General features: G+C 72.1%; 99 protein-coding genes and 1 riboswitch (1 of these 100 only partly in view). Of the genes, 32 read left to right on the top strand and 67 right to left on the bottom strand.

The annotated features are described in order from the left end of the window. Positions 1 to 951 carry the 3' portion of a LacI family DNA-binding transcriptional regulator gene (locus tag ACH4UK_RS15740; RefSeq protein ID WP_398356992.1) on the top strand. The gene continues 72 nt to the left of window position 1, outside the view, so only the last 951 of its 1,023 coding nucleotides appear in the window; its start codon lies beyond the left edge, outside the window; it ends in the stop codon at positions 949 to 951. A 27-nt stretch (positions 952 to 978) separates the two neighbouring features. Here the strand turns inward: ACH4UK_RS15740 and ACH4UK_RS15735 are convergent, their stop codons facing one another. Genes ACH4UK_RS15735 through ACH4UK_RS15715 form a run of 5 tightly spaced genes read right to left on the bottom strand, consistent with a single transcriptional unit; the run spans position 979 to position 4,987 of the window. Beyond that, on the bottom strand, positions 979 to 1,563 hold the full coding sequence (locus ACH4UK_RS15735) for a GAF domain-containing protein (protein WP_398356611.1): 585 nt from the start codon (positions 1,561 to 1,563) through the stop codon (positions 979 to 981). Then, a complete protein-coding gene (locus ACH4UK_RS15730) occupies positions 1,560 to 2,183 on the bottom strand; it encodes a GTP-binding protein (RefSeq protein ID WP_398356610.1) in 624 nt (207 codons plus the stop codon). The genes ACH4UK_RS15735 and ACH4UK_RS15730 overlap by 4 nt, the downstream gene beginning before the upstream one ends. Beyond that, complete coding sequence (locus ACH4UK_RS15725) at positions 2,161 to 2,532, bottom strand: DUF742 domain-containing protein (RefSeq protein WP_018955444.1); 372 nt, start codon at positions 2,530 to 2,532, stop codon at positions 2,161 to 2,163. Before ACH4UK_RS15725 ends, ACH4UK_RS15730 begins: the two co-directional genes overlap by 23 nt. A gap of 2 nt (positions 2,533 to 2,534) precedes the next feature. After that, positions 2,535 to 2,969 (bottom strand): roadblock/LC7 domain-containing protein, encoded by a 435-nt coding sequence (locus ACH4UK_RS15720; protein WP_398356609.1) that lies wholly within the window; start codon positions 2,967 to 2,969, stop codon positions 2,535 to 2,537. Positions 2,970 to 2,974: 5 nt separating this feature from the next. Further along, positions 2,975 to 4,987 carry an ATP-binding protein gene (locus ACH4UK_RS15715; protein ID WP_398356608.1) on the bottom strand — a complete coding sequence of 671 codons (2,013 nt, stop codon included), beginning with the start codon at positions 4,985 to 4,987 and terminating at the stop codon, positions 2,975 to 2,977. Between the two features lie 422 nt (positions 4,988 to 5,409). Between ACH4UK_RS15715 and ACH4UK_RS15710 the strand changes: the two genes are divergently transcribed. Beyond that, positions 5,410 to 6,855: a glyceraldehyde-3-phosphate dehydrogenase gene (locus ACH4UK_RS15710; RefSeq protein WP_398356607.1), complete on the top strand. Its 1,446-nt coding sequence runs from the start codon at positions 5,410 to 5,412 to the stop codon at positions 6,853 to 6,855. A gap of 75 nt (positions 6,856 to 6,930) precedes the next feature. On the opposite strand, the gene ACH4UK_RS15705 is transcribed toward ACH4UK_RS15710, so the two are convergent. The 4 genes from ACH4UK_RS15705 to ACH4UK_RS15690 form a co-directional block, all read right to left on the bottom strand. Then, entirely contained in the window at positions 6,931 to 7,413 is a 483-nt protein-coding gene (locus ACH4UK_RS15705) for a nuclear transport factor 2 family protein (RefSeq protein WP_398356606.1), read from the bottom strand. Between the two features lie 65 nt (positions 7,414 to 7,478). Then, entirely contained in the window at positions 7,479 to 8,408 is a 930-nt protein-coding gene (locus tag ACH4UK_RS15700; RefSeq protein ID WP_398356605.1) for an oxidoreductase, read from the bottom strand. A 99-nt stretch (positions 8,409 to 8,507) separates the two neighbouring features. Further along, positions 8,508 to 8,936: a pyridoxamine 5'-phosphate oxidase family protein gene (locus ACH4UK_RS15695; RefSeq protein WP_398356604.1), complete on the bottom strand. Its 429-nt coding sequence runs from the start codon at positions 8,934 to 8,936 to the stop codon at positions 8,508 to 8,510. 184 nt (positions 8,937 to 9,120) lie between these two features. Next, on the bottom strand, positions 9,121 to 9,588 hold the full coding sequence (locus tag ACH4UK_RS15690; RefSeq protein ID WP_398356603.1) for a hypothetical protein: 468 nt from the start codon (positions 9,586 to 9,588) through the stop codon (positions 9,121 to 9,123). A 107-nt stretch (positions 9,589 to 9,695) separates the two neighbouring features. On the opposite strand from ACH4UK_RS15690, the gene ACH4UK_RS15685 reads away from it, so the two are divergent. Beyond that, a complete protein-coding gene (locus tag ACH4UK_RS15685; RefSeq protein WP_398356602.1) occupies positions 9,696 to 10,193 on the top strand; it encodes a hypothetical protein in 498 nt (165 codons plus the stop codon). 136 nt (positions 10,194 to 10,329) lie between these two features. On the opposite strand, the gene ACH4UK_RS15680 is transcribed toward ACH4UK_RS15685, so the two are convergent. After that, positions 10,330 to 11,541: an MBL fold metallo-hydrolase gene (locus tag ACH4UK_RS15680; protein WP_398356601.1), complete on the bottom strand. Its 1,212-nt coding sequence runs from the start codon at positions 11,539 to 11,541 to the stop codon at positions 10,330 to 10,332. 102 nt (positions 11,542 to 11,643) lie between these two features. Further along, positions 11,644 to 12,084: a PPOX class F420-dependent oxidoreductase gene (locus tag ACH4UK_RS15675; protein ID WP_398356600.1), complete on the bottom strand. Its 441-nt coding sequence runs from the start codon at positions 12,082 to 12,084 to the stop codon at positions 11,644 to 11,646. Positions 12,085 to 12,195: 111 nt separating this feature from the next. On the opposite strand from ACH4UK_RS15675, the gene ACH4UK_RS15670 reads away from it, so the two are divergent. After that, positions 12,196 to 12,822 (top strand): TetR/AcrR family transcriptional regulator, encoded by a 627-nt coding sequence (locus tag ACH4UK_RS15670; protein ID WP_398356599.1) that lies wholly within the window; start codon positions 12,196 to 12,198, stop codon positions 12,820 to 12,822. Between the two features lie 26 nt (positions 12,823 to 12,848). Here ACH4UK_RS15670 and ACH4UK_RS15665 read toward each other — a convergent pair whose 3' ends face one another. Further along, the gene (locus ACH4UK_RS15665; protein ID WP_398356598.1) at positions 12,849 to 13,850 is read right to left on the bottom strand and encodes a DUF6745 domain-containing protein; all 1,002 of its coding nucleotides are present in this window, start codon (positions 13,848 to 13,850) and stop codon (positions 12,849 to 12,851) included. Between the two features lie 78 nt (positions 13,851 to 13,928). Beyond that, positions 13,929 to 14,255, bottom strand: coding sequence for a hypothetical protein (locus ACH4UK_RS15660; RefSeq protein WP_371627120.1), 327 nt, complete (start codon positions 14,253 to 14,255; stop codon positions 13,929 to 13,931). 175 nt (positions 14,256 to 14,430) lie between these two features. Here ACH4UK_RS15660 and ACH4UK_RS15655 point away from each other — a divergent pair, with 175 nt between their 5' ends. From ACH4UK_RS15655 to ACH4UK_RS15630, 6 genes are read left to right on the top strand one after another with little or no spacing between them, the layout of a single operon-like run. Further along, on the top strand, positions 14,431 to 15,393 hold the full coding sequence (locus ACH4UK_RS15655) for an STM4015 family protein (protein ID WP_398356597.1): 963 nt from the start codon (positions 14,431 to 14,433) through the stop codon (positions 15,391 to 15,393). 6 nt (positions 15,394 to 15,399) lie between these two features. Further along, complete coding sequence (locus tag ACH4UK_RS15650) at positions 15,400 to 16,350, top strand: STM4015 family protein (protein ID WP_398356596.1); 951 nt, start codon at positions 15,400 to 15,402, stop codon at positions 16,348 to 16,350. Next, positions 16,331 to 17,488, top strand: a complete 1,158-nt coding sequence (locus tag ACH4UK_RS15645; RefSeq protein WP_398356595.1) for an STM4014 family protein — start codon at positions 16,331 to 16,333, stop codon at positions 17,486 to 17,488. Before ACH4UK_RS15650 ends, ACH4UK_RS15645 begins: the two co-directional genes overlap by 20 nt. A gap of 43 nt (positions 17,489 to 17,531) precedes the next feature. After that, complete coding sequence (locus ACH4UK_RS15640; protein ID WP_398356594.1) at positions 17,532 to 18,353, top strand: STM4013/SEN3800 family hydrolase; 822 nt, start codon at positions 17,532 to 17,534, stop codon at positions 18,351 to 18,353. Beyond that, the gene (locus tag ACH4UK_RS15635; RefSeq protein ID WP_398356593.1) at positions 18,350 to 19,732 is read left to right on the top strand and encodes an STM4012 family radical SAM protein; all 1,383 of its coding nucleotides are present in this window, start codon (positions 18,350 to 18,352) and stop codon (positions 19,730 to 19,732) included. Before ACH4UK_RS15640 ends, ACH4UK_RS15635 begins: the two co-directional genes overlap by 4 nt. A gap of 7 nt (positions 19,733 to 19,739) precedes the next feature. Then, positions 19,740 to 20,657, top strand: a complete 918-nt coding sequence (locus ACH4UK_RS15630; RefSeq protein ID WP_398356592.1) for an STM4011 family radical SAM protein — start codon at positions 19,740 to 19,742, stop codon at positions 20,655 to 20,657. 12 nt (positions 20,658 to 20,669) lie between these two features. Here ACH4UK_RS15630 and ACH4UK_RS15625 read toward each other — a convergent pair whose 3' ends face one another. Together ACH4UK_RS15625 and ACH4UK_RS15620 are read right to left on the bottom strand one after the other, a co-directional pair. Beyond that, a complete protein-coding gene (locus ACH4UK_RS15625) occupies positions 20,670 to 21,497 on the bottom strand; it encodes an SGNH/GDSL hydrolase family protein (protein WP_398356591.1) in 828 nt (275 codons plus the stop codon). A gap of 162 nt (positions 21,498 to 21,659) precedes the next feature. After that, complete coding sequence (locus ACH4UK_RS15620) at positions 21,660 to 22,613, bottom strand: peptidoglycan DD-metalloendopeptidase family protein (RefSeq protein WP_398356590.1); 954 nt, start codon at positions 22,611 to 22,613, stop codon at positions 21,660 to 21,662. Between the two features lie 3 nt (positions 22,614 to 22,616). Continuing rightward, positions 22,617 to 22,778, bottom strand: a riboswitch (cyclic di-AMP (ydaO/yuaA leader). Between the two features lie 444 nt (positions 22,779 to 23,222). Here ACH4UK_RS15620 and ACH4UK_RS15615 point away from each other — a divergent pair. Then, the gene (locus tag ACH4UK_RS15615; protein ID WP_398356589.1) at positions 23,223 to 24,035 is read left to right on the top strand and encodes a tyrosine-protein phosphatase; all 813 of its coding nucleotides are present in this window, start codon (positions 23,223 to 23,225) and stop codon (positions 24,033 to 24,035) included. Between the two features lie 34 nt (positions 24,036 to 24,069). Here ACH4UK_RS15615 and ACH4UK_RS15610 read toward each other — a convergent pair whose 3' ends face one another. The 17 genes from ACH4UK_RS15610 to ACH4UK_RS15530 all read right to left on the bottom strand — a co-directional run bounded on the left by ACH4UK_RS15610 (position 24,070) and on the right by ACH4UK_RS15530 (position 42,093). After that, a complete protein-coding gene (locus tag ACH4UK_RS15610; RefSeq protein ID WP_398356588.1) occupies positions 24,070 to 24,243 on the bottom strand; it encodes a DUF6126 family protein in 174 nt (57 codons plus the stop codon). 30 nt (positions 24,244 to 24,273) lie between these two features. Continuing rightward, positions 24,274 to 24,882, bottom strand: coding sequence for a helix-turn-helix domain-containing protein (locus ACH4UK_RS15605; RefSeq protein WP_398356587.1), 609 nt, complete (start codon positions 24,880 to 24,882; stop codon positions 24,274 to 24,276). A 73-nt stretch (positions 24,883 to 24,955) separates the two neighbouring features. After that, a complete protein-coding gene (locus ACH4UK_RS15600) occupies positions 24,956 to 26,353 on the bottom strand; it encodes an aspartate aminotransferase family protein (RefSeq protein WP_398356586.1) in 1,398 nt (465 codons plus the stop codon). Positions 26,354 to 26,444: 91 nt separating this feature from the next. Further along, positions 26,445 to 27,464, bottom strand: coding sequence for an adenosyl-hopene transferase HpnH (hpnH, locus tag ACH4UK_RS15595; RefSeq protein ID WP_097871128.1), 1,020 nt, complete (start codon positions 27,462 to 27,464; stop codon positions 26,445 to 26,447). A 5-nt stretch (positions 27,465 to 27,469) separates the two neighbouring features. Beyond that, positions 27,470 to 28,117, bottom strand: coding sequence for a 1-hydroxy-2-methyl-2-butenyl 4-diphosphate reductase (locus ACH4UK_RS15590; RefSeq protein ID WP_398356585.1), 648 nt, complete (start codon positions 28,115 to 28,117; stop codon positions 27,470 to 27,472). Continuing rightward, positions 28,117 to 30,117, bottom strand: a complete 2,001-nt coding sequence (shc, locus tag ACH4UK_RS15585) for a squalene--hopene cyclase (protein ID WP_398356584.1) — start codon at positions 30,115 to 30,117, stop codon at positions 28,117 to 28,119. The genes ACH4UK_RS15590 and shc overlap by 1 nt, the downstream gene beginning before the upstream one ends. Positions 30,118 to 30,224: 107 nt before the next feature. Further along, complete coding sequence (locus ACH4UK_RS15580) at positions 30,225 to 31,328, bottom strand: polyprenyl synthetase family protein (protein ID WP_398356583.1); 1,104 nt, start codon at positions 31,326 to 31,328, stop codon at positions 30,225 to 30,227. Next, the gene (hpnE, locus tag ACH4UK_RS15575; RefSeq protein WP_398356582.1) at positions 31,325 to 32,710 is read right to left on the bottom strand and encodes a hydroxysqualene dehydroxylase HpnE; all 1,386 of its coding nucleotides are present in this window, start codon (positions 32,708 to 32,710) and stop codon (positions 31,325 to 31,327) included. Before hpnE ends, ACH4UK_RS15580 begins: the two co-directional genes overlap by 4 nt. A gap of 118 nt (positions 32,711 to 32,828) precedes the next feature. Continuing rightward, a complete protein-coding gene (hpnD, locus tag ACH4UK_RS15570; protein WP_398356581.1) occupies positions 32,829 to 33,770 on the bottom strand; it encodes a presqualene diphosphate synthase HpnD in 942 nt (313 codons plus the stop codon). Positions 33,771 to 33,778: 8 nt separating this feature from the next. Next, positions 33,779 to 34,690: a squalene synthase HpnC gene (hpnC, locus tag ACH4UK_RS15565; protein WP_398356580.1), complete on the bottom strand. Its 912-nt coding sequence runs from the start codon at positions 34,688 to 34,690 to the stop codon at positions 33,779 to 33,781. 418 nt (positions 34,691 to 35,108) lie between these two features. Next, positions 35,109 to 35,894: an ABC transporter ATP-binding protein gene (locus tag ACH4UK_RS15560; protein WP_398356579.1), complete on the bottom strand. Its 786-nt coding sequence runs from the start codon at positions 35,892 to 35,894 to the stop codon at positions 35,109 to 35,111. Then, positions 35,887 to 36,816, bottom strand: coding sequence for an ABC transporter permease (locus tag ACH4UK_RS15555; RefSeq protein ID WP_398356578.1), 930 nt, complete (start codon positions 36,814 to 36,816; stop codon positions 35,887 to 35,889). The genes ACH4UK_RS15560 and ACH4UK_RS15555 overlap by 8 nt, the downstream gene beginning before the upstream one ends. Before the next feature lie 101 nt (positions 36,817 to 36,917). After that, positions 36,918 to 37,790, bottom strand: a complete 873-nt coding sequence (locus ACH4UK_RS15550; RefSeq protein WP_398356990.1) for a glycosyltransferase family 2 protein — start codon at positions 37,788 to 37,790, stop codon at positions 36,918 to 36,920. A gap of 8 nt (positions 37,791 to 37,798) precedes the next feature. Further along, positions 37,799 to 38,578 carry a CDP-alcohol phosphatidyltransferase family protein gene (locus ACH4UK_RS15545; RefSeq protein ID WP_398356577.1) on the bottom strand — a complete coding sequence of 260 codons (780 nt, stop codon included), beginning with the start codon at positions 38,576 to 38,578 and terminating at the stop codon, positions 37,799 to 37,801. Next, positions 38,556 to 39,617, bottom strand: a complete 1,062-nt coding sequence (locus ACH4UK_RS15540) for an iron-containing alcohol dehydrogenase family protein (protein ID WP_398356576.1) — start codon at positions 39,615 to 39,617, stop codon at positions 38,556 to 38,558. The genes ACH4UK_RS15545 and ACH4UK_RS15540 overlap by 23 nt, the downstream gene beginning before the upstream one ends. After that, complete coding sequence (locus ACH4UK_RS15535) at positions 39,605 to 40,342, bottom strand: sugar phosphate nucleotidyltransferase (protein ID WP_398356575.1); 738 nt, start codon at positions 40,340 to 40,342, stop codon at positions 39,605 to 39,607. Before ACH4UK_RS15535 ends, ACH4UK_RS15540 begins: the two co-directional genes overlap by 13 nt. Then, complete coding sequence (locus ACH4UK_RS15530; RefSeq protein ID WP_398356574.1) at positions 40,339 to 42,093, bottom strand: DUF5941 domain-containing protein; 1,755 nt, start codon at positions 42,091 to 42,093, stop codon at positions 40,339 to 40,341. The genes ACH4UK_RS15535 and ACH4UK_RS15530 overlap by 4 nt, the downstream gene beginning before the upstream one ends. A gap of 318 nt (positions 42,094 to 42,411) precedes the next feature. Here ACH4UK_RS15530 and galE point away from each other — a divergent pair, with 318 nt between their 5' ends. From galE to idi, 4 genes are all read left to right on the top strand, one after another. Beyond that, positions 42,412 to 43,398 carry a UDP-glucose 4-epimerase GalE gene (gene galE / locus ACH4UK_RS15525; protein ID WP_398356573.1) on the top strand — a complete coding sequence of 329 codons (987 nt, stop codon included), beginning with the start codon at positions 42,412 to 42,414 and terminating at the stop codon, positions 43,396 to 43,398. Positions 43,399 to 43,601: 203 nt separating this feature from the next. Continuing rightward, complete coding sequence (locus ACH4UK_RS15520) at positions 43,602 to 44,543, top strand: cation diffusion facilitator family transporter (protein WP_398356572.1); 942 nt, start codon at positions 43,602 to 43,604, stop codon at positions 44,541 to 44,543. A gap of 220 nt (positions 44,544 to 44,763) precedes the next feature. Further along, positions 44,764 to 46,029 (top strand): GNAT family N-acetyltransferase, encoded by a 1,266-nt coding sequence (locus ACH4UK_RS15515; protein WP_398356571.1) that lies wholly within the window; start codon positions 44,764 to 44,766, stop codon positions 46,027 to 46,029. Between the two features lie 147 nt (positions 46,030 to 46,176). After that, the gene (gene idi, locus ACH4UK_RS15510; RefSeq protein ID WP_398356570.1) at positions 46,177 to 46,770 is read left to right on the top strand and encodes an isopentenyl-diphosphate Delta-isomerase; all 594 of its coding nucleotides are present in this window, start codon (positions 46,177 to 46,179) and stop codon (positions 46,768 to 46,770) included. A 27-nt stretch (positions 46,771 to 46,797) separates the two neighbouring features. Here idi and ACH4UK_RS15505 read toward each other — a convergent pair whose 3' ends face one another. Beyond that, positions 46,798 to 47,253 (bottom strand): ATP-binding protein, encoded by a 456-nt coding sequence (locus ACH4UK_RS15505; protein WP_398356569.1) that lies wholly within the window; start codon positions 47,251 to 47,253, stop codon positions 46,798 to 46,800. Positions 47,254 to 47,399: 146 nt separating this feature from the next. Beyond that, positions 47,400 to 48,023 carry an HdeD family acid-resistance protein gene (locus ACH4UK_RS15500; protein ID WP_398356568.1) on the bottom strand — a complete coding sequence of 208 codons (624 nt, stop codon included), beginning with the start codon at positions 48,021 to 48,023 and terminating at the stop codon, positions 47,400 to 47,402. Positions 48,024 to 48,103: 80 nt separating this feature from the next. Here ACH4UK_RS15500 and ACH4UK_RS15495 point away from each other — a divergent pair, with 80 nt between their 5' ends. Beyond that, the gene (locus tag ACH4UK_RS15495; protein WP_398356567.1) at positions 48,104 to 48,874 is read left to right on the top strand and encodes an enoyl-CoA hydratase/isomerase family protein; all 771 of its coding nucleotides are present in this window, start codon (positions 48,104 to 48,106) and stop codon (positions 48,872 to 48,874) included. Here ACH4UK_RS15495 and ACH4UK_RS15490 read toward each other — a convergent pair. Continuing rightward, positions 48,859 to 49,494, bottom strand: a complete 636-nt coding sequence (locus ACH4UK_RS15490; RefSeq protein WP_398356566.1) for a DJ-1/PfpI family protein — start codon at positions 49,492 to 49,494, stop codon at positions 48,859 to 48,861. The two genes, ACH4UK_RS15495 and ACH4UK_RS15490, sit on opposite strands and share 16 nt — an antisense overlap. 43 nt (positions 49,495 to 49,537) lie before the next feature. Then, positions 49,538 to 50,509 (bottom strand): GlxA family transcriptional regulator, encoded by a 972-nt coding sequence (locus ACH4UK_RS15485; RefSeq protein WP_398356565.1) that lies wholly within the window; start codon positions 50,507 to 50,509, stop codon positions 49,538 to 49,540. A 126-nt stretch (positions 50,510 to 50,635) separates the two neighbouring features. Here ACH4UK_RS15485 and ACH4UK_RS15480 point away from each other — a divergent pair, with 126 nt between their 5' ends. Then, complete coding sequence (locus ACH4UK_RS15480; RefSeq protein WP_398356564.1) at positions 50,636 to 51,505, top strand: hypothetical protein; 870 nt, start codon at positions 50,636 to 50,638, stop codon at positions 51,503 to 51,505. 190 nt (positions 51,506 to 51,695) lie between these two features. Next, positions 51,696 to 54,146 carry a Tex family protein gene (locus ACH4UK_RS15475; protein ID WP_398356563.1) on the top strand — a complete coding sequence of 817 codons (2,451 nt, stop codon included), beginning with the start codon at positions 51,696 to 51,698 and terminating at the stop codon, positions 54,144 to 54,146. A 58-nt stretch (positions 54,147 to 54,204) separates the two neighbouring features. Here ACH4UK_RS15475 and ACH4UK_RS15470 read toward each other — a convergent pair whose 3' ends face one another. Continuing rightward, complete coding sequence (locus ACH4UK_RS15470) at positions 54,205 to 55,842, bottom strand: ABC-F family ATP-binding cassette domain-containing protein (protein WP_398356562.1); 1,638 nt, start codon at positions 55,840 to 55,842, stop codon at positions 54,205 to 54,207. Between the two features lie 132 nt (positions 55,843 to 55,974). On the opposite strand from ACH4UK_RS15470, the gene ACH4UK_RS15465 reads away from it, so the two are divergent. Beyond that, entirely contained in the window at positions 55,975 to 56,907 is a 933-nt protein-coding gene (locus tag ACH4UK_RS15465) for an FAD-dependent oxidoreductase (protein WP_398356561.1), read from the top strand. Between the two features lie 119 nt (positions 56,908 to 57,026). On the opposite strand, the gene ACH4UK_RS15460 is transcribed toward ACH4UK_RS15465, so the two are convergent. Both ACH4UK_RS15460 and ACH4UK_RS15455 read right to left on the bottom strand, forming a co-directional pair. Then, a complete protein-coding gene (locus ACH4UK_RS15460) occupies positions 57,027 to 58,793 on the bottom strand; it encodes a BCCT family transporter (RefSeq protein ID WP_398356560.1) in 1,767 nt (588 codons plus the stop codon). Between the two features lie 73 nt (positions 58,794 to 58,866). Next, the gene (locus tag ACH4UK_RS15455) at positions 58,867 to 60,252 is read right to left on the bottom strand and encodes a M14 family metallocarboxypeptidase (RefSeq protein WP_398356559.1); all 1,386 of its coding nucleotides are present in this window, start codon (positions 60,250 to 60,252) and stop codon (positions 58,867 to 58,869) included. A 250-nt stretch (positions 60,253 to 60,502) separates the two neighbouring features. Between ACH4UK_RS15455 and ACH4UK_RS15450 the strand changes: the two genes are divergently transcribed. Beyond that, on the top strand, positions 60,503 to 62,074 hold the full coding sequence (locus ACH4UK_RS15450; RefSeq protein ID WP_398356558.1) for a M1 family metallopeptidase: 1,572 nt from the start codon (positions 60,503 to 60,505) through the stop codon (positions 62,072 to 62,074). A gap of 105 nt (positions 62,075 to 62,179) precedes the next feature. Here the strand turns inward: ACH4UK_RS15450 and ACH4UK_RS15445 are convergent, their stop codons facing one another. Both ACH4UK_RS15445 and ACH4UK_RS15440 read right to left on the bottom strand, forming a co-directional pair. Continuing rightward, the gene (locus tag ACH4UK_RS15445) at positions 62,180 to 63,052 is read right to left on the bottom strand and encodes an oxygenase MpaB family protein (protein WP_398356557.1); all 873 of its coding nucleotides are present in this window, start codon (positions 63,050 to 63,052) and stop codon (positions 62,180 to 62,182) included. Positions 63,053 to 63,168: 116 nt separating this feature from the next. Beyond that, a complete protein-coding gene (locus tag ACH4UK_RS15440) occupies positions 63,169 to 63,645 on the bottom strand; it encodes a macro domain-containing protein (protein ID WP_398356556.1) in 477 nt (158 codons plus the stop codon). A gap of 130 nt (positions 63,646 to 63,775) precedes the next feature. Here ACH4UK_RS15440 and ACH4UK_RS15435 point away from each other — a divergent pair, with 130 nt between their 5' ends. Further along, positions 63,776 to 64,507 carry a MerR family transcriptional regulator gene (locus ACH4UK_RS15435; RefSeq protein WP_398356555.1) on the top strand — a complete coding sequence of 244 codons (732 nt, stop codon included), beginning with the start codon at positions 63,776 to 63,778 and terminating at the stop codon, positions 64,505 to 64,507. A 36-nt stretch (positions 64,508 to 64,543) separates the two neighbouring features. On the opposite strand, the gene ACH4UK_RS15430 is transcribed toward ACH4UK_RS15435, so the two are convergent. The 4 genes from ACH4UK_RS15430 to ACH4UK_RS15415 are packed head-to-tail and all read right to left on the bottom strand — an operon-like array spanning position 64,544 to position 70,304. After that, positions 64,544 to 66,715 (bottom strand): 3-hydroxyacyl-CoA dehydrogenase NAD-binding domain-containing protein, encoded by a 2,172-nt coding sequence (locus ACH4UK_RS15430; protein WP_398356554.1) that lies wholly within the window; start codon positions 66,713 to 66,715, stop codon positions 64,544 to 64,546. A 40-nt stretch (positions 66,716 to 66,755) separates the two neighbouring features. Continuing rightward, positions 66,756 to 67,970 (bottom strand): acetyl-CoA C-acetyltransferase, encoded by a 1,215-nt coding sequence (locus tag ACH4UK_RS15425; RefSeq protein WP_398356553.1) that lies wholly within the window; start codon positions 67,968 to 67,970, stop codon positions 66,756 to 66,758. Between the two features lie 43 nt (positions 67,971 to 68,013). After that, positions 68,014 to 69,156: an acyl-CoA dehydrogenase family protein gene (locus ACH4UK_RS15420; protein ID WP_398356552.1), complete on the bottom strand. Its 1,143-nt coding sequence runs from the start codon at positions 69,154 to 69,156 to the stop codon at positions 68,014 to 68,016. 8 nt (positions 69,157 to 69,164) lie between these two features. After that, positions 69,165 to 70,304, bottom strand: a complete 1,140-nt coding sequence (locus tag ACH4UK_RS15415; protein WP_398356551.1) for a CaiB/BaiF CoA transferase family protein — start codon at positions 70,302 to 70,304, stop codon at positions 69,165 to 69,167. Positions 70,305 to 70,512: 208 nt separating this feature from the next. Here ACH4UK_RS15415 and ACH4UK_RS15410 point away from each other — a divergent pair, with 208 nt between their 5' ends. Next, positions 70,513 to 71,703 carry a saccharopine dehydrogenase family protein gene (locus ACH4UK_RS15410; RefSeq protein WP_398356550.1) on the top strand — a complete coding sequence of 397 codons (1,191 nt, stop codon included), beginning with the start codon at positions 70,513 to 70,515 and terminating at the stop codon, positions 71,701 to 71,703. A gap of 20 nt (positions 71,704 to 71,723) precedes the next feature. On the opposite strand, the gene mmpA is transcribed toward ACH4UK_RS15410, so the two are convergent. Both mmpA and ACH4UK_RS15400 read right to left on the bottom strand, forming a co-directional pair. Then, on the bottom strand, positions 71,724 to 71,867 hold the full coding sequence (gene mmpA, locus ACH4UK_RS15405) for a morphogenic membrane protein MmpA (protein WP_398356549.1): 144 nt from the start codon (positions 71,865 to 71,867) through the stop codon (positions 71,724 to 71,726). Between the two features lie 205 nt (positions 71,868 to 72,072). After that, the gene (locus tag ACH4UK_RS15400; protein ID WP_398356548.1) at positions 72,073 to 72,765 is read right to left on the bottom strand and encodes an endonuclease V; all 693 of its coding nucleotides are present in this window, start codon (positions 72,763 to 72,765) and stop codon (positions 72,073 to 72,075) included. 154 nt (positions 72,766 to 72,919) lie between these two features. Here ACH4UK_RS15400 and ACH4UK_RS15395 point away from each other — a divergent pair, with 154 nt between their 5' ends. The 6 genes from ACH4UK_RS15395 to ACH4UK_RS15370 all read left to right on the top strand — a co-directional run bounded on the left by ACH4UK_RS15395 (position 72,920) and on the right by ACH4UK_RS15370 (position 82,852). Beyond that, positions 72,920 to 73,219 carry a YciI family protein gene (locus ACH4UK_RS15395; RefSeq protein WP_398356547.1) on the top strand — a complete coding sequence of 100 codons (300 nt, stop codon included), beginning with the start codon at positions 72,920 to 72,922 and terminating at the stop codon, positions 73,217 to 73,219. A 300-nt stretch (positions 73,220 to 73,519) separates the two neighbouring features. After that, on the top strand, positions 73,520 to 76,834 hold the full coding sequence (locus ACH4UK_RS15390; RefSeq protein WP_398356546.1) for a S8 family peptidase: 3,315 nt from the start codon (positions 73,520 to 73,522) through the stop codon (positions 76,832 to 76,834). Positions 76,835 to 76,991: 157 nt separating this feature from the next. Next, on the top strand, positions 76,992 to 77,408 hold the full coding sequence (locus ACH4UK_RS15385) for an SsgA family sporulation/cell division regulator (protein ID WP_398356545.1): 417 nt from the start codon (positions 76,992 to 76,994) through the stop codon (positions 77,406 to 77,408). 241 nt (positions 77,409 to 77,649) lie between these two features. Then, positions 77,650 to 79,281 carry an ABC-F family ATP-binding cassette domain-containing protein gene (locus ACH4UK_RS15380; RefSeq protein ID WP_398356544.1) on the top strand — a complete coding sequence of 544 codons (1,632 nt, stop codon included), beginning with the start codon at positions 77,650 to 77,652 and terminating at the stop codon, positions 79,279 to 79,281. A 67-nt stretch (positions 79,282 to 79,348) separates the two neighbouring features. Continuing rightward, on the top strand, positions 79,349 to 81,676 hold the full coding sequence (locus tag ACH4UK_RS15375) for an ATP-binding cassette domain-containing protein (protein WP_398356543.1): 2,328 nt from the start codon (positions 79,349 to 79,351) through the stop codon (positions 81,674 to 81,676). A gap of 201 nt (positions 81,677 to 81,877) precedes the next feature. Next, complete coding sequence (locus ACH4UK_RS15370; protein WP_398356542.1) at positions 81,878 to 82,852, top strand: acyl-ACP desaturase; 975 nt, start codon at positions 81,878 to 81,880, stop codon at positions 82,850 to 82,852. Between the two features lie 27 nt (positions 82,853 to 82,879). Here the strand turns inward: ACH4UK_RS15370 and ACH4UK_RS15365 are convergent, their stop codons facing one another. From ACH4UK_RS15365 to ACH4UK_RS15355, 3 genes are all read right to left on the bottom strand, one after another. Next, positions 82,880 to 86,263, bottom strand: a complete 3,384-nt coding sequence (locus ACH4UK_RS15365) for a hypothetical protein (protein ID WP_398356541.1) — start codon at positions 86,261 to 86,263, stop codon at positions 82,880 to 82,882. A 94-nt stretch (positions 86,264 to 86,357) separates the two neighbouring features. Next, a complete protein-coding gene (locus tag ACH4UK_RS15360; RefSeq protein ID WP_392254423.1) occupies positions 86,358 to 86,612 on the bottom strand; it encodes a WhiB family transcriptional regulator in 255 nt (84 codons plus the stop codon). 107 nt (positions 86,613 to 86,719) lie between these two features. Then, entirely contained in the window at positions 86,720 to 87,514 is a 795-nt protein-coding gene (locus ACH4UK_RS15355; RefSeq protein WP_398356540.1) for a VOC family protein, read from the bottom strand. A 423-nt stretch (positions 87,515 to 87,937) separates the two neighbouring features. Here ACH4UK_RS15355 and ACH4UK_RS15350 point away from each other — a divergent pair, with 423 nt between their 5' ends. Further along, positions 87,938 to 90,157 carry a DEAD/DEAH box helicase gene (locus ACH4UK_RS15350; RefSeq protein ID WP_398356539.1) on the top strand — a complete coding sequence of 740 codons (2,220 nt, stop codon included), beginning with the start codon at positions 87,938 to 87,940 and terminating at the stop codon, positions 90,155 to 90,157. Between the two features lie 39 nt (positions 90,158 to 90,196). Here ACH4UK_RS15350 and ACH4UK_RS15345 read toward each other — a convergent pair whose 3' ends face one another. After that, the gene (locus tag ACH4UK_RS15345; protein ID WP_398356538.1) at positions 90,197 to 91,237 is read right to left on the bottom strand and encodes a multicopper oxidase domain-containing protein; all 1,041 of its coding nucleotides are present in this window, start codon (positions 91,235 to 91,237) and stop codon (positions 90,197 to 90,199) included. Positions 91,238 to 91,538: 301 nt separating this feature from the next. Between ACH4UK_RS15345 and ACH4UK_RS15340 the strand changes: the two genes are divergently transcribed. Both ACH4UK_RS15340 and ACH4UK_RS15335 read left to right on the top strand, forming a co-directional pair. After that, positions 91,539 to 94,043, top strand: a complete 2,505-nt coding sequence (locus ACH4UK_RS15340; protein WP_398356537.1) for a ThuA domain-containing protein — start codon at positions 91,539 to 91,541, stop codon at positions 94,041 to 94,043. Continuing rightward, a complete protein-coding gene (locus tag ACH4UK_RS15335; RefSeq protein WP_398356536.1) occupies positions 94,040 to 96,280 on the top strand; it encodes an OmpL47-type beta-barrel domain-containing protein in 2,241 nt (746 codons plus the stop codon). The genes ACH4UK_RS15340 and ACH4UK_RS15335 overlap by 4 nt, the downstream gene beginning before the upstream one ends. Before the next feature lie 18 nt (positions 96,281 to 96,298). Here ACH4UK_RS15335 and ACH4UK_RS15330 read toward each other — a convergent pair whose 3' ends face one another. Continuing rightward, a complete protein-coding gene (locus ACH4UK_RS15330) occupies positions 96,299 to 97,366 on the bottom strand; it encodes an ABC transporter permease (protein ID WP_398356535.1) in 1,068 nt (355 codons plus the stop codon). Beyond that, complete coding sequence (gene ligD, locus ACH4UK_RS15325) at positions 97,363 to 98,388, bottom strand: non-homologous end-joining DNA ligase (RefSeq protein ID WP_398356534.1); 1,026 nt, start codon at positions 98,386 to 98,388, stop codon at positions 97,363 to 97,365. The genes ACH4UK_RS15330 and ligD overlap by 4 nt, the downstream gene beginning before the upstream one ends. A gap of 76 nt (positions 98,389 to 98,464) precedes the next feature. Here ligD and ACH4UK_RS15320 point away from each other — a divergent pair, with 76 nt between their 5' ends. Then, the gene (locus ACH4UK_RS15320; protein ID WP_398356533.1) at positions 98,465 to 99,526 is read left to right on the top strand and encodes an ATP-dependent DNA ligase; all 1,062 of its coding nucleotides are present in this window, start codon (positions 98,465 to 98,467) and stop codon (positions 99,524 to 99,526) included. Here the strand turns inward: ACH4UK_RS15320 and ACH4UK_RS15315 are convergent. The 14 genes from ACH4UK_RS15315 to ACH4UK_RS15250 form a co-directional block, all read right to left on the bottom strand. Continuing rightward, positions 99,515 to 100,753, bottom strand: coding sequence for a lytic transglycosylase domain-containing protein (locus ACH4UK_RS15315; RefSeq protein ID WP_398356532.1), 1,239 nt, complete (start codon positions 100,751 to 100,753; stop codon positions 99,515 to 99,517). The genes ACH4UK_RS15320 and ACH4UK_RS15315 overlap by 12 nt on opposite strands. 66 nt (positions 100,754 to 100,819) lie before the next feature. Beyond that, positions 100,820 to 101,599, bottom strand: a complete 780-nt coding sequence (locus ACH4UK_RS15310) for a hypothetical protein (protein ID WP_398356531.1) — start codon at positions 101,597 to 101,599, stop codon at positions 100,820 to 100,822. Between the two features lie 53 nt (positions 101,600 to 101,652). Further along, positions 101,653 to 102,150, bottom strand: coding sequence for a nuclear transport factor 2 family protein (locus ACH4UK_RS15305; protein ID WP_398356530.1), 498 nt, complete (start codon positions 102,148 to 102,150; stop codon positions 101,653 to 101,655). 146 nt (positions 102,151 to 102,296) lie between these two features. Next, positions 102,297 to 102,908 (bottom strand): hypothetical protein, encoded by a 612-nt coding sequence (locus ACH4UK_RS15300; RefSeq protein ID WP_398356988.1) that lies wholly within the window; start codon positions 102,906 to 102,908, stop codon positions 102,297 to 102,299. Between the two features lie 47 nt (positions 102,909 to 102,955). Next, positions 102,956 to 103,477, bottom strand: a complete 522-nt coding sequence (locus tag ACH4UK_RS15295) for a hypothetical protein (protein WP_398356529.1) — start codon at positions 103,475 to 103,477, stop codon at positions 102,956 to 102,958. Next, positions 103,474 to 104,709, bottom strand: a complete 1,236-nt coding sequence (locus ACH4UK_RS15290; protein WP_398356528.1) for an MlaD family protein — start codon at positions 104,707 to 104,709, stop codon at positions 103,474 to 103,476. Before ACH4UK_RS15290 ends, ACH4UK_RS15295 begins: the two co-directional genes overlap by 4 nt. Next, positions 104,706 to 105,923, bottom strand: coding sequence for an MCE family protein (locus ACH4UK_RS15285; RefSeq protein ID WP_398356527.1), 1,218 nt, complete (start codon positions 105,921 to 105,923; stop codon positions 104,706 to 104,708). The genes ACH4UK_RS15290 and ACH4UK_RS15285 overlap by 4 nt, the downstream gene beginning before the upstream one ends. After that, positions 105,920 to 107,050, bottom strand: coding sequence for an MCE family protein (locus ACH4UK_RS15280; protein WP_398356526.1), 1,131 nt, complete (start codon positions 107,048 to 107,050; stop codon positions 105,920 to 105,922). Before ACH4UK_RS15280 ends, ACH4UK_RS15285 begins: the two co-directional genes overlap by 4 nt. Before the next feature lies 1 nt (position 107,051). After that, on the bottom strand, positions 107,052 to 108,071 hold the full coding sequence (locus ACH4UK_RS15275) for an MCE family protein (RefSeq protein ID WP_398356525.1): 1,020 nt from the start codon (positions 108,069 to 108,071) through the stop codon (positions 107,052 to 107,054). After that, positions 108,068 to 109,099 carry an MCE family protein gene (locus ACH4UK_RS15270; RefSeq protein WP_398356524.1) on the bottom strand — a complete coding sequence of 344 codons (1,032 nt, stop codon included), beginning with the start codon at positions 109,097 to 109,099 and terminating at the stop codon, positions 108,068 to 108,070. The genes ACH4UK_RS15275 and ACH4UK_RS15270 overlap by 4 nt, the downstream gene beginning before the upstream one ends. Further along, a complete protein-coding gene (locus ACH4UK_RS15265; protein WP_398356523.1) occupies positions 109,096 to 110,391 on the bottom strand; it encodes an MCE family protein in 1,296 nt (431 codons plus the stop codon). Before ACH4UK_RS15265 ends, ACH4UK_RS15270 begins: the two co-directional genes overlap by 4 nt. Further along, entirely contained in the window at positions 110,391 to 111,194 is an 804-nt protein-coding gene (locus ACH4UK_RS15260; RefSeq protein WP_398356522.1) for an MlaE family ABC transporter permease, read from the bottom strand. Before ACH4UK_RS15260 ends, ACH4UK_RS15265 begins: the two co-directional genes overlap by 1 nt. 3 nt (positions 111,195 to 111,197) lie before the next feature. Next, positions 111,198 to 112,064: an MlaE family ABC transporter permease gene (locus ACH4UK_RS15255; protein WP_398356521.1), complete on the bottom strand. Its 867-nt coding sequence runs from the start codon at positions 112,062 to 112,064 to the stop codon at positions 111,198 to 111,200. Next, entirely contained in the window at positions 112,061 to 113,047 is a 987-nt protein-coding gene (locus ACH4UK_RS15250; protein WP_398356520.1) for an ABC transporter ATP-binding protein, read from the bottom strand. Before ACH4UK_RS15250 ends, ACH4UK_RS15255 begins: the two co-directional genes overlap by 4 nt. Positions 113,048 to 113,300: the final 253 nt, after the last annotated feature.

The raw sequence follows: 113,300 nt of genomic DNA, 5'->3' as shown, positions 1-113,300 counted from the left end.
ACCCGGGTCCGCGACGATCTGCGCGGCCGGGTCCGCGCGGCCGCCGACCTCCTCGGCTACATCCCCAACGCCCACGCCCAGGCCCTCGCGAGCCCCGAGGGCAACCGTACGGTGGGTCTGATCTGCCACGACGTCGGCGACCCCTATTTCGCGGGCATCGCCGGCGGGGTGATGCGCGCGGCCGCCGAGCAGGACCTGCTGGTGATGCTCGCCTCCACCTTCCGCGAACCGGCCCGGGAGATCGCGTACGTCTCGATGCTGCGGGCCCAGCGGGCGCGGGCGATCCTGCTGATCGGCTCCGGCTTCCAGGACCGGGCCTGGGAGCGGGCGATGGACGCGGAGCTGGATCCGTACGTCCGGGCGGGCGGGCGGGTCGCGGTGGTCAGCCGGCACCGGAGCATGCGGGTGGACACCGTGCAGCCGGAGAACCGGGCCGGGGCGGCGGCGCTCGCGGCCTCGCTGGTGGCGCTGGGGCACCGGGACTTCGCGGTGCTCAGCGGGCCCCCCGAACTGACCACGGTGGCCGACCGGTTGGCGGGGTTCCGCGAGGGGCTCGCCGGGGCGGGGATCACCCTGGAGCGGGTGGTGCGGGGCGCGTTCACCCGCGAGGGCGGGCACGCGGCGACACGGCAGCTGCTGGCCGCCGGGGGGCCACGGCCGACCTGTCTGTTCGCGGTGACCGATGTGATGGCCGTCGGCGCGCTCGCCGCGCTGCGGGAGGCCGGCGTTCGCGTCCCCGAGGACATGTCGCTGGCGGGGTTCGACGACATCCCCGTCGTACGGGAGGTGTCACCGCCGCTGACCACGGTGGCGCTGCCGCTCACGGAGATGGGCGAGCAGGTGATCGCCCTCGCCCTGCGGACACCGTCGGGGGCGGGGCGCTCCCGGGTGCTGCGGATCGAGGGGAATGTGGTCCTGCGGGGCAGCACCGGCGCCCCGCCCGGGAGTTGAGAAACGCACCGCCGGCGCAGGGGCGCGTCAGAGGGGGTGGGGGTCCTCCCGGTGGTCGATCTGGCGGACGAGTTCATGGGCGAGCGACTTGATGGTGTCGAGCCCGGCCCGCCCCCAGGGGCGCGGCACGGTGTCGACGGCGCAGACGGTGCCCAGCGCGACGCCGGTGCGGTCGATCAGCGGCGCCCCGAGGTAGGAGCGGATGCCTATGTCGTCCACCACCGGATTGCCCGCGAAGCGCGGGTAGTCGCACACGTCGTCCAGGACGAGGGCCTTGCGCCGTACGAGGACGTGCGGGCAGTAGCCGTGGTCGCGGGCCATGTACCGGCTGCTGCGATGGCTGCCCGCCGCGGCCGAACCGAGGTCCTGGCCACCGCGGTTGCCCGTCGGAGTGTGCAGCCCCGCGAAGAACTGCCGGTTCTCGTCGATGAAGTTGACCATCGAGAAGGGGGTGGCGGTGACTTCGGCCACCTTGTCGGCGAAGGCGTCGAAGTCGTCGAAGGAGGCGTCGGGGCGTTCGCCGAGATCCAGCTTGCGCAGCCGCTGTGCGCGGGCCGGGCCGTGCCGGTCGGTGGGCGTCAGGAGCATCCGGCCGGTGGCGAAGGATGTCACGGGTGGGCTCCGAAGGTCTGCAGTGGGGCGGGCGCCGTGGTGGCGTTGATGAGGTGTTGTACGAGCGTGACGAGGGCGCCGGTGCCGGAGCTGGCGATCCGGGCGTCGCACAGGACGACGGGCACCTCGGGTCCGAGGTCGAGCGCGGCGCGGACCTCGTCCGGCTCGTAGCGGTAGGCGCCGTCGAACTCGTTGACGGCGACGATGAATCCGATGCCGCGGCGTTCGAAGAAGTCGACCGCGCCGAAGCACTCGGCGAGGCGGCGGGTGTCGGCCAGCACGACGGCTCCGAGCGCGCCCTGGGAGAGCTCGTCCCACATGAACCAGAAGCGCTCCTGGCCCGGCGTGCCGAACAGATAGAGCACGTGCTGCTCGGAGAGGGTGATGCGGCCGAAGTCCATGGCGACCGTGGTGGCCGTCTTGGACTCGACGCCCTCCAGGTTGTCCGTCCCCACACTGACCTGGGTGAGCAGTTCCTCCGTGCTCAGCGGGGCGATCTCGCTGACGGCGCCCACGAACGTCGTCTTGCCGACGCCGAATCCGCCGGCGACCAGGACCTTGAGGGCGACGGGAAAGAACTCGGAGGTTCCGGTGCGGTCAGAGCTGTCGTCGTAAACCATCGAGCACTGCCTCCAGCAGGGATCGGTCGGTGGGCATGTCTTGGAAGGCGGGAGCGTGCGCGGTGACCGCGCCGCAGGCGACCAGGTCGGAGAGGATGACCTTGGCGACGACCGCGGGCAGCCGGAGGTGTGCGGCGATCTCGGCGACGGACATCGGCCCTTCGCACATTCCGAGGGCCACGGTGTGTTCCGGACCGAGCGGGATGTCCGGCTCGATGCCCGTGGCCATGATCAGGGAGAGCAGGTCGAACGCGGTGGACGGCCGGGTGCGGCCGTTGCTGATCGTGTACGGGCGGATCAGCCGGCCGGCCGCGTCGTCGAGCAGGGGCCCGTCCTGCGGGGCCGGCATGCTCAGAGCCCCGGAGTGAACGGCGCCCCGGCCGGCTGCCGCAGCGGGGTCGTCAGATAGGGGCGGACGCTCTTGACCAGCATCGCCATCTCGTAGCCGAGCACCGCGGCGTCCGCCTCGCGCCCGGAGAGGACGGCGAGACAGGTGCCGGATCCGGCGGTGGAGACGAACAGGAGCGTGGAGTCCAGTTCGACGACCACCTGCCGGACGTCCCCGTTGTCCCCGAAGCGGGCCCCGGCGCTGCGGCCCAGCGAGTACAGGCCGGCGGCCAGGGCGGCCATGTGGTCGGCGCTGTCGGGATCCATGCCGTGCACGGATTTCACCAGCCCGTCGGCGGAGAGCAGGACCGCGCTGCGCGTGTACGGCACGCGTTGGACCAGTCCGCTCAGCAGCCAGTCCAGGTCCGAGACCTGACCGGACGGCATGTCGCTCGTCATGGTGTCTACTCCTTGAAGGTGGTGTCTTTTCGGGGTTCCGGGACGGCCTGACCCGGCAGGAAGAGATCGGGCGGATACGCGTCGGGCGGGTAGCTGTCCGGTACGGGCAGGCCGCCCGCGGGCAGGGCGTGGTCCGGCCGCGGCTCCCGGGCCGGGGCGGGACGGTCGGGCGGGGCGGTGGCTCCTCCGCGTACCGGAAGGGGCGAGAGGGACTCCAGGGGGGCGTCCAGCGCGGTCTGCCCGCCGGGGACCGGGCCACCGGGGACCGCGTATCCGCCGTCGGGGCCCTCCTCCTGGGCGGTCCGGGCCTCGGCGAGGTCGACGCCGCGCCGGAAGGCCGCCATGAGACCCGGGTCGTGCAGGGCGTGCTCGTCCTCGACGCGCGGGACGGGTGCTTCCCGCAGCTGCGGTACGAGGTGCTCCTGGTTCGTCCGCTTGGGCAGGACGGGACGGGAGGGGGGCGGGGCCGGGCTCTCCTCGCGCTCGCGGGCGGCCGGTGCGGGCAGGTCGACGCGCTCGGGAGAGGAGGCGGGCGGTGTGGGGCGGTCGATGCGCTCGGCGCGCAGCGGAAGGGGCGGGGCCCCGTCCGCCGGCGGCTGCGGGCGGCCGTTCCGCGGGTGGCCGGGCATCGGGTGCGCGCCGCCCGTGGACGCCTGGGCCTGAACCGCCGGCCCGGTCGTTCCGCTCTGCTGCGCGGGGGCGGGGGTCCCGGCCTCGACGGGGGGCCGGTGCACGGCGCCGGGGGGCGGCACGGGCACGGCGTCGGACGACGGCGGGGCGTCGGGGTCGGTGCCGAGCAGCGACTGCGGGAGGACCAGCACCGCCTGCGTACCGCCGTAGATGTTGCTCTGGAGGCGGACGGCGATGCCGTGGCGGCGGGCCAGGGCCGAGACGACGAACAGGCCGATCCGGCCGTCCTGGAGCAGGTGGGCGACGTTGACCTGGTCGGGGTCGGAGAGCAGGGCGTTCATCCGCTTCTGCTCGTGGTCGGGCATCCCCAGGCCGCGGTCCTCGACCTCCAGGGCGAGCCCGGCGGTGACGTGCTGGACGCGCAGCAGCACCTGGGTGTGCGGGGCGGAGAACACCGTGGCGTTCTCGACCAGCTCGGCCAGCAGGTGGATCACGTCGGCGACGGCGTGGCCGCGCAGGGTGCCGTCCATCGGCGGGACCAGCTTGACCCGGGGGTACTGCTCGACCTCGGCGATGGCCGAGCGGAGCACCTCGGTCATGGTGACCGGGTTGCTCCACTGCCGCCTGGACACGGCCCCGCCGAGGACGGCGAGGTTCTCCGCGTGGCGGCGGATCCGGGTGGCGAGGTGGTCGACGTGGAAGAGGCCCTTGAGGAGGTCGGGGTCCTCGACCTCGTGCTCCAGCTCGTCGAGGATCTGGATCTCGCGGTGGACGAGGGATTGCAGCCGTCGCGCGAGGTTGACGAAGACCTCGACCTTCTGTTCGTTGCCGGTGCTGCTGAAGAGCTGGGACGCCTGGACGACGGCGGCGACGGCGGCTTCCTGGGCCCGCGCCATCTCCTGCCCGAGCAGGTCGAAGGCGTCGGCCCCGGGCGGGGGTGGCTGCGCGGGCCGCCGCTCGGCGACGGCTTCCCCGCCGCGGAGCTGTTCCACCACCCGTTGCAGTTCGGCCTGGCCCTGGGCGCTGGCGCGGCGGAGCGCGAGGGCCCGGTCGAGCACCTGGCCGGCGACGCGGTTGGCGCCGAGGTAGGCGGCGGCGACGGCGGCGACGGCCAGGGCGCCGGATCCACCGAGCGCGGCCCAGAGGCTGGGCGAGGAGCCGACGGCTCCGGCGCGGACGGTGAAGATGACGGCCGCGGCGCCGCTGAGCACAGCGGCGACGGCCGGGAGCAGCGCGGTCCGCAGCAGCTGGGGGCGGATGCGGGCGTCGAGGGAAGGCTGTGCGGCGCGCGGCCTGCTCGTGGCCGAGTGGGCGCGCGTGCCGGGGCGGCCGTGCCGCCCGCCCTCACGGCGGTCCGGTCGCGCGTCGGGTGCGCGAAGTTGAGACATCAGCGTCCTCGGTACAGGGGGCACCGGGGATCGGCGGTCGTGCCGGCGTCCATGAGGTGGCCCCTACGGTGGTCGGTCAGGCTCGGGTCATCGGTCGGGCAGGCCCGAAAGTTATGAGCCCACCGTTGATCACCGGGCACACACGGTAGTCGTCAATGACGTATGCGCGACGGGCAGTTGTCGAACTTGCCCGCCATCCGTCCCACTCTGGTATGACCTCTCGCACGCGCGCCCGATTACACCGCCTTGACCCCGAATCGTTCCCCGCCATCGGCGGCTGCCCGCATGCTGGACACTTCGCGCGCGCCGGGCCCGCCCAACCGGTGTCGAATCCGGGTTTACCCGCAGGTAGGGCACCGCCCGAAGGGGCACGAAGGCGGCCGGTTACCATATGAGCGCCGCCTAGCTCGAAAGATAAACTTGTGACTGTCAATGACGACTCGTTCACCAACTGGATGCACCGCGAGGAGATCGCGGAGTCGATGATCCCGATCATCGGGAAGCTGCACCGCGAGCAGGACGTCAACGTCCTGCTGCACAGCCGCTCCCTGGTGAACAAGTCGGTGGTCAGCATCCTCAAGACCCACCGCTTCGCCCGGCAGATCGCCGGTGAGGAACTCTCGGTCACCGAGACGATGCCGTTCCTGCGGGCCCTGACGACGCTCGACCTCGGCCCCTCCCAGATCGACATAGGCATGCTGGCCGCGACGTACCGGGCCGGCGGGCACGGACTCTCGGTCGAGGAGTTCACCGCCGAGGCCGTCGCCGGGGCGACGGGCGCCAACAAGATCGAGCGCCGCGAATCGCGTGACGTCGTGCTGTACGGCTTCGGCCGCATCGGCCGGCTCCTGGCCCGGCTGCTCATCGAGAAGGCCGGCTCGGGCAACGGCCTGCGCCTGCGGGCCATCGTCGTCCGCAAGGGCTCCGGCCAGGACATCGTCAAGCGCGCCTCGCTGCTGCGGCGCGACTCCATCCATGGCCAGTTCCAGGGCACGATCACCGTCGACGAGGCGAACAGCAAGATCATCGCCAACGGCAACGAGATCAAGGTGATCTACTCCGACGACCCGACGACGGTCGACTACACGGCGTACGGCATCAAGGACGCCATCCTGATCGACAACACCGGCCGGTGGCGCGACCGCGAGGGCCTCTCCAAGCACCTCCAAGCGGGCATCGCCAAGGTCGTGCTCACCGCGCCGGGCAAGGGCGACGTCCCGAACATCGTGCACGGCGTCAACCACGACACGGTCAAGCCGGACGAGCGGATCCTGTCCTGCGCGTCCTGCACGACCAACGCGATCGTGCCGCCGCTGAAGGCGATGGCGGACGAGTACGGCGTTCTGCGCGGGCATGTGGAGACGGTCCACTCCTACACCAACGACCAGAACCTGCTGGACAATTACCACGACTCGGACCGTCGCGGCCGTTCGGCGGCGCTCAACATGGTCATCACCGAGACCGGGGCCGCCTCGGCCGTGGCGAAGGCGCTGCCCGAGCTCGACGCGCCGATCACCGGCAGTTCGATCCGCGTCCCGGTGCCGGACGTCTCGATCGCGATCCTCAGCCTGCGGCTGGAGCGCGAGACCACCCGCGAGGAGGTCCTCGACTACCTCCGCAACGTGTCGCTGGCCTCGCCGCTCAAGCGGCAGATCGACTTCATCAGCGCGCCCGACGCGGTCTCCAGCGACTTCATCGGCTCGCGCCACGCCTCGATCGTCGACGCGGGCGCCACCAAGGTCGACGGCGACAACGCGATCCTCTACCTCTGGTACGACAACGAGTTCGGCTACTCGTGCCAGGTGATCCGGGTCGTCCAGCACGTTTCCGGGGTGGAGTACCCGACCTACCCGGCCCCGGCGGTCTGACCCCGGCGCGCTCGTCCGGTACGTCGCCCGGTGCCCGGCAGGTCCTCCTGCCGGGCACCGGGCGTCTCTCCTGACCTACATCCGGCGCGGAACGTCCGCCGGTTCCAGCCGTTCGGTCGGGCCGCCGAAGTCGAGGAACAGGGCCCGCGCGGCGAGGAGCCACCGGCCCTCGACCACCCGGAACGTGTCCTCGTAGTGCCCGACCTGCGTGGGAGGGCGCGGCGGCACCATGCCGCCGGTGTGACCGTCGACGCGGTACGTCGTGAAGTACGTGCTCGCGGTCGCCGTCGAGGCGGACGTCGGGGTCACCAGGATGTTGGTGCACAGCCGGCGCGAGAGCCGGTCGGCGGGGCGGCCCCCGAAGTAGGCGCGCAGGGCGTCCCGGCCCTCGATCCTCCGGTCCCCCTCGGCCCACTCCCAGATCCCGTCGGGGGTGAACAGCTCGGCCACCGTGCCCGGTTCACCGAGGTCGAGCCTGTGGACGAACTCGACGACCAGCCGCTCGCAGGCTCGCTCGGCGATCAGACGGTCCAGGGGATCCAGCGCGTCGGTGTCCATCGCCCCTTCCTACCAACCCGCCCCAAGGCCGAACGACTTGTTTTCCGACGCCCCCGAACGACGCGTCACACGGCGTCGGCGTCCAGCCCCGTCAGGAGGGCCGAGGCGTCCCACAGCGCCCGCGCCATGGTGGCGTCCTGGGCTCGCCGCGACTTCCGGGCGGGTGCGGGGGCGCCCCGGGTCTCGCCCAGGCGGGCGGGGCCGTAGTAGGAGCCGCCCGGGGCGTCCGGCAGCGTCGCCGCGTACAGAACGGGCAGCGCCCCCACGGAGGCGGGCTGGGTGTACAGGCGCGAGGTCCGCTCCAGCTTCGCGGCCCAGTTCCGCCCGGCCAGACGCGGCCCCGCCTGCCCCAACTCCGTTGCGGACAGGCCGGGATGGGCCGCCACCGCGACCAGGTCCCGGCCGGCGGCGCGGGCCCGCCGGTCCAGCTCTCCGGTGAACAGCAGGTTGGCGAGCTTGGACTGGCCGTAGGCCCGCCACTTGCTGTACGCGCGCTCGGCATTGAGGTCGTCGAGGTCGATGTGGCCGATGCGGTGTCCGATTGAGGAGAGGGTCACCACGCGCGCCGGGCCCCGGACTCCGAGGACGGGCAGCAGTCCGATCGTCAGGGCGAAATGGCCCAGGTGGTTGGTGCCGAACTGCATCTCGAACCCGTCCGCCGTACGGAGTGGGGGCAGGGCCATCACTCCGGCGTTGTTCACCAGGAGGTCGAGCCGCCCGTCGACCTCCTTCGCGATGGCCTCCGCCGCCTCGGCCACACTGCTCAGATCGGCCAGATCCAGGCGGACGAGCCGCGCGTCCGCGCCGGGGGCGGCGCGGCGGACGGCGTCCACGGCGCGCCGGCCGCGCTCCGGGTCCCGGCAGGCGAGGACGGTACGGGCCCCCGAACGGGCCAGGACAAGAGCGGTCACCGCGCCGATGCCGCTGTTGGCACCGGTGACCACGGCGGTGGTGCCGCTGAGGTCGGGCATGTCGTGAAGATTCCAGGAGTGCATGGGACACGCCTCCCCCGTGCGGACGCCGCCACACGCGGAAAGCCCGCCGGGACGGCCCCGCGCAGGCGGACGCCACGGCGTGGGCCGGACGACCGGGGCTCAGACCTGGCCGAGGTCCGAGCTGACCCAGCGCTCGGGCCGCAGGGTGATCACCACCTGCTCGCCGTGGTTCTCCCAGGCGAAGTCCACGTAACCGGCGACCTTCTCGGCCGGGAGGTAGCGCGCCGAGACCTCCTCCAGATCCGCGCGCGTGGCGGGCCGGGTGTCGACGACGGGCCCCTCGACGGACACGTACCGGATGGTCGGCTCCAGCCGGTCGACCAGCAGCGTGAACCGGCCCGCGGCCTCGATCAGTCCGGCTTTGCGCGAGGTGCGGCCGGTGAGGATGCGCACCTCGCCGCCCGGCGCGTACTGGTACCAGATGGGCACGCTGAGCGGGGCCCGGTCGCTGCCCGGCGACGCGACGGCCAGGGCGGCGACATGGGGTTCGGCGAGGAACTGTTCGCGCTCTTCACGGGTGAGTGCCACGGCATGCTCCTTCGTACGGGGTTCGGGGGAGGCTGCCCCAGTGTGCCCCGCGGGCCGGGCGTGTCTCCCGGCACCGACGCCGGAGCGGGCGGCGTGTCGTACGAGGTTCCCTCGGCCCACCGCAGGGGGACCTGAGGGCCGTCCCCTCCCCGTCGGGCCCGGCGGGGAGGGGACGGCCCTCAGGTCAGGCGGCGCTCGATGCGTTCTCGGCCCGTCGTACGACCGCCGCTCCGCGCAGGGCGACGACGCACCAGAGGGCCACCACCAGCAGTCCGACCGCTGCCAGGCCCCCGACTTCCAGGGGCTCCGGACGCCAGCCGAGGGAGAGACGCGTGCCGATCAGGATGAGACCGATGGCGGCCTTCTCCGGGGAGTAGACCGGAACCCTGGCCGCCACGCACCGCAGCACGGCGGCCAGCACCAGGCCGATCACGGCCCAGGCGGTCAGATAGGGCCACAGCGCTCCCGGAGCGGCGGGCGGCATGCCGTACTCCTCGGGGCCGATCCGGAACAGGGCACCCACCCATCCCAGCGCCACCCCGGCGGCGGTGACGGCCGCCACCCACAGCGCATGGCGCCACAGCGGGCCGGGACGCACGCTCTCGTCCTCGTCAGAGGGGTCGACAGGGTTCGAGGACTCAGGAAGATCCATCACGCCCGATGAGACGCGCGCCGGGCGCCGATCGTTGCGTCCCGGGCGGGGTCGGAAGCACATCGCGGGCCCGCAGCCACCGCGGGACAGCCCTTAGGCTCCCGGGCATGAGCAAGGGTCATGACGACGAGCCGATATTCATCCGCTCTAAATGGGGAACGAATCGCTATGTCTACAACTCGAACAATCCGATCGGCGTAGGCCTCATCATCGGATCGCTGCTGTTCGCCGCCGGAGGTCTCTACTACCTCTTCGCGAGTTCCGCCTGGAGCGAGGGCGAGTTGCGCGACGCGGTCCACGCGGCTGTCCGGGACATCGAGTCGGAGCCGCACACCTTCAGCTCGTGGACCGGCGGTTACGACAGCCTGATCCGCGACGCGGTGGAGGAGAGCGGCGAAGGCCCCTCGTCCGGCGGCGGGGTGTACGTGGACGACGCGAACGATCCCTACGACAAGGACGCGGACCGCTCCGTCGACCGGTTCGAGGTCACCGCGAAGGACGTCGACGCCACGTTCTGTCTGAGCGTGTCGCCGCCGGAGCCCGAGGCGGCGACGGAGAGCGTCACGGTCACCCTCTCCGTCACCGTCGAGGAGGGCCGCTGCTGAGCCCGGCCGACGGGCCGCCGCCGCCATGAGCCCGGACGCGATCGTGTGCTCCGCGGTGTCCCGGCCGGGCCGAGCCGCGATGCGGCCGCCGCCGGGCGGACCGGCGGCGGCCCCGTGCCGTGGGTCCCGCTCGCGGTCAGCGCTCCCCGGCGAGGTCGAGATCGCCCCGTGCCGCCGGTGCGGGGCCGGGACCGGGGGCGGTCGGCTCCTCCGTGAGGCGCCACGGGCGGGCGAGCGACGTGGACAGCGGCCGCCACCACGGCTCCACGGGCAGGGCTCCGGCCGGCTCGAACGGTTCGCCCGGCCGGGGGAACGCCACCGACTGCCCGGCCGCCTCGCCCGCGTCCTTGGTCCACTCGCCCGGCTCGGCCCAGGCGTGGGGCGCCAGGTTGAAGGTGCCCCAGTGGATCGGCAGGAGCACACCGTGCGGGCGGCCGCCCTGGAGGTCCAGGTGCGCGCGCATGCCCTCGGCGGGGGTCATGTGGATGTCCGGCCAGTACTCCGAGTACGCACCGATCTGGATCATGGTGGCGTCGAAGGGGCCGTGCTCGGCCCCGATGTCGCGGAAGCCGGGGAAATAGCCGGTGTCCCCGCTGTGGTAGATCCGGTGCTCCGGGCCCACGACGGCCCACGACGCCCAGAGGGTGTGCTGCTGGTTGCGCAGCCCGCGACCGCAGAAGTGACGGGCGGGAGTGGCCGTGAGGCTGATGCCGGCGACGGTCGCGGTCTCGTTCCAGTCGAGCTCGTGCATCCGGTCGGCGGGGACGCCCCAGCGCTCCAGATGGGCCCCGACGCCGAGCGGCACGGCGAAGACGGTGTCGGTGCCGGCCAGGGCGCGGATCGTCGGCAGGTCGAGGTGGTCGTAGTGGTCGTGGGAGATCACGACCACGTCGACGGGTCCGAGCGCGGCCAGCGACAGCGGAGTGGGGTGCAGGCGCTTGGGCCCGGCGAACGGGAACGGGGAACAGCGCTCGCCCCAGACCGGGTCGAACAGGATCCGTCGGCCGTCGATCTCCGCCAGCACGCTGGAATGGCCCATCCAGGTCAGCCGGAGACCGGAGGCGGGCGGTGCGGCCAGATCGGCGAGGGTCGTCGGGTGGACCGGGATGGTGCCCCGCGGCGTCCGGCGGGCCCGCTGTTCCTTCTGGAAGTAGATCTTGGCGAACTCGACGGTGGACCCGGAGGGCCTGGTCCGGGCGCCCACCGGGTTCTGGAACACCCCGTCGACGAAATGGGGCGAGCGGCGGATGCGCTCCATCCGCGCTCCGGCCGGATCGGCCCCGAAGGACTCGGTGCGCATCGAGCGCAGTTTCGTACGGAGCGGAAGCAAGTAGTCAGCGCCGGTCACAACATCTCCTGAGGGAGTCGGTGTCGTCTCATTATGGTCGTGCTGTACGACAGGGCGACCAGTGGATGCTGAACGGGGCAGCCGATCGGGCCAGTGGCGGCGTCAGCCACGCCGCTGCCCGTAGACGTGGTCGATGCGCAGGGTGAGGAGCACCCTGCGGTCCTCGACCATGGCCCGCCGGTAGTCGTCCCAGTCGGGGTGCTCGCCCTTGACGTCCCGGTAGAGGGTGATGAGGGCTTCCACGGTGGCGTCGTCGGGCGCCGCGGCGGGCGGGGTGAGCTCGGCGGTCGCGTCGACGACGGTCCAGGCCCAGCGGTCGTCGCTGGTGACGTGGTAGCTCGCCCGGGGGTCGCGGCGCAGGTTGCGGGTCTTGGCCCGGCCCTCGGTGATCGAGACGCGGATCGCCCGTTCCTCGGGGTAGTAGGCGTGATTGACGTTGGACAGCTGGGGCCGTCCGTCCTGCTTCAGAGTGACCAGAACACCGCCGTCGTGCTCGCCGACGAGGCGGAGCAGCGCTTCCTGTGCCGGTTCGATTCGCGTCATGCAGAATCCAACGTCCGGGCCGGTCCGAGGATTCCGGATCATCGCGCCCGCCCGGTCACGGCGGGCGGCCGCCCGCCATCGCTGACCTGGCGTGTTGGTTAAGGTGGCTCGGTGGCAAGAGTCCGGTTGAACGTTGCGGAGCGGCGTGAGGAGCTGCTGCGCGCGGCGGTGGAGCAGATCGAGGTCCGCGGGGTCTCCTCCGTGCGGATCGCCGATGTGGCCTCGGTGCTGGGCGTGAGCAACGCACTCGTGCTCTACCACTTCTCGACCAAGGAGAAGCTGGTCGCGGCGGCGTTCGCGTACGCGGCGGAGGCCGACCTCGCCCATCTCCGCAGGCTGCTGGCCCGGCGCACCACCGCCGTGCGCCGGCTGCGGGCGGCCGTGCGGTGGTATGCGCCGACCGGACAGGCCAAGGGCTGGCGGCTGTGGATCGAGGGCTGGGCGGTCTCCCTGCGCGACCCCGTCCTGCGTGAGGTCGCGGGCGATCTGGACCAGCGGTGGAAGGCGGAGTTGGCCCAGGTCATCGAGGAGGGCGCCGCCGCCGGGGAGTTCCGGTGCGAGGATCCCCGGTCGGCGGCCTGGCGGCTGACGGCCCTGCTGGACGGGATGGCGGTGCAGACGACCTCGTACGCGGGTCCGCTCTCCCGGTCCACCATGCTGCGGTGGACCGACGAGGCGCTCGCCCGCGAGCTGGGCATCGGCCTCGCGGCCCTGACCGGCTCGTCGGCCGTGGACTGACCGGCCGACGACTGACCGCCCGGCCCTCAGGTCTGGCGCACCGGTGCGTAGGCCGTCCCCTCCAGTCCGAACGTCCAGGCGACCCCGTCCTTCGCGGTCCGGGTGGCGGGCGGCACCCGCAGCCAGTAGGTACGGTGCGTGCCGTCCGGCTCGGGGGTGGAGTTGACCACCTCGACCATCACCACGTCCTCGTCGCCGTCGAGCGCGATGCGCCAGAGGATGCCCGTCTCGTCGCGGTGGACGGGCTCGGCTCCCGACTCGGTGAGATACCGGTCGTAGCCGTAGTACTCCAGCATCACGCGGCGCAGCTCCGCGTTCTCCTCGGCGCGGATCCGCTCGGGCGTGAGGGAGGCCAGCTCGGCCAGGAACGCGCCGGGAACCGGCATGCCGCGCCAGGCGTGCAGGGCGAACCCGTCCCCGTAGGCAAGGGCCGGTCCCTCGCCGTGGTCGAGCCGGCCCGCCTCGTCGCGGTGGAGGACGTCGGGCCGCTCGCTGATGACCACGGCGTTCTCGTAGGGCCACCACCAGCCGGCGTTGCGGGCCACCTCCGCGAGACCCGTCAGCCGGTCGCCCCGCCCGTCGAAGGCGGCGAGCCAGGCGGCGTCGTGCTGGCCGAGGACGGCGTCCAGGAGCACCAGCCGCACGCTCCCCTCGTCCTCGGGCCGGGGCGCCAGGTCGGCGACGACGCCGGTCCGTATCCGCTCGGCGAGCGCGGCCGTCGTCTCCCAGAGCTGGGCTCCGGTGGCGGACCAGAGCGCCGACCAGCCCGCCGGGCCCAGCTCGTCGTACATCCGGCGGCGTTCCTCGGCCCACGGGCGGGTGCGGACCTCCTCGCGCACCGACCGTCCGGCGTCGGCCAGCTTCTCCACCGTCTCGACGGCGGCCCGGGGCGATGCGGCCCAGATGATCCGGTCCGGCTCGGCCAGGCCTGCGGTGCGGTAGGCGCGCCGCACACCGGCCTCGGCCGCCGCCCGGTCCGCCCGGCCGGTCGCCGCCGCCACGCTCCGCCAGGATGTCGCGTCACTCATCGATTGTCCCCGTCCCCTGCTCTGCTCTGATCTGCTCTGCTCGGTCTGCATGTCCGTGTTCGATCTGGCCGGCTGCGGTCAGTCCGCGACGATGCGGATCGCGCCGGGGGCGTACTCCCGCTGGCGCACGACGCGGAACCAGCCCTTGGGGAGCGGGATCACCGCGTGCTCCTCGTGCACCACCCGCCCGCCCTCGGGGAGATGGAGCAGCATCGGGCCGAACGGACCCGCTTCCCGGATCAGCCGGCCGGGGCCCTGCACGGCGTGCGCGTGGCCGGTGACCTCACCCAGGGCGAGCACCAGCCGCCCCCGCCCGTCGCGCAGTTCGCCCGGAGCCTCCAGGAAGGGGGCGGGCACCGCCGACTCCTCCAGCTCCATGATCAGTACATCGCCCTGCCGGTACACAGATGTCTCCCCTCGTCGCGGCACCCGCTGTGCCGACCCTGCGAAAAACGCTACGGGCAGGGTCTGACAACGGCCCCCGGCGGCGGCCGTGGAGGGGTCCCGGCCGCGGCGTTGTCAGTGCGGCTTGATAAACCTTGCGGACATCAGCAGTCCCCAGGATCAGGAGCTCAGGGCCATGTACGGTGCGCAGCATCTGCACGAGTTCGGCGGCCTTCCGGCCGTCGACTTCCAGAACACGACCGACGAGGGCTCCCGGCCCGCCGCGGACGCCGTGGCCTGGCGCGTCTCCGTCGATCCGTACGGAGGCGACGACGGCCGGGAGCGGCCCTGGGAAGAGGAGTTCGCCGACTTCCTGGGCACGGTCGACCCGGCCGGGGTCCGCGCCCTGATCATCGGCCAGTGGGGCGAGGCGTACGAGGAGAACTCCTCCGTGCCGATCGGCCTGGTGATCGCCGCAGCCGACCGGCTGACCTCGCTGGAGGCGGTGTTCATCGGGGACCTGGAGGCGGAGCAGGCCGAGATCACCTGGATCGAACAGTCGGATGTGACGGCGCTGCTGGGAGCCTTCCCCGCGCTGACGGAGTTGGGGGTGCGCGGCGGCACGGACCTGCTGTTCCCGCCGACGAAGCACGAGCGGCTGCGGTCGCTGACGATCCAGGCGGGCGGACTGCCCGTCGAGGTGGTGCGCGGTGTGCTGGACAGTGAACTGCCCGCGCTGGAGCGGCTGGACCTCTGGCTCGGGGTGTCCGCCTACGAGGGGAACACCGACGTCACCGACCTCGCTCCGCTGCTCTCCGGCACCCGTTTCCCCCGGCTGTACCACCTGGGCCTGCGCAACAGCGAGGTGCAGAACGAGATCGCCGCGGCCATAGCCTCGGCTCCGGTCGTCGCCCAGCTGCGGGTTCTCGACCTGTCGAACGGGACGCTGGGGGACGAGGGGGCGGCCGCGCTGCTCGAAGGCCAGCCGCTGACCCATCTGGAGGCCCTCGACCTCCACCATCACTTCCTCACCGGGGCGATGGAGGAGCGGGTGCGTTCCGCCCTGGAGCCGCACGGGGTGCGGGTCGACCTCTCCGAGAAGAGCGAGCCCTGGGGCGACGGGGGCGCCGAGGGCCGTTACACCGCCGTCTCGGAGTAGGGCGTCATGACGTACATCGACATCGAGCATTTCGACGACTTCCACGGGCTGCCGGTCCACACCGGGGCATTGTCGTCCGGGGCCCTGCCGGCCGCCGACAGCGTGGCCTGGCGGCTGGAGTGCGACTCCGACGAGGAGAGGGACTTCGCCGCCCTGTGGCGGCAGTTCCTGGACACGGTCGACACGGCCGGGGTCCGGGCTCTCGTCATTGGGCCCTGGTGGCATGAGGACTACACGCCGTTCGGCCCGGTGATGGACCTGATCGTCGCCGATGCGGACCGCTTCCCGGCGCTGCGCGCGCTGTTCCTCGCCGATGTGGTGAGCGAGGAATGCGAGGTGTCCTGGCTGCGCATGTGCGACATCACCCCGGTGCTCGAAGCGCTCCCGCTGCTGGAGGAGTTCGGCGTGCGCGGCTGCGGCCACGAGGGGCTGGGGCTGCGCCCGCTGCGCCATCCGGCGCTGAAGTCGCTGCGCCTGGAGTCCGGCGGTCTGCCCGGCGAGGTGGTGCGGGCGGTCGCCGCGAGCGAACTGCCCGCGCTGGAGCGGCTGGACCTGTGGTTCGGCAGCTCGTGGTACGGGGGCGATGCCACCGTCGAGGACATCCGGCCGGTCCTGTCGGGCGGCGTGTTCCCCCGGCTGCGCCATCTGGGTCTGCAGAACAGCGAGCTGCAGGACGAGATCGCCACCGCCGTGGCCTCCGCCCCCGTCGTCGCCCAGCTGGAGACCCTGGCGCTGTCGATGGGCACCCTGAGCGACCCGGGCGGCGAGGCCCTGCTCAACGGGCAGCCCCTGAACCACCTGTCCACGCTCGACCTGCGCCACCACTACCTCTCCGATCCGATGCTGGACCGCATCAGGACCGCCTGCGCCCCGGCCCGGGTCGAGGGCGGCGAGGCCGAGGAGGACTACGCGGACCCGGACGACGAACCGGAGCGCTATGTCGCGGTCAGTGAGTAGCCCCGGGAGCGGCCCGGTGCCGCGTTTCGCGGTCGTCGGCAATCCGGAGAACCGCCGGGTCGCCTTCTTCCAGGAGGCCGTGCGCTCCGCCGGTCTGCCGGCGGCCCGGGTCGTGCCCTGGCTCCAGGTGCTGCGCGGCGAGGCAGCGTTCGGTTCCGGCGAGAGCGTGCGGATCGATTCGCCCGGCGAGGACGCCGAGGTGGAGCGGCTGCTGCGCGGGGTCGACGACCCGACCCGGGTGGAGGGCTCCGCCCGGTGGTACGCGGGCTTCACCGCGGCGGTGGCCGCGGTGGCGGACGCGGCGTCGGCCGCCGGAGCCGAGGTGCTGGGCTCCCCCGGTGACATCGCCGTGCTCTTCGACAAGCGGCTGTGCCACGGGCTTCTCGACGGCGCGGGGGTTCCCGTGCCCGCCTCGCCGACGTCCGGCCCGGGGGCGGCCCCGGTGCGCGGCTGGTCCGACGTGCGGGAGTTGCTGCGCGAGCACCGGATGCCCCGGGCGTTCGTGAAGCTCGCGCACGGCTCCTCCGCCTCCGGGGTGCTGGCGGTGGAGACGGCCGGTCCCGGCCGGGTCCGGGCGAGCACCTCGGTGGAACGGGACGCGCAGGGGCGGCTGTTCAACTCGCTGCGGGTCCGGCGCTACACCTCGGAACGGGAGGTCGGCGCGGTCGTGGACGCGCTGGCCCCGGACGGGCTGCACATCGAGCGCTGGCTGCCGAAGGCGTCCCAGCGGGGGCGGGCGGCGGATCTGCGGATCGTGGTGGTCGGCGGCCGGGCGACGCACGCCGTGGTGCGGACGAGCACGAGCCCCATGACCAATCTGCATCTCGGCGGCGCGCGCGGAGACCTCGACGAGGTCCGGGCCGCCGTGGCGGCGGCGGGCGGCTGCTGGCGCGAGGCGCTGGCGATGTGCGAGCGGACCGCGGCCTGCTTCCCCGGGACGCCCTGTGTGGGCGTCGATCTGCTGCCCACGGCCGGCTGGCGGCGTTTCGCCGTCGGCGAGGTCAACGCCTTCGGCGACCTGCTGCCCGGACTGACCGGTCTGTCGGGCAGCGGCGCCGAGGGCCTGGACACCTATGCGGCGCAGGTCGCCGCCGTACTGGACCGAGCAAGGAACCACCGTGCCGTCACCGCTTCCTGACCCTCCCGCGCCCCCCGAGTCCTCGGGGTCCGGCAGGCCCGATATGGGCGAGGTCGTGGGCAGCCACGATCTGCTGCTCGTCACCCTGGACACCCTGCGCCACGACGTCGCCGTCGAGCTGGCGGCCGCCGGGCGCATCCCGAACCTGGCCCGGCATCTGGCCGGCGGCCGCTGGGAGGAGCGGCATGCTCCGGGCAGCTTCACCTACGCCTCCCACCAGGCGATGTTCGCCGGGTTCCTGCCGACCCCCGCCGCCCCGGGGCCGCATCCGCGGCTGTTCGCGGCGCGGTTCGCGGGCAGTGAGACGACGGCGGACGGCACGTTCGTGTTCGACACCCCCGATCTGGTGTCGGGACTGGCCGCCGAGGGGTATCGCACGGTGTGCGTCGGCGGGGTCGGCTTCTTCAACGGTCGGGGGCCGTTGGGTTCGGTGCTGCCGGGGATGTTCCAGGAGAGCCACTGGGAGCCCGGCTTCGGCGTCGCCTCGCCCACCTCGTTCGAGGAGCAGGTCGCCCGCGCGGAGGACGTCGTCGCGGCGCTCCCCCGGGAACAGCGGCTGTTCCTCTTCGTCAACGTGTCCGCACTGCATCAGCCGAACTGGTTCCATCTGCCAGGGGCGACCCCCGAGGCGGGCGACTCCCGCGCCACGCACGCGGCGGCCCTGGAGTACGTCGACCGGCACATCGGCCGGCTCTTCGCCGCGGCGAGCAGCCGGCGCCGGTGCTTCGCCATCGTCTGTTCCGACCACGGCACCGCCTACGGCGACGACGGCTACACCGGGCACCGGCTCGGCCACCCGGCCGTCTGGACCGTCCCGTACACCCACTTCTTCCTCGACCCGCTCGATCCGGGGGACGCCCGATGACCAGCAGCACCGCGGCAACGGCCACGGCCGTCCGGCCCTACGAGAGTTACGTCTACGCCTATCCGCACAAGACGGCCTACCGGCCGCTGCCGGACCGCCCGTCACTGCGGGCGCTGTGGGCGGCGGAGCCGAAGGACGCGCTGTCCCTCTACCTCCACATACCGTTCTGCGAGGTCCGCTGCGGCTTCTGCAACCTCTTCACCCGGATCGGCGCGCCCGAGGAGCTGACGACGCGCTATCTGGACGCTCTGGAGAGGCAGGCCACAGCCGTCCGGGAGGCGCTGGGCGACGAGGGGCCGGTGCGGTTCGCCGCGGCGGCGTTCGGGGGCGGCACGCCGACGTTCCTGACCGCCGGGGAGCTGGAGCGGCTCTGTGACATAGCGGAGAAGCGGATGGGTGCCGACCTGCGCTCGGTGCCGCTGTCGGTGGAGACCTCCCCGTCCACGGCGACGGCGGACCGGCTGGCGGTGCTGGCCGAACGGGGCACCACCAGGATCAGCATCGGTGTGCAGAGCTTCGTGGACGAGGAGGCGCGGGCGGCGGTCCGCCCGCAGCGCCGCGCCGATGTGGAGGCGGCGCTCGGCCGGATCCGCGAGGCCCGGATCCCGGTGCTGAACGTCGACCTGATCTACGGCATCGACGGGCAGACCGAGCGCAGCTGGCTCGTCTCGCTGGACGCGGCGCTGGCCTGGCGGCCGGAGGAGCTGTATCTGTATCCGCTGTACGTCCGCCCGCTCACCGGCCTGCACCGCCTGGGCGCGGCGGCCGGGGGCCGGGCGGAGGCCCTGGAGCAGGCGGCCTGGGACGAGCAGCGGCTGCGGCTGTACGCGGTGGGCCGGGATCATCTGCTGGCGCACGGCTACGAGCAGGTGTCGATGCGGATGTTCCGGCGCGCCGACGCCCCGCGGGAGTCGCAGGACGGGCCGGAGGACTACGCCTGCCAGACCGACGGCATGATCGGCCTGGGCTGCGGGGCCCGGTCGTACACGGCGGCCCTGCACTATTCCTTCGACTACGCGGTGGACATGCGGGAGATCCGGTCGATCATCGACCGCTTCACCTCGACCGAGGACTTCTCCCGCGCCGAGGTCGGCCGGTACGTCGACGCCGAGGAGGCGCGTCGTCGGCATCTGCTGCAGTCGCTGCTCCAGGCGGCGGGGCTGCCGGTGGCGGACTACCGGGCCCGGTTCGGCACGGATCCGCGCGCGGACTTCCCCGCCGAGCTGGCGGGGTTCGCGGACCGGGGCTGGCTGGACCCGGCGGCGCCGGACGGCCTGCTGCGGCTGTCCCCGGCGGGTCTGGCCCACTCCGACGCGCTGGGTCCGGCGCTGTTCTCCCACGGGGTGCGGGCCGCGATGTCCGCGTACGAGCGGAAGTGAGGCGGACATGGACCTGACGATTCTCTACCGCGGCCCGCTCGCCTCCTGCGACTACGACTGTCCGTACTGCCCGTTCGCCAAGCGGCGGGACAGCCGCGCGCAGCTCACGGCTGACCGGGAGGCCCTGGAGCGGTTCACGCTCTGGGCGGCGGCGCAGACCGGCGACCGGCTGTCCGTGCTGTTCACTCCCTGGGGCGAGGGACTGGTGCGCTCCTGGTACCGGCGGGCGCTGACCGAGCTGTCGCGGCTGCCGCACATCGGCCGGGTGGCGATCCAGACGAACCTGAGCTGCCGCACCGACTGGCTGGCGGACGCCCATCCGGAGCGGATCGCGCTCTGGTGCACGTACCACCCGGGGCAGACGCCCTACGAGCGGTTCCTCGGCCGGTGCCGGGAGCTGTCCGGGCTCGGGATCCGCTACAGCGTGGGGGTGGTGGGTTTCGAGGCCCATCTGGCGGAGGCGCGGCGGCTGCGGGCGGCGCTGCCGCAGGAGGTCTATCTCTGGGTGAACGCCGCCGAGGGCCACACGTACACCGACGAGGAGGCGGCCCGGTGGACGGAGCTGGATCCGCTCTTCCCCTACAGCCGTGATCCGCACCGCTCGGCGGGGCTGCCCTGTCGCACGGGCGAGTCGGTGATCTCGGTGGACGGGGACGGCACGGTGCGGCGCTGTCACTTCGTCAAGGCCGAGCTGGGCAATCTCTACGACGGCAGCTACCGCCGGGCGCTCGGCCCGCGGGCCTGTCCGCTCGCCGTGTGCGACTGCCACATCGGCTATGTGCATCTGGAGTCGCTGCCGCTGTACGACGTGTTCGCGGGCGGTGTCCTGGAGCGGATACCGGCCGGGCCCGGTGCGGGCACGCCGCCGGACGGGCTCGTCGCGTCGAGCCCGTCCCGGCGTGCGCTTCCCCTGCTGGAGCCGTGACCGCGACGACGGCTACAGCGGCAGCAGGTCCGGGCGCTTCGCCTCGACGTGGTCGCCGGAGGACTCGCCGCGCAGCCGTCGGCCGATCCAGGGCACGAGGTATTCGCGGGCCCACTGGATGTTGTCGCGCCGTTCGTCGAAGGGGGTGCGCTGGGCCTGCGGCGGCCAGGGCTGGTCGGGCTCGGCGGGCACGTCGTGGCCGAGGACCTGGGCGGCGCGCAGGGCGACGCGGGTGTGGCCCTCGGGCGACAGGTGGAGTCGGTCGTTGTCCCAGGCCCGGCGGTCCTGGACCGAACGGAGCGACCACAGGTCCAGCACGGGGCACCGGTAGCGGTCGGCGATGGCCCGCAGATGGACGTTGTACGTGGCGATCTTGCCGCGCATGTGGCGCAGCACCGGAACGCCCCGGGTGTCGAAGCCGGTGGTGACCATGACCGTGCCGACGGCGTTGCTCAGGTCGGCGACCGCCCGCTCGAAACGCTCGGCGAGGTCGTCGGGGTCGGTGCCGGGCCGGATGATGTCGTTGCCGCCCGCGCAGAAGCTGACCAGGTCGGGGGCCAGTTCCTTGGCGCGGGGGATCTGCTCCTCGACGATCTGGTCGAGGAGACGTCCGCGTACGGCGAGATTGGCGTAGCGGAAGTCACCGTGCGGGGAGTCCTCGGGGCCGGCCGCCGCGTCGGGGGCGGGGAGCCGGTCGGCGAGGAGGACCGCGAAGCGGTCCGCCCAGCCGACGAAGGTCCCGTCGGGGCCGGGGTCGCCGACGCCTTCGGTGAAACTGTCGCCAATCGCCGCGTACGACCCGATGGTGTGCTGCTGGTTGTTTCTCGAATCGTCTGCCACAAGGACTTATCCTGCATCGTCCGATGTGACCTACGCGACCGTAATACGGGGTTGACGGGTGGTGAGATAGACCACCCGGTCAGTTTTTGGTAAAGCCGGAATAAAGAGAGGGGCGGTGCGCCGCCGCGCACCGCCCTTCTCCCTGCTTCTCGCCGCACTCGGTCAGACGGAGACGCCGTGCTGACGCAGGTACGCGATCGGGTCGACGTCCGAGCCGTAGCTCGGGCCGGTGCGGACCTCGAAGTGCAGGTGCGGGCCGGTGGAGTTGCCGGTGGAGCCGGAGAGGCCGATCTGCTGGCCGCCGGTGACGGTCTGACCGACCGAGACGTCGAGCGAGGACTGGTGGGCGTACTGGGAGTACATGCCGTCCTCGTGCTGGATGACGACCTCGTTGCCGTACGAGCCGCTGTTGCCGGCCGAGACCACGGTGCCCGGTCCGATGGCGAGGACGGGGGTGCCGGAGGCGGCCTGGAAGTCCGAGCCGGTGTGGTAGCCGCTGGACCAACTGGCGCCGGAAGCGCGGTACTGGGTGGTGACGTTGGCGCTGGCGAGCGGGGCCGACCAGCCGGAGCCGGTGGCCTCGGAGGAACCGGTCTGCGCGGAGCTGCCGGAGCCCTCGGAGTCGTCGGCGGAGATCGTGTCGCCCTTGGGGGCTTCCTTCGGCGCGGCCTTCGGGGCCGGTTCGGCCTTCTTCGGGGCGGCCTTGGGAGCGGCGGACTTCTCGGCCGGGGCGGAGCCCTTGGCGCCGAGGGTCAGCTTCATGCCCGGGTGGATCAGGCTGGGGTTCTCGCCGACGGTGGAGCGGTTGTCCTGGTACAGCTTCTCCCACCCGCCCTTGAGCCGGTGCTCGGCCGCGATCTTCGACAGGTAGTCGCCGGAGACGACGGCGTACGTCTTCGGGGCGGTCTTCGGCGCGGCGGGGGCGGCCGGTGCGGTGTGCGCGGCGGCGACCGAGGCGGCGGCGGGCTTCGCCGCCGGAGCGGCCTGGTCCGCGGCGCTCGCGACGGTGGCGCCGATGAGCGGGAGGGCGAGTGCGGCGCCGCCGGTCCCTGCGGCGAGGACGCCGCGGGAGATCGGGCCGGACTTCGGACGACGGTGCTTACCCTGTGCGGGCATGGGGAAGTTCCTCTCCGGCGCCTGCGAGGTGAGCTGTCGGGTTCGGGCTGGAGATGCCCGGTCGCACGTGCGGCGACTTCACCCCGAGCCGGTCCGGATCGCTCCGGATCGGCGGCTTACCTGGTTCCCCCGCTCCTGCCACGCGTGAGTGGGTGGGTGCGAATTCCGGGCGGCGGCAGGATTAGGCGGTCCGTCCGGATTGCGGCGACCGTAAGCGAGCCAGGACGAGCGGAACAAGCCATCGGTTGCGTACCGGAATCATCTATTCAATATCGTTTCGCATTTCCCGTCACACTCCGTGGATTACGGATCTTGTATTTCCGTACGGGGAACGGGATAACGCGGGGGCGCGCTCACCACGGTCCGTCACGGATATGATCCCGCTCACCTTCGCAATCCCATCTCCCCCATTAGCGGGGCATGTTCTGCGAAATGCACCAATACGGACATGGTGTGGGCGACTGTTCTGACGCCCGGTCAGCCCAGCCCCGGAGGCTTTCCGCACCGGGGCGTGCGGCCATCATGATTTTCCGCCGAATCGATGTCGTATCGTCACGGGAGCGCCCTCGCCGGCGAGCCGCGCCGACGCCAGAGATCCCAGGAGCCACCGTGACGCAACAGGTGCCGCAGGTCCCGCCGACCGAGACCGCGCTGGCCGGAGTCCGCAACTTCCGCGACGTGGGCGGGCTCCCCACCACGGACGGGCGACGCACCGCTTTCGGCCGGCTCTACCGCAGCGGACATCTGGCGAACGCCACCGCCGAGGACGCGGCCTTCCTCGGCGGGCTCGGACTGCACACGATCTTCGACTTCCGCAATTCCGCCGACCACCGGCTCGACGGGTACGACATCGAGCTGACCGGTGTCCGCAATGTCAGCATTCCACTCTCGGACCCGGCCGACGGCGCGGAGTTCTGGCGGCTGGTGCGCGACGGGAACATCGAGCAGCTGCGCTCGATCCTCGCGCACGGCAAGGGCACCGAGCGCATGATCCGGATGTACCGCTCGACGATCGAGGACCGCACCGCCGAACACAGCCGGGTGCTGCACGCCCTGGCCGAGGACAGCGTCCCGGCCCTGATGCACTGCGCCGCGGGCAAGGACCGGGCCGGTCTCTCGATAGCGATCGCGCTGCTGGCGGTCGGCGTCGGGCCGGAGGCGATCGAGGCGGACTACCTCAAGTCCAACGATCCCCACCGCCGGTACAAGGTGAAGCGCACCGATATGTCCGAGGTCGGGATGTCTCCCGAGGTGACGGAGCTGCTGAACCCGCTCTTCGGGGCGGAGGCCGCCTACCTCGCGGCGGCGTTCGCGGCCATCGAGGAGAACTGGGGAACGACCGACCGCTATCTGGCCCAGGGGCTGAAGGTCTCCCCCGAGACCCGGGAGCGGCTGCGCGAGCGCCTGCTCGACCCGAGCTGATCCGGCCGGCGACAGCGCGCCGGGTGACGGGCCCTCACTTGCTTCCGGCCACCACGAAGAGCAGGTAGAGGAAGCCCGCGATGACGTGGCCCGCCACCAGATAGGCGAACAGCCGGATCACGACGCCGCGCGGCATCCGCTTCTCCTGCGTGTCCTCGTTCTCACGACGCCCGGGACCCAGCGGGTCGTAATACTCGGAATCGGTCATGACGGTCCTCTCTGCCGGACTCACGGCCGGTCAGCGCGGGTGCAGGGCGTTGCCGAGGCAGAGCTCGGCGGCGGGGCTCTGCAGCAGGGTGTGGACGAAGAGCAGCTCCGCGCCGCCGCGGTCGACGGCCGCGATCCGGTGCGGGGTGAGCGAGTCGAAGTGGGCGCTGTCGCCGGGTTCGAGGTCGTGGACGGTGTCGCCGAGCCCGACCCGCAGCCGTCCCTCCAGGACGTACAGCCACTCCTCGCCGGGATGGACCCGGACCAGGTCGCCCTGGGCCCCGTAGGGAACGCGCACCCGCAGCGCCTGCATCGCACGGCCGGAGCCGCCGACCTGCCGGTACATCCAGCCGTCCGCCTCCGCCCCCTCGAAGCCGCCGCCGCGGACGATCGCGTCCCGTTCGGGCGGCTGCTCGCCGAGGAGCTCGGAGACCGTCGTACCGTAGATGCGGGCGAGCCCCAGCAGCATGGGCAGCGAGGGCTGCCGGCGGCCGGTCTCCAGCCGGGAGAGATGGGCCGGGGAGAGTCCGGCCCGGCGGGCGGCGGTCTCCAGGGTGAGGCCGCGGTCGCGGCGCAGGTCACGCAGTCGGGGTGCGACGCCGGGGAGCTCGTCCGGCACCCCTTCGTCCGGGGGGTTCATGGCTCCATTGGGCCAGGATCTTTCCTTTGAGGCAAATAACTTGCCTCAGAGGCAAAGCCCTCCCGGGGGCCGGTCAGCGGTTGGCCACGGCCTGCTTGACCAGCGTCCGGCCGAAGTCCCACATCAGTCCGCCGCCGCTGTGCGCGTCGTCCATGACGGACGTGAACGCCGCCACGAACCGGTCCACCTCCGCGTCCCCGATGATCAGCGGCGGGATCAGCTTGATCACTTCCAGGTGGTCGCCGGAGACCTGGGTGAGGATGCGGTGCTTCTGGAGCAGCGGTACCACGACCATCTGGGCGAAGAGCCCCTTGCGGGCGGCCTGGAGCATGGTCCAGCGGCTGCGCAGCTTCAGCGAGGCGGGCCGGCCGAACTCGATGCCGATCATCAGCCCGCGCCCGCGGACCTCGTGCAGCAGTTCGTAGCGGTCCACCAGGGCCGCCAGCCGCTCGCGCAGCAGATCGCCGGTGCGCCGGGCGTTCGCGACGGTCTCCTCGTCCTCCATCACCGTCAGGACGGCCAGGCCGGCCGCCATCGCCTGGGCGTTGGAACCGAAGCTCGCGGAGTGGACGAGGACCCGGTCCATCGAGGAGAAGACCTTGCGGAAGATCCAGTCCTTGCCGAGGGTCGCGCCGACGGGCACATAGCCGCCGGAGAGCGCCTTTGCCACGCACACCAGATCGGGCTCCACGCCCTCCTCGTGCTGGTAGGCGTAGAAGTCCCCGGTCCGGCCGAGGCCCGTCTGCACCTCGTCGACAATCAGGAGCGCCTTGTACCGGTGCAGCAGCTCCTGCGCCTCGCGCAGATGGCCGGGCGGCGCGGCGAGCACCCCCTTGCCCTGGATCGGCTCGACGACCAGGGCCGCCACATCGCCCCGCTTCAGCTCCCGGCGCAGCGCGTCCAGGTCGCCGAGCGGGATCGCCGTGTCCGGCAGCAGGGGGCCGAAGCCGTCGCGGAAGCCGCTCTCCCCGTTGACCGAGAGGGAGCCGGCGGTGAGCCCGTGGAAGGCGTGGTCGCAGTAGAGGATCCGGGGCTTCCCGGTGGCGTGGCGGGCGAACTTCAGCGCCGTCTCGACCGCTTCCGTGCCGCTGTTCCCGAAGAAGACGCGGTCCAGGTGCGGGCTGTGGGTCAGCAGCTTCTCGGCGAGCAGTCCGGGCAGCGGCTGGCAGTCGAAGCGGGTGAGGTCGGCGAGCTGGGCGTCCAGGACGTCGTGCAGGGCCCGGCGGACGACGGGGTGGTGGCGGCCGAGGCCCATGACGCCGAACCCGGCGAGCATGTCGAGGTAGTCGTTGCCCTCCGCGTCCCAGAAGTACGCGCCCTCGGCCCGCTCGTAGACCTTGTCGAAGCCGATGGTGTGCAGCATGCGCGGCAGCTGGTGGTTGAGGTGGCGCGCGTGCAGGTCGTACCGCTCGGCCCCGCGCTCGGCGAGGAGCCGCGCCAGGTCGAAGCCCTGGGATCCGCCGTCCGTCATCGCCCGCTCTTCTCCTTCGGGTGTGCTGTCGCGGGGCCGGCCGCCCCGGGTGACCCGTGACGGCCGGCCGTGCCTCGTCGGTCGGCGCGCCTCAGCGGTTGCCGCTGATGGTCTCCCGTGCCGCGCGCAGGGATTCCTTCAGGGACCCCATGGTGGCGAGCACCGCCGTGGGTTCGTAGCCGCAGTGCGCCATGCAGTTGGCGCAGCGCGGGTCCTTGCCGCGGCCGTACTTGTCCCAGTCGGTCTCCTCGATGAGCTGACGGTACGTCGGTACGTAGCCGTCGCTCATCAGGTAGCAGGGGCGCTGCCAGCCGAAGAGGGAGTAGTTCGGAATCGCCCAGGCGGTGCAGGGGAAGTCCGCCTTGCCCTCCAGGAAGTCCAGGAAGAGCGGCGAGTGGTTGAGCCGCCAGCGGGCCCGGTTGCCGCCCGCGAAGGCCTTCTTGAACAGCTCGCGGGTCTGCTCGACGCCGAGGAAGTGCTCCTGGTCGGGGGCCTTCTCGTAGGCGTAGGCGGGCGAGATCATCATCTCGTCGACGTGCAGGTCGTCGTTGAGGTAGTTGAGGACCTCGATGATGGTCTGCGGGGTGTCGGTGTTGAAGAAGGTGGAGTTGGTGGTGACCCGGAAGCCGCGCCGCTTGGCCTCCTTCATCGCGGCGACGGCCTCGTCGAAGACGCCTTCCTTGGCGACCGATTCGTCGTGCCGCTCGCGCAGCCCGTCGATGTGCACGGCGAAGGCGAAGTACGGGGACGGGGTGAACTTGTCGAGCTTCTTGCGCATCAGCATCGCGTTGGTGCAGAGGAAGACGTACTTCTTCTTCGCGACGAGCTGGCGCACGATCTCGTCGATCTGCGGATGCATCAGGGGTTCGCCGCCGGCGATGGACACCATGGGGGCGCCGGATTCGAGCACCGCGCCCACCGCCTGGGCGACCGGCATGCGCTGCTTCAGGACGCCGGCCGGGTGCTGGATCTTCCCGCAGCCCTCGCAGGCGAGGTTGCAGGCGAACAACGGCTCCAGCTCGACGATCAGCGGGAACTTCTCACGCTTGCGGAGCTTCTGTTCGAAGAGATACGTCGCAACCTTGATGGACTGACGGAGCGGCATGGCCATCTGGCTCACCTCCTGGGGAGCAGTAAAGATCGGTGCCATTCGTAGAAAGCCGGAAGGACGGCACGAAGAACGCGGAAGGCTGATATTCCACCGCGGACCGTGCCGATGCGGACGAGCTCATGCTCTGGAGCGTCCACGACCACCCGGACGGCCGCAACCGGGCGTGGTCCGTGGCACAGGGCGGTACGCAGCGTCGCGGCGGACTCCATGTCCACCGCGATGGCCCCGCCCGCCCGCAGCGCGGCCCGCTCGGGGCCCCGTACGACGTGGTCGGAGCCGGTCAGCGGGCCGGTGTGGACCGTGCGACCCGGAACGGCCCTGGCGAGCGCGGCGACCAGGACACCGGTGCCCGCGCAGGGGGTGAATCCGTCCGTGTCCCGGGTCTCCTCGGCGACGACCAGGTCCCCGGGGTGCATTCCCGGCGCGAGGCCGGCGCAGAAGCCGGAGGCGATCACGGCGGCGTCGGGGGCCCCGCCGGGGCCCAGGAAGCGCGCCACGGCCGCCTCCGCGGCCCGGGGGCCCATGCCGGTGCGCAGGACCCGCACCGGGCCGGGAGCGGGCCTGCCGCTGCGCAGGGCCACCTGCTCGATGCCGAGCGCGCAGGCGACCAGCAGCGGTGGCTCGGGGCTCCCGGACCCTCGCGGATCGCCCATCAGGCCCCCTCGGCGGCGTCCGCGCGGTCGGCGAACGGGTCGCCGTACACATAACGCCCGAGTGCGGTGAGGGGGAAGACCTGGCGGTAGAGGTGATAGTTGATGGAGAAGTCCCAGGGGAAGCCGGTGCCGGTGAAATGCGGCTCGTCCCAGGAGCCGTCGGCCTGCTGCGCCTCGGTCAGCCAGGTGACGCCGCGGGCGACCGAGCGGGTGTCCCGGCGGCCCGCGGCGAGGAGGGCCAGGAGCGCCCAGGCGGTCTGGGAGGCCGTGGACTCACCGTGCCCGATCCACTTCTCCTCCTGGTAGGAGCGCAGGTCCTCGCCCCAGCCGCCGTCGTCGTTCTGGACGGACTCCAGCCAGGAGACGGCCCGGCGGATCGCGGGATGTCCGGCCGGCAGTCCGGCGGCGATCAGAGCGGGCACCACGGACCCGGTGCCGTAGACGTAGTTGACGCCCCAGCGGCCGAACCAGGCCCCGCACGGCTCCTGTTCGGCGAGCAGCCACTCGATGCCCTCGCGGGTACGGGGGTGCTTGGCGAGGCCCTCGACGGCGAGCATCTCCACCACATGGCCGGTGACGTCGGCCGACGGGGGGTCGATGACCTCGCCGAAGTCGCAGAAGGGCAGACGGTTGGGGAAGGAGCTGGTGTTGTCGGCGTCGAACGCGCCCCAGGCGCCGTTGCGGGACTGCATCCCGAGGTTCCAGCGGACCCCGCGGTCGATGGCGGCTTCCAGGCGGGCGGGGTCGGGGTGGCGCACCCGGCGCAGTGCCAGGACGACTTCGGCGGTGTCGTCGATGTCCGGGTAGTTGTCGTTGTGGAACTCGAACGCCCAGCCTCCGGGGGCGAGTTCGGGCTTGCGCACGGACCAGTCGCCGGGTCTGGTGATCTCCTCGGCCAGCATCCAGTCGGCGGCCTTCACCAGGGCGGGGTGGTCGGGTCTGAGTCCGCCGTCGACCAGGGCGATGGTGGCCAGGCAGGTGTCCCAGACGGGCGACTGGCAGGCCTCGATCATGCGGGCGCCGTCCTCGCGCCGGACGGCGAACCGGTCGAGCGAGGCCAGGCCGGCCTTCATCACCGGGTGGTCGAGGTCGTAGCCGAGCAGATGCAGGGCGATGACGGAGTAGACGGCGGGCGGCTGGATCCCGCCCCAGCAGCCGTCGTTCTCCTGGCGCTCGATGATCCACCGGGCCGCCAGGTTCATCGCGATGCGGCGCAGCGGGCGCGGGGCGACCTTGTGGTAGAGGTGCAGCCCCTTGTCGAGGCGCTGGAAGAGTCCGTCCCAACTGGCGGGCGGGGCAAGCTTCCTGGCCGGGTTGGGGTGGTCCGGGTCGGTGTGCAGCTCGTCCAGCGCGAAGGGCGCGGCGCGCACCGGGCGCTTCGCGGAGACGACGGTGAGCGGCACGATGGTCTGGCGGGCCCAGCAGCCGAAGTCGTAGATATTGAGCGGGACCCACTTGGGGAAGAACATGAGCTCGGGCGGCAGTTCGGGGAGGTCGTCCCATTTCCACCAGCCGAACAGGGCGAGCCAGATGCGGGTGAACACGCGGGCTGCCGCGATGCCGCCCTGCTCCCTGATCCAGCCGGAGGCGCGCGCCATGTGCGGTTCGTCGGGGCGGTCCCCGGCCAGCCGCAGGGCGAGGTAGGCCTCGATCGTGGCGGAGAGGTCGCCCGGTCCGCCGTAGAAGGTGTTCCAGGTGCCGTCGCCGAGCTGTTCGCCGCGGATGAAGAGGGCGGCCGCCCGGGTGGTCTCGGGGTCCTGGATGCCGAGGAACTGACGCAGGAGCAGGTCCTCGGCGTCCATCGTGACGTTGGTGGCCAGGTCGCCCTTCCACCAGCCCTGCTCGTCCTGCCTGCCGAGGAGGTGCTCCACCGAGCGTTCCGCGGCCCGTCGCGCGGCGACGGTCACGTCGTCCGCGGCGGTGGTCGATTCGGTCGGATCGTCCGCCGAGGCTGCGGAGAGGTGCACAGCCCCGGTGGATCCGTCGGTCGTCGCTGTCATGAGCTTCCCCTTCGTGCAGTCGGTTCTCTGCTGTGCTGGGGTCTCCGTCGGCCGGCGCCCGGTAGAGGGGCGCCGGCCGGCGACTGCGAGTCATATGCGAAGAGTGGTCATCTCTTTCGTACCACCACGAAGTCGGCGAGCTCGGTGAGCTGCTCCCGCACCCGGTGGGGCATGTCGACGGCGTGCAGCGCCTCGATGGCGACCGCGTGCTGACGACGGGCTTCCTCAGCGGTCCACTCGCGGCCGCCCGCCTCCTCGATGAGTGCCGCGCGGGCGGCGAACTCCTCTTCGGAGAAGCTGTCGAAGTCGTTGCTCTTCGCGTCGGCGGCGAGCAGTTCGCCCAGCCGCTCGGAAGCCTCGCCGCCCGCGGCGAGCGCCGCGACGACGGGCAGGGACTTCTTGCGCTGGCGCAGGTCGCTCCAGGTCTGCTTGCCGGTGGCCTCCGGGTCGCCCCAGATGCCGAGGAGGTCGTCGACGGCCTGGAAGGCGAGGCCGAGGTGGTAGCCGTACGCCTCCAGGGTGTCGGCGGTGCGGTCGTCGGCGCCGCCGAGCACCGCGCCGATGGAGACGGCGCAGGCGAGCAGGGCGCCGGTCTTGTTGCCCTCCATCTCCAGGCACTCCTCGACGGTGACCCGCTCGCGGTGCTCGTAGGAGATGTCCTGGGCCTGACCGTCGATGAGCTTGCGGGTGGCGGTGGTCAGCCGGCGGGCCGCGCGGCCCGCCTCGACCGTGCCGAGCTCCAGCAGCAGGTCGTAGGCCAGGGCGAAGAGCGCGTCGCCGACCAGGATCGCCTGGGCGGGGCCGTGCGCCTTCCAGACGGTGTCGCGGTGGCGGCGCTGCTCGTCGCCGTCCATCAGGTCGTCATGCAGCAGCGAGAAGTTGTGCACGAGTTCGACGGCCACCGCGCCGGGGATGCCGGCCTCGGCGGGGGCGCCCGCCGCCTCGGCGGACAGCAGGGCGAGCGCGGGGCGCACGGCCTTGCCGCCGTCGCCGTCCGCGGGCCGCCCCTCGGCGTCGATCCAGCCGAAGTGGTAGGCGGCGACGGTGTCCATGGGCGGCGCGAGCCGGGCCACGGCAGCCCGCAGGACCGGCGCTGACAGGGCTCGTCCGCGCTCCAGAAGCGCGGTGACGTCCGCGGTGTCCGCCACGGTGTCGAAAGCCGGATTCGCCGGGGTCACAGACTCTCCTCTTGTTCCGGTGGTACTGCTCATGCCGCCTCCTGCAGCGGATGTCCATGGGGGCGGCCGAGGTCGTGCAGGGCCGCGTCGGCGGCGCCGGCGCCGCTGCGCACGGCACCCTCCATCGTCGCGGGCCAGCCGGTGGCGGTCCAGGCCCCTGCCAGCTGGAGACCGGGCAGCCGGGTGCGGGGGCCGGGGCGCAGCCGCCCGACGCCCGGGGCGGGCGCGAAGGTGGCGGTGCGCTCCCTGGTGACGAAGAAGTCCCGGATGCCCGCGCCGCGGGCGGCCGGGAGCAGCCGCTCCAGCTCGGGCAGATAGCGCTCCCGCAGTTCGGCGACGGGGAGGTCGATCTCGTCCTGGGCGGCCGACTGCGAGACGGCCAGATACTGCCCGGGGCCCTTGAGCCCCGAGGAGTGCGTACGGTCGAAGACCCACTGGACCGGGGAGCCGATCGCGGCGAAGAACGGCCTGCGCAGGACCTTGCGGTCGTAGACGACGTGCACGTTCAGAATGGGCGTGCAGGCGATGTCGAGCAGCAGGTCCGGTTCGTCCAGCGCGCCCGCGGGCAGCAGGTCGTGGGTCTCGGTCTGCGGCACGGCCAGCACGACGGTGTCGGCCGTGATCCGCTCCCCCGCCGTCTCGACGCTCCAGCGGCCGTCCTCGGTGCGGGTCAGGGAGCCGACCTTGGCGCGCAGCTCGGTGCGGACGCCCGCGGTGTCCAGGGCCTTGCGGGCGAGGGTGTCGTGCAGCTCGCCGAGCGGCACGGTGGCCCAGCCGATGTCGGCGGCGCCGGGCTCGGAGAGCAGTCCGGTCTTGAAGACCTTCGCCGCCAGCGCCATGGAGGCGTGGGGGGCGGTGGCGTTCAGCGTGGCGACGCCGACGAGGTCCCAGAGCGCCTCGATGGTGCGCTCGGACTGGCCGTGCCGCCGGAGCCAGGTGGCGAAGTCGATCCGGTCGAGCTCCGGGTCGGCGGGGTCGAGGCGGGCGAGCGCGAGAGCGGCCCGGCCCACCCCGGCCTTCTCGGCGAGCGAGAGGTGCGGGTAGGCCGCGAGTCCGCCGGCCAGGTGCAGCGGTACGGGCAGGCCGGTGCGGCGCAGCCGTCCCAGGCGCGGGCCCGCGGCCCGGCCGACGTCCAGCACGGGCACGTCGAGGCGGTCCTGGAGCGGGGCCAGGTGGGCGGCGTCGATCCGGTCGAGGAACCAGCGGTAGCCGGTGCAGCAGCGCAGGTAGACGTGCTGGCCGTTGTCGACGGTGAGGTCGCCGCGCTGGAAGGAGAAGGCGAGGCCGCCGAGGCGGGGCCGTCCCTCCAGGAGGGTCACGTCCAGTCCGGCGTCGGCGAGACGGAGCGCTGCCGTGACGCCGGCGAGGCCGCCGCCGACGACGACCGCGACGGGGCGCGGGCTCTCGTCGCTCATGCCTGCCCCTCTCGCCGGACCGTGGCCGTCTGCCGGGTCCTCACCCTGGAGATCGTCGCAGTCGGTGACGCGTCGGGCGACCGGAGGGTTGCCCGGGAGCCGGAGCTGCCGCACGGCATCAGGCTCGCCCCCTGGCGGTGAGCCGCGAGATGTGGCGGGCGTCCAGTCCGGACAGGCCGCGCACCGCGACGTAGGCCTTCTCGTGGCCGGGCAGCGAGACCCGGCCGCGCAGTACGGCCTCGGGGTCGCGCTCGATGCGGTCGAGGAGGCGGCGGTAGATTCCGGCCATCGCCGCGACGCAGGCGCCGCTGCGGCGGTCGAGCATCGGCAGCAGGCGGTAGCCCTCGGCGAACAGCGCGCGGGCGCGGCGGACCTCGAAGTGGATCAGGCCCTCGAAGTCGGAGCCGGGGGGCGGCGTGGTCCGGTGGAAGCCGGCCGAGCAGCCGAATTTGGCCAGGTCGTCGGCGGGCAGGTAGGTGCGCCCGTTGCCGGCGTCCTCGCGGACGTCGCGCAGGATGTTGGTGAGCTGGAGGGCGAGGCCGAGGGTGTCGGCGTACTCCGCGGCGCGCTCCGCCCCGCGGGCGCCCGGCGCGGTGCCGAAGACGCCGAGGCTGAGGCGGCCGATGGCTCCGGCGACGCACCGGCAGTAGGCCTTGAGGTCGTCCCAGGTCTCGTAGGTCGCACCCCGGACGTCCATCAGGACGCCGTCGATCAGCTCGTCGAGCCCGCCGAGCGGGAGCGCGAAGCGTCGGGCGGCGTCGGAGAGCGCGACGGCCACCGGGTCGGTGTCGTCCTCGTCGACCGCGTCCTTGCGGATCCGCTCCAGCAGTTCGCGGGTGCTTTCCAGCCGGGTCCGCTTGGTCTCCGGGTCCAGCTCCCCGTCGCCGATGTCGTCGACCCGACGGGAGAAGGCGTACAGCGCCGACATGGCCTGCCGCTTCTCGTACGGCAGCAGCCTGATGCCGTAAGCGAAGTTACGGGCCTGCTGTCCGGTGACGGCCTCGCAGTAACTGTATGCGGCCTGCACCGGCGGCGACAGGTACGTCGTCTGTCCCTCCACGGTCCGGCTCACCTCTCTCCACGCGCTCTTCGAAGGACGATTCCCACCTCGCGCAGCAGGCTGGGCTTGGTGGGTCTGGGCGGTCCGGGCAGTACGTCGAATCCCGCGGCCGAGATCGCCGTCAGCGCGCTGCGCCCGCCCCCGACGAATCCGGCGAGGAGCAGTTTGAGCCTGCCGTCGACGCTGCCCACCAGCGGGGGGCCTTCGTTCAGCAGCTCGCCCGCGCGCTGGGCCTCGTACGCGATCAGGGCGCGCACCGAGGCTCCGGCGGAGGGCACGGCCAGGTCGGATTCGGTGACCCGGAAGCGTTGCATGTCCTCGGCGGGCAGATAGATCCGGTCGCGTTCCAGGTCCTCGGCCACGTCCTGCAGGTGTTCGACGATCTGGAGCGCGGTGCAGACCGCGTCGGAGCGGCGGACGCGTTCCGGGCTCGCGGTGCCGGTGAGGGCGAGGACCAGGCGGCCGACCGGGTTCGCCGAGAGCTCGCAGTAGGCGGCGAGCTCGGCGTAGGTGCCGTAGCGGCGGATCTTCTGGTCCTGGCGGTTGGCCTCGATCAGTCCGATGAAGGGCTCGGGGGTGAGCGTCCGGCGCCGGACGGTGGGGCGCAGCTTGCGCAGCAGCGGGTGGTGCGGCTCCCGGCCGGTGGTGGCGAAGACCCGGTGCAGGTCGGCCTCGAGCGCGTCGAGCATGGCGAGGCGGTCGTCGCTCTGCGCCGGCTCCAGGCCGAGGTGGCGGGCGTCCGCGCCGCCGGGGGCGAGATCTCCGTCGCCGATGTCGTCGACGAGCCGGGCGAATCCGTAGACCGCCATCAGGTCGTCGCGCCAGGCGCGGGGCAGGAAGAAGGGCGCCACGGGGAAGTTCTCGTCCGCGGCCTTGCCGAGGGTGGCGTCACCGATGCGCGCCTCGGGGGTCGAGGTCACGGCGACCCGCCCGGCGCGGGGACGGCGAAACCACGTCGGAGCTGGAGATCTTCCGTCATTGCCGTCACATCTCCCGTTCTACACTGCTGACCCAAAACAACCCTTTTCGGACACGCCGCTCAATCTTCCGAGTGCACCGCGGCAGAGCGGGCGGTGCCGGGGCGTATCGCCCTACTTGCCATGAATCAGCACCGCTACAGCTTACGTTGCACAGCTCACAGGGGACCGGCGGGGTGGAACGCCTGCCGCCGCTTCCCGGCCGTTCCCGTCAACCTTCCCCGCGCACGGCTGAATTGACGTCATCCGCCGGGAGGAGATCGCCCCCGGGCCCTGCTGCGGGCGGAGGGCTCCTCCCGGCGCCGGGTAGCGCACGGCCCCCGCCGGACCGGTCCGGCGGGGGCCACGGGGAGGGCTCGGGCTACTTGCCCGTTTCGCGCTCGTACGCCTTGAGGACTTCCTCGGTCGGGCCGTCCATCAGGAGCTCTCCCTTCTCCAGCCAGAGCGCGCGGTCGCAGGTGTCCCTGATCGACTTGTTGTTGTGGCTGACCAGGAAGACGGTGCCGGCCTCCTTGCGCAGCTCGCGGATCCGTTCCTCGGAGCGGACCCGGAACTTGCGGTCACCGGTGGCCAGCGCCTCGTCGATCATGAGGACGTCGTGGTTCTTGGCGGCGGCGATCGAGAAGCGCAGCCGCGCGGCCATGCCGGAGGAGTACGTCCGCATCGGCAGGGTGATGAAGTCGCCCTTCTCGTTGATGCCGGAGAACTCCACGATCTCGTCGTAGCGCTCGCGGATCTCGTCCCGGCTCATGCCCATCGCCAGACCGCCGAGGACGACGTTGCGCTCACCGGTCAGATCGCTCATCAGGGCCGCGTTCACCCCCAGCAGCGAGGGCTGACCGTCCGTGTACACCTGGCCGGACTCGGTCGGCAGCAGCCCGGCGATGGCCCGCAGCAGCGTCGACTTGCCGGATCCGTTGGTGCCGATGAGACCGATGGCCTCGCCGCGGTAGGCGGTGAAGGAGACGCCGCGCACGGCGTGCACCTTGCGGACGCCGCGCGGCTCGCCCTTGCCCCGCCGCACCATGCGGCTCAGCGCGGCGGTGGCGCTGCCCCGGCCGCCGCCGGTGCCGTTGACCCGGTACACGATGTGCACGTCTTCGGCGATCACCGTGGGGATGCGCCCCTGTGCGTTGTCCTCAGCCACGGCCGTACCGTTCCTCTGCTTTCCAGAAGTACACGAATCCCACGACGCCCAGCAGCACGGCCCAGCCCAGACCCGCGGCCCAGACGTGGTCCGGCAGGTTCTCCGAGCCGTACCCGTCGATCAGGGCGAAGCGGACCAGGTCCATGTAGATCGCCGCCGGGTTGTACTGCAGTACGTCGGCGATCCAGGCCGGTTTGTCCTTGAGCATCACCGGGATGGAGAACATGACGCCCGAGGCGTACATCCAGGTGCGCATGACGAACGGCATCAGCTGCGCGAGGTCGGGGGTCTTGGAGCCGAGCCGGGCCATGACGAGGGCCAGGCCCGTGTTGAAGAAGAACTGGAGAATCAGGGCGGGAATCACCAGGAGCCACGACAGCGAGGGGTAGCTGCCGAAGATGACGGCGACCGCGACCAGCACGATCATCGAGAACAGCAGCTGTTGGAGCTGCTGGAGCGAGAAGGAGATGGGCAGCGAGGCCCGGGGGAAGTGGAGGGCCCGGACCAGTCCGAGGTTGCCGGAGATCGCGCGGACCCCCGCCATCACCGAGCTCTGGGTGAAGGTGAAGACGAAGACGCCGGTGACCAGGAACGGCACGAAGACGTCGTGGGGAATCCCCTCCCTGGTCCCCAGGATCAGCCCGAAGATCAGGTAATAGACACAGGCGTTCAGCAAAGGTGTGACCACTTGCCACAGCTGGCCCAGCTTGGCCTGGCTGTACTGCGCGGTCAGCTTCGCCCGGGAGAAGGCCAGGATGAAGTGGCGTCGTCCCCAGAGCTGTCGCATGTAGGCGAGCAGCCCCGGCCGGGCGCCGCTCACGGTCAGGCCGTATTTGGCGGCCAGCTGGGCCGCGTCGAGGCCCTCGTCGGCGGACGGGGGGGTCCCGAGGGCTACCCCACCGTCGTGGGTCGTGTCACTCACAAGTTGAAACTCTCGTCTTCACGCGCAGCCAGTCGCGGGCGCGGCTCAGGCGGACAGGTTCCGGAAAGAAAATACGCCTCATGCTCTCAGAGGAAAGCCTCTCAGATGACCGGAGGTCGGCCCAGCCTCGTCAGCCGCCACACCGTACGCCACTTCATCGGGCGTCGAGGCCCGCAGGAGGTCGACCAGCCTTCCCGGAATCCGCCGAACCATGCCTTCAGCGCCGGCGGGGAAGGACGCCTGACCAGGGTCAGCAGGACCCAGACCCCCAGATAGAGGGGGATCAGCGGGGCGGGCAGGTTCCGGCGGGCGAGCCAGACCCGGTTGCGGGCGACCATCCGGTGGTAGACCGCGTGCCGGGACGGGGCGGTGGTGGGGTGGTTCAGCACCATGTCCGCGCGGTAGTCGATCAGCCAGCCCGCGTCCAGCGCCCGCCAGGCCAGGTCCGTCTCCTCGTGGGCGTAGAAGAAGTCCTCCGGCAGCGGGCCGACCTCGGCGATGACCCGGGTGCGTACGGCGTTGGCGCCGCCCAGGAACGTCGTCACGCGCGAGGAGCGCATCGGGTCGGCGGCCCGCAGCCGGGGCACGTGCCGCCGCTGGGTGGCGCCGGTGTCCGGGTCGGCGATCCGGAAGGTGACGATGCCCAGCTTCGGGTCGGCCGCGAACGCCTGCCGGCACAGCTCGGCGGTGTCCCGGTTCGGCAGCAGGCCGTCGTCGTCCAGGAAGAGCAGGGCGTCCACGTCCACACCGCACGGGCCGAAGGCCTCGATGCCGACGTTGCGGCCGCCGGGGATGCCCAGGTTCTCGGGCAGTTCCACCGTGCGCACCCCGGCGGGCACGTCGGGGACCGGGGCGCCGTTGCCGACCACCACGACCTCGATCCGGTCACCGTGCTGGGCGGTGACCGAATCGAGGAGGGCGCGGAGCTCGTCCGGGCGGTTGCCCATGGTGATGATCACCGCGCCCAGTTTCATGGGAAAGGTCACTTCAGCCTGCTGGACGCCAGGACGGACACCAGGTGCAGCAGGGTCTGCAGCAGCGCGATGCCGGCCATGACCGCCACGGTCAGACGGGTGTAGAAGAGGTCGCCGCCGATCGCGTCGACGACGGCCACCAGGAGGATCACCAGCGAGGCCTCGATCCCGAGGATCAGCCGGTGGAACTTGAGCGCCCCGGCGGCCCGGCGGGCCAGCGCCATGCCCGAGGAGCGCGGTTCGGACGCCGCCTCCTGCACCGGCGGCTTCCCGCCCTGGTGACGGGCCACGCCCACCAGGTCCGTCTCGGCCTTGATGAGAATCGCGCCGAGCGCGGCGAGGGTCCCCAGGAAGGCCCAGAGCCAGTCGATCCGGCCCTCGCCCCAGATGTCGGCGGCCCGCAGGCCGAGGCCGACGAGCACCGCCGCGTCGCACAGGTAGGCGGCGACCCGGTCCAGATAGACCCCGCTGAGCGAGTACTGCTTCTTCCAGCGGGCGAGCTCGCCGTCCACACAGTCGAACAGCAGATAGAGCTGGACCATCAGCACACCGAGCACGGCACCCCACACGCCCGGCACCAGCAGTGCCGGGGCGGCCAGGGCACCGGCCAGCGTCATCACGTACGTGACCTGGTTCGGCGTGACCCGGGTGTTGACCAGGTAGCGGTCCACGCGCAGCGAGACCTCGCGCATATACATGCGCCCGGCCCAGTGCTCGCCGCTGCGCCGGTCCTTCACCCCCGGAGGGTGAACGACCGGACGGAGTTCAGCTACTGATGGTCGTCGCATAGTCGGCGTACGCGTCCCTGATCTGGTCGATGGACAGGTTGAGGTGCTCCAGGACCGTGAAGCGTCCCGGCCGCGTCTGCGGCGCGTAGTCGACGGCCTTGACGAACTCGTCGACGCTGAACCCGATCTCCTCCGGCAGGACCGGCAGACCGTGGCGGCGCAGGACCGATGCCATCAGGAGGGACTCCTGGCGGGCACCGCGCAGATGCATGGCGAAGCAGGCGCCGAGGCCGACCTGCTCGCCGTGGCTGGCCGCGCGCTGGGGGTACAGCAGGTCGAAGGCGTGGTTGATCTCGTGGCAGGCGCCGGACGCCGGACGCGAGTCGCCCGCGACCGACATCGAGATGCCGGTCAGCACGAGCCCCTCGGCCAGCACCTTCAGGAAGGCGTCGTCGCCGACCCCGCCCGGGTGGCGCAGCACGGCCTCGCCCGCCTGGCGGGCCATCGCGGCCGCGAGACCGTCGATCTCCTCGCCGTTGACCTCGTGGGCCAGCTCCCAGTCGGCGACGCAGGAGATGTTCGAGATCGCGTCGCCGACGCCGGAGCGGACGTAGCGGGCGGGCGCCTCACGGATCACGTCGAGGTCGATGACCACGGCGATCGGGGTGGGGACTCCGTAGGAGCCGCGCCCGTTGTCGTTGTCCAGCGTGGCGACCGGCGAGCACAGGCCGTCGTGCGAGAGGTTCGTCGCGACGGCGACCATGGGCAGCCCGACCCGCGCCGCGGCGTACTTCGCCACGTCGATGATCTTCCCGCCGCCGAGACCGACGACGGCGTCGTACCGGTTGCCCTTGATGCCGTCGGCGAGCTTCACCGCGGAGTCGATCGTGCCGTCGGAGACCGGATACCAGTCGGCCCCCGGCAGGACCGGGGCGAGCCTCTCCCGCAGGGCGCGCCCGGAGCCGTCGCTGATCGCGATGGCGAGCTTGCCCGAGGAGGAGATCCGCTGATCGGCCAGGAGACCCGCCAGATCGTCCATGGCGCCGCGCCGGATATCGACGACGACCGGGGACGGAATGAGCCGGGTCAGTACTGGCACGCGATCTCACGGCCCTTCTTGAGGTCGTCGTGGTTGTCGATCTCGACCCAGGTCACGGTGCCGATGGGGGCCACGTCGACGGTGAAACCGCGGCCCACGAGCTCCTGGTAGCCGTCCTCGTAGTAGAGGTCGGGGTCGCGCTCGAACGTGGTCTTCAGCGCGTCCGCGAGCTCCTCGGCGGCCTCGGCCTCGATGAGGGTGACGCCGATGTACTCACCGGTGGCGGTGGCCGGGTCCATCAGCTTGGTGATGCGCTGGACGCCCTTGCCCTCCTCGGTGATGACCTTCATCTCCTCGTCGGCGAGGACCTTCTCGGTGTCCAGGGCGAGGATGATCTTCTGGCCCTTGCCGCGGGCGTCCAGGAGGGTCTTCTCGACGGAGACCGGGTGCACGGTGTCGCCGTTGGCGAGGATCACGCCGCGCTTGATGACGTCACGGGCGCACCACAGGGAGTAGGCGTTGTTCCACTCCTCGGCCTTGTCGTTGTCGATCAGCGTGAGGGTGACGCCGTACGTCTCCTCCAGCTCGGCCTTGCGGGCGTAGACGGCCTCCTTGCGGTAGCCGACGACGATCGCGACCTCGGTCAGTCCGACCTCGGCGAAGTTGGCGAGCGTGAGGTCGAGGACCGTCTTGTCGCCGTCGACAGGGACGAGCGCCTTGGGCAGCGTGTCCGTGTAGGGGCGCAGACGTCGTCCTGCACCGGCTGCCAGTACGAGGCCGATCATGCGAGTTCTCCTTCGTCGTGTACGGCGGGGGCCGAGGAGGACACCCAGAAGCGGATGGACTCCACGAGCACCACCAGAGCCACGGCGACCGCGAGCGCGGTCAGGGCCGTGGTGAAACCTGAGGCATGGGTGAGTACGGCGGCGAGGACGGCCACCAGCGCGGTGCGGCCCTCGTGTCCACCGATCGTCCGCACCAGCCACTGGGGCGGCGCGCCGGTGCCGCCGCGGATGCGGTACACCGTGTCGTAGTGATGGTAGGCGACGGCCGAGACGAGCCCGAAGGCCGCCGGAACGGCGTGCGGTACGTCGCTGCGGGCCGCCAGGACCAGGATCGTGACGTACTCCGCGGCCCGGAAGAACGGCGGCACCAGCCAGTCGAGCGCGCCCTTGAGGGGGCGGGCGACGGCGAGACCGGAGAGGACCACGTACACCGCGGCGGCGGCGACGGTGAGCAGGCTGCCGTACGGGAGGAAGAGAGCGCCGCCGATCATGACCAGCGTCCCGAGCAGGGCGACGGCCGGGGCCGTGTACGTGCCCCGGAGGCCCGGCGCGAGCGCCGCGACGCCCTGGGCGAGCGGCCCCGAGTCGGCGAGGTCTGCGAGCGCGCGGGCGGCGCGGTCGGTGCGGCCGGCCCTGCGGGTCAGCGAGCGCAGGAGGCGGCCGGCGGTGGTGTAGCAGGCGGCCAGGGAGCAGCCGACGAGCAGGGCGTAGAAGACGATGCGCGGGGTGGTGAGCGCGGTGAGCACCGCGATCATGGCCCAGCGCTCGCCGATCGGCAGCACGATCATCCGGCGCACCCAGACCGTCCAGCCGACGCTGTCGAGCCTGTCGGAGAGGGCGGCGGTGGGGCTGGTGTTGGCGACCGCGTCGTGGTTGGCCTCGTTGAACGAGAAGTCCACGACATGGCGGCAGGCCTGGAGGACCATCGCGCCGAGTGCGAGGGTCCACACGTCGTCGCCGCCGCGTACGGCGCCGATGGCGAGCCCGGCGTAGTACGCGTACTCCTTGGCCCGGTCGAAGGTGGCGTCCAGCCAGGCGCCCATCGTGGAGTACTGCAGCGAGTAGCGGGCGAGCTGCCCGTCGGTGCAGTCCAGCACGAAGGAGACCAGGAGCAGGATCCCGGCGGCGACGTAGCCGCCCCGGGTGCCGGTGGCCGCGCTGCCGGCCGCGATGAGCGCGGTGATCAGCGAGGCGGTGGTGACCTGGTTCGGAGTGAGGTTGCGGCGGGCGCACCAGCGGGCGATGTAGCGGGAGTAGGGGCTGATGCAGTACGTGGTGAAGAAGCCGTCGTGGGCCTTCACCGCGTTGCGCAGCCGTACCGCCTCGTCGTCGACCGAGGCGAGGCCCGCCTCGGCGGCGGCCTGCTGCTCCGGGTCCGTGGGGACGACCGCGACGAGCGAGCCGAGGGCGGGGCGCTGTACGGCGGTGCCCTCGGCCTCCAGTGCCACGGCGATCCGGCCGGGGACGGTGCGGTCCTCGGGCGCGGGGTCGGCCTCCGGCTCGACGACAGGGGCGCCCACGCCGACCGCCGCGGTGGTGCGGTGCAGCGCGCGCAGCAGGGCACCGCGCGCCTCGGGCTGGGCGGTGAGCGCGCCGGGGACGGTGGCGGCGGGGAAGCGCGGGTCGGTCAGCCCGAGCCGCAGCGCGTGGACGTGACCCACGAAACGCGGGTCGACGAGGGCGACCCGGCGGCCGGCCGGGACGGCGGCGAGGAGGGCTGCGGCGTCACCGGCGTCGACGGCGGTCTGCACGTCGAAGCCCAGGGACCGCAGATCGTCCGCGAGCGACGACCCGGGTACCGGCGTACCGGTGAGGATGGCGGTCGACAGACGAACTCACTCCTTGGCACTGACGTGGACGACACACGGCGGCACGGCCACGAGGCGGGCCGGGCGGCGTGTCGGCTGAGGCTATCGGATGAACGGAAGGCCGAGTTCACCACCCGTTTGTGCGCTGTTCGGGTGGACCTGCGAACGCGGGCGCCGTTCGCGATCATCATGATCGATCGGGGGCCCGGCCCACAAACCGCGAGGAGGGGCCCCGTCCGCCGGGCCCTTAGGCTGGCGGTCATGACATGGCTGATCACAGGCGGGGCGGGTTACATCGGGGCACACGTGGCGCGGGCCATGGTCGCGGAGGGCGAGCGGGTCGTGGTGCTCGACGACCGTTCCAGCGGCATCGTGGACCGGCTGCCGGAGACCGTCACGCTGGTGGAGGGCTCGGCCTCCGACCGGGCGCTGCTGGACCGGGTGCTGGTCGAGCACGCGGTGAGCGGTGTGGTGCATCTCGCGGCGAAGAAGCAGGTCGGCGAGTCCGTGGAGAAGCCGCTGCTGTACTACCGGGAGAACGTCGCGGGGCTGGCCGTCCTGCTGGAGGCCGTGGTCGCGGCGGGGGTTTCGCGCTTCCTCTTCTCGTCGTCGGCGGCCGTCTACGGCGTACCGGACGTGGACCTCATCACGGAGGAGACGCCCTGCCTGCCGATCAACCCGTACGGCGAGACCAAGCTCACCGGGGAGTGGCTGGTGCGGGCCGCCGGGAAGGCCCACGGGCTCTCGACCGCCTGCCTGCGGTACTTCAACGTGGCGGGCGCCTCCGCGCCGGATCTCGCGGACACCGGGGTCTTCAACATCGTCCCGATGATGTTCGAGCGGCTCACCCGCGGCGAGGCCCCGCGGATCTTCGGCGACGACTATCCGACGCCGGACGGCACCTGCGTCCGTGACTACATCCATGTCGCCGATCTGGCGGAGGCGCATCTCGCCGTGGCCCGGCGGCTGGACGGGACGGGCGGCGACCTCACGCTGAACGTCGGCCGGGGCGAGGGCGTCTCGGTACGGGAGCTGGCCGGAGTGATCGGCGAGGTGACGGGCCACGACCTGAAGCCGGTGGTCGAGCCGCGCCGGGCCGGTGACGCGCCGAAGGCGGTGGCGTCGGCCGCGCGGATCTCCGAGGAGCTGGGCTGGACGGCCCGGCGGAGCATGCGCGAGATGGTGGAGTCGGCCTGGGAAGGCTGGTGCCTGCGTCACCCCGAGGCACGGGTCGAGCGACGTCCGTGACCGGTCCCGGGCGGCGTCCTCCCCTCGTCTCCGAGCGGCCTCCCCGATCGTGTCAGCGCTCTGACCTGCGGAACGTTTCCGCAGGTCAGAGCATATGACAACGGTGTTCAGTCCCGTGTTGCCCCATACCCCCCACCCGTAGTTCACTGGCCACGTCGGGCGGTTTAGCCGGGCGCCGTCGCACGGACCTGGAGGCGTTTCGCATGGGGGCTGGCCACGATCACGGGCATACGCACGGCGGGCCGCCTCCGACCGGCACGGCGGCCGCCGCGTACCGGGGCAGGCTCCGGGTCGCCCTGGGGATCACGCTGAGCGTGATGGTCATGGAGATCGTCGGCGGGGTGCTCTCGGACTCGCTGGCCCTGATCGCGGACGCCGCCCATATGGCCACCGACGCCCTGGGGCTCGGGATGGCGCTGCTCGCCATCCACTTCGCCAACCGTCCTTCCGGGCCGAACCGCACCTTCGGCTTCGCCCGCGCGGAGATCCTGGCGGCGCTCGCCAACTGTCTGCTGCTGCTGGGGGTCGGCGGCTATCTGGTCTTCGAGGCGGTCGAGCGGTTCATCACCCCGGCCGAGACGAAGGGCGGCGTGGCCATCGCGTTCGCCGCCGTCGGCCTGGTGGCCAACATCGTCTCCCTCTCCCTGCTGACCCGTGGACAGCAGGAGAGCCTGAATGTGCGGGGCGCCTATCTGGAGGTGCTGGCCGACACCCTGGGCTCGCTCGCCGTGATCATCTCGGCGGGCGTCATCATGGCGACCGGCTGGCAGGCCGCCGACCCGATCGCCTCCCTGGTGATCGGCCTGATGATCGTCCCCCGGACCGTGAAGCTGCTGCGCGAGACGCTCAACGTGCTGCTGGAGGCGGCGCCCAAGGGCGTCGACATGGCAGAGGTACGGGAGCACATCACCGCCCTGCCCGGCGTCATCGACGTCCACGATCTGCACGCCTGGACGATCACCTCGGGCATGCCGGTGCTCTCCGCGCATGTGGTGGTCCGCCAGGAGATGCTCGACTCGATAGGGCACGAGAAGCTCCTGCACGAGTTGCAGGGCTGCCTCGGCGACCACTTCGACGTGGAGCACTGCACGTTCCAGCTGGAGCCGAGCGGCCACGCGGAGCACGAGGCGCGTCTCTGCCACTGAGGCGGGCGCCGGGGCGATGCTAAGGTGGTTTCGCTGAGACGTTCGAGTCTCACGGTGGAGTGGTCTCCCGGAGCACCGGGACCCCTTTCGAGAGGAGCTGAGGTTGATGACGGTCGCGACGACGCCTTCCCGGCGCAGCAATCGGTCCTTCCTCATCTCCAGGGTTTCCGGCTAGAGCCCAACTGTTCGGCCGGAGCCCTCACACTCAAGGGTTCCCACGTTGACCGACCACATCGACGCCTCGCGCACCGAGGCGTTCTTCACCCTGCACCACCGTCTCCCCCGGCAGAGCCCCGGCTCCGACGCCACCACGCGTCGGCTGCTCGCTCTGGCCGGTCCGCAGCCCGCCCGTCCGCGCGTCCTCGACCTGGGCTGCGGTCCGGGCCGTGCCGCTCTGCTGCTCGCCGCCGAGGCGGGCGCCGAGGTGACCGCGGTCGACCTGCATCAGCCGTTCCTGGACGAACTGGACGAGGCGGCCGGGGCCCGTGGCCTCGGCGACCGCGTCCGTACCGTCCGGGCGGACATGGCCGACCTCACCGGCCCCGCGTTCCCGGCGGGGTCCTTCGACCTGATCTGGGCCGAGGGGTCGGCGTACTGCATCGGGTTCGACGCCGCCGTCCGCGACTGGCAGCGGCTGCTCGCCCCGGGCGGCACGATGATGATCTCCGAGTGCGTCTGGACCACGGACGCGCCGTCCGCCGGGGCGCGCGACTTCTGGGACCGCAACGGCTCCCTGCGCACCCTGCCGGAGACCACCGCGGCGGCCGTCGCCGCGGGCTGCACGGTCTCCGCGGTGCTGGTCCAGCCCGACAGCGACTGGGACGAGTACTACGTCCCGCTCGCCGACCGGGTCGAGGGCGCCGATCCGTCGGCTCCCGCCATGGAGTGGGCGCTCGCGGCCACCCGTGAGGAGCTGGCCGTGCGGCGGGAGCACGGCACGGAGTACGGCTACGCCGCGTATGTGCTGCGTCCGGCCGATCCCCGGTGGACCACCCGTCCGGAGACACCGGCGGACCGTGCGGCCGTGCACGCGGTCAACGCGGCCGCGTTCCCGACCCGCGACGAGGCGGACCTCGTGGACGCCCTGCGGGCCGACGCGGATGCCTGGCTGCCGGAGCTCGGCCGGGTCGCCGAGGCTCCGGACGGCTCCCTCGCGGCGTACGCGCTGCTGACCCGCTGCCGGGTCGGCGACGCCCCGGCGCTCGCCCTGGCCCCGGTGGCCACCTCTCCCGCGTACCAGCGGCAGGGGGCGGGGCAGGCCGTGGTGCGGGCGGTGCTGGACGCCGCCCGGGTGCGGGGGGAGGCGCTGGTGCTGGTGCTCGGTCATCCCGAGTACTACCCGCGCTTCGGTTTCGGGCCGGCCTCGCACTATGGGATCCGGCCAGGTTTCGAGGTGCCGGACGAGGCGATGATGGCCCTGGTGCTGGATGATTCCGTCCCTGTTCCGGCAGGCGTGATCCGTTATCCGGCGGCCTTCGGCGTCTGACGGCCCGTCCGTCCCGCCGCGCCCGGCGAGCGCGGCGGGACGGACATGCCCGGCCCCGAAGTGCGGGCAAGCGGCTTTTGTACGGCAGACTTGACCGGACTCCAGGGGCCCGGCGCACGAGGCCGGGGACCAAAGCGAAGGATGGGTATGCCGACCACACCAGCCACCGCGACGCACAGCTCGTCGAACGGCACCGCAGAAGCGATCATGCTCGAACTGGTCGACGAGAACGGCGCCACCATCGGCACCGCGGAGAAGCTGGCGGCCCATCAGGCCCCCGGGCAGCTGCACCGCGCGTTCTCCGTCTTCCTCTTCGACGAGCAGGGGCGGCTCCTGCTCCAGCGCCGGGCGCTCGGCAAGTACCACTCCCCCGGCGTCTGGTCGAACACGTGCTGCGGTCACCCCTATCCGGGCGAGGCCCCGTTCGCGGCCGCCGCCCGGCGTACGTACGAGGAGCTGGGGCTCTCGCCCTCGCTGCTGGCCGAGGCGGGCACCGTTCGCTACAACCACCCGGACCCCGCTTCGGGTCTGGTGGAGCAGGAGTTCAACCACCTGTTCGTGGGAATGGCCCAGAAGGCGCTGAAGCCGGACCCCGAGGAGGTCGGGGAGACGGCCTTCGTGACGGCGGCGGAGCTGGCGGAGCGGCACGCGCAGGCGCCGTTCTCGGCGTGGTTCATGACGGTGCTGGACGCGGCACGGCCGGCGATCCGCGAGCTGACGGGGCCCTCGGCGGGCTGGTGACCCGCGCTCGCACCGCGTACGGGGCGGTCAGAGCTGCGTCTTCAACGGCAGCGCCGCCCAGATGATCTTGCCGCCGCTCGCGGTGTGCTCGACGTCGCAGGTGCCGCCCGCCTCCGCGGTGATCACCTTGACCAGCAGCAGTCCCCGGCCGCCGGTCTGCGCGTAGTCCGTCTCCAGGGCGGTGGGGCGGTAGGGGTGGTTGTCCTCGACCGACACTCTGACCCAGTCGACGGCGATGGCCACCTCGACGGCCAGCTCGGGCGACAGGAGCGCGGCGTGCTTGACGGCGTTGGTGACCAGTTCCGAGACGATCAGCAGGAGCCCCTGGAGGACGTCGTCCTCGATCGGCACGCCCTGCCGGCCGAGGAGATCGCGCACCGCGTGCCGGGCGCTGGGCACGGACGCGTCCACGGCGGGGGCGGTGAAGCGCCACACCCCCTCGTACGACACGGGGTCGGCGGGGGCACTCCCGAGGCTCTCCATCGTCCGGCACCAGCTCTCACTCGCACTGCACTGACCGTCGAGTAAAGAGTGTTAGGAATGGCCTGGTCCGGACCGTGCCACTGATGGGAAGTAGCCAGGTATCGGCGCTATTTGACCGGACGTGACCGCCGTTGCCACCCCAGGGACTACTTCTGTTCTTCTTCTGGTGACTGGCTCAGCTCGTCCGGGGCCGGGGCACTTTCATCGAGCCGCTCCGAGACCATGCTGACGATGCGCCGGCCGCCGACGCCGATGGCGACCAGGCCGAGCCCGTCGAACAGCAGGGCCAGCGAGAAGAAGCAGCCCAGGACATACAGACTGCTGTGCGGCCAGTCGAAGAGCACCAGCAGCCCCAGCAGCAGGCCGAAGGCGCCCTGAAGCAGCGTCCAGCCCATCTGCGGGCCGCGCACCACGACGCTGCCGACCAGCCGGAAGACCCCGCCGGTGAGGAAGAGCAGGGCGGCGAACATGGTCAGCGCCTCGGCCGTGCCCTCGGGGTGCTTGATGACGACGACGCCCGCGGCGATGTTGAGGGCCGCGACCACGACGCCCAGCCAGAAGTAGTTCGTGCCGCGCGACTCGATCGCGTGCAGCAGCCCGACCAGACCGCCGACGAGCAGCAGCCAGCCGAAGAGCAGCATCGAGGTGAGCGTGGCGACCCCGGTGTAGACCAGGCCGATGATGCCCGCGATCACCAGCAGCGTGCCGAGCAGGGCGAGCCAGCCGAAACTGCGGCTGAGCTTCCTGCCCTCGGCGGTGGGTCCGTTCATCGACAGCTCCTTACGGTGCGTGTCCGTCTCGCGACCCCTTCTTGATCATAGGTTCGAACCCCCCGGATAGCATCCGGCGCATGGACCGTACGGAACCCCGCCTGATCCCGTCCGTCGACCGCGGCGTCGCCACCGTCGTGATCGCGAACCCCGCCAAGCGCAACGCGATGACCGCCGCGATGTGGCGGAGCCTGCCGGAGCTGCTGGAGCGGCTGGCGGCCGATCCGGCGGTCCGGGCACTGGTGCTGACCGGGGCCGGGGACACCTTCTGCGCCGGGGCCGACATCTCCACGCTGCGCGGGAGCGCGGACACCGCGCAGGGCCTGGCGGTGGCAGCCGAGGAGGCGCTCGCCGCGTTCCCCCGGCCGACCCTGGCAGCGGTGCGCGGCTACTGCGTGGGGGGCGGCAGCCAGCTGGCCGCCGCCTGCGATCTGCGGTTCGCGGAGGCGGGTGCCTCCTTCGGGGTCACCCCGGCCAAGCTCGGCATCGTCTATCCCGCCTCATCGACCCGGCGGCTGGTCGCCCTGGTCGGCCCGGCCACGGCCAAGCACCTGCTGTTCTCCGGCGAGCTGATCGACACGGAGCGGGCGCTGCGCACCGGCCTGGCCGACGAGGTGCTGCCGGCGGGCGGCCTGGACGAGCGGGTCGAGGAGTACGCACGGGTCCTGGCGTCCCGGTCCCAGCTCACCCAGGCCGCGGCGAAGGAGTTCGCCGCGGGCCTGACGGACCGGGACGGGTACTGGGCCGAAGAGGCACGGGGCAGCGGCGACACGGCGGAGGGCGTCGCCGCCTTCCTGGAGCGGCGCGCGCCCCGGTTCACCTACACCACCGGGCCCTACCGGGTGGTGTGACGGCTCTTGGCCCGCCACTCCTCCACGAGGGCCGCCGGGGCCTTCTGCGGCGAGCCGCAGTCGTAGGGCGGCTGCGGGTCGTACTCCGTGAGCAGCTGCACCGAACGCGCCACGTCGTCGCCCGCGATCCGGCCGAGCAGGGTCAGCCCCATGTCGATGCCGGAGGAGACCCCGGCGGCGGTGACGTACTTGCCGTCGGACACGACCCGCTCCCCGGTGGGCTCGACGCCGAACTCCTTCAGCACCTCCAGCGCCAGCCAGTGCGAGGTGGCCCGCCGGCCCCGCAGCAGTCCGGCCGCCGCCAGCAGCAGCGAGCCGGTGCAGACCGAGGTGGTCCAGCCACTGGTGGCGTCGACCGCGCGCAGCCAGCCGAGCAGGGCCTCGTTCTCCATCTGGTCGCTCTGGCCGGGGCCGCCCGGCACGATCACCAGGTCGGGGGACGGCACCTCGGCCAGCGTCTTCTCCGCGACGAGCGCGAGGCTCCCGCTGTCGTTGCGGACGGGGCCGGTCCGCTCGGCGACGAAGACGGTCTCGGCGTCGGGCGCGCGGCTGAGGATCTCGTAGGGGCCCACCGCGTCCAGGGCGGTGAAACGGTCGAAGAGCAGGATGGCGATCTGCACGGGAGCTGCCTCTCGGTCGGGTCGGTTTTGGTGCTGTCGGCGGTCAGGTGCTGGACGCGGGGGTGCGGAAGCGGCGGCGGTATTCGGCGGGCGCCGTCGCGAGGGTCTTCACGAAGGCGCGGCGCATGGCTTCCGGGGTGCCGTAGCCACTGGCGCGGGCGACCTGTTCGATGCCGTCGGCGGTGTCCTCCAGGAGCCGGCGGGCGTGCTCCAGGCGGACGCGCTCGACGTACCGCCCGGGGGTCGTTCCGGTTTCCGTCCGGAACGCACGGGCGAAGTGCCGGGGCGAGAGCCGGGCGCGGGCCGCGAGGGCGTCCACCCCCAGATCCGCGTCCGGGTGCTCGGTGATCCAGTGCTGGACCTCGCGCAGCGGTTCGCGCTGTGCGGTCTGGGTGCTGAGCTGCGCGCTGAACTGGGCCTGGTTGCCGGGACGGCGCAGGAACACCACGAGGTGCCGGGCGATGTTCAGCGCGAGGTCGCGCCCGTGGTCCTCCTCGACGAGTGCGAGGGCGAGGTCGATGCCCGCGGTGACACCCGCGGAGGTGGACAGTCTCCCGTCCCGTACGAAGATCGGTTCGGGTTCGACGCGAACCGCCGGGTGATCGCGGGCCAGCCGCTCGCAGTAGTTCCAGTGGGTGGTGACCCGGTGTCCGTCCAGCAGGCCCGCCTCGGCCAGCAGCAGCGCCCCGGTGCACACGGAGACCAGCCGCTCGGCCCGCGGCGCGTGCTCCCGCAGCCAGCCGGCCAGCTCGGGGTGGGAGCCCCGGGTGACGTTCCCGCCGGGCACCAGCAGGGTGTGCGGGGCGGGCGCGTCGGCCAGGCTGCTGTCCGGCAGCAGGGTCAGGCCGGCGTCGGCCCGGACGGGGCCGCCGTCGAGCGAGGCGGTCCGCAGTTCGTAGCAGACGCCCGGAGCCCGGCCGGCTCCGGCGAAGACCTCCATCGGGCCGGAGACGTCGAGACTCTGGACGCCGTCGAAGAGGACGACGAGGACGGTTCGCTGCTTCACGTCCACCATCCTGGGCGCTGGGCGGCGATGGCCGCAATGGCGAATATCCCACCTTTCCTGCCATCGCCCCGTCCTGGAGGATCTCCCCGCTCCCCGGGGTTCCACGTCGTACCGACCAGTCGGTAACGTGCAGGTATGAGTTCTCTCCCGGCCCGCGCGGAGCGCCGCTGCCACAACGCCGTCAACCCGCTGCACTCGTGCCTCTTCTTCTCCCCCGACCTCGGTGCGGAGATGGGGAAGATCGGCATCGAGGACCCCAGCGCCGCCTACTTCGCGACCCGGGCCGCCGCGCTCGGCGCGGTGGGTGCGGGGACCGTCACCGCCACCTTCTACAACTTCAACCCCGCCCTGGTCGCCCGCCATGTGCCCGCCGTCTGGGAGACCGCGTCGCCCGAGCAGGTCCTCGGGGCCCGGCTGCGGGCGGCGGACACGACGCTGCGCCGGCTGCTCGGCGAGGAGATCATCGCCTCCGACGAGATGGCGGAGGCGGCGCGGCTCGCGCTGCGCGCCACCGAGGCCTGCACCCCGCACGCCCGGCCGCTGTACGCCGCGCACGCGGATCTGCCGGTGCCCGATGAGCCGCACCTGGCGTTCTGGCACGCCGCGACCCTGCTCCGCGAGCACCGGGGCGACGCGCATCTGGCCGCGCTGCTCGCGGCCGGCCTGGACCCGCTGGAGTCGCTCGTCAGCCACACCGCGACCGGCAAGGGCATGGCCATTCGCTGGATCCTGTCCAGCCGCGGCTGGCGCCGCGCCGACTGGGAGGCCGCGTCCGGCCGGCTGCGGGAGCGCGGGCTGCTCGACACCGCGCAGGAGCTGTCGCTGACCGAGGCGGGCACGGCGCTGCGCGCGGAGGTCGAGGAGGCCACGGACCGGATGGACACCGCGCCGTACGAGCACCTGGGCGCGGCAGGCGTGGAGCGGCTCACCGAACTCGGACGCGGCTTCCTGTTCACGGCCGCCGCCGCGGGCGCGTTCCCGGACTCGGCGACCGGCCGGGCCTGACACCGCACCGCCCGGGAGCCCCGCACACGGTGCCGGGGCTCCCGGGCGTGTTGCCCGAGGTCACGCGACACGACGCCCGGCCACCCGGCACAATGCAGGCCCGGGGGATGCCCCCGGCAAGCAAGAACGTGCTCATCACGACGCGAGCACGGCCAGCACAGCCAGTACGAGAAGGCGAGTCGGGAAAACCGTGACGACGTCCATCGAAGGCAGGATCGCCGAGGAGCTCGGCGTACGTGAGCGACAGGTCAGGGCGGCCGTCGAGTTGCTCGACGGCGGATCGACCGTGCCGTTCATCGCGCGCTACCGCAAGGAGGCGACCGAATCCCTCGACGATGCGCAGCTGCGCACCCTGGAGGAGCGGCTGCGCTATCTGCGGGAGCTGGAGGAACGGCGTACGGCGATCCTCGAGTCGGTACGCGAGCAGGGCAAGCTCGACGAGGCGCTGGAGGCGAGCATCCGGGCCGCCGAGACCAAGGCGCGCCTGGAGGACATCTATCTGCCGTTCAAGCCGAAGCGGCGGACGAAGGCGCAGATCGCCCGGGAGGCGGGGCTCGAACCGCTGGCGGACGGGCTGCTCGGCGACCAGTCGGTCGATCCGCTCGCGGCGGCCGCCGCGTTCGTGGACGGCGACAAGGGCGTCGCGGACGCGGCCGCCGCCCTGGACGGGGCCCGGTCGATCCTCACCGAGCGGTTCTCCGAGGACGCCGACCTCACCGGCGAGCTGCGCGAGCGCATGTGGACCCGCGGCCGGCTGGCGGCGGCGGTGCGCGAGGGCCAGGAGGAGGCCGGCGCGAAGTTCGCCGACTACTTCTCCTTCGCCGAGCCGTTCACCGCGCTGCCCTCGCACCGGGTGCTCGCGATGCTGCGCGGCGAGAAGGAGAACGTGCTCGATCTGGTCCTGGAACCGGAGGAGCCGGAGACCGCCGAGCGGCCGGGCCCCTCCGCGTACGAGAACATGATCGCCCGCCGCTTCGAGATCGCCGACCGGGGCCGCCCCGGCGACAAGTGGCTCGGCGACACCGTGCGTTGGGCCTGGCGGACCCGGATCCAGGTGCACCTGGGCATCGACCTGCGGCTGCGGCTGCGCACCGCCGCGGAGGACGAGGCGGTGCGGGTCTTCGCCTCGAACCTGCGCGATCTGCTGCTGGCCGCCCCGGCCGGGACGCGGGCCACGCTGGGCCTGGACCCCGGTTTCCGTACGGGGGTGAAGGTCGCGGTCGTCGACGCCACCGGCAAGGTGGTGGCCACCGACGTGATCCACCCGCACGTGCCCGCGAACAAGTGGGACCAGGCGCTGGCGAAGCTGGCGCAGCTCGCCAAGGAGCACGCGGTCGACCTGATCGCGATCGGCAACGGCACGGCCTCCCGCGAGACGGACAAGCTAGCCGGTGAACTGATCGACAAGCACCCGGAGTTGAACCTCACCAAGGTGATGGTCTCGGAGGCGGGCGCCTCGGTGTACTCCGCGTCCGCGTTCGCCTCGCAGGAACTGCCCGACATGGACGTGACGTTGCGCGGAGCCGTCTCGATCGCGCGGCGGCTCCAGGACCCGCTGGCCGAGCTGGTGAAGATCGACCCGAAGTCGATCGGTGTCGGGCAGTACCAGCACGACCTGTCCGAGGTGAAGCTGTCGCGGTCGCTGGACGCGGTCGTCGAGGACTGTGTGAACGGCGTCGGTGTGGACGTCAACACCGCGTCCGCTCCCCTGCTTTCCCGGGTCTCGGGGATCAGCTCGGGGCTCGCCGAGAACATCGTGGCGCACCGGGACTCCCACGGCCCCTTCCAGTCCCGCAAGTCGCTCAAGGACGTGGCGCGGCTCGGCCCGAAGGCGTACGAGCAGTGCGCGGGCTTCCTGCGGATCCGGGGCGGCGACGACCCGCTGGACGGCTCCAGCGTGCACCCCGAGGCCTACCCGGTGGTGCGGGCGATGGGCAGGACGGCGGGCGGCGAGGTGGCCTCGCTGATCGGTAACGCGGAGGCGCTGCGGGCGCTGCGCGCGGCGGACTTCGTCGACGACATGTTCGGCCTGCCGACCGTGACCGACATCCTCAAGGAGCTCGAGAAGCCCGGACGCGACCCGCGTCCGGCGTTCCGCACGGCGACCTTCAAGGAGGGCGTCGAGAAGCTCGGCGACCTGGAGCCCGGCATGGTGCTGGAGGGCGTCGTGACCAACGTGGCCGCGTTCGGCGCGTTCGTCGACGTCGGCGTCCACCAGGACGGTCTGGTGCACGTCTCGGCGCTGTCGAAGACCTTCGTGAAGGACCCGCGCGACGTCGTGAAGCCCGGCGACATCGTGAAGGTCAAGGTCATGGACGTCGATGTGCCGCGCAAGCGGATCTCGCTGACGCTGCGGCTGGACGACGAGCCCGGTGCGGGCGGCGGTTCCGGCGGCGGGCAGCAGGGCCGCGGCGAGCGGGGCGGCCGTCCCCCGAAGCAGCGCCAGGGGCAGGGCCAGGGCCAGGCGCAGGGCCAGCCGTCCGGTGGCGGCCAGGGCAGGCAGGGCGGCGGCCGGGACCGGCGCGGCGGCGGCGCGTCCCGGCAGGGCCAGGGCGCTCCGGCTCCGGCCAACAGCGCCATGGCGGACGCGCTGCGGCGGGCCGGGCTGACCGATCCGCAGCAGGGCGGCCGGGGACGCTGAACGACGGCGGTGGGGGCGGGCCGCCGGGTGCGGCCCGCCCCCACCGCCGTAACCGTGCTCAGACTTCCTTGACCTGGCCGTCCGCCACTTCGATGCGGCGCGTCGTCCTGACCGCCGCCAGCATCCGCCGGTCGTGGGTGACCAGCAGCAGGGTGCCCGTGTACGTCTCCAGGGCCGCCTCCAACTGCTCGATGGCGGGCAGGTCCAGGTGGTTCGTCGGCTCGTCGAGCACCAGGAGGTTGACGCCCCGGCCCTGGAGCAGGGCCAGGGCCGCACGGGTGCGTTCGCCCGGGGACAGGCTGGTCGCCGGACGCATCACATGGTCGGCGCGGAGGCCGAACTTGGCGAGCAGGGTGCGGACTTCGGCCGGTTCCGTGTCGGGCACGGCCGCGCAGAACGCGTCCAGCAGCGACTGCGCTCCGAGGAACAGCCTGCGGGCCTGGTCCACTTCGCCGACGACGACGCCCGAACCGAGCACGGCGTTGCCGGAGTCCAGCGGAAGCCGCTCCAGCAGGGCGGCCAGCAGGGTGGACTTGCCCGCGCCGTTGGCCCCGGTGATGGCGACCCGGTCCGCCCAGTCGATCTGGAGCGAGGCGGGCCCGAAGGAGAAGTCGCCGCGCGCCACGCGGGCGTCGCGCAGGGTCGCGACGACGGATCCGGAGCGCGGGGCGGAGGCGATCTCCATCCGCAGCTCCCACTCCTTGCGCGGCTCCTCGACGGCGTCGAGACGTTCGATCATGCGCTGGGTCTGCCGGGCCTTCGCGGCCTGCTTCTCGCTGGCCTCGCTGCGGGCGTTGCGGCCGAGCTTGTCGCCGTCGGTGGCCTTGCGGCGGGCGTTCTTGACGCCCTTGTCCATCCAGGAGCGCTGCATATGGCCGCGCGCCTCGAGGGAGGCCTTCTTGTCGGCGTACTCCTCGTAGCCCTCGCGGGCGTGCCGGCGGGCGGTCTCCCGCTCCTCCAGGTAGGCCGCGTAGCCACCGCCGTACAGGTTGATCTGCTGCTGGGCGAGGTCCAGCTCCAGCACCTTGGTGACCGTGCGCATCAGGAACTCGCGGTCGTGGCTGATGACGACGGTGCCCGCGCGCAGGCCGGACACGAAGCGCTCCAGGCGCTCGAGGCCGTCCAGGTCGAGGTCGTTGGTGGGCTCGTCGAGCAGGAAGACGTCGTAGCGGGAGAGGAGCAGCGAGGCGAGCCCGGCGCGGGCCGCCTGTCCGCCGGAGAGGGCGGTCATGGGCCGGTCCAGGCCCACGGTCAGGCCCAGCTCGGCGGCGACCTGCTCGGCCCGCTCCTCCAGGTCCGCGCCGCCGAGGGCGAGCCAGCGCTCCAGGGACTCGGAGTACGCGTCGTCCGCGCCCGGGGCTCCCGCGACCAGGGCCTCGGTCGCCTCGTCCATGGTGCGCTGGGCGTCGGCGACGCCGGTGCGGCGGGCCAGGAACGCGGCCACCGTCTCGCCGTCGCGGCGCTCGGGCTCCTGCGGGAGGTGGCCGACGGTGGCGGTGGGCGGGGAGAGCCGCAGCTCGCCCTCCTCCGGGCGGTCGAGCCCGGCGAGCAGGCGGAGCAGGGAGGATTTACCGGCGCCGTTGACTCCGACGAGACCGATCACGTCACCGGGGGCGACGACGAGGTCGAGCCCGGCGAAGAGCGTGCGGTCGCCGTGTCCGGCGGCGAGGTCCTTGGCGACGAGAGTGGCAGTCATCAGGGTGCCGATCCTAATCGCCGCCGGGCCGTCCCCGGTCTCCGGTGTCCTGCGCCCCGGCCGTGCCCGGTGCCCCCGCCGCCGGATTCCCCTACCGTCCGTACAGCGAGAGGCGCGGACCGAGGGACAGGAGTGACCGTGAGGGCGGATGTGATCGTGGTGGGCGGTGGGGTCGTCGGTCTCACCACCGCCGTGACGCTGGCGGAGCGCGGACTGCGGGTGCGGGTCTGGTCGCGCGATCCGGCCGGGGCGACGACGTCGGCGGTGGCCGGGGCGCTGTGGTGGCCGTACCGGATCGAGCCGGCGGAGCGGGTGGGCGACTGGTCGCTGGAGACGCTGGCGGTCTACGAGGAGCTGGCCGCCGTACCGCAGGAGACCGGTGTACGGCGGGTGGCGGGGCTGCACGGCGGGGAGCGGTTCGCGGCGCTGGGCCCGTGGGCGGCGGAGCTGTCGGATGCGGTGGAGACGCCCGAGGGGCTGCGGGTGACGCTGCCGCTGCTGGACATGCCGGTCCATCTGGCGTGGCTGGAGCGGCGGCTCGCGGCGGCGGGCGGTGCGGTGGAGCGGCGGGCCGTGACCGGGTTCGGCGAGGCGGCGGCGCAGTGCCCGGCGGTGGTGAACTGCACGGGTCTCGGGGCGCGCGAGCTGGTGCCCGACGCCGGGGTCCGGCCGGTGCGGGGGCAGCTGGTCGCGGTGGCGAACCCGGGGATCGAGGAGTGGTACACCGAGGCGGATCCGGCGTCGGCCGCGACGACGTATTTCTTCCCGCAGCCGGGCCGTCTGGTGCTGGGCGGGACGGCCGAGGCGGATGATCCGCGCACGGAGCCCGACCCGGACACGGCGCGGGAGATCGTGGCGCGGTGCGCCCGGATCAGGCCGGAGATCGCCGGCGCCCGGGTGCTGGGCCACCGGGTGGGGCTGCGGCCGGCCCGGGAGGCCGGGGTGCGGATCGAGGCGGAGGCACTGCCGGGCGGCGGTCTGCTGGTGCACAACTACGGGCACGGCGGCGCGGGCGTCACCGTGGCCTGGGGATGCGCGCGGGCGGCGGCGGCGCTGGTTCGCTGACCCGGGAGCTGCCGGGAGGCGGCCCCCGGGCCCGGCACACCGGGCCGGAGCCCGCGACCGGCCGGAGCCCGCGACCGGTCGGCGGTCGCGGGCTCCAGGTCGGTCGTGCGGCACGGCGGTCAGTCGGAGGGGCGCTTCTCCGTGACCGTGGAGCCCGATCCGGTGGCGTCGGGCTTGTGGCGCTCGTCCGTGATCGTCGTGGTGCCGGGGCCGATACGGATCTCGAAGTCGCCGTCGTACTTGGCGTGCCCCTCGATCACCGCGGACTCGACCGCCTCCACGCCGAACTCCTGGCGGACGATCTGCGGGTCCCTGCGCAGGTCCCGCATCAGGGCCACGCACATCCCGATCATCACCAGCGTGAACGGGGCGGCGACCAGGATGGTGAGGTTCTGGAGCCCTGCGAGCGCGTTGTCCTTGCCGTCGCCGATGAGCAGCATGATCGCGGCCACGGCCCCGGTCACGACGCCCCAGAAGATGACGACCCACTTGCTCGGTTCGAGGACGCCCTTCTGCGAGAGGGTGCCCATGACGATCGAGGCGGCGTCCGCGCCGGAGACGAAGAAGATGCCGACCAGGATCATCACCAGGAGGCTCGTCAGGGTGGCGATCGGGAACTCCTGGAGGACGCCGAACAGCTGCGCCTCCGGGGTGTCTGCGCCGGTGAGCTTTCCGGCCTGCTCCAGCTTCATGGCCGAGCCGCCGAAGATGGCGAACCAGATCAGGCTGACCGTGCTCGGGACCAGGATGACGCCGCCGACGAACTGACGGATCGTCCGGCCCCGGCTGATCCTGGCGATGAACATCCCGACGAAGGGCGTCCACGAGATCCACCAGGCCCAGTAGAAGACGGTCCAGCTGCCGAGCCAGTCGGCCACGTCACCGCCGCCGGTCGCCTCGGTGCGTCCGACGAGCTGCCCCAGGTCGGTCACGTACGCACCGAGGGACGTGGGCACCAGGTCGAGCACGAAGATCGTGGGACCGGCGATGAAGACGAACAGGACGAGGAGCAGGGCCAACACCATGTTGATGTTGGACAGCCACTGGATGCCCTTCTCGACACCGGAGACCGCGGAGGCGACGAACGCGACGGTCAGCACGGCGATGATGGCGACGAGAAGCCCGGTGCCGGCCTTCTCCATCCAGTCCAGTTCCTGGATACCGCTCCCGATCTGGAGGGCGCCGAGGCCCAGGGAGGCGGCGGAGCCGAACAGGGTGGCGAAGATGGCCAGGATGTCGATGACACGGCCGACGCCGCCGTAGGCATGACGCTTGCCGATCAGCGGCTCGAAGACCGCGCTGATCGTCTGACGCCTGCGCATCCGGTAGGCGCTGTAGGCGATGGCGAGCCCGACCACGGCGTAGATGGCCCAGGGGTGCAGCGTCCAGTGGAAGAGCGTGGTCGCCATCGCCGTCTGCATGGCCTCGGCCGAGTCGGCGGGGTCGGTGCCGGGCGGCGGGGTCTTGAAGTGGGCGAGGGGTTCGCTCACGCCCCAGAACATCAGCCCGATGCCCATACCGGCGCTGAACATCATCGCGATCCAGGAGATGGTCCGGAACTCCGGCTGCTCGCCCTCCTGGCCGAGGCAGATCTTCCCGTACCGGCTGATGGCCAGCCACAGGGCGAAGATGACGAAGGCCGACGCGGCCAGCATGAAGGCCCAGCCACCGTTGTGGATCAGCCCCTTGAGCAGCTTGCCGGACACGCTCTCCAGGGAGTCGGTGGCGGTCGCACCCCAGACGACGAAGGCGAGCGTGAGGACCGCCGTGACACCGAACACCACCCGGTCGGTGGTGGGAGTCCTGGTACTGACCGGTTCGGGGGGAAGATCCGCCGTGACCGACAGCCCTTCCCGCCCGTCCGTTGTCTGGTCGTCCTGGGACACAAATGGCACCTTTCACTGAATCTGGAAAACGCTCTCCGTAGGCAGTACCACACCTGCCCCGGATCTCGAAGGATCAACAAGCAGTTCTTGCTTGACCCTTTGTGAGGGGATATGTCGCCCGCTGATCGAGAAGCAGCGGGATCAGACTACGAGCTGACTGGCGAAGAGACACAAACACGCCATCGCCCTCCGGCCTGACCTCGACGCCGTGCAGAGCCAGCTCGTCCTTCACCGCCGCGTACCGGGGAGCGTCCAGCCGGTAGCCGCACGGCGGGTCGGCGAGGATCTCGGCGGGCTCGGCCGGGTCGTTGTCCGCGCCGCCGAGATACACGGGCCCGCGGTCGGCGAGGCCGGTCAGGCGCGAGAGGGCGGTGGCCGTACGGAGCCGGGCGCGCTGCTCGTCGGTGAAGTCGAAGAGGCCGCCGAGCGCGGTCCGCTGGGAGTGGACCCTGCGCCGGTGGTTGAGCGCCGGATCGGCCTTCTCCGCGTCGCTCAGCGCGTCGACCCGGGACTCGATGAGCAGGCCGACCGCGTGCTTGAGGCCGGAGGTGTTGCGCAGGATCCGTTCCTGGCCGTCGCCCGCGACCTGCTTGACGGGCTCCCCGGTGGCCGGGTCGGTCCAGATGCCGTAGTGGCCGCTGCTGTAGCCGCCCGCCGTCGCGGCGGGGCGGACATAGCGCTCGGAGAGGGTGCGCGAGGCGTCGTGGACCCGGTCGTCGACGTTGAGGTTGCGCGGCCACAGGGCGAACAGGTCCTTGTCGTAGTACGGCGGCGTCGCGCCGTACTCGTGCAAGTCGTAGATCACCTGCGGTCGTTCGTCGCGCACGACGGCGGCGATCGTCCGCGCCTCGGCGGTCTCCAGGGCGATGTGGTCCCGGTTGATGTCGACCCCGTCGGCGTTGCCGCGGGTGTCGGCGGCGCGCCCGTCGGGGTTGGCCGTGGGCAGCACCAGCAGGGTCGTACGGGACAGGAAGGCGCGGGTGGCCCGGTCCTCGGCGAACGCCAGGTCGCGGACCGTGGTCAGACAGGCCTCGCGCCCGGCGGGCTCGTCCCCGTGCTGACTGCAGATCAGCAGCACCGTGGTGGCGCCGGGGTGTTCCCGGCCCACGCGTACGAGCCTCAGCGGGCGGCCCTGGCCGGTCGTGCCGACCCGGTCCACGGAGACCCGGTCGCTCCCCCGCTCCACCGCGGCGAGGAAGGTCCGCTCCTCCGCCTCACCGGTCCAGCGGGCCCCCTCGCTCGTCTCGAACCCGGTGCGCGGCGGGCGGGGCGCGGCCTCGGCGGGCGCGATGGCGAACGGGAGGGCCAGCGCGGCGAGCGTCGCCGCCACGCCCGTCCGGCGCAGCGCCCTCGCACCCCGGCGCCGGGGCTCGGACTCCGGCCGCGCGGGCCCGGCGACCGGGGCGAGCCACGGGTGCGGGCTGAGCATGCGGAGTGCGCGAGCGACGCGATGGGTCATCGGCGGCTGCCTCCCGGGACATGTGGGGCGGGCACCGTGACGCCCGTCGGCCCCTCGGCGATGTGCGGACGTTACACCGGTCAACTCCTGTGCGACAGGGGGCGATCACCGCGGTCCGCCCGGCCTCCGTGACGACGGAATGGCGATCGTGTGACGGGAGTGCCCGGAATGGCCCGTCCTGCTCCGGCGCGCGCATAGCCTCGTGACGACCGGTCGGAAGATCATCCGTCCCGACTCATTGGAGCATGCTGTGCACCGCAGACTCATCGTCCCCAGCGCACTGGCGGCCACCCTTCTGCTGGCGATCCCGGCAGCGGCCGCACCGGGCACCGTGGGCGCCCCGGGTATCGGCGACCCCTATTACCCGGCCAGCGGCAACGGCGGCTACGACGTCTCCCACTACGACCTGCGGCTGAAGTACCAGCCGGCGACCGACCTGCTGGAGGGCACGGCGACGATCCTCGCCACCGCCACGCAGGAGCTGTCCCGCTTCAACCTCGACTTCGGACTCGAGGTCTCCGAGGTGCGGGTGAACGGCAGGAAGGCCCGATTCGCCACGAGCGGGGACCACGAGCTGGAGGTCACTCCGACCGCCCCCCTGGCCAAGGGCAAGGACGTCTCGGTGGTGGTCCGGTACGCCGGGAAGCCGTCCGAGCTGAAGATCAACGACTGGACCGCCTGGGCCAGGACCCCGGACGGCGGTGTCGCCGCGCAGGAGCCGGAGTCGGCGGTGTGGTGGTACCCGAGCAACGACCACCCGCTGGACAAGGCCACCTACGACGTGTCGGTCTCGGTGCCCGACGGCACCCAGGCGATCAGCAACGGGGTGCTCCGGTCACAGAGTTCGAAGCTCGGCTGGACCCGCTTCAACTGGCGCTCCGACAAGCCGCAGGCGACCTATCTGACGACGCTCGCCATCGGCAGGTTCGACATCACGACCGACACGACCGCGGACGGTCTGCCGGTCCTCAACGCCTACAGCAAGGACCTGGGCGCCAACGCCGGCGCGGCCCGCGCGAGCATCGAGCGGACCACCGAGGTCGCCGAGTGGCTGACCGAGGTGTTCGGCCCCTACCCGTTCAACGCACTGGGCGGATACGTGCCCAACGTGACGAGCGGCTTCGCCCTGGAGACCCAGACCAGGCCCTTCTACAGCCCCAAGCAGTTCGCGAACGGCGCCAACGTCTCGGTCGTCGTCCACGAACTGGCCCACCAGTGGTACGGCGACAGCGTCTCGGTCGACGGCTGGAAGGACATCTGGATCAACGAGGGCTTCGCCCGCTACAGCCAGTGGCTCTGGTCGGAGAAGGAGGGCGAGGGCACCGCGCGGGAGCTGGCGGACTACACCTACGCCCAGCACCCGGCCGACGACCCGTTCTGGAAGGTGAAGCCCGGCGACCCGGGCCCGGACAACCAGTTCGACATCGCCGTCTACGACCGGGGTGCGCTGGCCCTCCAGGCGCTGCGCGACGAGGTCGGCGACGACACCTTCTTCGAGCTGCTCAAGGGCTGGCCGGCCGAGCACGCGTACGGGAACGCGAACGTGGGCGACTTCGTCCGGTACGCGGAGCGGGTCTCGGGCAAGCCGCTCGCCGCGCTCTTCGACACCTGGCTCTTCCGGCCGTCGCGACCGGCGCTCCCGGCCGCAGCCGATGCGGGTCTCGCCGATGCGGCCCTGTCGGCACGCTCGGCGGCGCGGGTCGAGCGGCCCGCGTCCTGGAAGAAGATCGCGGCGACGAACACCGTGCACGACCATGGTGACCACGGCGATCACGCGGCATCCGCGGGCCGGGGCGGCGCGGGCGGGCACGAGCATCGCTGACGGTCGCGCCCCGGGGCGCCGGGGCCGTCGGAGCGGCGGGAGTTCAGCCGCCCCGACGGCCCCTCGGCGCTTGCGGACGCCCCCGGGCCGGGGGCGCGGGCCCGCTCAGCCGCCGGAGACGGCCCTGCGCCCGGCGGCGCGCGCCGCCCGCGCCCGGGGCAGGTAGCGCAGCCGCTCCGGAAGGACGGGGACCACGACCCGCAGGACCGCGCACATCCGGCGCAGCCGCTTCTCCTGGCCGGCGGTCCACGGCAGGCCGACGGCGGCGCGGGCGTCGGGCGGCATGAGCCCGATGGTGACGAACCGCCGGAGGCGGGCCAGCGGCGGCATCAGCACCGGCCACAGGGCCCGCAGGACCATCCGCAACGGCCACGGACCCCGGTCCGGCGGCGGCACCGGCTGGTCGACGTCGATCAGTTCACGCACCACGGGCGTCGCCTCGACCTCCTCGGCGAGCATCTTCTTCCAGTACGGCCAGAACTCCTCGATGCTCTGGGGCATGTCCCGGTCGTGCAGGCCGAGGATCCGGCCGACCTGGAGCCACTCCCGGTACAGGGCGCGCTCCTGGGCGGGGCTCATGGGCCGGATCAGATAGCGGGCCGCGTGCTGGTAGACGGGGAAGCCGGTGGCGTGTACCCAGGCGTAGTTGGCAGGTGTGAGGGCGTGGTAGGCGCGGCCCCGGGTGTCGGTGCCCCGGATGGTGCGGTGGAGCCGGCGCAGCCTGCGGCCCTCCTCGGCGGCCTCCGCACCGCCGTAGACCCAGAGCTGGAGCGAGCGCAGCGAGCGTTCGCCGCGCCCCCACGGGTCGGTGCGGAAGACGGAGTGCTCGTCGACGCCCGCGCCGACGGCCGGGTGGGCGACCTGGAGGGTGAGGGCGGCGGGCAGCATCAGCAGGGCGCGGATGTCGCCGGACAGGCTCCAGAGCACTCCGCCGGGCGGGGGCGGCTCGGGGTCCCTCGCGTCGGTCACGCTGCTCATCCGGTGCTCCCGCGGTCCCGGCGGGCCTGCCGTGCGCTGCCCGTCCCCTTCCCCTCCATGATCCCTCGCACCGGGGAGGACCGTGGAAGCGGGGTCCGGGGCCGCCGGCGGTCCGGTCAGTCGTGGTCGTACACCGTCACCGGCAGGCCGGCGGATATCAGGCGTCGCTCGATCAGCGGCTCGATCCTGGACCACCTGCCGCCCGCGAGCCCGCAGCCGATCCGGGGCATGTGCACCGAGGCCCCGAGCTCGCCCGCCCTGACGGCCACCGCGCCGAGCGCCGCGTCGATGGCCTCGTACCGCACGGGCACTCCCTTGCTGCCCGTGCGCATGCCCCGCTGGCCGATCGTGTTGGCCACCCAGAGAAGGGGCCCCACCTGCACGAACTGCGCGGCTCCCAGGGCGAAGTCGTTGCCGGCGCGCTCCCGGTGCCAGCGGCGGTAGGCGGCCTCGGGCTCGGGCCAGCGGCGGGAGAGGGCCAGGACGAAGCCCTTGCCCCAGCCGCCGAGGTCGTTGCAGACGTGGACGATCAGCTTGACGCCCTTGCCCTGCGGGGCGGTGGCGTCCCCCCGTACATAGACGATCTCCGACATGACCTCACCGTACGGGCCGCCACTGACAACGGGCCGGGGTGGACGGGGAGGCCCCGGTGCCGGAGACTTTTACAGTAGTGGTGAGACAGCGGCACTGTCCGATACGAGGGTTCGACTGCGGGGAGCAGAGATGGCGACGGGGACCGACGAGCCCACGCTCACGGTGGACGAGCTGGCGGCCCGCGCCGGAGTCACCGTGCGCACCGTGCGCTTCTACAGCACCCGGGGTCTGCTGCCGCCCCCGGTCATCGGCCCCCGCCGGGTCGGGCACTACGGGCCGGACCATCTCTCGCGGCTCGCGCTGATCGAGGAGCTCCAGCAGCAGGGCATGACGCTGGCCGCCATCGAGCGCTATCTGGAGCAGCTGCCGCCCGACCTGAGCGCCCACGATCTGGCGATCCACCGGGCCCTCGTCGCGTCCTGGGCGCCGGACAAGACCGAGAGCCTCTCCCGGTCCGAGCTGGAGCGGCGGGCCGGGCGGGCGCTGGCGGAGGCGGATGTGGAGCGGCTGGCGGCGATGGGGGTGCTGGTGCGGCCGCAGGAGCCCGGTGAGGAGTACCGGGTGGATCTGGGGCTGCTGCGGCTCGGGGTGGAGCTGCTGGACGTGCCGATCGCGCACGAGACGATCCTGGCGGCCCGGACCGTTCTGCTGGAGCACACCCGCTCGGCCGCCCAGGAGATGACGCGGCTGTTCCGGGACGAGGTGTGGAACCCCTACCGGGAGCGCGAGGGCGACCCGGAGCATGTGGCGGCGATGAAGTCGCTGTCCGCCGATATGCAACCGATCGTGGTGCAGGCGCTGGTGACGGCCTTTCAGCGGTCGCTGAAGGAGGAGCTGCGGGCCGCGTTCACCGCCGAGTGACGGTGAACGCGGCCCGCGAGCTGCTCGCTCGGCGCGCTAGTCGTGGAAGGTCTCGCCCCGGTCCGCCTTCTCCACCAGCAGTGCGGGCGGCAGGAAGCGGTCGCCGTAGCGCTCGGCGAGTTCCCGGGCGCGGGCCACGAAGCCGGGCAGGCCGCCTTCGTACCCGTTGATGTACTGCAGGACGCCGCCGGTCCACGGCGGGAAGCCGATGCCCATGATGGAGCCGATGTTGGCGTCGGCGACGGAGATGAGGACGTTCTCCTCCAGGCAGCGGACGCTGTCCAGGGCCTCGGAGAAGAGCATCCGCTCCTTCATGTCCTCGAACGGCACGTCGACGTCCGGCTTGGCGAAGTGCTCGCGCAGTCCGGGCCACAGACCGGCGCGCTTGCCGGTCTCGTCGTAGTCGTAGAAGCCCGCGCCGCCGCTGCGTCCGGTGCGGCCGAACTCGTCGACCATGCGGTCGATGACCTCGTCGGAGGGGTGTCCGGGCCAGCTGCCGCCGGCCTCCTCCACCGCGCGCCTGGTCTCGTTGCGGATCTTGCGCGGCAGGGTCAGGGTCAGCTCGTCCATCAGGGAGAGCACCTTGGCCGGGTAGCCGGACTGGGCGGCGGCCTGCTCGACCGACGCGGGCTCGACGCCCTCGCCGACCATGGCGACGCCCTCGTTGATGAACTGGCCGATGACCCGGGAGGTGAAGAAGCCGCGCGAGTCGTTGACGACGATCGGCGTCTTCCTGATCCGGCGCACCAGGTCGAAGGCGCGGGCCAGCGCCTCGTCGCCGGTCCGCTCGCCCTTGATGATCTCGACCAGCGGCATCTTGTCGACGGGCGAGAAGAAGTGCAGCCCGATGAAGTCGACGGGGCGCGAGACGCCTTCGGCGAGGACCGTGATCGGGAGGGTGGAGGTGTTGGAGCAGAGCAGCGCGTCCGGCTCGATGACGTCCTGGATCTCCTGGAACACCTTGTGCTTGAGCGCGGTGTCCTCGAAGACGGCCTCGATCACCGCGTCGCAGCCCGCGAGGTCGGCCGGGTCGCCGGTCGGGGTGATCCGGGCCAGCAGTTCGTCGCGCTGCGCCTCGGTCGTGCGGCCCCGGGAGAGCGCCTTGGCGAGCAGCTTCTCGCTGTACGCCTTGCCCTTGGCGGCCGCCTCGGTGGAGACGTCCTTGAGGACGACCTCGATGCCGGCCTTGGCGCAGGAGTAGGCGATGCCCGCGCCCATCATCCCGGCGCCGAGGACGGCGACCTTCTCGACGGGACGCTCGGGGATGTTCTTGGGGCGGTTGGCGCCGGAGTTGACGGCCTGGAGGTCGAAGAAGAAGGCCTGGATCATGTTCTTGGAGACCTGGCCGGTGACCAGCTCGGTGAAGTACCGGGCCTCGATGGTCAGGGCGGTCTCGAAGTCGACCTGGGAGCCCTCGACGGCCGCCGCCAGGATGTTGCGCGGTGCGGGCATGGGCGCGCCCGCCAGCTGCTTCCTCAGGTTGGCGGGGAAGGCGGGCAGGTTGGCGGCGAACTTCGGGTTCGACGGGGTGCCGCCGGGGATCCGGTAGCCCTTGACGTCCCAGGGCTGCTGCGACTCGGGGTGGGCGTCGATGAAGGCGTGGGCCTTCTCGAGCATCTCCTCGCGGGTGGCGGCGACTTCGTGGACGAGGCCGTTCTCCAGGGCGCGCCGCGGGGTGTACTGGGTGCCCTGGAGGAGCACCTTGAGCAGCGCGTCGGCGATGCCCATGAGGCGTACGGTCCGGGTGACGCCGCCGCCGGCCGGGAGCAGGCCGAGGGTGACCTCGGGCAGGCCGATGCGGGAGCCGGGCGCGTCGAGGGCGACGCGGTGGTGGGAGGCGAGGGCGATCTCGTAACCGCCGCCGAGGGCCGCCCCGTTGACGGCGGCGACGACGGGCTTGCCGAGGGTCTCGATACGGCGGAGCGAGTTCTTGATCTCGGTGCCGGTGTCGAAGGCGGCCTGGGCGTTCTCGGGGCCGACCTTGATCATGTCCTTGAGGTCGCCGCCCGCGAAGAAGGTCTTCTTGGCGGAGGTGTAGATGATGCCGCGGATGGAGTCCTTCTCGGCCTCGGCGCGCTCCGCGACGGCCGCGATGGAGTCCTTGAAGGCCTGGTTCATCGTGTTGGCCGACTGGTTGGGGTCGTCCAGTACGAGGGTGACGACGCCGGTCTCGTCCTGTTCCCAGCGGATGGTCGTGCTCTCGGTCATGTCGGTGTCTTCTCCGTAAGCAGGTAGGGCCGGGGACGGGTCAGATGCGTTCGACGACGGTGGCGACACCCATGCCGCCGCCGACGCAGAGGGTGACCAGGCCGAACTGCTGGTCGCGGCGCTCCAGTTCGTCGATGACCGTGCCGAGGATCATCGCGCCGGTCGCGCCGAGGGGGTGGCCGAGCGCGATGGCGCCGCCGTTGACGTTGACCTTGTCCAGGCTCAGGCCCATGTCCTTGACGAAGCGCAGGACGACTCCGGCGAAGGCCTCGTTGATCTCGACGAGGTCGATGTCGTCGATGGTCAGCCCGGCCTTGGCGAGCGCCTTGCGGGTGGCGGGGGCGGGGCCGGTGAGCATGATGGTGGGCTCGGAGCCGGAGACGGCGGCGGAGACGATGCGGGCGCGCGGGGTCATGCCGTAGCGCTCGCCGACCTCCCGGGAGCCGATGGCGACGAGCGACGCGCCGTCCACGATGCCGGAGGAGTTGCCGGCGTGGTGGACGTGGTCGATCTTCTCGACCCAGTGGTACTTCTGGAGGGCCACCGCGTCGAAGCCGCCCATCTCGCCGATGCCCGCGAAGGACGGCTTGAGACCGGCGAGGGAGTCGGCGGTGGTGCCGGGGCGCAGGTGCTCGTCGTGGTCGAGGACGAGGAGGCCGTTGCGGTCCTTGACCGGGACGACGGAGCGGGCGAAGCGGCCGTCCTTCCAGGCGGCGGCGGCGCGCTCCTGGGAGAGCGCGGCGTACTCGTCGACGTCGCGGCGGCTGAAGCCCTCGATGGTGGCGATGAGGTCGGCCCCGATGCCCTGCGGGGCGAAGCCGGTCTCGAAGCTGGTCATCGGGTCCATCGCCCAGGCCCCGCCGTCGGAGCCCATCGGCACCCGGGACATCGACTCGACGCCGCCGGCCAGGACGAGGTCCTCCCAGCCCGAACGGACCTTGGCGGCGGCCAGGTTGACCGCCTCCAGGCCCGAGGCACAGAAGCGGTTCTCCTGGACCCCGGCGACGGAGTCGGGCAGGCCCGCCGCGATGGCGGCGATGCGGGCGATGTCGGAGCCCTGGTCGCCGAGCGGGCTGACCACGCCGAGGACGATGTCGTCGATGGCGGCCGGGTCGAGGTCCGGGAAGCGGTCCCGGATCTCGTGGATGAGGCCGACGACCAGGTCGATCGGCTTGGTGCCGTGCAGGGCCCCGTTGGCCTTGCCACGACCGCGCGGGGTGCGGATCGCGTCGTAGACGAATGCTTCGGTACTCAAGACAGCTGCCTTTCGAGGGTGGTTGTCGGCCCGGTACGGGGGCTCAGGCGAGCAGCGAGCGACCGATGATCTCCTTCATGATCTCGGTCGTGCCGCCGTAGATGGTCTGGACGCGGCCGTCGGTGAAGGCTTTGGCGACCTTGTACTCGCTCATGTAGCCGTAGCCTCCGTGGAGTTGGAGGCAGCGGTCGGCGACGCGCTTCTGCAGCTCGGTGGCCCACCACTTCGCCATGGAGGCGTGGACGGCGTCCAGGACGCCATCGGAATGGTCGACGATGCACCGGTCCAGGAAGGTCCGGGTGACCGCGCACTCGGTGGCCATCTCGGCGATCTCGAAGCGGATGTGCTGGAGCTTGGAGAGCGGGCGGCCGAACGCCTCGCGCTCCTTGACGTACTGGGTGGTGATCTCCAGCAGGTATTCGGCGCCGGCGATCCCGGCGACCGCTATGCCCATGCGCTCCTGGGCCAGGTTGGTCATCAGGTGGATGAACGCGCCGTCGAGCTCACCGAGGAGGTTCTCCTTGGGGACCCGGACGTCGTTGAAGAACAACTCGGCGGTGTCCTGGGACTTCTGGCCGATCTTGTCGAGGTTGCGGCCGCGCTCGAAGCCCTCCGCCCCGCGTTCGACGACGATCAGCGAGAGGCCCTTGGCCCCGCCCTCGGGGGTGGTCTTCGCGACGACGACCACCAGGTCGGCGAGGATGCCGTTGGAGATGAAGGTCTTGGAGCCGTTGAGCAGCCAGTGGTCGCCCTTGTCCTCGGCGGTCGTGCGGATGCCCTGGAGATCGGAGCCCGCGCCCGGCTCGGTCATCGCGATGGCGGTGATGGTCGCGCCGGAGCAGAAGCCGGGAAGCCAGCGCCGCTTCTGCTCGTCGGTGGCCAGGCCGGTGAGGTAGGGGCCGATGATGTCGTTGTGCAGGCCGATCGCCAGCCCGGGGGCCCCGGCCCGGGTGAACTCCTCGGCGAGGACGGCGCTGTAGCGGAAGTCGTCGCTGCCGCCGCCCCCGTACTCCTCCGGGACGGCGAGGCCCAGCAGCCCCGCGCGCCCGGCGGCGAGCCAGGCCTCGCGGGAGACGATCCCGTCCTGCTCCCACTGCTCGTAGTACGGGAGGACCTCCTTGGCCAGGAAGGCCCGGACGGTCTCGCGGAACGCGTCGTGCTCCTCGGTGAAGATCTGCCGTTGCACGGGGTCTCCTAGTCGTGAGAGGTGGGCCTGAGCCCCGGTACGTCCCAGTCGGCGGCAACGGCGGCCGTGTCGGCGCCGGGGCGCGCGGGCCCGCTGCGTACGGAGACGGGGGTGGCCGAGAAGCGCGGCGCGGGGGCGGGCTGGGTGAGGCCGCCGTGCTCGACGAAGGTGGAGCGGGCGGCGAGATGCGGGTGGTGCGGCGCTTCGCGGAGCGAGAGCACCGGGGCCACGCAGGCGTCGGTGCCGTCGAAGACCTCGGTCCACTCGGCACGCGTGCGGGTGCGGAAGCGGTCGGCGACGGCGGTGCGCAGCTCGTCCCACTGACCGATGTCGCCCCGGTCGGGGGCGTTGTCCGCGAGGCCGAGGAGCTCGGTGAACTCGGCGTAGAAGCGCTGTTCCAGCGGGCCGACGGCCATGTACTGCCCGTCGGAGGTCTCGTAGGAGCCGTAGAACGGGCAGCCGCCGTCCAGGAGGTTCGCCCCGCGCCGGTCCTGCCAGCCGCCGGCGGCCAGCATTCCGTGGATCATCGTGGCGAGGTGGGCGGCGCCGTCGACGATGGCGGCGTCGACGACCTGCCCCTCGCCGTGGGCGCGGGCGTGCTGGAGGGCGGCGAGGACGCCGACGACGAGGTAGAGCGAGCCGCCCGCGTAGTCGCCGACCAGGTTGGCGGGGACGGTGGGCGGTTCGTCCGGCTTGCCGATCATGGACAGGGTGCCAGTGAGCGCGATGTAGGAGATGTCGTGCCCGGCCCGGTCGGCGAGCGGCCCGTCCTGGCCCCAGCCGGTCATCCGGCCGTAGACGAGCTTCGCGTTGCGCGCGAGGCAGGCTTCGGGTCCGACGCCGAGGCGTTCGGCGACGCCGGGGCGGTAGCCCTCGATCAGGATGTCGGCGCGTTCGACCAGGTCGAGGACGCGAGCCGGGCCCTCGTCGCTCTTGAGGTCGAGGAGGACGGAGCGCTTGTTGCGGTTGGTGAGGTCGTACGCGGGATCGATGCCGAGCCCGGCGCCGCCGGGGCGGTCGACGCGCACGACGTCGGCCCCGAGGTCCGCCAGCAGCATCGCGGCGAACGGTCCGGGACCGATGCCCGCCAGCTCGACGACCCGGACACCGGTCAGGGGACCGTGCCCGGACCTTGGGCCTTTCGCCATCTGTGAGCCCCCAGGGGTATGACACAACCGATGTAACATCAACGATGCTAAGAACCCGCCCGGCTCCGCACAACCCCTGGGGCCGAGCAAGCGCTTAGCTCTTCGCCCCGATCCTCCCGCATCCACCCCGCCCGGCCGCACGCCGCCACGTCGCTCTCCGCTACCCTCTGCCTGCCACGTCGGCACCCGTCCCCCTGCGGAGGTACTCGTGAACAGGCAGAACGACGCGTCACGCCCCTTGGACGTCGTCCTCTTCGGTGCCACCGGCTTCGTGGGGACGCTCACGGCCGCCTATCTGGCGGCCCACGCCCCCGCCGGCCTCCGCTGGGCGCTGGCCGGACGCAGCCGGGCCAAGCTGGAGGGGCTGCGCGAGCGGCTCACCGCGATCGCACCGGGCTGCGCGGATCTGCCGCTGCTGGAGACGGACGCGGACGACGCGTCGGCGCTGGCCGAACTGGCCGCCTCCACACGGGTGGTGGCCACGACGGTGGGACCGTACATCCGTTACGGGGAGAAGCTCGTCGCCGCCTGCGCCGAGGCCGGGACGGACTACGCGGACCTCACGGGCGAGGCCGAGTTCATCGACCGGACCTACCTCGACCACGACGCGCGGGCCCGCGAGACGGGGGCGCGCATCGTGCACGCCTGCGGCTTCGACTCCGTTCCGCACGACCTCGGGGCCTACTTCACCGTCAAGCAGCTGCCCGAGGACGTCCCCCTGAGCGTCGACGGCTTCGTCCGCACGAACGCGGTGTTCTCCGGCGGGACGTTCGCCTCGGCGCTGACCGCGATGGGCCGGGGCCCGCAGATGTTCGCCGCCGCCCGGGAGCGCCGGCTCCACGAACCGCGCCTGGTGAGCCGCCGCGTCCGCACTCCGGCGGGCTCCCCGCACTTCAGCGGGGCCACCGGCTCCTGGGCGCTGCCGCTGCCGACGGTGGACCCGACGATCGTGGGCCGCTCCGCACGCGCCCTGGAGCGGTACGGCCCCGACTTCCGCTACCGGCACTTCGCCTCGGTGAAGACGCTGCCGATGGCCCTCGGCGCCCCGGTGGCGATCGGCGCCCTGGTGGCCGCCGCGCAGGTCGAGGGCGTACGGGAGTGGCTGATGGGGCGCTACGAGCCGGGCCGGGGGCCGGACGAGGAGCGCCGCGAACGGAGCTGGTTCACCATCCGCTTCGTCGGCGCGGGCGGCGGGCGGCGGGTCTTCACCGAGGTGTCCGGCGGCGACCCGGGCTACGGCGAGACGGCGAAGATCCTCGCCGAGTCGGCGCTCTGCCTGGCCCTGGACGAGCTGCCGCAGACCTCCGGGCAGGTCACCACGGCGGTGGCCATGGGGGACGCGCTGCTGGAGCGGCTGACGACGGCGGGGCTGCGGTTCCGGGTGGCGGCGGTGCGGTAGCCCCCGGGCCCTCGCGCCGCCTAGAGGATCCAGCCGACCAGCGTGTGGAGCATCGCTCCCAGCCAGACGAGGCCGACAGCGCTGCCGAGGAGCATGCCGAGGGCCATGCGGCGCTGAGCGGGGTCGAAAGGCGCGGTGCGGACGGCTGTGCGAGATGCGTTCATACGTGTCAGCCTGCCCAGCCAGGCGGATCCATGCCATCCGTGCGGCTACTCAGTTGCAGGACTGTTCCACGCCCGGGACCGTCACGCGGGGGAAGACGGCCTCTCGCGTGACCGGTTCGGCGTGCGGCCGGCCGACCACGACGACGGCCGGCACCGTCGCGTCACCGCCGACGGCCGCCGCTCCCCCGGATCGGGGCGGTCCGCGTCAGGCCGTCGCTTCGCGCAGGGTCTGCCGGCACAGCGCGTCCGCCCGGCGGGTGCTCTCCGGCTGGCGGTAGCGGCCGGCGAGCCGCAGCGTGTGGGCGCAGGCGTTGTCGAGACTGATGCGGTGGCCCACCGAGACGAACACCGGGTTGGTGTTCTCCTGGGTGCGCAGCGCCCGGCCCACCACTTCCTCGCCGTCCAGCAGCGGGGAGAAGTCGCCGCGCCGGGGGCCGGGGGCCTCGTAGGTGAACGTGAACGGGTTCTTGCCGACGCCGATCACCGGCAGCCCGGTGAGCACGCCCAGGTGGCTCGCGAGTCCGAAGCGGCGGGGGTGCGCCAGACCGTAGCCGTCGCAGACGACGAGGCCGGGGTCGACGGTCAGGGTGTCCAGCGCCTCCAGCACGGTGGGGATCTCCCGGAAGGCCAGCAGTCCGGGTACGTACGGGAAGGTGATCCGGCCGACGGCGGTGGCCTCGTCGACCGTCTCCAGCGTCACGGCGTCCAGCACCACGGCCGCCGCGACGACGACGTCCTTCTCGTCGTCGTAGGCCACGTCCACCCCGGTGACCAGCCCCGTTCCGGCCTCCGGCCCCGCCTCGTCCAGGATCACCCGGCCGCGCAGGCGGTCCTGGATCGCCCGGCCCTCGGCTTCGTCGACAGGGGTCTCATGGGCGGGAGTGGAGGAGGTCGTCATGTCCGGAAGCTTATGCGGTGGCGGGCTCCCGCCCGTCACCCGATGGGCGTCGAAGGCCGCAGGTCCGGCGGTCGCCCGGGGCTCCCCGTCGTGGGCCCGGCTCCTCGTCCCGATCCTCCTCCCGACGCGGCCGGAATCCCGTAGCCTGGCGATCATGTTCGTACTCGAATTGACCTACACGGCTCCGGTCGAGCGCGTCGACGCGCTGCTGGAGGAGCACATCGTCTGGCTCGACGAGCAGTACGCGGCGGGCGTCTTCATCGCCTCGGGCCGCAAGAGCCCCCGGGACGGCGGAGTGATCCTGGCGGTCGGGGAGGACCGGGCGGCGATCGAGGAGATCGCGGCAACCGATCCCTTCGCCACGCACGGGGTGTGCACGTACCGGATCATGGAGTTCATCGCGACGAAGACGGCGCCCGGCCTCGCCCCCTACCGGCAGCAGCTGCCCGGCTGACATCTCGCCGGGCCCACTTGACGGCTTTGTATACCAAGACGTCACGGACGGGCCCTGTGCGCCACTACGTCAGCGGATGCGGCGGAGCGCGCAGTTGATGCCGCATCGACGGCATACCTCCCGCATACCGGGCCACCGAGCCGTTTCCCCTGCGTAAACAGGTTCCCGACATACGCCTTGTGCGGGTTCAATCTGCCGCACGCCTCTTGCTCCAGCCCCCTTCGCTCTGAATACTGCCCGGCGCAGGTCAACTCGCGGTATACAACCGCGCGTCCCCGTTCCGACCACCAGAGGATTCACGTGCGAAGTACGGCAGGAAGACCCTTCGTCATAGCCGCGGCCGTCACCACGGTCATGGCGATGAGCGCGGGGTTCAGCCCGGCGGCGACCCCCGCGTCGGCCGCTCCGGCGAAGGCCGGGAAGAACCCCGTCCCACATCGGGTGCAGCTCATCACCGGTGACGTGGTGGAGGTGACCTCCGGCCGCGTGACCGGTTTCCGAGCGGCCCCGGGCCGCGAGAACATCCCCGTCCACATCCGCAGCGAGGGCGACCGCTCCCTGGTCGTGCCGCTCGACGCCCAGCGCCTGGTCTCCAGCGGCACGGTCGACCGCCGCCTGTTCGACGTAACGGGTCTGGACACGGCCGCCGCCCGCAAGGCGTACAAGAACGGCCTCAAGGTCATCGTCGGCTACCGGGGCAGCGCCTCCGCCGCCCGCGCCGAGGTCCGGAGCGCCGGGTCCACCCAGGTCCGCCGGACCCTGAAGTCGCTGAACGCGCAGGCCCTCACCACCGCGCAGGCCGACCTTCCGGCGCTCTGGAAGGCCCTCACCCGGGAGGGCGCCGGTCAGGCCCTCGCCCCCGCCTCCGGCGTCGACAAGGTCTGGCTGGACGGCACCGTCACGGCGCGGCTCGACGTCAGCGTCCCGCAGATCGGCGCCGACAAGGCCTGGGCCGCCGGATACGACGGCACCGGCGTGAAGGTCGCCGTCCTGGACACCGGCGTGGACGAGACCCACCCCGAACTCGTCGGTCAACAGCTGGTGGAGAAGAACTTCTCCGGCGCCCCCGACGCCAAGGACCGCCAGGGCCACGGCACCCATGTCGCCTCCACCGTCGCGGGCAAGGGCGTCCGGTACAAGGGCGTCGCGCCCGGCGCCTCGATCATCGACGGCAAGGTGCTCGACGACTCCGGCAGCGGCGAGGAGTCCGGGATCATCGAGGCCATCGAGTGGGCCGTCGGCGAAGGCGCCGACATCGTCAACATGAGCCTCGGCGGGCCGGACAGCCCCGGCGTCGAGCCCCTCGAAGAGGCGGTCAACACCTACACCGAGAACAACGGCATCCTGTTCGCCGTCGCCGCGGGCAACGAGGGCCGCGACGGCGAGAGCACCATCGGCACCCCGGGCGCCGCGGACGGCGCGCTCACCGTGGGCGCGGTCGACGACAACGATGCCATGGCCGACTTCTCCAGCCGCGGCCCCCGCGTGGGCGACGGGGCGATCAAGCCCGATGTCACGGCGCCCGGCGTCGACATCACCGCCGCCTCCGCCCCCGGCAACGCCATCGCCGAGGAGTACGGCGAGAACCCGCCCGGGTACATGACCATCTCCGGCACCTCGATGGCGACGCCGCATGTCGCGGGCGCCGCGGCGCTGTTGAAGCAGCAGCACCCGAGCTGGAAGGCCGCCGAGCTCAAGGGCGTACTGACGGCCTCCACGAAGGACACCGGCTTCACCGCGTTCGAGCAGGGCGCGGGCCGGGTCCAGTCGGACCGGGCGGTCGCTCAGAGCGTGTACGCCACCCCCGTCTCGCTCAGTCTCGGCAAGGCCGCCTGGCCGCACGAGGACGACGAGCCGATCACCCGCACGCTCACCTACCGCAACACCGGCGCCACCGAGGTGACCCTGGACCTGGCCGCAGCCGGGAAGGGCCCCGAGGGCGCGGCCGCCCCGGACGGGATGTTCGAGGTCAGCCCCGCGCAGATCACCGTGCCCGCGGGCGCGACCGCCGAGGCGGCCTTCACCGCGGACACCTCCCTCGAGGCGCCCGACGGCCACTACAGCGGGGCCGTCACCGCGACCGGCACGGACCAGAGCGTGCGCACCGCGTTCGCCGTGGAGCGGGAGGGCGCCTCGTACGAGGTGCGGCTCCAGCACCTGGACCGCGCGGGCGGGCCCGCCGCGCACTTCCAGTCCTATGTGAACGGTCTGACCGGCGAAGCCGCGGGCAAGGAGTTCGCCCTCGACGAGGCGAGCGACTCCACCACCCTGCGCCTGCCGGCCGGCGAGTACAGCGTGCACGGCCTGGTCCTGGCCGACCGCGCCGACACCACCAAGGGCACCGACTGGATCGCCCAGCCCAAGCTGGTCGTCGACGGCGCCACGCAGGTGACCCTGGACGCCCGCACGGCCAAGCCGGTCGACATCACCCTCCCGGACGCGGAGGCCGTCGGGTATCAGGCGTACACCAAGGTCGGGGTCAAGGTGGGTGCGTCCACCATGGGCTTCGGGTGGAACCTGCAGACGTACGAGAACTTCCGCTCCGCCCACCTGGGCCCCGAGCTCCCCGAGGGCGAGCTGACGCAGATCTGGGACGCCGACTTCACCGTCGGCGAGGACACCCAGTACGCGCTGCTCTACGGCGGCCCCGTCACGCGGCTGTCGGACGGCCTGACCCGGCACGTCCGGCGCGGCGACCTGGCCCGCCTCGACATCGGTCTCGGCGAACCGGTCCCGGGCAAGGACGCCTGGCTGGCGCCCATCGGACACCTGCCGGGCGGACTCATGGGCTACCCCGCGGGCCGGACCCTGGCCGCGCCGGGCGAGCAGCGGCTGTACGTCGGCGGGGCGGCGGGGACGAAGTGGACCGTGGGATTCGAGCAGCTCGGCGACTTCCTGCCGAACGGCTGGCAGCTCACGGACTCCCGGTACGGCATCGACCCCACCTCCTTCGAGGCCGGCCGGACGTACCGCACCGTCTTCAACACCGGGGTCTTCGGCCCGGCGCTGGGCACGTACGACGGGATCAGCCGCTCGGGCAACACGCTCTACGCCTTCCTCGACATGTTCGCCGACGGCGAGGGCCACGGCGGTTCCACGACGCTCGAATCGGTGGCCACCACGCTGTACCGCGACGGCGAGAAGATCGGGGAGAGCGACAACCCGCTGTCCTCGACGTCGTTCCCGGTGCCCGACGAGGACGGCGCGTACCGGCTCACCACCTCGATCACCCGCAGCCCGAAGATCGCCCTCGCGAGCACCCGGATCGACGCCGGTTTCACGTTCCGCTCCGAGGCCGGCGCCGACGGGGACCTGCCGGTCTCCGTCGTCCGCTTCCGTCCGGAGCTCGACCTCCAGTCCCGCGCCAAGGCCTACCGGCCCGTGCTGATGCCGGTCGAGGTCCAGGGCTCCGCGGCCGGTGACAACCTCAGGTCACTGACCGTGCGGGCCAGCTACGACGGCGGCCGGACCTGGATCAAGCTGCCCAGGGTTCTCGGCAGGTACGCCCTGCTCTCCCCGGCGAAGGACGCGTCGGTCTCGCTGCGGGCCGAGGTGGTGGACAAGCAGGACAACACGTCCACCATCACCGTGCACGACGCCTTCCTCGGACGCTGACGCCGGCCGGCCCGGACCGGGACGCCACGCGCGCCCGGTCCGGGCCGGCCGCAGCCGGTGACGCAGCTCACGCGGCGCGCCGGTGCACGAATCGAGGCGTTCCGTCGTCTACTCCAATGCCGGGAACCGTTCACCCAGCCGCGTGAGGGAGTAGGTCTTGTCCAGCGTCATCGAACAGTCCGTGCAGGCTCGCATGGTCGCGTCCGCACCGCGGATGGAGACCCTGCCCGCCACTTTGAGCTACGACCGGCAGTACCCCTTCGCCGTACGCATGGCGTTCCCGGCCCCGGCGACCCTGGAAGGCACCGAGGTGTCCTGGGAGTTCTCCCGCGAGCTGCTGGCCACCGGGGTGGACTCCCCGGCCGGGCAGGGAGACGTACGCGTACGACCGTTCGGATACGAGCGGACCGTGCTGGAGTTCCACGCCGCCGAGGGCATCGCCATGGTCCATGTGCGCACCGAGGAGCTGCGGCGTTTCCTCCAGCGGGCGCAGGAGCTGGTTCCGGCGGGCGACGAGCACCGGTATCTGGACCTGGACCGGGGGCTGACCGACCTGCTCGGCGGTCCCTGCTGACCTCGGGCCCCTCGTTCGGAGCGGCGAGAGACCCCCGCCGCAAATCCGGTTGCCGGGGCGAGGTCCCGGCTCTACCTTCGTGGTGTCCCTGTCGTCGTCGATCGGAGTAGGACGTTGCTGATCTGAGGTCCTGTGCACACCGTGCAGCGCCCGCCGCGCCCTGTCGTGGCCGGAGCGCCCGTGTGCGATCTCGGTTCGCTCAGCCGTCCTTGTCCTTCCCCGACGTCCGCGGGAGATCCGTATGTCTGCTACCGACACCCACATTCGCTGTACCTCGCTCTGTTTCTCCTGGCCCGACGGCGGTGAGGTCTTCACCGGCCTCGATCTGGCCGTGGGACCCGGCCGCACGGGGCTGATCGGCCTCAACGGCTGCGGAAAGTCCACCCTGCTGCGACTGATCGCCGGTGAACTCGCTCCGCTGTCCGGGGTGGTCAGGACCCGCGGCGAAATCGGCTACCTGCCCCAGACCCTGGTCCTGGACACCGCGCTGCGGGTCGACGAGGTGCTCGGCATCGCGGACCGGCGCGCGGCGCTCGACGCCGTCGAGTCGGGCGACGTCCGGGCGGAGCTCTTCACGGTGATCGGCGACGACTGGGACATCGAGGAACGCTCCCTCGCCACGCTGGACGGGCTCGGCCTCGGGCACATCGGGCTCGACCGCACCATCGGGGAGATGTCCGGCGGCGAGTGCGTCCTGCTGCGGCTGGCCGCGCTGCTGCTGGACCGGCCCGGGGTGCTGCTGCTGGACGAGCCGACGAACAACCTGGACGCGTACGCCCGTCGGCGGCTGTACGACGCGGTCGACGGCTGGACGGGCGCGCTGGTCGTCGTCAGCCACGACCGGGAACTGCTGGAGCGGGTCGACCGGATCGCGGATCTGCGCGAGGGCGCGGTCACCTGGTACGGAGGGAATCTGTCGGCGTACGAGGAGGCGCTCGCGGTCGAACAGGAGGCGGCGCAGCGCATGGTGCGGGCCGCCGAATCGGATGTGCAGCGGCAGAAGCGCGAACTGTCCGACGCACACGTCAAGTTGGCCCGGCGCAAGCGCTACGGGCAGAAGATGTGGGACACCAAGCGCGAGCCCAAGGTCGTGATGGGCCAGCGCAAGCGCTCCGCCCAGGAGTCGGCCGGCAAGCACCGCATCCTGCACACCGAGCGGCTGGCCGCGGCCAGGGAGCGTCTCGACGAGGCGGAGCTCGCGGTGCGGGAGGACGAGGAGATCCGCGTCGAGCTGCCGGGGACCCGGGTCCACCCGGGCAGCGAGGTGCTGCTGCTGCGCGACCCGGTGCCGCCCTACGGCCCGCCGCTGGCGGGCGAGCTGATGGTGCGGGGTCCCGAGCGGATCGCGCTGACCGGGCGCAACGGGGCGGGCAAGACGGCGCTGCTCCGGACCATCGCGGGTGAGCTGACGCCCCTCTCGGGCGAGGCGAGCGCGCTGGTCGCGACGGGGTTCCTGCCGCAGCGGCTGAATGTGCTGGACGACGCGTCGTCGGTGGCGCGGAACGTGGCGCGGTCGGCCCCCGGCACCACGGACAACGCCGTCCGGGCGCGGCTGGCGCACTTCCTGTTCAAGGGGGCGGCGGCGGACCGGCCCGCGGGGGTCCTGTCGGGCGGGGAGAGGTTCCGGGCGACGCTGGCGATGCTGTTGCTGGCCGACCCGGCGCCCCGGCTGCTGCTGCTCGACGAGCCGACGAACAGCCTCGACCTGGCGAGCGTACGGCGGCTGACCGAGGCGCTGGAGGCGTACCAGGGCGCGCTGATCGTGGCGAGCCACGACGTGCCGTTCCTGGAGTCGATCGGGATCACCCGCTGGCTGCGGCTCGACGGCGGGCTGCGGGACACGACGGCGGAGGCGGTGCGCGCGGGCGGGTGAGGGGCGCGGCGGACTCGCCCGGAAAAGGGGACAGAAGCTGTCGGGTATCCCGCCTAGCGTCGCGGTCATGGACCACTTTCCCGAGCGCGGCGCGGAGCCGTACGCCCCCGGCTCCGCGCACCGCGACATCGTCATCACCGGCGCACGCGAGAACAATCTGCGCGACGTCTCCCTCAGGATCCCCAAGGGCCGGATCACCGTCTTCACCGGGGTGTCCGGTTCGGGCAAGTCGTCGGTCGTCTTCGACACGATCGCCGTGGAGTCGCAGCGGCAGCTGAACGAGACCTTCACCTCGTTCCTGCGCAACCGGCTGCCGAAGTACGAGCGGCCGCACGTCGAGTCCGTCGAGGACCTGTCGGTGGCGATCGTGATCGACCAGAAGCCGCTGGGCGGCAACGTCCGCTCCACGGTGGGCACGGCGACGGACATCTGGTCGGTCGTCCGGGTGCTGTTCTCCCGGTGCGGGGCCCCGAGCGCGGGCGGGGCGAGCGCGTACTCGTTCAACGACCCCGCCGGGATGTGTCCGGAGTGCGACGGGGTGGGGCGCACGGTGCACCTGGATCTCGACCGGGCGGTTGACTGGTCGAAGTCGCTGAACGAGGGGGCGCTGCTGCTGCCCGGCCTCTCGGTGGGCGGTTGGGAGTGGAGTCTGTACGGGGGTTCCGGCCTCTTCGACAACGATGTTCCCCTCGCCGAGCTCGGCGAGCGGGAGCGCCGGCTCCTGTTGCACGGTTCGGGGTTCACGGTCCGCGTCGACCTGCGGACCTCCTCGGCGGACCTGCGGTTCGAGGGGGTCGCGACGCGCTTCGAGCGGCTGTACCTCAAGCGCGACACCGCAGCCCTGTCCGAGAAGCGGCGCGCGGCCGCCGCCCGGTTCACGGTGGAGCGGCTGTGCGGGGCCTGCGGCGGGGCGCGACTGAACGCGGCGGCGCTCGCCACCCGGATCGACGGGCTCTCGCCCGCCGACTACGGGCGGATGGAGGTCGCCGAGCTCGTCGGCGTACTGGAGCGGATCGACGATCCGGTGGGCGGGCCCATCGCCGCCGCCGCCCGGGACCGGCTGGAGCGGCTGACCGGCATCGGGCTCGGGTACCTGAGCCTGGACCGGGAGACCACGACGCTGTCGGGAGGCGAGGGCCAGCGGCTCAAGATGGTCCGGCACCTGGGCAGTTCGCTCACCGGGCTGACGTTCGTCTTCGACGAGCCCAGCGTCGGTCTCCATCCGCGCGACGTCGGGCGGCTGGGCGATCTGCTGGTGCGGCTGCGCGACAAGGGCAACACGGTGCTGGTCGTCGAGCACGACCCGGATGTGATGGCCGTCGCCGACCATGTCGTCGACATGGGGCCGCGGGCCGGATCGGACGGCGGTCACATCGTCTTCGAGGGCACCTTCGAGCGGCTGCGCGAGGCCGACACCCTGACCGGCCGGTCGCTGCGCCGCCGCACCCCGCTCAAGGAGACGGTCCGCTCCCCCAGCGGCCGGCTCCCGGTGCGCGGGGCGGATCTGCACAATCTCAAGGGCCTGGACGTGGCGTTCCCCACCGGGGTGCTGACCGTGGTGACGGGGGTGGCGGGTTCCGGGAAGTCGACGCTGGTGTCGCGGGTGTTCACGGCCGCGTACCCGGAGGCGGTCGTCGTCGACCAGAGCGCGATCACCGCCTCGTCGCGCTCCACCCCGGCCTCGTACATCGGGGCACTGGACATCATCCGGAAGGCGTTCGCCCGGGAGAACGGCGTCGACGCGGGGCTGTTCAGCTTCAACTCCGCCGGAGCCTGCTCGGGTTGCTCGGGGCGCGGGGTGATCTCGACGGACCTGGCGTTCATGGACCCGGTCACCACGCCCTGCCCGGAGTGCGAGGGCCGCCGGTTCCACGACGACGTGCTGAAGCACCGGGTCGGCGGCCGGTCGATCGTGGACGTCCTGGACATGACGGCGGCGCGGGCGGCCGGGCTGTTCCAGGATCCGGCGCTGCTGCGGAAACTGCGGACCCTGGACGCGGTCGGTCTCACCTACCTGACGCTCGGGCAGCCGCTCGCCTCGCTGTCGGGCGGTGAGCGCCAACGGATCAAGCTCGCCACCCAGTTGCACCGCACCTCCAGCGTGTACGTGCTGGACGAGCCGACGACCGGACTGCATCTGGCCGACACGGCCGCGCTGGTGGATCTGCTGGACCGGCTGGTCGACGCGGGGAACACGGTGATCTGCGTGGAGCACAACCTGGATGTGGTCCGGCGGGCGGACTGGGTGATCGACCTCGGCCCGGACGGCGGGAAGGGCGGCGGGGAGCTGGTGTTCGAGGGGACGCCGGCCGATCTGCTCGCGCATCCGACGTCCGTCACCGGCCGCTATCTGCGCCGCGATCCGGAGTGGGAACGACCGATTCCGGGGCGGTGAAATCGACCCGTCCCCGGGGCGGCGGGATGGGGCTCGAAAGGGGCCGGAGGAGGCCTTCGCGCCCCGCCCCACCTGGCTTCATGACCCTGGGTAGCCGACTGCTGCCGGGGGCGGGCTTGGCTTTGGCCTTACCGTCGCCTTAACCTACGGTCACGTAACCTACGAAGCCGTAGGTAATTCTCCCGTCCCCAGGAGCTCCCCGTGACGATCACCTCTCCCCACCTCGGCAGTTCGAAGGCGTGGACCGACGCCCAGCTGCTGTACGCGTTGGAAGAGGTGGTGGAGAAGGAACTCAACCGCCATCTCAAGGTCGCCAAGGACTGGATGCCGCACGAGTACGTGCCGTTCTCCGACGGGCGCAACTTCCCCGGGATCTTCGAGGACGGCGACGCCTGGTCGCCGGACCAGTCCAAGGTCACCGACATCGGCAAGATCGCCCTCGTGGTGAACCTGCTGACCGAGGACAACCTCCCCAGCTACCACCACGAGATCGCCTCGCTGTTCGGCCGTGACGGCGCGTGGGGCACCTGGGTGCACCGCTGGACCGCCGAGGAGGGCCGTCACGGCATCGTGATGCGCGACTATCTGCTCACCTCGCGCGCCGTGGACCCGGACAAGCTGGAGCAGTTCCGCATGACGCACATGGCGGAGGGCTTCGAGTCGGACAACCGGCACTCGATGCTGCACTCCGTCGCGTACGTCGCCTTCCAGGAGCTGGCCACCCGCGTCTCGCACCGCAACACCGGCCACCAGTCCGGCGACCCGGTCTGCGACCGGATGCTGGCCCGGATCGCGACCGACGAGAACCTCCACATGGTCTTCTACCGCAACCTCCTGGGCGCCGCCTTCGAGCTGGCCCCGGACCTGACGATGCAGTCCGTGCGTGACGTCGTCGTCGACTTCCGGATGCCCGGACACGGCATGCCCGGCTTCGAGCGGGCCGCCGCGCAGATGGCGATCGGCGAGATCTACAACATGCGCATCCACCACGACGACGTGATCCAGCCCGTGCTGCGCTACCTGAAGGTCATGGACATCGACGGGCTCGGCCCGGAGGGTGCGAAGGCCCAGGAGGAGCTCGGTCTCTACATGAGCGGGCTGGACAGCGAGGCGTCGAAGTTCGACGAGAAGCTCGCCGCCCGCAAGGCCCGCATGGTGGCGCGCGGCCGCGCCTGATCCGCCCCGGGCCCGCTCGCCCGGTCCTCACTCCTCGGCGGTGGCCTCCGCGTACGCCACGTCGCGGACATCGCCCGAGGAGTGCTGGCGGAGCATGCGCAGCTGGGTGCGCCAGGGCCCCGTCCACCGGGTGCGCCGGCCGCACGCCACGGCCAGTTCGGCGGCGAACAGGCCCTGCGCCGGGTCCGCCGTCCCCGCCAGGCGCGCGACGACGACCAGCAGGGTGTCCGGGTCGCCCGCCTCCGCCCCCCGGTAGCCGGCGACCCGCCTGCCGACGGTCTGCGCGGTCCTGGCGGCGAGCGCCGGGCGGCCGGTGTGCAGGGCGGCGAGCTCCACCAGCTCGGTGTGCAGCGCGTCCGGGTCCGCCCCCAGGTCGAGGGAGCGCGCGAGCAGGGCGACGGCGTCCGGCACGAGGTCGCGGTGGGCGGCCAGGGTCCGGCCCGCCCCGGCGAGCACCGCAGCGCCCTGCCGATGGTCGGCGCCGGACCGCAGCGCCAGCGTCCTGGCCAGCTGGCCGAGCCGCCGGCGGGCGGGCCGGTCCCGCTCCGCCCCCGCGTCGTCCGCCGTCTCGCCGGTGGCCAGCAGGGTCAGGGCCCGGTTCAGGGCCCCGATCGCGTCCGGGGTGGTCCGGGCGGCGTCCACGAGGGCGTCGGCGGCCGAACGCCACCTCCCCCGCCGGTCCAGATCGGTGACCGCCTCGACCAACACCGCCGCCGCGTGCGGGGCCCACGGCAGCCAGGGGACCAGCGCCGCGTGGGCGAGGGCGGCCAGCGAGTCGTCGTCCGTGTCGCAAACGTCCTGGATCAGCCGGGCGTAGCGCGGCCGCAGGGCCGGGTCCAGCTCCGTCGGGTGCGCTCGCAGCACTGCCACCCGCAGGGCGCGTTCGCCGCCCGCCGCGCTCTCCATCACCTCCCACAGGGACGCCTCGCCGAGCAGCGGCGTACCGGCGGCCACGCAGACCGCCCGCACGTCGGGGTGCTGCTCCGGCTGCCCGTACGCCTCGACGAGGAGGGCGGCCGCCGCCACCCGGGGCAGCAGGTCGGCGGCGAGCCGGACCATCTCCTTGCGGCTCGTCACCTTGCCGGTCCCGGGGGCCGTGCGGGCGGCGAGCAGCGGGGCCAGTTGGGAGGGCCGGGTGTACGCGGCGGCCCGGCGCGCCACGTAGGCCGCGACGCGCGCCCGGTCGTCACCGGCGCGGGCGAGCAGGTCGGGCAGCGCGTCGGCGGGCCGGTCGGTGTGCGCGAGGGCGGTGAGCGCGGTCTCGGCGAGCCCCACCTCCCGGTCATCGGTCCAGGCGCGTACGGCGTCGGCGCCCCGCCCGGGGATACGGGCGAGCCGCCAGAGCGCCGAGGTGCGCAGATACAGCGGCAGCTTCTCGTTCGCCACGGTGCGGTCCAACGTGCGCTGTGCGGCACGGTGCTGACGAGGGGTCCAGCGCTCGGCCCCGGCGACGTCGAAGGTCCAGTGTGCGCCGGGTCCCAGGAACCGGCCGCGGGGCGGTGTCCCGTCGAGATACGCCTCCAGCAGGTCCGTCCGTCGGCTGGTCACGACCCGGTGGACGTCGGGGAGCGCGATGGCGGAGGGGTGCCGGGCGAGCAGCCGTTCGGCCCGCTCGTCCCGGTCGGCCGGGGCGCGGAGCCAGAGGGCGGCGGCGCCCCGGGCCACGTGGGGCTCGCCGTAGTTCGCGGCCTGCCACAGCAGCTCCTGGAGGCCGGGCATCGCGTCGGCGCGCCGGCCGACGGCGCGGGCCAGGGCCAGGACGAGGCCGTAGTCGGATCGCTCCGCACCCGCTTCCAGCCAGGGCCGCAGGGCGTCGAAGACCGTGTGCTCCTGGCCCCGGCGCAGGGTCCGGTCGAGGCGGCCGAGGTCGGCGCTGCCGCTGGTGCCGGTGATCCGGACCAGGGTGCGCAGCGCCCAGTTGAGGAGGTCGCGCTGTCCGGTCACCGCGTGCTCGCGCAGCACGCCGACGGCCAGGGAGCTGAGGGCGGAGCGGGTGGCCGGGGAGGAGTCGCGCGCCTCGACGGCGTCGGCGGCCAGGCGGTCGAGCAGCGGTTCCACCGCGTCGGTGAAGAGGGCGGGCTTCACGCCCTTCAGGGCGGTGAGCGCGGCGGAGCGCACGGGGTCCTGCTCGTTGCGCAGACGCAGCAGGTCCTCCAGCACGGTGGCGACGGAGGCCGGATCGCCGGAGCGGCCCGCGCTGCCGACGAGCAGCGACCAGGCCGTGGCGCGGTCGTCGGCCGTGGATCCGCGGGTGGCGGCCAGGAGCTGTTCGCGCCCCTCGTCGAAGGGGAGGTAGGCCGTGGCGACGAGGACGGCGGAGTCGGCTCCGCGCAGGCGGGCCCGCTCGGCGAGCCGGCGCGCCACGGCCGCCACCCGGTTACGGGGCAGCGCGTCCAGCAGCCGGGTGTCGACGGTGACGCCCGACGCGCCCTCGCCCCGGCCCTCGGCGAGCGCCTCGTGGAGTGCGGCGCGGCGGCCGGGCGGCAGGGCGCGGAGGAGGAGGTGTCCCGGCCCCCCGGGGTCCGGCGCGCTGCGTCCCAGTTCGACGAGCACGGCGTCGGGCAGGGTCCGCACGAGACGGTGCAGCTGGGTCGCGCTGAACGCGTGGTGGAGCTCCACGCAGACGTCCGGCCTGATGACGAGGCGGGCGACCCGGACCGGGTCTGCGGCCACCAGGGAGCCGAGCCGGCGGTGCAGCGCCACCGGGAGCCGGGTGGGACCCACCTGTTCGAGGAGGTCGAGCACCCGGTGCGGGAGGGCCGGCGCGGCGGCGGCGATGCCGCGGTGGTGTCCGTACCACTGCCACCAGGCGTCCCGCCGCGCCACGGGAAGGCCGGACAGCTCCTCCTCCGCAGAGTCCAGGACGGGTCCGGGGTGGTGGTGCCCGAGCGAGGACCAGCAGGCCGTCGAGCGGCGCAGTCCGGGCAGCAGCGCCCGGACCGTCGCGGCCGAGCAGCCGGGCAGCAGCAGGGCCGCCTCGATATCGCCCCAGGTGTCGCGGACCACGGTGACCAGGCGGTCGGCGAGCGCGGTGCGGCGGTCCGCGAGGATCGCCCGCACAAGCTGTCGGCGTACGGCGGCGGGCGCGTCGGCGAAGGCGCTCTCGTACGCCGTGTCCGGCACCCTGAGCGTCCGCGCCGCGCGCAGAGCGTGACCGCGTACGAAGGCGTCCTCGTCGGCGAGGTGCGCGCCGATCCACTCGGCGTCCCGGCCGACCGCGGCGGCGATCACCGCGATCCGGCGCTCGTAGGGGTCGCCGTCCTCCAGTTCGTCGAGGACCGCGCGCAGGGACCCCTGGTCGGCCAGTCGGCCTGCCCGCAGGGCCAGTTCGGCCATGCGCCGCGTGTGCGGCAGCGGTTCGAGCGCGTCGAGGAGAGTGGCGGCGAGGACGAGCGGCGGTGCGTCGGTCATGGGCCCGATTGTGCCGGGCCGGGACCCGATCGCCCCAGGGGTTTCCGGCCCCGATCACGCCACGCGGGCACGGCGCGTGGGGGCGGCGGGGCCCTCAGCCCCGATCGCGTCCTTCTCGGCGCAGCCGCTCGCGCTCCTTTTCGGACAGCCCGCCCCAGACGCCGAACCGCTCGTCGTTGGTGAGGGCGTACTCCAGGCAGGCCAGCCGTCCTTCGCAGGCGTTGCACAGTTGTTTGGCCTCACGGGTCGAACTGCCCGGGGCCGGGAAGAAGAACTCGGGCCCGGCCTGCGCGCACAGCGCGGTCTCCTGCCAGGCGAGCGCGTCATCGGTCACGGTGTTGATCAGCATGGGCCACACGGTGCCCGGTGGCGATAAACAACTGATCAACGATTCATCAATCCGCTCCGGGAGCACCCCCGGAGCGTGCGTCGGAACGGCCGGTTCGCCGCCCGCGCCTACTGCCGCGGCTCGGGCCTCATCACCGCGAAGACCGCCCCGTAGGGATCGGCGACGTTGGCCATCTTGCCGACGCCGGGCACCTCCATCGCGGCCAGGGTCTCCCGGCCGCCGAGCCGCTTCACCTCGGCCACCGTGGCATCGACGTCGGCCACGTCGAAATACGGCAGCCAGTGCGGACCGCGGGCGGCCTCGGACGGGACGTCGCCCATCCGGACCAGACCGCCGAACGACGCCTCCGGGCCGGCGCCGGCCGGGTGGACCGTGGTGTAGGCGTAGTCGGTGCCCTCCACCTTCAGCTCGTCGGTCCCCCAGCCCAGGACGCTCTTGAAGAACGCGGCCGCCGCCGGGACGTCGGGGGTGTACAGCTCGGCCCAGAGGAACGAGCCGGGCTCCTGGACGACGCCGAAGCCGGGGTGCTCCTTCGGCTGCCACACCCCGAAATACGCTCCGGCCGGGTCCGTGAAGCCGCCCATGCTGCCGAAGTCCAGGACGTCCATCGGCTCGAACGCGGCGCTGCCGCCCGCCCGCGCCACCGCCGCCGCGGTGGCGGCGACGTCGGGCGACTGGAAGGAGACCGACCAGGCGCTCGGCGACTCCTCCTCGGACACCGTCATCACACCGCCGACGTACCGGCCGTCCAGGGTGAGCATCCCGTAGCCGCCGACCTCGGGGCCGCCGGGGATCAGGCCCCAGCCGAACAGGTCCCGGTAGAAGGCGGTGGCCCCGTCGAGGTCGGGGGTGCCGAGATCGACCCAGCTGGGCGCGCCGTCGAGGAAGGTCGGGCTGATCATGGCGTGTTCCTCCGTCGGTCCGGGTGGTCCTGCGCGTCGTGTGCTGCCGGGTGATGCCTCTCTCCGCCGAGTCTCGCACCGGGCGCCGACGGCCGCAGTCCGCACGGGGCCGACCGGGCGGCGATGCACCGGCGGCGCCGTGCGGCCACGGCGGCGGCCGGCCCGCGGGGGCCGGGTCCGGCGGTGATCGCGTCTGCCATGCGGCCCAGGTTAGACACCGTGTACGCGCCGGGGCCAAGCGTTGCAGCGGCGCGCCGCCCCCGTGTCGGGCGGAGTCGGCCCATGCCGGGCCGCCCGTCGGGCGGTGCGGGTCACGCCTGCGGCGGCGGGCCCGCGCTGTCGGTGACGCGTGGCACGATGGCGGCCGGGTTCGGGAGAGCGGGGTCCCCGGGCCGTGAGGCGCTCGGGAACAGAAGGACGCACATGGAGCAGAGCGGGGAGGCGGGCGGGACGCTCGCGCGCGGGGCCGCCGAAGGCCCGGTGCCCACGGGCGGCGCGGCCCGTGAGCTGCTCGCGCGGGCGGAGCGGCTCCTGGAGAGCGCCCGTGCCGTGCCGGCGGACCGGGCGAACGCCGTGGACGCCGTGCGCTCCGTGCTCGATCCGCTCCTGGACTCCCTGGTGGGCCGGGAGCTCGCCGTGATCCCCGTCTCGCGGCTCAAGGACGTCACGGAGGGGCGGCTGCGCCTCGGGGCGCTGGAGCAGGCCGGGTTCGGCACGGTCGGGCAGGTCCACGGCACGAACCGCTACGAGCTGCGGCAGATCCCCGGGGTCGGGGCGCACACCGCCGACCAGGCGCTGGCGGCCGCCGGACAGATCGCCCACGCCGTGCGGGACACCGTCTCGGTGCGGATCGACGTGGACGCCCCGGACGACACGAGCACCGCGCTGGTCGTGGCGCTGCACCGGCTGGTCGAGGCCGGGGCGGACGTGCGGCGGGCGGTGGACGCGGCGCGGCGGCTCGTCGAGCGGCTCGGACCCCCGGCGGCGGCGGCCGCGCCGGCCGGGAGCCGGCTGCGGATGCTGCTGGCCGGGCGGAAGGCGCGGGCGCGGGTGCGGGAGGCGCTCGGCTCGGTGCGGTCGGCCGTGGCGGACGCCGTGGAGCGGGACCTGCCGGTGCTCCTCGCCCAGGCGTCGGCCGACCTGCTGCGGTCGCCGGCGTCGCCGGCCGAGGCCTGGGTCGACTTCGAGCTGCGGTCCGCCGAGTACTACAGCCTGCTCGCCGAGCTGTCCGGCAGCGGGCCGGACCGGGACGCCGCCGAGGGTTTCCTGCCCGCCGGGATCGCGGACCGGGTGCGGGCGCTCCGGCTCGACGACACGCATCTGCGGGTGTCCCTGCGCGGCTACCAGGCCTTCGGGGCGCGCTTCGCGCTGGCGCAGAAGCGGGTCGTCATCGGGGACGAGATGGGGCTCGGCAAGACCGTGCAGGCCATCGCGGCCCTCGCCCATCTCGCCGCCCACGGCGAGACCCACTTCCTGGTGGTGTGCCCGGCGAGCGTCCTGATCAACTGGACCCGGGAGATCCGGGCCCGCTCCACCCTGCGCGGCATCCCGGTGCACGGGCCCGAGCGCGCCGAGGCGTTCGCGGACTGGCGCGGGACCGGCGGGGTGGCGGTGACCACCTTCGACGCGCTGCACCTCCTGCCCGAAGGGGCGGCCGCCCAGGTGCGGCCCGGGATGCTGGTGGTGGACGAGGCCCACTTCGTGAAGAACCCCGCCGCCCGAAGGTCCCGGGCGGTCGCCGGCTGGGCGGAGCAGGTGGAGCGGGTGCTGTTCCTCACGGGCACCCCGATGGAGAACCGGGTGGAGGAGTTCCGCAGCCTGGTGCGCCAACTGCGCCCCGAGCTAGCGCCATCGGTCAGCACCACGCACGGCGCGGCCGGTTCGCGGGCCTTCCGCCGGGCCGTCGCCCCCGCCTATCTGCGCCGCAACCAGGTGGACGTGCTGGCCGAACTCCCGGCGCTGGTGCACGTGGACGAGTGGGAGGCGTTCGGCCCCGAGGACCGGGACGCGTACCGCGAGGGGGTCGCCTCGGGGCGGTTCATGCGGATGCGCCGGGCCGCGTACGCCGTGCCGGCCGCCTCCGCCAAGCTGGAGCGGCTGCGCGAACTGGTCGGCGAGGCACAGGAGAACGGCCTGAAGGTGGTCGTCTTCTCCTACTTCAGGGAGGTCCTCGCGACGGTCGGCGACGCTCTGGGTCCGGCCGCCTTCGGGCCGCTCTCCGGGAGCGTTCCGCCGGCCCGGCGGCAGGAGCTGGTCGACGCCTTCTCCGCGGTGGACGGGCACGCGGTGCTGCTGAGCCAGATCCAGGCCGGCGGCACCGGACTGAACATGCAGGCCGCCTCCGTGGTCATCCTGTGCGAGCCGCAGATCAAGCCCACCCTCGAGCACCAGGCCGTCGCGCGCGCCCACCGGATGGGGCAGGTGCGCACGGTCCAGGTGCACCGGCTGCTGGCCGCCGACAGCGTCGACCAGCGCCTGGTGGAACTGCTGGCCCGCAAGGACCGGCTCTTCGACGCGTACGCCCGGCGCAGCGACCTCGCGGAGAGCACCCCGGACGCGGTGGACGTCTCCGGCGCGGATCTGGCCCGGCGCATCGTCGAGGAGGAGCAGCAGCGGCTGGCGGCGGACCCCGGCCGGCCGTGACGGGGCCCGCCCCCTCCGCGGGCCCCGTCACATCGGGCGTCAGTGCTGGTGCTCCCCGCCGCTCTTCTCGGCGCCCTTGTCCGCGCCCTTGTCCGCGCTCTTCTTCTCCGCCGCGCCGCCCGCCGCGTGGTGGGGGTCGTAGCCCGGGATCGTGCCGTCGGCCTTCTTGATCAGCAGCAGGCCCGCCATTCCCATGTCGGAGTGGCTCTGGACGTGGCAGTGGTACATCCACGCGCCCGCGCCGACGCGTTCACCCGCGATGAACTGGAGGCCGAAGGAGTCGGCGGGCCCGCAGATCTTGTTGTCGATGACCCGGCTGGGGTCGTCGGGTCCGGTCAGGAGGCCGGTGCGGTTGTCGGCCCAGCGATGACCGTGGATATGGAAGGTGTGGTAGTACTCGCCGTGCGTGATCATCACGACTTCGAGCCGGTCTCCCACCGTGGCCTCGAAGTTGGTGCTGTTGTGCTCCGCCTTGTTGTTGATCGTCATGTCGTTGAAGACGATCGTGAACGTCTTGTCGGGCAGGATGTCGCCCTTGCGCCGCACGATGACCGGCCCGTAGAGCCCCTTGCGGATGCCGCCGGTGCCGTGGTCCGTGCCGACGACGTGGTCGTGGTAGTGCCAGTAGCCCGCGCTGCCCGGCTCCCACGTGCCGTCCTTGCGGCGGCCCGGGGCGTGGGTGCGCCAGGTGTAGGTCCGGGTGCCGCCGGGTTCGACGTGGCTCTTGTTCATCCGGGTGCCGTCGTTGGCGATGTCGTAGTCGACGCCGTGGACGTGGAGGCTGGCGTCGACATCGGTGAGGTTCTCGAACTCGATGTGCAGCGTGTCGCCCTCGTTGACCTCGATGAGGGGGCCGGGGATCGAGGCCTTGCCCTTCTCGAAGCCGTAGCCGAGCTGGCCGTCGGCCAGCTTCTCCGCGTACATCTTCAGTCGGCGCACCACGCCGCCGGCCGGGGCCGTACGCGGCGGGTTCTCGGCCGAGCTTGCCTCCACGGCCCCGAGCGACAACGATGTCACCCCGGTCGCGGCGGCGGCCGCTCCACCGACCAGCATCCGCCGGCTGAAGGTCCTTCGGTCCATGTCGAACTCCCCACTGCGATAAGGAAACTGGCGGAACCGCCGATACGGAGCGACGCTCGCGGCATCCCGGAACGGGCCACACCGTAGCCGGGGCCCTCCCGTTTATCCACACCCAGGACAAAGTTCGTTCGATTGCTGCCATACCTATTGGCGGACCACGAAAAGAGGTCTAGCTTCGTGCGCTGTCGCAGTGAATCAAGAGCTGGTACATCAAGAGCTGCTGAATCCGGAGCTCCTGACGAACAGTGAGTAAGCCACAGTCACCGAGAGGTGCAGTGACCACAGAGGGGTGGGTGACCACATGCAGCGCGCATCACATCACCGGTCCAGATCACGACGCGGCCTCGCGGCGGCCGTGGCGGCCGGCGCTCTGACCGTGTCCATGCTGGGCAGCGGCGGCCCGGCCAGCGCGGATCCGTCGCCGGACCGGGCCTTGGTGGAGAAGATGGCGACAACGTTGTCCCTGCCGTCTCCGCCCGGGGCCGCGAACCAGGTCAAGGTGCTCGTCTTCCACGCATCGGCGGGCGACGAGGCACCGTACACGGACGCCGGCATCGCGGCGATCGAGAAGATCGGGCTGTCCGGCCCGGAGGCCGGGCGGTTCACCACGGTGGCCACGAACGACCCCAAGGTCTTCACCAACGGCAAGCGGCTCGGCTCCTTCCACGCCGTCGTCTTCCTGACCGGCGGGGGCGACGTCCTCGACCCGGAGCAGGAGGCGGGCCTGGAGGCGTACATGGAGGCCGGCGGCGGCTTCCTCGGCATCCATGACGCGGCACGCACCGAGCCGTACTCGGACTGGTTCACCGGCCTGGTCGGAGCCCGGCCGGCGGCGAACAGTCCCACGTCCGTGCAGCGGGCGACGGTCGAGATCGGCGACCGGGTCCACCCGGCCACCAAGAACCTGCCGCTGGAGTGGAAGCGCCCCGACACCTGGCTGAACTGGACGAAGAACCCGTCCGGTGACGTGCACACCGTGGCGCGCGTACGGGAGTTGACGTACAAGCCCGGCGCGAGCGCCAACGGCTGGGACCACCCGGTCTCCTGGTGCCGCGACTACGACGGCGGCCGCTCCTTCTACACGGCGATGGGCGGCACGGCGGACAGCTTCGCCGAGACCGACTTCCGCGACCATCTGCGCGGCGCCCTCGCCTGGACCAACCGGACCTCGCAGGCCGACTGCAAGGCCACGATCACCTCCAACTACACCGCCGAGCGCGTCACCCAGCCCAACCAGCCGGGCCAGAACGACCAGATCGGCGAGCCGCACGGGCTGGTGACCGCGTCGGACGGCCGGGTCTTCTACATCGGACGCGGCGGGGCCGACAGCTCCGTCCCGGTCGTCATCGACTGGGCCGACCCGAACATCGGCAAGGGCAAGGGCGAGATCCACGTCTACGACCCGAAGACCAAGAAGGTCACGCTGGCCGGCGCGCTGGACGTCTTCGGCAACAAGGGCGGCGGCGACGAACTGGTCAAGGTCGAGGAGGGGTTGCTCGGCATCGAGCTGGACCCCGACTTCGCGTCCAACGGGTGGGTGTACCTGCACTACACCCCGCACGCGAAGATCGACCGCGACAAGCGCATGGCGACCCGGCAGGTCTCCCGCTTCACCTTCGACTCCGCGACCAACAAGCTGGACCTGGCCTCGGAGAAGGTGCTGCTCGACTGGCCGGTGCAGATCAACAGCTGCTGCCATGCGGGCGGCGGCCTGGCCTGGGACTCGAAGGACAACCTGTACATCGCGACCGGTGACAACAACTCCTCCGGTTTCAGTGACGGTTACTCCGGCAACAACCCGCAGCCGAACTACAAGGGCGTCTCGTTCGCCGACGCGCGGCGCACGGCCGGCAACACCAACAACCTCAACGGGAAGATCCTGCGGATCCACCCGGAGGACGACGGCACGTACACCCTGCCCGACGGCAACCTCTTCACCGGCGACGAGCCGGACGAGGGCGGCGGGAAGACCCGGGGCGAGATCTATGTGATGGGCGTGCGCAACCCGGCCCGGATCTCGATCGACACCTCGACGGACACCCTGTACGCCGGCTGGGTCGGCCCCGACGCGGGCTCGCCCTCCACCACCTGGGGTCCGGCGAAGTACGACACGTTCGCCGCGATCACCAAGGCGGGCAACCACGGCTGGCCGTACTGCATGGGCAACAACCAGCCCTACCGGGACCGCAATCTGCCCGACCCGACGAAGCCGCTGGGCTGGTACGACTGCGACGCCCCGAAGAACGAGTCGCCGAACAACGACGGGCTGGTCAAGCTGCCGCCGGTGACCCCGAACACCATCTGGTACTCGCCGCAGGGCGGCGGGGTCGACTACCCGCGCGACGAGAACGGCGTACCGAGCTACAAGGCCGAGGAGGGCAAGGAGCTCCTGCCCTGGCTCAAGGGCGGCGGGCAGGCCACGATGAACGGCCCCGTCTACCGCTACGACGCGCAGAGCGAGTCCACCGCCAAGTGGCCCGCCTACTGGGACGGCAAGTGGTTCGTCGGCGACTTCTACGACGACACCCAGCCCCGGCACGCCGTGCTGACCGACCCGAAGACGGTCGGCAAGGGCGGACTGCCCACGCACGCCGAGTCGTTGAAGAAGATCATCCCGGTCGGAGCCGACGGCATCCGCAACCTGATGGACTGGAAGTTCGCGCCGGACGGTTCGCTGTACGTCCTGGACTACGGGCGCGGCTTCTTCACCTCCGACTCCAAGTCGGCGCTGTGGCGCGTGACGTACAAGGGCGGCGGCGCGACGCCGGCCGCCGCGGACCTCGTCGGAAAGGCGGCGGCCAAGTGAGACACCACCGGCTCCTCGCACGCGGGCGGCAACGTCCGCCGAGTTTCTGGGTGGCCCTGCTGGCCTCCCTCCTGATGGTCCTCGGGCTGACCTCGACGGCCGCGTACGGCAAGGGCGACGACGCTCCCGCGGCCAAGGCCGCCGACCAGGTGCTCAACTGGACCGCGGGCGACCCGATCGACCACTATCTGTCCGCGCCGAAGACGGCGGTGGCCGGCAAGGCGACCATCGTCTTCGAGAACAGCGCGGCCACCGGGAACACGACGAGCATGCCGCACACGCTGACGTTCAGCGTGTCGGACCCGGAGTTCAACAACGACGTCCAGCTGAACATCCTGGCCAACCCGGGTGACGCCGAGGGCGGCAAGCACAGCGTGGAGGTCACGCTGTCGCCCGGCCGGTACTTCTACCACTGCACGATCCCCGGCCACGGCATGATGCAGGGCATCCTGACCGTCACCGAGGACGGCGGCGGCGACGACACCGAGGCCCCCGCGACCTCGGCGAAGGTCGACGGCGACCAGAACGGCGACGGCGCGTACATCGGCCAGGCCACGGTCACCGTCGAGGCCACCGACGCGGGCTCCGGCGTCGACACCGTCGAATACGCCCTGGGGGCGGACGGCGCGTGGCAGCCCTACACCGCGCCCGTCGTGGTGAACGAGGTCGGCGACCACACGGTCCGCTACCGGGCCACCGACAAGGCCGGGAACGCGGCGGCGGAGAAATCCGTCGACTTCGCGGTCGCCGCGCCGCCGACCGACGACGAGACCCCGCCGGAGACCTCGGCGACCGTCTCGGGCGAGAAGGACGAGGCGGGCGCGTACCTGGGGATGGCCACGGTCACCGTGACCGCGTCCGACACCGGGTCCGGCGTCAACACCATCGAGTACGCGACCGGCGCGGACGGCGCGTGGCAGCCGTACACCGAACCGGTGATGGTCCACGAGGTGGGCGAGCACACGGTCCGCTACCGGGCCACCGACCGGTCGGGCAACGTCGCGGACGAGAAGTCCGTCGACTTCACCGTGGTCGAGCCGCCGTCGCAGGACCAGACGGCTCCGGAGACCTCGGTGAAGGTGGAGGGCGAGAAGAACTCCGACGGCGCGTTCATCACGAGCGCCAGGGCGACCGTCTCCGCGACCGACGACGACTCGGGCGTGGACAAGGTCGAGTACTCCCTCGACGGCGGCCCCTACCTCGCCTACACCGCCCCGGTGATCGTCGACCGGGTCGGCCACCACTCCGTCGCCCACCGGGCGACGGACAAGGCCGGCAACACCTCCGAGGCGAAGAAGGTGTCGTTCACCATCGCCCAGGGCGGCGGGGTCCCCGCGCCGAACTGCGCGGAGTTCGACGAGCGGCACACCGTCTTCGTGGGCACGATCGACACGGGCGTCCCGAACCGGATCACCCGCAACCGCTGCACGATCAACGAGCTGATCGAGGACGAGAAGGACTGGTCCTCCAACGCGCTGTTCCTCAAGCACGTCACGTCGGTCCTCGACCGGCTGCGGACCGACGGCGTCATCGACCAGCGTGAGCGCAGGGCGATCAACCAGGCCGCCAAGCAGTCGGGCATCGGGAAGCCGGGCCAGTCCGAGGGCTACACCAAGCTCTTCGACGGCACCGCGGCCTCGCTCGCCAAGTGGCAGCAGGTGGGCGGCGGCGCGTTCGCGCTGAACGAGGAGGAGGGCTCGATCACCAGCTCCACCACGGTGGACGGCATGGGCATGCTCTGGTTCCCCTCCCGCGCGTACGGGGACTTCTCGCTGAAGCTCCAGTGGCGGGACGACGCCCCGGGCTCGGGCAACGCCAACGGCGGGGTCTTCGTCCGCTTCCCGCAGGTCCACGACCACCCGGAGGAGTCGCGTCCGGAGTGGGTCGCCATCAAGTACGGCCATGAGATCCAGGCCAACGACCGGCCGGACGGCGACATGTACAAGACCGGCTCGGTGTACGGCTTCGACCGGGTGGGTCTCGGCGGCGCCGGGGTCACGCCCAAGGGCACCTGGAACGACTACGAGATCAAGGTGGTGGACCAGCACTACGAGATCTACCGCAACGGTGTCCTGATCAACGAGTTCGACAACACCGGCGGTCAGCTCTTCGAGCCGCCGCGCGGCGACGACCCGGGCACCGACGGCCGGCGGTTCGCCTCCGGTTACATCGGACTGCAGGTGCACGGCGTCACCGACGTCATCTCGTACCGCGACGTCCGGATCAAGGAGCTGTAAGGCGCACGACCCGCTCCCTCAGGTGGCCGCGGCCGCATGCTCCGGCGTGCGGTCGCGGCCACCGGGGTGTCGGTGCCGCCACACCCAGAAGACCGTGCAGGAGACCAGCGCCCAGGCGGTGAGCACCAGGTACGGGAAGACGAACTGGTGGCCCTGGTAGTAGACGGCGGTGTGCTGGGCGTTGACGGAGGCGCCCGGTGGCAGCCAGCGGCCGATGTGACCGAGCAGCGACGGCAGCAGCGGCCAGGACACCGCCCCGCCGGAGGACGGGTTGCCCAGGAGCACCATCACGCCCCAGGTCGGGATCATCGCCCAGCGGCCCATCAGGGTGTTGAACATGGTGAAGACCATGCCGGAGGTGAACATCGTGAACGCCAGGATCAGCCAGGACTGCGCGAACGGCAGGTCCACCGCCCCGAGCCACCAGTCCACGGCCGCCGCGATGGCGAAGCCGCCGAGCAGGGCGTACGCGCCGGTGAAGGCGATCCGCTCGGCCGGGTCGAGGCCGTGGGCGTGCACGCTGAGCTGGATCGCGCCGAGGAAGCCCATGATCACCGCAGCCAGCGAGATGTAGAACAGGGCGAGCCCGCGCGGGTCCCCCTTCTGGAGCGGCTTGACGTTCCGGACCGTGACCTCGGTGCCGGTGGCCTCGCCCACCTTCAGCCCCGCCTCGCCCAGCAGTTCGGCCACCGACGCCCCCGAGGCCGCGGCCACGTCGAGCGCCACCCCCGCGCCGGACGCGCGCACGATGGCGAAGACCTTCTGCTCGTCCAGGGCGCGGCGGGCGTCGGCGACGTCCGGGTAGTCACGCAGTTCCAGCGAGGCGTCGAGCTCCTTCTCCATGCCCGCGACGAACGCCTCACCGCGCTCCACCGGCGGCCGGGTGACCAGCGCGGCCGGGATGCGGTGCGGGGTGGGGTCGGCCATCGCGTACGTGTAGGAGCCGGCGAAGAGGCCGGCCGCCGCGGCGACGATCAGCACGAGGACGGTCGCGGGCAGGAACGGGCTGTTCTTGTACGCCTCCCAGCGCTCGCGGAGGCCGAGCGGCCGCCCGTGCGCGCCGTGCCGGTCACCGCCCTCGCTCACGCCATCTCGCCGTCGTCGTCGTGCCGGGCGCGGCTGGGCTGGACGCGCTTGGGCTCGCCGGGCATCTTCGGGTACTCCGGCGGATAGGGCAGGTCGCCCAGCCCGCGATCCTTCTCGTCCCGGTCGGCCAGCTCCAGCAGCCGGTCGAGCCGGAACGCCTCCTGGTCCATGTCGGCGTGGACGTCGCCGAGTTCGGCGTAGCGCACCGGGAGCGTGACGATGTCGAAGTCGCGCGGTTCGGCGTCGTCGATCTCCTCCCAGCGCAGCGGCGCGGAGACCGGGGCGTGCGGGAAGGGGCGTACGGAGTAGGCGGAGGCGATCGTGCGGTCGCGGGCGGTCTGGTTGAAGTCGACGAAGATCCGCTCCCCGCGCTCCTCCTTCCACCAGGCGGTCGTGACCCGCTCGGGCATCCGCCGCTCCAGCTCGCGGCCGGCGGCGATGGTGGCGCGCCGCACCTCGGTGAAGGTCCAGGCGGGCTCGATGGGGACGAAGACGTGGATGCCGCGGCCGCCGGAGGTCTTGGGCCAGCCGCGCAGCCCGTGGTCCTCCAGGACGGAGCGCAGCTCGTGGGCGGCGGTGACGGCGTCGGCGTACGCGGTGCCGGGCTGCGGGTCCAGGTCGATGCGCAGTTCGTCCGGGTGGTCGGTGTCCCCGGCCCGGACCGGCCAGGGGTGGAAGGTGAGGGTGCCGAGGTTGGCGGCCCAGAGGACCGCGGCGAGCTCGGTGGGGCAGATCTCGTCGGCGGGACGGCCGCTCGGGAAGGCGATACGGGCGGTGGGGATCCACTCGGGGAGGTTCTTCGGGGCGCGCTTCTGGTAGAAGAAGTCGCCCTCGACCCCGTCCACGAAACGCTGGAGCGTGGTCGGCCGGTGGTTCAGGGCACGCGTGATCCCCGGCCCCACGGCCAGGAAGTACTCGGCCACATCCCTCTTGGTGTAGCCCTTCTCCGGGAAGTACACCTTGTCGGGGTTGGACAGCCTCACGGCCCGTCCGCCCGCGTCCAGCTCCACCGCTGCTCCCATGACGGCCACCGTAGGCCGGTCGCACATATGCCGCACATCGGGAGACAGCGGTGGGCCGGCGGTCCAGAATCGGGCCATGGACCTGCCGGTGATGCCGCCCGTGAAGCCGATGCTCGCCAAGTCGGTGTCCACGATCCCGCCGGGCATGAGCTACGAGGCGAAGTGGGACGGCTTCCGGGCGATCGTCTACCGGGACGGCGACGAGGTCGAGATCGGCAGCCGCACCGGAAAGCCGCTCACCCGCTACTTCCCCGATCTGGTCGACGCCGTGCGGGACAACCTCCCGCCGCGCTGCGTGATCGACGGGGAGATCGTCATCGCCCACGGGGGACGGCTCGACTTCGAACGGCTCAGCGAGCGCATCCACCCGGCGGACTCCCGGGTGCGGCTGCTCGCCGAGCAGACCCCGGCGAGCCTGATCGCCTTCGACCTCCTCGCCGTCGACGACACCTCTCTGCTCTCCGCGCCCCACACGGACCGGCGGGCGGTGCTGAAGGCCGCGCTCTCCGGCGCTTCGGCGCCCGTCCTGCTCGCCCCCTCCACCACGGACATCGAGCTCGCCCGGGAGTGGTTCGACCGGTACGAGGGGGCCGGGCTGGACGGGATCGTGGCCAAGCCGCCGGATCTGCCGTACCGGCCCGACACCCGGGTGATGTACAAGATCAAGCACGAGCGGACCGCCGATGTGGTGGTGGCGGGCTACCGCGAGCACAAGAGCGGCCCGGTCGTCGGCTCGCTGCTGCTCGGCCTGTACGACGCCGAGGGCGTGCTCCAGCACGTCGGGGTCTGCGCGGCCTTCCCGATGAAGCGGCGCGCCGAGCTCGCCGAGGAACTCACCCCGCTGCGCACCGAGTTCGCCGACCATCCGTGGGGAGCCTGGGCGGACGCGGCGGCGCACGAGCGGTCCCGGCTGCCGGGGACGCAGAACCGCTGGTCGGGCAGGAAGGACCAGTCCTGGGTGCCGCTGCGCCCCGAGCGGGTCTGCGAGGTGGCCTACGACCACATGGAGGGCGACCGGTTCCGGCACACCACCCAGTTCCGTCGGTGGCGGCCGGACCGGTCCCCCGCCGGCTGTACGTACGCGCAGTTGGAGGAGGTCGTCTCCTACGACCTGTCCGAGGTGTTGTCAGGCGGCTGACTCCGGCTCACCGGTCGGCGTGGCGCAGGGCTCCTCGGATGCGCCCGGGTCCGCGGACGGCGACGGCGACGGGGTGTCGCCGGGGCAGCCCGGGTCGGTCTCGCCGGGGTCGGGCGGTGTGGTGGGCCCGGTCGGGTCGGGGCTGGGGCTCGGGCCCGGATCGGTGGGGCCCGGGTCGGTCGGGCCGGTCGGGTCGGGGCTCGGGCCGGGGTCGGTCGGGCCGGGGTCCGTCGGGTCGGGGCTCGGACTCGGCGAGCCGGGGCCCGTGGGGCGGGGCGTCGGAGAGGGGCTCGGCGGCCGGGTGGGCTGCGGGCCGACGACGACGCCTCCGCCGCCCTGGCCCGGACGGTCCGGCGCACCGGGGCCGCCGACCGGGGCCTTGGGCGGGGTCTTCCCTCCCGGGCCGGGGCTGCTGGGCACGACGCCCTTGCCGTCGGCGACCGGGTGGCTGCCCTTGCGGTAGAAGTCCAGCCAGGACAGCACCGTCCGCAGATAGGTGTCGGAGCGGTTGTAGCTGAGGATCGCCCGGTCCAGGTCGGCGCGGCGGGTCAGATCGCGGGGCCCGGCGCAGAGGTAGTGCCCGGCGGCGAGCGCCGCGTCGTGGATGTTGTGGGGGTCCTTGCGGCCGTCGCCGTTCCCGTCCGCGCCCCAGGCCGCCCAGGTCGAGGGGATGAACTGCATCGGCCCGACGGCCCGGTCGTAGGTCCGGTCGCCGTCGTACGCCCCGTCGTCGGTGTCCCGGATCAGGGCGAAGCCCCGCCCGTCCAGCACCGGGCCGAGGATCGGGGTGAGCGTCGTCCCCCGCGCGTCGACCCGCCCGCCGGACGCCTGGCCGGACTCGACCTTGCCGATCGCCGCGAGCAGCTGCCACGGCAGCCGGCAGCCCGGGTCGCTGCGGCCCACCGCGCTCGCCGCCTCGCGGTAGGCGGCCAGCACGGTGGCCGGGATGCCCGCCTCGGACCAGGCGCGGACCACGACGGGGTCGGGCCGCGTCCCGGGCTTCAGCGGTGCGGGCGGCTTCGGGGACCGCAGCGGAGGCAACTCGGTGTGGTAGACGTCGTCGCCCGGCACCTCGGTCCACACGACGTCGTCCGAGGCCGCCGCCCTCTCCTTCCGGGGCTCGGGCAGGGTGAACCCCGGGGCCTGGGACGCGGTGAGCGCGGTCATCGCGGCGACGGCGGTGGCCGTGGTGCCGAGCCTGCGGCGCACCGTGCGGTTGAAGCTCATGCGGGCTCCCTCTCCCCCGGCGTCCGGGGTTCTCTCCAGCGGTCCCGGCGCACCGGGCTCCCGGGCTCAGCGAGTGAACGTGTCGATGGCGGCGATCAGCCAGGCGTCGCCGCGGCGCACGGCGTCCACGGCGAACATCGCCGCCGCGTAGGTCGTCTCCTCGTCCTTGCCGGTACGGGTGTTGCTCTGGTCGGCGAAGATCAGCAGCCGGGCCCGGTCGCCGTCGAGGAACTCCACCCCGCTCCCGGTGACGGTGGTGGTCAGGACGAGCTTCTGCCGCGGGGCCTGCTCCCGTACGTCGGCGAGCATGTCCTTGTGCTGCTGCACGGCCCGGCCGGTCAGATAGGTGCTCGCCGCGCGGTCCGACCGGGCGGGCGAGGCGTAGTCGTACGAGAACACCGCGCCGACCGCCTCACTGATCCGGCCCTTCACCTCACTGGTCCGGCCGATGTCCGTGAGCGCGGTGTTCTGCCGGGCCGGCTCGTCGCCGAGGCGGTCGGCCGAGACGAACGCCCAGGTGGCGAAGGCCCCGAGGAGGACGGTGAGGGCGCACAGCACGACGGGCAGCCCGACGCGGAGGCGGGACGTCCCGGTGCGGCGGACTTCGGCCGTGCCCTCCGAAGCGGATGCCGCATCGGGCGGGGATTCGGCATCGGTATCGGTTTCCGGGTCGGCTTCGGCGCTCGCTTCGGCTTCGGTGTCCGGTGCGACCGGTGGATCGGGCTCGGTCGCGGTGTCCGGGCCGGCGGTGGGCTCGGACGCCGGTTCCGTCTCGGCTCCCGCCGTACGCGGCGGTGCCGTGGCCAGCCGGCGGCGGCGGTTGACGAGGTGACGGGTCGTCGACATGGGCGGGGTCCTCTCGGGGACGTGCGGGCGGGCGGGTGCGGGGCGGGCGGGAGTCAGCCGGCCGTGCCGCCGACGGGCGCCTGGCCCAGCGCGCTGAGCTTCCACCCCTCGGAGGTCCGGGTGAGGCTGCCGAGCAACCGGCTCTCCTTCACCGCCGGTTCACCCTTCGGCGCGGTCACGGTGACCCGCAGCGCCACCATCACCCCCGCACGACCGGCTCGTTGATCCAGTTCGGTCACCGCACCGGAGAGGACCTTCGCCGTGCTCACCGTCTTCGCCGCTGCGATCTGCTGCGCGAACGCGTCGCGTCCGTCGACGAGTTGGCTGTGGAGATCACCGGTGGTGGACTGCTCCCAGCTGTCGAGCCCCTTCTCCAGCGACCGGTGGTCCAGCGTGTTCATGTTCTGCACCGCCTGTTCGCCCGCCGCCAGCGCGTCGTCCCGCGCCTGTGCGAAGGACGCCGCGTCGTCGTGCGTGGCCTCGTAGCGCAGCCAGCCGCCCCAGCCCGCCGCTCCGGCCGCGCAGACCGCAAGGGCCAGTGCGGCGATCACCAGGGGGTTCCTGGTTCCCGCCCGTGCCGCCGTCCCGGCCGTTCCGGGACGTTCCGTGTCCTGAGCCGTCCTGCGCTCCCGTGCCATGTGGTGCCTCTCCCCTGCCTGCCGAACCGGACCGGTGCGCCATCGCCTCCGGCCCGCCGTCATGTGGAGCCGATCTCGACGATCCACCAGCGCCCGTCGCGCAGTTCGGCGGTCACCGTGAGCTGCGCGGAGGCGGTGGTGGGGGCGCGGCCCCGGCGCTCGTAGACCTGGTCGAGGAAGACCAGGAGGTGGGCGCTGCTGTCGGTCAGCCGGGTCACTCCGGCCTTGACGACCTCGGTGGTGAGCGTCAGTTTCTGGTCGGTGGACTGTCGCTCGACCTGGCCGAACAGGGCCGCGTACTGCTGGAGCGCCTTGCCCGCCAGGACGTCCTTCGCCGCCGCCCTGGTGACGGCGGTGGCCCCGGGACCGTACGAGAAGATCTTGGCGAGCGCGCTGCTGACGTCGCCGGTGACGCGGGCGGTCGCCTCCGCGTCGGTGAGCGCGAGGTTCGCGGTGGCCGGGGTGTCGCGCACGTGGCGTCCCTCGGCGTACAGGGCGCCGCCCGTGGCGATCAGGGCGACCGTCAGAAGGACGCCGAGGACGCGTGGCCACCGGCGGCGGGGCGCCTCCAGGTCATCCGTCACATCCGCCGTGTCCGTCACATCCACCGTGTCCGTCACGTCCGTGTCGTCGGTCGAGTCCACCGCGACCGTCTCCGCCGCTGTGTCCATCGCGTCCGTCGCCGTGCTGTCCACCGTCGCCGTTCCTCCCCGCAGTCTCATCGGCCGCCGCCCGTCCCGATCGCCGTGAGCGCCTTGACCTTCCAGCCGTCCGCCGTACGGGCGAGGGTGGCCCCGAACCGCTTGCGCTGGGTGCCGGCCGCGCCGGCGCGCGGGGTGACCTCGACGTCCACGGTGGCGATCAGCTCCGCCGTGCCCGTGCGCTCGTCCAGTGCGGTCAGCGCCGCCGCTGTGACCTTGCCGCGGGCCGTGTCGCCCGCTGTCGTCAGGGACCTCGCGTCGGCCTTCCTGGTCCGCTTCAGCTCGTCGTGCAGCGGTCCGGTGGAGGAGTCCAGCCAGGCCCGCACCCCCGCCTCCACCCGCTTGGCGTCCTTGCCGTCCAGGCTGTTCAGCGTGGCGAGGTGCCGCTTGCCCTCGGCCAGGGCCGTGTCGCGGGCCTTCGCGTAGGACAGCGAGCGGTCGCCGCGCGCCTGCCCGTACGACCAGGCCCCCAGGCCGCAGACCAGAGCGGCGACGAGGAGCACGGCCCAGCCGACCCGGTGTCGGGTTCGGAGCGTCATGAGTCATCGCCTCCCAGACCCAGCAGTCCGGCCATGCCCTCGGCCCGGGGCGCGGCTCCGGTTCCGCCGTCCAGGGCTCCGGGCAGCTTCATCGAGCCCGGAACGGCGGGCTTCGGCACCGGACCGCCCCGGGGGGCGTTGGCGCTGCCCCGGACGTTGATGCCGGTGCCGGGTGAGGACGTGCAGCGGGCACCGGTGTTCACGGCGGGCCCGGCCGAGGTGTCGAGACCGTTGCGGTAGACCGTGCCGCCGTAGCCGGCGGTGCAGGGCAGCGGTTCGAAGAAGGTGACGGACATGCCGAACCGGGCGCCGTCGTCGTCGACCGCGCTCGCTCCGGCGGCGGCGACGGCGGGCAGCTTCACGAGGAGTTCCTCCAGGCCGCGTTGGCGGGTGACGGCGACCTCCGATGTGGTGAGGAGGTTGGCGACGACGACGCCGAAGGCCGGGTCGAGGTCGCGCAGCAGTCCGCTGATCTGGACGGCGGCGTCCGGGGTGGTGGCGATGAGGCGGCGCAGGTCGCCGTCGGAGCCCTTGAGTTCGGCGGCCAGTTCCTTGGCTCCCGAGGCGAAGCCCCGCAGGGCCTGCCCCTGTTCGGCCTGGGTGCGCAGAACCCGCTCGCCGTCGGCCATCAGCCGGGTGGTGACCGGCAGGGCCCGGTCGGCGGCCTCGATGAAGTCGCCCCCGGTGTCCAGCAGGACCTGGAGGTCCTCGCCGCGCCCCTCGAAGGCGGCCCCGAACTCCTCGACCACGGTCCGCAGGCTCTCCAGGTCCACCGAGCTCGCCAGGTCGTCGACGCTGGTGAGGACGTCGGTGGGGGGCGCGGGGATGGTGGTGTCGGCCTCGTCGATGACGGAGCCGTTGCCGAGGAAGGGCCCGTCCTTGCGGGTCGGCCGCAGATCGACGTACTGCTCGCCGACCGCCGAGAGGTTCGCGACGACGGCCGTGAGGCTGTCCGGGATCGGCGGGGCGTCCTTCTCGATCCGCAGCTCGGCCTCGACGCCCTCCTCGGTCAGCTCGATGGGGCCGACGGTGCCCACGGAGACGCCCCGATAGGTGACGTTGGAGTGGGTGTACAGGCCGCCCGTCTGCGGGAGTCGGACCGTGACGGTGTAGTAGCTGCGCAGTCCGACGTAGTGGCCGAGATCGGCGTACCGCACGCCCAGATAGCCGAGAACCAGAACGGCGATGACGAGGAAGGCGATGTTCTTCAGCCGGATGGCGAGGGTGATCACGATGTCGCCCCCTTCGCGGTCCCGGGCGTGCCGGACCCGTCCGTCTTCGGTGTTCCCGGCGCGCCGGTCCTCGGCGTGCCGGACACGGCGGGCAGCGGCAGCGGGAGCGCGCCGCGGGCCGCCGCGCCCTCGGCCGGGGGCAGCGGGATGCCGGGCTCGTCCGGGGTGAGCGGCGGGATGATCTGCGTGCCGGGCAGGGCCGTCACGTCCAGGTAGACGTTGAGGTAGTCGCCCTTGACGCCGCGCAGCACCTCGTCCGTGAACGGGTAGGTCAGCAGCACCTGGAGGGAGTCCGGGAGGTCCTGCCCGGAGTCGGCGAGCGCCTTGAGGGTCGGGGCGAGCGCCTTGAGGTCGGCGATCATGTCGGCTTTGCTCCGGTTGATCGTGTCGACGGCCACGGTGGAGAGGGTGTCGAGGGAGCGCAGCATGGTCAGCAGGGAGCCGCGCTGCTTCTCCAAAACCTTGAGTCCGGGGCTGAGCCCGGTCAGGACCGTTCCGACGTCCTGCTTGCGGGTGGCGAGGGTGGCGGCGAGCCGGTTGACGCCGTCGAGGGCCCGGGTGATGTCGCCCTTGTTCGCGTCCAGGTTGGTCACGAGCGTGTCGACCCGGTTGAGCAGGGAGCGGATCTGCGGTTCCCGCCCGGCGAGCGCCTTGTTGAGCTCGGTGGTGATCGTCTTGAGCTGGTTGACGCCGCCCCCGTTGAGGAGCATCGACAGGGCTCCGAAGACCTCTTCGACCTCCGGGTTCCGGTTGGTGCGGGAGAGCGGGATGCGGCCGTCGGCGGCGAGCGTTCCGCGGGCGGTGCCTTCGGGGGGCGGGGCGAGCTGGATGAACTTCTCGCCGAGCAGGCTGGACTGTTCGAGGCGGGCGTAGGCGTTCGCGGGGAGTTCGATCTTCCCGTTGACCTGCATGGTGACCCGGGCCCGCCAGCCGTTCCGGGCGAGGGCGATCTTCGTGACGCGCCCCACCGAGACGTCGTTGACCTTGACCGAGGACTGCGGGGCGAGGCTGAGCACGTCGTCGAACTCGGCGGTGACCTCGTACGGCCGGTCGCCGAGGTCCGCGCCGCCGGGCAGCGGGATCTGTTCGATGCCGGTGAAGACGGGGCCGTCGGGGCGGACCACGACCAGGGCGATCAGCGCGCCGGTGGCGAGCAGGGCCACGGCTGCGACGGCCGCCCGTACGACGGGTCTGCGCTGGGCGTCGTCGTTCATCCTTGTGCCCCCTTCTGCTTGCCGGGCTGCTTCTCGGGGGTGCCGTAGACCGTGCCGACCTCCGGCAGTGGCAGGACGGGCAGGGCCTTGCGGCGGGTGGCGTCGACGGGGGCGAGGCCGGTGAGGCGGCCGGCGGCGGATGCGGCCCCGGGGTCGACGAGCGGTCCGCCCATGGACAGTTCGTTGAGGTTGGTCCGCCCGTTGAGGGTGCGGTTGGCCGGGTCGTAGGCGTTCAGGACGTTGCCCGCGGCGAGCGGCAGGGTGTCCATCGCCTCGGCGAGCGAGGCCCGCTGGTCGACGAGTGCCTGGGTGACGGGCACCAGGGCCTCGACGTTCTTCTTGAGCGCGCCGCGGTTCTTGGCGATGAAGCCCTTGACCTGGCCGAGGGCGGTGCCGAGTTCCTTGAGGGCCGCGCTGAGGTTCTTCTTGTCGTCGGCGAGGAAGGAGGTGACCGTGTTCAGCTGCTGCTCGGCGCTGCGGACGTTGCCGTCGTTCTCCTTGAGCATGGTGGTGAAGGTCTGGAGATGGCTCAGGGTGTCGAAGAGGTCGCCGCTGCTCCGGTCGAGCGTCTTGGTGGCCTTGCCGAACTGCTCGATGGACTCCCCGATGGCCTTTCCGTTGCCGTCGAGGTTCTTCGCGCCGGTGTCCAGGAGCCGGGCGAGCGCCCCGTCGGCGTTGGCCCCGTTCGGGCCGAGCGCGGTGGAGAGCTCGGTGATGGAGGCGTACAGCTCGTCGACCTCGACGGGGGTGGCGTTGCGGGCGGCGGGCAGCACCGCGTCGTCGGCGAGCCGGGGGCCGCCGTCGTAGGCCGGAGCGAGCTGGATGTAGCGGTCGGCGACGAGGCTGGGCGCGACGACGACCGCGTGGGCGTCCCGGGGGACGTCGATGCCCCGGTCGAGCCGCAGGACGACTTTCACCTCCTCGCCGCGGGGTTCGACGGATGCGACGGTGCCGACCTTGACGCCGAGGATCCGCAGGTCGGATCCGGCGTAGACGCCGGTGGCCTGTTCGAAGTAGGCGGTGACGGTGGTCTTCCCGTCCTCCTCCAGGGCGCTCACGCCGGTGGCGGCCGCGACGGCGACGAGGGCGAGTCCGGCGCCGATGCCGATGATGCGGGTGCGTCTCATGTCAGCGGCCCCCTTGCTGCCGGGGTGGCATGCATCCGGTCGCCGGGGGTGTGCCGGCGGGAAGGTAGTTCTTGGGCACGACGCCGCAGACGTAGTTGTCGAACCAGCGTCCGCTGCCGAGGGTGTTGCCGACGAGCCGGCTGTACGAGCCGGTCATGGCGAGGACCTTGTCCAGGCTCTTGCGGTTCTTCACCAGCACGGCGGTGACCCGGCCGAGGGACTCCAGGGTCGGACCGAGCTGCTTGTCGTTGTCCTTGACGAGTCCGGTGAGCTGGGTGCCGAGGTCGCGGGTGCCGGTGAGCAGCAGATGGATGGAGTCGCGGCGGGCCTGGATCTCGCCGAGCAGCAGGTTCCCGTCCTCCAGGAGCGTTTCGAAGCTGCTCTTCTTCCCGGCGAGGGTCTTGGTGAGCTGCTTGCTGCTCCGGAGCAGGGTGGCGAGCTGGGCGTCGCGCGCGGAGACCGTACGGGAGAGGGCGGAGAGCCCGTCGGCGGCGCTGCGGACGTGGGGCGGGGAGTCCTTGAAGGTGGCGGAGATCGTCTCGAAGCTCTTGGCGAGCTGTGCGGTGTCGATCTCCCCGATGGTCTCCCCCAGCCCGTTGAACGCCTGGGTGACGTCGTACGGGGAGGTGGTGCGGCTCGCGGTGATGCGGGAGCCGGGGTTCTGCGGGGCGTCGCCCAGGGGGTCGACGGCGAGGTACTTGTCGCCGAGCAGGGTCTTGACGGCGATGCCCACGGTGGAGGAGTCGCCGATCCAGGCGTCTCGCACCCGGAAGTCGACCCGGACCTTCGCACCGTCGAGGGAGACGCCGGTGACCTCGCCGACCTTCACGCCGGCGATCCGCACCTCGTCGCCGTCGGTGAGTCCGGCCGATTCGGTGAAGTCGGCGCTGTAGGAAGTGCCACCGTCGAGGAAGGGCAGGGCGTCGGAGCGCCAGGCGGCGAGGCCGATCAGGGCCAGGACGAGGAGCCCGACGACGGCGACGGCGACCGGGTTGCGTTCCCGGATGGGGGTGATGCTCATGCCAGGCACCTCGGTTGGGTGATCGCGATGCCGGTGGGCGGCTTGCTGCCGTCGTCGTGGGTGACCCCGCTGACCTTCGCTTCGCAGAGGTAGAGGTTGAGCCACGATCCGTAGGACGTCAGCCGGCTGATGGCCGCCATCTTGGCCGGGGTCTTCTGGAGGAAGTTCTCGATCTGCGGGGTGCCCTTCTCCAACTGTCCGCTGAGTCGCCCGAGTTGACGGATGTCGTCCTTGAGCGGCTGCCGGCCGTCCTGGAAGAGGTCGGCGGTGACGGTACTGAGCGCGCCCATCGCGGTGATGGCCTGGCCGAGCGGTTTGCGGTCGCCGGAGAAGCCGGTGACGAGCTTCTGGAGGGTGACGACGAGATCGTCGAAACCCGCTTCCCGGTCGTTGACCGTCTTCAGGACCGTGTTGAGGTTCTCGATCACCTCGCCGATCACCTTGTCCTTCGCGGCGACGGTGGTGGTGAGCGAGCCGACGTGGCGCAGGATGCTGTCGACGGTGCCGCCCTCGCCCTGGAGGACCTGGACGATGGAGCCGGCGAGCTGGTTGACGTCGGGCGGGGACAGCCCTTCGAAGAGGGGCTGGAAGCCGTTGAAGAGCTGGGTGAGGTCGAGCGCCGGGGTGGTGCGGGAGAGCGGGATGGTGTCCCCGGGGGCGAAGCTCCGGCCCACGGGTCCGGCGCCCCGGTCGAGGTCGACGTACCGCTGGCCGACCATGTTGAGGTATTTGATGGACGCCGTCACCGAGGCGGGGAGGCTGCGCCCCTTGCGTACGGCGAAGGCGACTTCGGCGACCCGCCGGTCGGCGACCTTCACGGATTCGACCTGGCCGACCTTCACCCCGGCGATCCGGACGCTGTCGCCGGGGATGAGCCCGGTGGCGTCGGTGAACCGCGCCTTGTACGTGGCGGTGTCCCCCACGCCCGTGTTGGCGATGGAGAGCCCGAGGACCGTGGTGGCCAGCACGGTGACCACGATGAAGACGAGGGACTTGGCGATCGGTCCCGCGAGCGAGCGGCGTTTCACTTGAGCTTCACCTCCGCGCCGCGGAAGGCCGGGCCGATGAGGACGCTGCTCCAGTCGGGCAGCGCCTCCGGCCGGACCTTCAGCGAGGGTGCGACCAGTTCGTTGACGAGCTGGGACTCCTGGGGCGAGTTGGGCAGGCCGAGGGCGGTGTCCGTGTCGCCGGCGTCGTCCGGGGTGCGCGGCGGAGCGGTGACGTCGGCGGCCCGGCGGGTGTCGGCGGTCGGGGCGTGCTTGCCGACGTAGGGCACCGCGTAGCAGTGCGGCCCGCCGGAGGCGTTGTAGACGGGGGTGTCCCTGCCGGGGACGTACTTGCCCCGGGAGGGCACGGACTTGATGGACACATGCAGTCCCGGCTGGTCGGTCCCCTTGCCGAGCGCCTTGTCCATGGCGGGCACGAAACCGGCCATGGTGCGCAGGGTGCAGGGGAAGGACTCGGCGTATTCGGCGAGGAGTTCGAGGGAGGGCCTGCTGGAGGCGGAGAGCCGGATGAGATTGTCCTTGTTCTCCCGCAGGAAGGAGGTGATGTCCTGCGCGGCGGCCGTGGCGGAGCCGTAGAGGCCGGCGAGCCGCGCCTCCTGGTCGGCGAGGGTGGAGCTGGTGACCGTGGCGTCGGTCAGTGCGTCGAGGACGTCCGGTGCGGCGTCCGCGTACAGCGTGCTCACCTTGACGAGTTCCCTGATGTCGGCGTTGAGGGTGGGGAGTTGGGGGTTGAACTTCTTCAGGTGACCGTCCAGCGTGGTCAGCGTCTCGCCGAGCCGTTCACCCCGTCCCTCCAGTGCCTGGGAGACGGCGTTGAGGGTGGCGGAGAGCTTCTCGGGCTTCACTGCGGTGAGCAGCGGCAGGAGGTTGTCCAGGACCTGTTCCAGTTCGATCGCGTTCTTGGAGCGGTCCTGCGGGATGACCGCCCCGGCCCGCAGCATGGAGCCCGTGGGGACGCGGGGCGGGACGAGGGCGACGAACCGTGCGCCGAACAGTGTGGTGGGCAGCATCTGCGCGGTGACGTCGGCCGGAACCTGTCCGAGCTTGTCCCGGTCGATGGCCAGGGTGAGGCGGGCGCCCTCGCCGTCGGTGGCGATGGAACGGACCTGTCCGATGACGACGCCGCGCAGCTTCACGTCGGCGTTGTCGTGCATCTCGTTGCCGACCGATCCGGTGCGGACGGTGACGGTCGCGTCGTCGGTGAAGTCCTTCTCGTAGACCGAGATCGAGACCCACACCAGGAGGGCGGGCACCAGCAGGAAGGTGACTCCGGCCAGGCGTCGGCGGACGGTGCGGGTGCTGGAGGTACGCATCAGCCGGCCACCTTCACCGTCGTCGTGGCGCCCCAGATGGCGAGCGAGAGGAAGAAGTCGGTGACGCTGATGATGACGATGGCGTTGCGCACCGACCGGCCGACCGCCACGCCCACGCCGGCCGGTCCGCCGGTGGCGTGGAAGCCGTAGTAGCAGTGGGCGAGGATCACCAGCACGCTGAAGATCAGCACCTTGAGCACCGACAGCACCACGTCCTGGGGCGAGAGGAAGAGGTCGAAGTAGTGGTCGTACGTCCCGGCCGACTGCCCGTTGAACAGGATGGTGATGTAGCGGGACGCGACGTACGAGGAGAGCAGCCCGATCGCGTACAGCGGCATGATCGCGACGACTCCGGCGATGACCCGGGTGGTGACGAGGTAGGGCATGGACCGCACGCCCATCGCCTCGAGGGCGTCGACCTCCTCGTTGATCCGCATCGCGCCGAGCTGGGCGGTGAAGCCCGCGCCGACCGTGGCGGAGAGGGCGAGGCCGGCGACCAGGGGGGCGATCTCCCGGGTGTTGAAGTAGGCGGAGATGAACCCGGTGAACGCCGAGGTGCCGATCTGGTTGAGGGCCGCGTAGCCCTGGAGTCCGACGACCGTGCCGGTGAACAGGGTCATGGCCACCATCACCCCGATGGTGCCGCCGATGACACCGAGTCCGCCGCTGCCGAAGGCGACCTCGGCCAGCAGCCGCTGCACCTCCCGCAGATAGCGGCGCAGGGTGCGCGGGATCCAGACGAGCACCTTGACGTAGAAGGTGAGTTGGTCGCCCGATCGGTCGAGCCAGCTGAGCATCGCCATCGGTCAGCTCCCCTTCGCGGGGACGATCTGGAGATAGATCGCCGTGAGGACCATGTTCACGAAGAACAGCAGCATGAAGGTGATGACGACGGACTGGTTGACCGCGTCGCCGACGCCCTTGGGGCCGCCGCGCGGGTTGAGGCCCCGGTAGGCGGCGACGATGCCCGCGATGAAACCGAAGATCAGGGCCTTGAACTCGCTGATGTAGAGGTCGGGCAGCTGGGCGAGGGCGGAGAAGCTCGCGAGGTAGGCGCCCGGGGTGCCGTCCTGCATGATCACGTTGAAGAAGTAGCCGCCGAGCGTGCCGACCACCGAGATCAGCCCGTTGAGCAGGACGGCGACGAGCATGGTGGCCAGCACCCGCGGCACGACGAGGCGCTGGATCGGCGAGACGCCCATGACCTCCATCGCGTCGAGCTCCTCGCGGATCTTGCGTGATCCGAGGTCGGCGCAGATCGCGGATCCGGCGGCCCCGGAGATCAGCAGCGCCACGATGATCGGGCTCGCCTGCTGGATCACCGCGAGGACGCTGGCGCCGCCGGTGAAGGACTGGGCGCCGAGCTGCTGGGTGAGGGAGCCCACCTGGAGGGCGATGACCGCGCCGAACGGGATGGAGACGAGGGCGGCGGGCAGGATCGTGACGCTCGCGACGAACCAGAACTGCTCGATGAACTCGCGCACCTGGAAGGGCCTGCGGAAGATGGCGCGGGCCACCGCCAGGGCGAGCGCGAACAGCTGCCCGGTCTCGCGGAGCGGGGCGAGCAGCCGGGAGGGCCGCCGCTGCTCGGGCGCGGGACCGGTGGCGGGACCGGTCGCGGGCGGGGGTTTCTCGGGCGGCTCGGGCGGCCGCACCGGCATCGGGGCGGTCACGCGCGCGCACCTCCCGCCGCCGGGGCGTAGCTGTTGAGGATCGCCGTACGGGCGGCCTCCGGCAGCTGGCCCATCATCGACATGACCCGCTCCCGGCGGCGCAGCGCGCCCTGGCGTACCGGCATCCCGGGCGAGGGCTCCAGCTGGGGGACGACGGTGCGCGGCCCGGTGCGGTGCAGGGCGGACTCGTCCCGCTGCTCGGCGGCGAGGGTGGCGGCGTCCTTCTCCTCGGACATGCCGATGGGTCCTTCGCGGCGTCCGGCGAGGAACTGGGAGACGACCGGGGTGTCGCTGGTGAGCAGCACCTCGCGCGGGCCGAAGGTGACGAGGTTGCGGCAGAACAGCATGCCCATGTTGTCGGGGACGGTGGCCGCGATGTCGAGGTTGTGGGTGACGATGAGCATCGTCGCGTCGATCTGCGCGTTGAGGTCGATGAGGAGCTGGGAGAGGTAGGCGGTGCGGACCGGGTCCAGCCCGGAGTCCGGCTCGTCGCAGAGGATGATCTGCGGGTCCAGGACCAGTGCGCGGGCGAGGCCGGCCCGTTTGCGCATACCGCCGGATATCTCGCCGGGCAGTTTGCCCTCGGCGCCGAGGAGCCCGACGATGTCGATGCGCTCCATGACGATGCGGCGGATCTCGGATTCCTTCTTGCGGGTGTGCTCGCGCAGCGGGAAGGCGATGTTGTCGAAGAGCGACATCGAGCCGAAAAGGGCCCCGTCCTGGAACATGAGGCCGAAGAGCTTCCGGGTTTCCATGATGTCGCGCTCGGAGCTGTTCACCATGTCGACGCCGTTGATGAGGACGCGTCCCTGTTCGGGCTTCAGAAGTCCGATGATGGATTTCAGGAAAACGGTCTTCCCGGTTCCGGAAGGACCGAGCATGACGCTCACTTCACCGGCGGGCAGGGTGAGGCTGACGTCCTGCCAGATGTTCTGCTTGCCGAAGGACTTCGTCAGGCCCTCGACGACTACTTCGATTCCCATCGGCCCTCCCTCGAAGTGGCGGTGAACGTGTTCATCGTTAAGCGCTCCGGCTCTGAGAAAAGGCGATGGCGGCTCGTCACACATGCACCAGGGGGCGCACGTTATGTCCGCCGAAACCGCGAGGGCAAGCCGTTGAACAGCGGAGTTCGACGAACGCGGGGCCGAGAATGGATCACTTGTCATTCGGTGACAAGGCCGGTCCCCGTCCTTGTCGAAATCTGCGCAAACACCTGGACGCTCACCCCGGGGCGCC

This window comes from Streptomyces sp. NPDC020884, from assembly GCF_044333935.1.
Lineage (GTDB): Bacteria > Actinomycetota > Actinomycetes > Streptomycetales > Streptomycetaceae > Streptomyces.
The sequence above is the reverse complement of the archived record's forward strand: the minus strand, read 5'-3'. Positions and strand labels throughout refer to the sequence as shown.

What these genes read in the sequence shown, in the direction of transcription:
- ACH4UK_RS15730 (WP_398356610.1), bottom strand. Translation starts at nt 2,183, where the DNA reads ATGGTTTACGACGACAGCTCTGACCGCACCGGAACCTCCGAGTTCTTT.
- ACH4UK_RS15725 (WP_018955444.1), bottom strand. Translation starts at nt 2,532, where the DNA reads ATGCCGGCCCCGCAGGACGGGCCCCTGCTCGACGACGCGGCCGGCCGG.
- ACH4UK_RS15720 (WP_398356609.1), bottom strand. Translation starts at nt 2,969, where the DNA reads ATGACGAGCGACATGCCGTCCGGTCAGGTCTCGGACCTGGACTGGCTG.
- ACH4UK_RS15715 (WP_398356608.1), bottom strand. Translation starts at nt 4,987, where the DNA reads ATGTCTCAACTTCGCGCACCCGACGCGCGACCGGACCGCCGTGAGGGC.
- ACH4UK_RS15705 (WP_398356606.1), bottom strand. Translation starts at nt 7,413, where the DNA reads ATGGACACCGACGCGCTGGATCCCCTGGACCGTCTGATCGCCGAGCGA.
- ACH4UK_RS15700 (WP_398356605.1), bottom strand. Translation starts at nt 8,408, where the DNA reads ATGCACTCCTGGAATCTTCACGACATGCCCGACCTCAGCGGCACCACC.
- ACH4UK_RS15690 (WP_398356603.1), bottom strand. Translation starts at nt 9,588, where the DNA reads ATGGATCTTCCTGAGTCCTCGAACCCTGTCGACCCCTCTGACGAGGAC.
- ACH4UK_RS15685 (WP_398356602.1), top strand. Translation starts at nt 9,696, where the DNA reads ATGAGCAAGGGTCATGACGACGAGCCGATATTCATCCGCTCTAAATGG.
- ACH4UK_RS15675 (WP_398356600.1), bottom strand. Translation starts at nt 12,084, where the DNA reads ATGACGCGAATCGAACCGGCACAGGAAGCGCTGCTCCGCCTCGTCGGC.
- ACH4UK_RS15665 (WP_398356598.1), bottom strand. Translation starts at nt 13,850, where the DNA reads ATGAGTGACGCGACATCCTGGCGGAGCGTGGCGGCGGCGACCGGCCGG.
- ACH4UK_RS15655 (WP_398356597.1), top strand. Translation starts at nt 14,431, where the DNA reads ATGTACGGTGCGCAGCATCTGCACGAGTTCGGCGGCCTTCCGGCCGTC.
- ACH4UK_RS15650 (WP_398356596.1), top strand. Translation starts at nt 15,400, where the DNA reads ATGACGTACATCGACATCGAGCATTTCGACGACTTCCACGGGCTGCCG.
- ACH4UK_RS15645 (WP_398356595.1), top strand. Translation starts at nt 16,331, where the DNA reads ATGTCGCGGTCAGTGAGTAGCCCCGGGAGCGGCCCGGTGCCGCGTTTC.
- ACH4UK_RS15640 (WP_398356594.1), top strand. Translation starts at nt 17,532, where the DNA reads ATGGGCGAGGTCGTGGGCAGCCACGATCTGCTGCTCGTCACCCTGGAC.
- ACH4UK_RS15635 (WP_398356593.1), top strand. Translation starts at nt 18,350, where the DNA reads ATGACCAGCAGCACCGCGGCAACGGCCACGGCCGTCCGGCCCTACGAG.
- ACH4UK_RS15630 (WP_398356592.1), top strand. Translation starts at nt 19,740, where the DNA reads ATGGACCTGACGATTCTCTACCGCGGCCCGCTCGCCTCCTGCGACTAC.
- ACH4UK_RS15620 (WP_398356590.1), bottom strand. Translation starts at nt 22,613, where the DNA reads ATGCCCGCACAGGGTAAGCACCGTCGTCCGAAGTCCGGCCCGATCTCC.
- ACH4UK_RS15610 (WP_398356588.1), bottom strand. Translation starts at nt 24,243, where the DNA reads ATGACCGATTCCGAGTATTACGACCCGCTGGGTCCCGGGCGTCGTGAG.
- ACH4UK_RS15605 (WP_398356587.1), bottom strand. Translation starts at nt 24,882, where the DNA reads ATGAACCCCCCGGACGAAGGGGTGCCGGACGAGCTCCCCGGCGTCGCA.
- ACH4UK_RS15600 (WP_398356586.1), bottom strand. Translation starts at nt 26,353, where the DNA reads ATGACGGACGGCGGATCCCAGGGCTTCGACCTGGCGCGGCTCCTCGCC.
- hpnH (WP_097871128.1), bottom strand. Translation starts at nt 27,464, where the DNA reads ATGGCCATGCCGCTCCGTCAGTCCATCAAGGTTGCGACGTATCTCTTC.
- ACH4UK_RS15590 (WP_398356585.1), bottom strand. Translation starts at nt 28,117, where the DNA reads ATGGGCGATCCGCGAGGGTCCGGGAGCCCCGAGCCACCGCTGCTGGTC.
- shc (WP_398356584.1), bottom strand. Translation starts at nt 30,117, where the DNA reads ATGACAGCGACGACCGACGGATCCACCGGGGCTGTGCACCTCTCCGCA.
- ACH4UK_RS15580 (WP_398356583.1), bottom strand. Translation starts at nt 31,328, where the DNA reads ATGAGCAGTACCACCGGAACAAGAGGAGAGTCTGTGACCCCGGCGAAT.
- hpnE (WP_398356582.1), bottom strand. Translation starts at nt 32,710, where the DNA reads ATGAGCGACGAGAGCCCGCGCCCCGTCGCGGTCGTCGTCGGCGGCGGC.
- ACH4UK_RS15550 (WP_398356990.1), bottom strand. Translation starts at nt 37,790, where the DNA reads ATGAAACTGGGCGCGGTGATCATCACCATGGGCAACCGCCCGGACGAG.
- ACH4UK_RS15545 (WP_398356577.1), bottom strand. Translation starts at nt 38,578, where the DNA reads ATGCGACGACCATCAGTAGCTGAACTCCGTCCGGTCGTTCACCCTCCG.
- ACH4UK_RS15535 (WP_398356575.1), bottom strand. Translation starts at nt 40,342, where the DNA reads ATGATCGGCCTCGTACTGGCAGCCGGTGCAGGACGACGTCTGCGCCCC.
- galE (WP_398356573.1), top strand. Translation starts at nt 42,412, where the DNA reads ATGACATGGCTGATCACAGGCGGGGCGGGTTACATCGGGGCACACGTG.
- ACH4UK_RS15520 (WP_398356572.1), top strand. Translation starts at nt 43,602, where the DNA reads ATGGGGGCTGGCCACGATCACGGGCATACGCACGGCGGGCCGCCTCCG.
- idi (WP_398356570.1), top strand. Translation starts at nt 46,177, where the DNA reads ATGCCGACCACACCAGCCACCGCGACGCACAGCTCGTCGAACGGCACC.
- ACH4UK_RS15505 (WP_398356569.1), bottom strand. Translation starts at nt 47,253, where the DNA reads ATGGAGAGCCTCGGGAGTGCCCCCGCCGACCCCGTGTCGTACGAGGGG.
- ACH4UK_RS15500 (WP_398356568.1), bottom strand. Translation starts at nt 48,023, where the DNA reads ATGAACGGACCCACCGCCGAGGGCAGGAAGCTCAGCCGCAGTTTCGGC.
- ACH4UK_RS15495 (WP_398356567.1), top strand. Translation starts at nt 48,104, where the DNA reads ATGGACCGTACGGAACCCCGCCTGATCCCGTCCGTCGACCGCGGCGTC.
- ACH4UK_RS15485 (WP_398356565.1), bottom strand. Translation starts at nt 50,509, where the DNA reads ATGGTGGACGTGAAGCAGCGAACCGTCCTCGTCGTCCTCTTCGACGGC.
- ACH4UK_RS15480 (WP_398356564.1), top strand. Translation starts at nt 50,636, where the DNA reads ATGAGTTCTCTCCCGGCCCGCGCGGAGCGCCGCTGCCACAACGCCGTC.
- ACH4UK_RS15470 (WP_398356562.1), bottom strand. Translation starts at nt 55,842, where the DNA reads ATGACTGCCACTCTCGTCGCCAAGGACCTCGCCGCCGGACACGGCGAC.
- ACH4UK_RS15455 (WP_398356559.1), bottom strand. Translation starts at nt 60,252, where the DNA reads ATGACCCATCGCGTCGCTCGCGCACTCCGCATGCTCAGCCCGCACCCG.
- ACH4UK_RS15445 (WP_398356557.1), bottom strand. Translation starts at nt 63,052, where the DNA reads ATGAGCAGCGTGACCGACGCGAGGGACCCCGAGCCGCCCCCGCCCGGC.
- ACH4UK_RS15440 (WP_398356556.1), bottom strand. Translation starts at nt 63,645, where the DNA reads ATGTCGGAGATCGTCTATGTACGGGGGGACGCCACCGCCCCGCAGGGC.
- ACH4UK_RS15435 (WP_398356555.1), top strand. Translation starts at nt 63,776, where the DNA reads ATGGCGACGGGGACCGACGAGCCCACGCTCACGGTGGACGAGCTGGCG.
- ACH4UK_RS15430 (WP_398356554.1), bottom strand. Translation starts at nt 66,715, where the DNA reads ATGACCGAGAGCACGACCATCCGCTGGGAACAGGACGAGACCGGCGTC.
- ACH4UK_RS15415 (WP_398356551.1), bottom strand. Translation starts at nt 70,304, where the DNA reads ATGGCGAAAGGCCCAAGGTCCGGGCACGGTCCCCTGACCGGTGTCCGG.
- mmpA (WP_398356549.1), bottom strand. Translation starts at nt 71,867, where the DNA reads ATGAACGCATCTCGCACAGCCGTCCGCACCGCGCCTTTCGACCCCGCT.
- ACH4UK_RS15400 (WP_398356548.1), bottom strand. Translation starts at nt 72,765, where the DNA reads ATGACGACCTCCTCCACTCCCGCCCATGAGACCCCTGTCGACGAAGCC.
- ACH4UK_RS15395 (WP_398356547.1), top strand. Translation starts at nt 72,920, where the DNA reads ATGTTCGTACTCGAATTGACCTACACGGCTCCGGTCGAGCGCGTCGAC.
- ACH4UK_RS15380 (WP_398356544.1), top strand. Translation starts at nt 77,650, where the DNA reads ATGTCTGCTACCGACACCCACATTCGCTGTACCTCGCTCTGTTTCTCC.
- ACH4UK_RS15375 (WP_398356543.1), top strand. Translation starts at nt 79,349, where the DNA reads ATGGACCACTTTCCCGAGCGCGGCGCGGAGCCGTACGCCCCCGGCTCC.
- ACH4UK_RS15365 (WP_398356541.1), bottom strand. Translation starts at nt 86,263, where the DNA reads ATGACCGACGCACCGCCGCTCGTCCTCGCCGCCACTCTCCTCGACGCG.
- ACH4UK_RS15360 (WP_392254423.1), bottom strand. Translation starts at nt 86,612, where the DNA reads ATGCTGATCAACACCGTGACCGATGACGCGCTCGCCTGGCAGGAGACC.
- ACH4UK_RS15355 (WP_398356540.1), bottom strand. Translation starts at nt 87,514, where the DNA reads ATGATCAGCCCGACCTTCCTCGACGGCGCGCCCAGCTGGGTCGATCTC.
- ACH4UK_RS15350 (WP_398356539.1), top strand. Translation starts at nt 87,938, where the DNA reads ATGGAGCAGAGCGGGGAGGCGGGCGGGACGCTCGCGCGCGGGGCCGCC.
- ACH4UK_RS15345 (WP_398356538.1), bottom strand. Translation starts at nt 91,237, where the DNA reads ATGGACCGAAGGACCTTCAGCCGGCGGATGCTGGTCGGTGGAGCGGCC.
- ACH4UK_RS15340 (WP_398356537.1), top strand. Translation starts at nt 91,539, where the DNA reads ATGCAGCGCGCATCACATCACCGGTCCAGATCACGACGCGGCCTCGCG.
- ligD (WP_398356534.1), bottom strand. Translation starts at nt 98,388, where the DNA reads ATGGGAGCAGCGGTGGAGCTGGACGCGGGCGGACGGGCCGTGAGGCTG.
- ACH4UK_RS15320 (WP_398356533.1), top strand. Translation starts at nt 98,465, where the DNA reads ATGGACCTGCCGGTGATGCCGCCCGTGAAGCCGATGCTCGCCAAGTCG.
- ACH4UK_RS15315 (WP_398356532.1), bottom strand. Translation starts at nt 100,753, where the DNA reads ATGAGCTTCAACCGCACGGTGCGCCGCAGGCTCGGCACCACGGCCACC.
- ACH4UK_RS15310 (WP_398356531.1), bottom strand. Translation starts at nt 101,599, where the DNA reads ATGTCGACGACCCGTCACCTCGTCAACCGCCGCCGCCGGCTGGCCACG.
- ACH4UK_RS15300 (WP_398356988.1), bottom strand. Translation starts at nt 102,908, where the DNA reads ATGGACACAGCGGCGGAGACGGTCGCGGTGGACTCGACCGACGACACG.
- ACH4UK_RS15295 (WP_398356529.1), bottom strand. Translation starts at nt 103,477, where the DNA reads ATGACGCTCCGAACCCGACACCGGGTCGGCTGGGCCGTGCTCCTCGTC.
- ACH4UK_RS15285 (WP_398356527.1), bottom strand. Translation starts at nt 105,923, where the DNA reads ATGAACGACGACGCCCAGCGCAGACCCGTCGTACGGGCGGCCGTCGCA.
- ACH4UK_RS15280 (WP_398356526.1), bottom strand. Translation starts at nt 107,050, where the DNA reads ATGAGACGCACCCGCATCATCGGCATCGGCGCCGGACTCGCCCTCGTC.
- ACH4UK_RS15275 (WP_398356525.1), bottom strand. Translation starts at nt 108,071, where the DNA reads ATGAGCATCACCCCCATCCGGGAACGCAACCCGGTCGCCGTCGCCGTC.
- ACH4UK_RS15265 (WP_398356523.1), bottom strand. Translation starts at nt 110,391, where the DNA reads ATGCGTACCTCCAGCACCCGCACCGTCCGCCGACGCCTGGCCGGAGTC.
- ACH4UK_RS15260 (WP_398356522.1), bottom strand. Translation starts at nt 111,194, where the DNA reads ATGGCGATGCTCAGCTGGCTCGACCGATCGGGCGACCAACTCACCTTC.
- ACH4UK_RS15250 (WP_398356520.1), bottom strand. Translation starts at nt 113,047, where the DNA reads ATGGGAATCGAAGTAGTCGTCGAGGGCCTGACGAAGTCCTTCGGCAAG.